Raw genomic sequence first — 114,240 nt, 5'->3', positions numbered from 1 at the left:
CCTCGCGGTCGCGACCGCGATCCGCCTGGCGCGGCCCGGCCCGGAAGTGACGCGGGACGAGGCGCGCGAGATCGTCGCCGAGCTGCGGCGGCACGCCAAGGCCTCCGAGGAGCACGTCCGGGGGTACACCCGGATGATCCCCGAGGGGCACGAGCCCGCCGACACCCCCGTGCTGGTCGTGGACCGGGCCGGCTGGGTGCGGGCCAACGTCGCCGGGTTCCGCGAGCTGCTCAAGCCGCTGTTCGAGAAGATGCAGGAGCGGCGCTCCGGCAGCCCCGGCTCCGCCGTCTTCGGCGCGGTCGGCGGCAAGGTGACCGGCGTGGAGCTGGGCATGCTGCTGTCGTTCATGTCGTCCCGGGTCCTCGGCCAGTACGAGACGTTCGCCCCGCCCACCCGCGACCTGCCGTCGGGTGCCGACGGCGGCGGCCGGCTGCTGCTCGTCGCCCCCAACATCGTCCACGTCGAGCGTGAACTGGACGTCGACCCGCACGACTTCCGGCTCTGGGTGGCCCTCCACGAGGAGACGCACCGCACGCAGTTCACCGGTGTGCCCTGGCTCAGGGACCACCTCCAGGGCGAGATCCAGTCCTTCCTCGCCGAGACCGACGTCGACCCCATGACCGTCGTGGAACGGCTCAGGGAGGCGGCCCAGTCCCTCACGGGCAGCCGCCCCGAGGGCGAGGACAACGACAACGACAACGGCCGCAGCATCGTCGAGCTGGTCCAGACCCCCGGGCAGCGCGAGGTCCTCGGCCGCCTCACCGCCGTCATGTCCCTGCTCGAAGGCCACGCGGACTACGTGATGGACGGCGTCGGACCGCAGGTCGTGCCGTCCGTCGCCGAGATCCGCGAGAAGTTCCAGCAGCGCAGGGCCAGCGGAGCCAGCCGGCTGGACCAGGCGCTGCGCAAGCTGTTGGGGCTCGACGCCAAGCTGCGCCAGTACCGGGACGGGGAGCGGTTCGTGCGCGCCGTGGTCGACGAGGTCGGCATGGACGGCTTCAACCGCGTCTGGACCTCGCCCAACACCCTGCCCACCAAGGCCGAGATCGCCAAGCCCGCGGACTGGGTGGCGAGGGTGCACCGTAAGACAGATTCCTGACCCGGATCCCGCCGACGGCAGAAGTACGCCTCAGTAATCACCCGTCCGAGGGACCGTGAGCCAGGGGTAGGCGTGCCATGCTCGGGTAATGGCTCGGATCTGTCACCATCTACGCACTCTGCGTGACGGTCTCAGGCCGGTCTCCGACCGAGGCACCCCCCCGAAAAACATCACGAAGGGCACCGGACATGGGTCCCCATCCTGCGGTCGCGGCGATACGCCTGGCGGTCCGCCGCGTACTCCACGACGTACTGCACGACGTCCTCACCGAGCGGCCCGAGACGTCCCGCGTCACCACCCCCCACCGCACTTCGACGCTCGTCGCCGACGACCGCCCGCTCGTCCTCGTCGCCTGCTCCGGCGGCGCCGACTCCATGGCGCTCGCCTCGGCCCTCGCCTTCGAGGCCCCCAGACTCTCCGTCCGCGCCGGCGCCGTCACCGTCGACCACGGCCTCCAGGACGGCTCGGACCTCCGCGCCGCCGAGGTCGTGGCCCGCCTGGGCGGCATGCGGCTCGACCCCGTCGAGTCCGTCGCGGTGACGGTCGGCCGCGACGGCGGCCCCGAGGCCGCCGCCCGCGACGCGCGGTACGCGGCGCTGGACGCCGCCGCGGAGCGCCACGGCGCCGCCGCCGTCCTCCTCGGCCACACCCGCGACGACCAGGCGGAGACCGTGCTGCTGGGCCTCGCCCGTGGCTCGGGCACCCGCTCGCTCTCCGGTATGGCGGCCGTCTCGGGGGCGGCCGGCCGGTACCGCCGCCCGTTCCTCCAGGTCGACCGCCAGACCGCCCGCAAGGCCTGTCTGGTGCAGTCGATCCCCGTCTGGGACGACCCGCACAACACCGACCCGGCCTACACCCGCTCCCGGCTGCGCCACGAGGGGCTGCCCGCCCTGGAGAAGGCGCTCGGCAAGGGCGTGGTGGAGGCCCTGGCCCGTACGGCACGGCTCTCCCGCGACGACGCGGACGCCCTGGACGCCTGGGCGGCCGACGCGGACCGTTCCGTACGGGACGCGTCGGGCCTGCTGGAGTGCGCGAAGCTGTACGCGCTGCCGCCCGCCGTCCGCCGCCGCGTGCTGCGTACGGCGGTCATCGCCGCGGGCGCCCCGGCCGGTTCGCTGTTCGCCCGGCACATCGAGGAGGTCGACCGCCTGATCACGGGCTGGCGCGGCCAGGGAGCCATCAACCTGCCCGGCCGCGTGGAGGCCAGGAGGCAGGGTGGCAGACTGGTCATCCGGCAGGGCTGAGACGACAGCATCTGTGGCGCTGGTCTCCTGGCGACGACGAAAGTGATGCGGGTGGACGACAAGGACTTGGGCACCGATCTTCAATCGGTACTCATCACCAAGGAAGAGATCGACGGGAAGCTGGCCGAACTGGCCGGGAAGATCGACGCGGAGTACGCGGGCAAGGATCTGCTTCTCGTCGGGGTGCTCAAGGGCGCCGTGATGGTGATGGCGGATCTGGCGCGAGCTCTGTCCACCCCCGTGACGATGGACTGGATGGCCGTCTCCTCGTACGGGGCGGGCACGCAGTCCTCCGGCGTGGTCAGGATCCTCAAGGACCTGGACACCGACATCAAGGGCCGGCACGTCCTGATCGTCGAGGACATCATCGACTCGGGGCTGACCCTGTCGTGGCTGCTGTCCAACCTGGGCTCCCGGGAGCCGGCCTCGCTGGAGGTCGTCACCCTGCTCCGTAAGCCGGATGCCGCAAAGGTCGCGATCGACGTGAAGTGGATCGGTTTCGACATTCCGAATGAGTTCGTCGTCGGATACGGCCTGGATTACAACGAGAAGTACCGCAACATGCCTTTTGTCGGCACACTCGCACCGCACGTGTACGGCGGCTGAACCGTTCGGCCCCGGACGGGAACCCCGGCCCCCCTCCCGCCGTTGGAGCATGGGAAGGCCGGTTTGTCAGCCGTCCCGTGCGGTCGCGGGTGACAATGCTGGGGTACCGTCCGAAGAACAGTCTTTTCTCACAGCGGCATTTACCTACGGGCAGGAGGGACGGAGCGTTCTCGCTCCGTATGGATGGACGTGAAGCGATACTTCCGTGGGCCGGTCATGTGGATCGTGCTGGCCGTCCTCGCCGTGGTCGTGTTGATGCAGGTCGTCGGCTCGTCGGGCGGCTATAAGACAGTGGACACCGGCCAGGTGATCCAGGCGATCAACAAGAACCAGGTCCAGCAGGTCAAACTGACGACCGGCGACGATCAGATCATCAAGGCCGAGCTCAAGTCCGGCGTGAAGGTCAAGGACAGCAGCAAGATCCAGGCGAGCTACATCGGCAGCCAGGGCTCGACCCTGGCCAAGACGCTTCAGGCGAAGTTCGACAGCGGCGACATCAAGAAGGGCTACACGGTCTCGCCGTCGAAGCAGAGCCCGTTCCTCTCGGTGCTGTTCTCGCTGCTGCCCTTCGTGCTGATCGTCGTGGTCTTCCTGTTCCTGATGAATTCCATGCAGGGCGGCGGCTCCCGCGTCATGCAGTTCGGGAAGTCCAAGGCCAAGCTCATCACCAAGGACACCCCGAAGACGACGTTCGCCGACGTGGCGGGGTCCGACGAGGCCGTCGAGGAGCTCCACGAGATCAAGGAGTTCCTCCAGGAGCCGGCGAAGTTCCAGGCCGTCGGCGCCAAGATCCCGAAGGGTGTGCTGCTGTACGGCCCGCCCGGTACGGGCAAGACGCTGCTCGCCCGCGCCGTCGCGGGGGAGGCCGGGGTGCCGTTCTACTCGATCTCCGGCTCCGACTTCGTCGAGATGTTCGTCGGTGTCGGCGCGTCCCGCGTGCGTGACCTCTTCGAGCAGGCCAAGGCGAACGCCCCGGCGATCGTCTTCGTCGACGAGATCGACGCCGTCGGCCGGCACCGCGGCGCGGGTCTCGGCGGTGGCCACGACGAGCGCGAGCAGACGCTGAACCAGCTGCTCGTGGAGATGGACGGCTTCGACGTGAAGGGCGGCGTGATCCTGATCGCCGCCACGAACCGGCCCGACATCCTCGACCCGGCGCTGCTGCGCCCGGGCCGCTTCGACCGGCAGATCGCCGTCGACCGCCCCGACATGCTGGGCCGTCTGGAGATCCTCAAGGTCCACCAGAAGGGCAAGCCGGTCGCCCCGGACGTCGACCTGGGCGCGGTCGCCCGTCGTACGCCCGGCTTCACCGGCGCCGACCTGGCGAACGTGCTGAACGAAGCCGCGCTGCTCACCGCGCGCGGCGACAAGAAGCTCGTGGACAACCACGCGCTGGACGAGGCGATCGACCGTGTGGTGGCGGGCCCGCAGAAGCGGACCCGGATCATGTCCGAGAAGGAAAAGAAGATCACCGCGTACCACGAGGGCGGACACGCCCTGGTCGCCGCGGCGTCTCCGAACTCCGACCCGGTGCACAAGATCACCATCCTGTCCCGCGGCCGGGCCCTGGGTTACACCATGGTCCTGCCCGACGAGGACAAGTACTCCACCACGCGCAACGAGATGCTCGACCAGCTCGCGTACATGATGGGCGGGCGCGCCGCCGAGGAACTGGTCTTCCACGACCCGACCACGGGCGCCGCCAACGACATCGAGAAGGCCTCGGCGACCGCCAGGGCCATGGTGACCCAGTACGGCATGACCGAGCGGCTCGGCGCCATCAAGTTCGGCGGCGACAACACCGAGCCCTTCCTCGGCCGTGAGATGGGCCACCAGCGCGACTACTCGGAAGAGGTCGCGGCGCTGGTCGACGAAGAGGTCAAGAAGCTCATCGAGACCGCGCACAACGAGGCCTGGGAGATCCTGGTCGAGAACCGCGACGTTCTCGACAACCTGGTCCTCGCGCTCCTGGAGAAGGAGACGCTGAACAAGGAGCAGATCGCCGAGATCTTCTCCACCATCGTTCGGCGCCCCGCCCGCCCGGCGTGGACCGGCTCCTCGCGTCGTACGCCTTCGACGCGTCCGCCGGTGCTCTCACCCAAGGAGCTGGCGCTCACCAACGGCGCGATCGGCGCCAACGGTTCGAACGGTGGCCTGCCCTCCGTGACGACCGGTGAGACACCGACCGAAGCGATCCCCGAGGACCGCCCGGAGAGCTGATCCCGGACCGTCGAGAAGGCCCGGAATGCATGCCGCGTCCCCCAGGTTTTAGCCTGTGGGGGCGCGGCATTCGTTTGCCCGCCCACAGGACGGCACAGGAACGAGGCACATACATGACCGACCCGGTGACTCTGGACGGGGAGAGCCCGATCCATGAGTACGACGAGAAGCGGGTGGAGAATGCGGTGCGGGAGCTGCTGTTCGCCATCGGCGAGGACCCGGACCGCGACGGTCTGCGAGCGACCCCGGAGCGGGTGGCCCGCGCGTACAAGGAGATATACGCGGGGCTGTGGCAGACACCCGAGGATGTCCTGACGACGACGTTCGACCTGGGGCACGACGAGATGGTCCTGGTGAAGGACATCGAGGTCATGAGTTCCTGCGAGCACCACCTCGTGCCGTTCGTCGGGGTGGCGCACGTGGGCTACATCCCGTCCGCCGACGGCAAGATCACCGGACTGTCCAAGCTGGCCCGGCTGGTGGACGTGTACGCGCGCCGCCCGCAGGTCCAGGAGCGGCTGACGACCCAGATCGCCGACTCGCTGATGGAGATCCTGGATCCCCGGGGAGTGATCGTGGTCATCGAGTGCGAGCACATGTGCATGACCATGCGCGGGGTACGGAAGCCGGGCGCGAAGACGATCACGTCGGCGGTCCGGGGACAGATGCGGGTGCCGGCGACGCGTGCGGAGGCCATGAGCCTGATCATGGCCCGGTGATCACGGCCCGCTGATCATGACCCGCTGAACCGCCGAGGACGTACGGGTCAGGACGTACGGCTCAGGCGCGGGTCGCGGTCGGGTGGTCGTCGTCGTGGTCCTCCGGGAGCTTGCAGACGCGCTCCAGGAAGAAGGCCGCGAGGATCACCGCGACGCCGGCCACGACGGCGAAGCCCGAGTAGATCGCCTGGTCGCGGCGGGCGGGGACGTCCAGCTTGGTCAGCAGGAAGACGCCCACCCCGCCGTACATCCCCGAGACGAGGGCCACGACGAGCGCGCTGGCCTGGCCGAAGACCAGGGCGCGGGCCGCCATCAGCGGGTCGACGCCCTTGGCTCCCGGCCGCCGCTCGCGCTGGGCCCGCAGCCGCGAGCGCAGCGACAGCGCCGTGGCCGCGAGGACCACGGCGATCACCGCGAGCACGATGGGCGCCGCGAGCGGCACGCCCGGCAGGCTGCCGAGGGCGTCCCAGAGGCGGGCGGCGCCCCAGGAGAGCACCCCGGCCACCACGAACAGGCCGGCGAGCACCTTGATCCGCAACTGCTGCACCGAGAGAGCCGCCCTTCGCCTTGCCGTCCTCAGCCGTACCGGAATCCGTTGAGCCTAACGACTAATCGGGCAGGCGGAGTTCCAGGTCGGCGCGGGCCTGTATGCCGTCCGTCCCGACGTAGGCCAGCAGGTCGGCGACGGCCCCGAGGCCCGGCACCTTCGCCTCCGGCTCCACGTCGTGCCACGGGGCGAGGACGAAGGCGCGCTGGTGGGCGCGGGGGTGGGGCAGGGTGAGCACCGGATCGTCCTGGACGACGTCCGCGTACGCCAGGATGTCCACGTCGATCGTCCGGGGGCCCCAGCGCTCCAGTCGGACCCGGTCGAAGGCCTCCTCGATGGCCTGGCCGCGCTCCAGCAGGGACGACGGCGGCAAGGTCGTCTTCACGACGACGACCGCGTTCAGATACGTGGGCTGGGAGTCGGCGTCGACGCCCCACGGCTCGGTCTCGTACACCGGGGACACGGCCTTGACGCGCAGGCCCGGCGTGTCCTCCAGGGCGTCGATAGCCCCCTGGAGCGTCTCCAGCCGGTTGCCCAGGTTGGAGCCGAGGGCGACCACCGCCCGTTTGGGGTTGGACAGCGTGACATCGGCGGCGTCGACCTGGGCGACGACGGAGGCGGGTACCGGCTGGACGGTCGGGTCGCTCTGCGGCCCGTTCGCGTAGGGGGCGGTCATAGTCGGCTCCGGATGATGGTGATGGTCACATCGTCGAAGGGCACGGTGATCGGTGCGTCGGGTTTGTGCACCACCACCTCGACCTCCTGGACGCCGTCGTGTTTGAGGCACCGCTGGGCGATGCGCTCCGCGAGTGTCTCGATCAGATCGACCGGGTCCCCCTGGACGATCTCCACGACCTCCTCGGCCACGACTCCGTAGTGCACGGTCTTGGTGAGGTCGTCGTCCGCCGCCGCGGGGCGCGTGTCCAGGCCGAGCACCACGTCCACGACGAAGGTCTGTCCTTCCTCGCGCTCCCTGGGGAAGACGCCATGGTGCCCACGGGCCTTGAGGCCGCGCAGCGCGACACGATCCACGCGAATCACTCCTGCTGTTGTCGGTCGTCGGGACGTCCCGGCCACGGGTGGGCGCCGGGGTGCCCCTTATTCGAATCTACCTTCGGACACCGACAGTGCCCTCCCACGGGGCCCGGGGACCCCGCCCGCAAGAGGCCCCTACCCACTCAGGCGGACGGCTCCTCCTCTTCTTCCTCGTCGGTTTCCGTCAGCACGGGAGAACCGTGGTGCGACCAGACCTTCCACCCCTCCGGCGTGCGGCGGAACACGTTGGTCGCCACGACCAGCTGCCCGACGAGCGGCCCCAGCTCGCCGCTCTCCTCGGCGGGGCCGCCGCTGAGGATGTTCTCGGTGCAGGTCACGAGGGCGGTGTCGGCGGCGACGGACACGGCGACGTCGGTGAGGAAGAACTGGATGTACTCGGTGTTCGCCATGATCAGGGCGTACGAGCGCAGCACCTCGGCGCGGCCGGAGAGCACGGGCCAGCCGGGGTGGACGCAGGAGATGCCGTCCTCGTCCTCCAGCCAGAGCGCGGTCAGCGCGTCGAGATCCCCCCGCTCCATCGCCTCGTAGAAGGTGGTGTTCGCCTGCTCGACCTGCTCGACGTCCGTGCGGGCGGTCATGCGGCGTCCTCGACGGCGCGCGCCACGCGGACCGCGTCCGCCGTGGCCCGTACCTCGTGGACCCGGACCGCCCAGGCGCCCTGGTGCGCGGCGATCGCGGAGATCGCGGCGGTGGCCGCGTCCCGCTCGCGGGCCGGCGGCGGGGCGCCCTCGGTGGCCAGGACGTGCCCCAGGAAGCGTTTGCGGGACGCGGCGATGAGGAGCGGGCGGCCCAGGGTGCGCAGCTCGGCCTGGTGCGCGACCAGCGCGAGGTCGTGCTCGGCCCGCTTGGCGAAGCCGAGGCCGGGGTCGATGACGATCCGCTCCGGCGCGACGCCGCCGGTGATCACCGCGTCCATCCGGTCGCGGAGTTCGGCGACGACCTCGGCGACGACGTCTCCGTACACCGCGAGACGGTTCATCTCCTGGCTGAAGCCGCGCCAGTGCATCACCACGAAGGGCACTCCGGCGGCGGCGACGACGGGCACCATGTCGGGGTCGCCCAGGCCGCCGCTCACGTCGTTGACCAGGGCGGCCCCGGCCTCGACCGCCCGCGCGGCGACCGAGGCGCGCATGGTGTCCACGGAGACCGTGACGCCCTCGGAGGCGAGCCCGCGCACGACGGGGACGACCCGCCGCAGCTCCTCGTCCTCGTCGACCCGGGTGGCCCCGGGGCGGGTCGACTCACCGCCGACGTCGACCAGGTCCGCGCCCGCGGCGACCAGGTCGAGGCCGCGCTTGACGGCGGCGGTGGTGTCGAACCAGCGACCTCCGTCGGAGAAGGAGTCGGGCGTCACATTGACGACCCCCATGACCGCACAGCGGTCCCACTGCGGCAGTCCCTCGACCGTGCCTCGCCCGCGCAACGTACTCATACCCGACACCCTAGGGGTTGTCGGTAGGAGAGGGGCTTCAGCCGATCTTGCTGATCGTTTCCAGTTCCACGGCGGTACGGGGGACGGCGTGCGCGTCCGCGTCGATCGAGCGGCGCAGCGCCTCGTGGAGCCGGGCCGGGGTCAGGACGCCCAGGAAGCGGCCCGTCCCCTCCTTGTCGATCACCGCGATCCACCCCGCGTCGTGCTGGAGCATCGTGGAGAACGCCTGCTTGAGCGACGCGCCGACGGGCAGCCACGCCTCCATGCGGCGCGCGTGTTCCCGTACGGTCCCCTCCGCGCCGGTCTGCTCGGTGGAGATCCAGCCGTGCAGGTTGTCGTCGCTGTCCAGGACGACCGCCCAGCGCGCGCCCTCCTTCTCCAGCTTCGCGGCGGCGCGCCTCAGCGGGTCGTCGAGGTGCAGGACGGGCGGCTGTTCCAGGTCGCCCTCCTCGATCGGGGTCACGGAGAGCCGCTTGAGACCCCGGTCCGCGCCGACGAAGTCCGCGACGTACGGGGTGGCGGGTGTGCCGAGCACCGCGGCCGGCGCGTCGAACTGCTCGATCCTGCCCTGTCCGTAGACGGCGATACGGTCTCCGAGCCGTACGGCCTCCTCGATGTCGTGCGTGACGAACAGCACGGTCTTGCGGACCGCCGCCTGGAGCCGGAGGAACTCGCTCTGGAGGTGGTCGCGCACCACCGGGTCGACCGCGCCGAACGGCTCGTCCATCAGCAGGACGGGCGGATCGGCGGCGAGCGCGCGGGCCACGCCGACGCGCTGGCGCTGGCCGCCGGAGAGCTGCTCCGGGTACCGGTCGCCGTACACGGACGGGTCGAGGCCGACCAGGTCGAGGAGTTCGGCGGCGCGGGCCCGGCCCTTGTCGCGCTTCCAGCCGAGGAGGTGCGGGACGGTCGCCGTGTTCTCCAGCACGGTCTTGTGCGGGAACAGCCCGACCTGCTGGATCACATATCCGATACGCCGCCTGAGCTGGACCGGGTCGATGGCGGAGATGTCGTCCCCGTCGAGGAATATCCGCCCCTCGGAGGGCTCGATCAGCCGGTTGACCATCTTCATGGTCGTGGTCTTGCCGCAGCCCGACGGTCCGACGAGCGTGACCAGCTCGCCCTCGGAGACCTCGAAGGAGAGGTCGTCGACGGCGGTGGTGCCGTCCGGGTACCGCTTGGTGACGTTCTCGAATCGGATCATGATTCCCCATTGTGCGGCGTCTTATGTGAAGGCCATGTTGCTGGAATGTGGCGGATTTCCGCGAATGTCAGTGGTCGGGGATAGTCTCGCCGGACACACAGACGACACATACGTTCGGACACATAGGTACGGGAAGAGGGGGGAGGCGGGGACGGATGAGCGCACAAGGATGCCTGGCGGCGAACGACTGGATCTGCGGGGAGTATCTCCGCTCCCGTAGCCAAGAACTGACCGACGCGACGGTCCAGCACATCTGGATCACGGCCGTGTCGGTCGCCATCGGGCTGCTCGTGGCCTTCCCGCTGGCGCTGCTGGCGCGGAGCAGACCGGCGTTCGCCGGACCCGTGCTGGGTCTGACGACCCTGCTGTACACGATCCCCTCGCTGGCGATGTTCTCGCTGCTGCTGCCGTTCTTCGGGCTCTCCGCCGGACTCGTGATCACCGGCCTGGTGCTGTACTCCCTGACGATCCTCGTACGGAACATCATGGCGGGGCTGGAATCGGTGCCCGAGGAGGCCAGGGAAGCGGCCCGCGGACTCGGCTACGGCCCCGCGCGGCTGCTCTGGGAGGTCGAGCTGCCGCTCGCGCTGCCCGCCCTGATGGCCGGGCTGCGCATCGCCACGGTCTCGACGGTGGCGCTCACCACGGTCGGCTCGATCGTCGGCAAGGGCGGCCTCGGGAACCTGATCACGGACGCGCTGACCAGCTTCTTCAAGGCACAGGTGCTCGCCGCGTCGGTCCTCTGCGTGCTCCTCGCGGTCGTCGCCGACCTGCTCCTCCTCGGGGTGCAGCGGCTGCTGACGCCCTGGACCCGGGCCGGCACCGGGCGCGCCTCGCGCCGCCCGCGCCTGCTGCGCCGTACGGACCGCGCCGCCCGGCCGGGCACCGGCGGGCCGTCCACGGACGACGACCGCACGACGGCCGGCGACTCCGTGAAGGCGGTGGGCTGACATGGGAGTTCTGGGAGACGCCTGGACCTGGCTGACGACCGGCGCCAACTGGTCCGGCACCAGCGGGGTCTGGAACAGACTCGGGGAGCATGTGTACGTCAGCGGGGTCGCCCTCGTCCTGGCCTGTCTCGTCGCCCTGCCCGTCGCGCTGTACCTGGGCCACCTCGGCAAGGGCGGCGCGCTCGCGATCAACATCTCCAACGTGGGCCGGGCGGTCCCCGTGTTCGCCGTGCTCGCCCTCTTCATGGTCTCGCCGCTGCGCAACTCCGGCTATGTGCCCACGATCATCGCCCTGGTGCTCTTCGCCGTGCCGCCCCTGCTGACCAACGCGTACGTCGGCATGCGCGAGGTGGACCGGGCGGTGGTGGAGGCGGCCCGGGGGATGGGCATGTCGGGCCGCCAGGTCTTCGTACGGGTCGAACTGCCCCTCGCGTACCCGCTGATCATGACCGGGCTCCGCTCCGCCGCCGTCCAGGTGGTGGCCACGGCCACCATCGCGGCGATGGTGGGCCAGGGCGGGCTCGGGCGGATCATCACGGCCGGCTTCAACACGTACAACACCCCGCAGGTGGTCGCGGGCGCGCTCCTGGTGGCGCTGCTCGCCCTGCTGGTCGAGGGCGCGCTGCTGCTGCTCGACCGGCTGATCGACCCCGGCAGGCGCAGCGCCACCGCGCGCTCGCGCCCCTCACAGACGTCCGGTGCCACTGATGCCGCCGGGTCCCCCACGACCGCGTGACTACGACTTCTGTTCTTTTTGGATGGTGAATCTCATGAGCAAGATCTCGCGCATCGCGGGTGCGGTCCTCGGAGCCTCGGTGCTGACCGTCTCGCTCGCCGCGTGCGGCGGCGACAGCCTGGAGAAGGGCAAGAGCGACTCCGGCAGCACCGCGGACACCGACGCGGGTTCCGGCTCCGGCTCCGGCAAGAAGGGCTCGCTCGTCATCGGCGCGGCGGCCTTCACGGAGTCCAAGGTGCTGGCGCAGCTGTACGCCCAGATCCTCGGCGACGCCGGGTACTCGACGTCCGTCACCACGGTGAACAACCGTGAGCTGTACGAACCGTCCCTGGAGAAGGGCGAGATCGACGTCGTACCGGAATACGCGGCGACGATCACGGAATTCCTCAACGCCAAGGTGAACGGCGCGAAGAAGGCCGAGGCGAACCCGCTCGCGTCCAGCGACGCCGCCGCGACCGTGGCCGAGCTGAAGAAGCTCGCCGAGCCGCGCGGACTGAAGGTGCTGGAGGTCGGTCAGGCCGTCGACCAGAATGCCTTCGCGGTCACCAAGGAATTCGCCGAGAAGAACAACCTCAAGACGCTTTCCGATCTCGGCAAGTCGAAGATCAAGGTGAAGATCGCGGCGGGTGACGAGTGCGAGGTGCGCCCGTTCTGCGCGCCGGGCCTCAAGAAGACGTACGGCATCGACGTCGCGGGCATCGACCCCAAGGGTGTCGGTACGCCGCAGTCCAAGCAGGCCGTCAAGGACGGGGTGGACCAGGTCGTGCTGAGTTCCACCACCGACGGCACGCTCGACAGCTTCGGACTGGTGGTGCTGGAGGACGACAAGAAGCTCCAGAACGCGGACAACCTGCTTCCGGTCGTCAATGCCAAGGACGCAGGAACGCCGGAGGTGGCCGAGGTCCTGAACAAGCTGACGGCCGCTCTGACCACCAGCGATCTCGCCGCGTTGAACCTCAAGGTCGACGCCGAGAGGGCGAAGCCGGAGGACGTGGCGAAGGAGTACCTGGAGTCGAAGGGCCTTCTTACGAAGTAGCGCGGGTCGGCGAATGGCGGGGCGGGAAAGCCGAATCGGCGGCGGAACGGCAACGGGCCGGGAAAGATTGTCCGACGGGTGCCCCATCCGGTCTCCACGCACGGTAAATTCCAGGCCATGCCACGTGGACGCCACCGCCATTCCCCACCCCTCCACAAGCTTCTTCCGCCGTTGGCGGTCGCCGGAGCCGCGGTCCTCTGCGCGGCGGGGGCCTGGCTCCTCGCGGATCCGGCGGCGCTGCGCGGTCTGGTCGCCGCCACGGCCGTGGCGGCGCTCACCGGCGCGGTGTTCATGCGCAGTTGGGACGAGAGCGCCGGTCGCCGTGTCGCGGATCTGACCCGCGCGCGGGAGAGCGACCAGTGGAACACCGAGGAGCGGATAGCCGAGCTGGAGGCGGACGTCGACGAATCGCGCGAACTGCGCGTCAAACTCGACGCCAAACTCCGCACGAAGCGGATCGAGTTGGCGGGGCTGCGGGGTGAACACGCGGCGCTGCTGCGGCGCTACGCCACCGCGGAGACCGAGCGCGCCACCGCGCTGGAGGGCCGCCGTCAGCTCGCCCTGGAGGCGGCCGTGGAGCCCAAGGCGCTCCCGGTGGCGGGCAGTACGCCCACCGCGTCCGTCTATCTGCGCGCGGCGCAGGCGCTCGACAACCTGATCAAGACCGCCGAGGACCGGCGGGCGCTCCAGCCGGCCGCGACCCCGGAGGGGGCCGCGACGAACGGCAGGTCCGGGGCCGACACCCCGGCGTCCGGGGCGGACACCGCGAAGGACGTGACGGCGGACGAAGCCGCCGCGGACGGGGCGCCGGCGAAGGAGACCGCGCGGTCCGGCGGCGCGAAGGCCGGCAAGGGGGCGCGCGGCGACGCCCCGGCGGAGGACACCGAGGACACCACCGACGACGCCGGTGACGACGCCGACGGCGCGGACGAGTCCGTCTTCGGCGGCGCGGGCACCGGCCGGAGCGCGGCGGAGCAGCACACCCGCCCGGCCGCGGCGCTCGCCAAGCGGGTGCCGGGCGCGTCCGCGATCGTGCCGTACTCCGCGCAGCGCCGCCCGGCGCGGCGGCCGGGCAGCGGCTTCGACTTCTTCGGTACTCAGGCCGGCGCGCACCCCAAGGGGGAGGACGCGGGTGGCCCGCAGCCGTCCAGGCGCGGCGGCAAGGGGACGAGCGAGGCGGTGGACGCGGCGGACCGTGACGACCCCGCGCCCGCCCCGCTGCCGGGGGACACCCCCGTCGAGCGCGAGGATCTCGCGGACGTCGTGGGCGAGGAGGCGCTCGCCGGGCGCCGGCGCTCCGACGACCCGGCGGTCGGCGCGGTCATCGACCTGACCGAGCCGGACCGCGGCGAGGACAAGGCGGGCGAGGCCGACGACGCCGACGACGCTGACGACGCCACGAAGAAGGACGCGAAGGGGCGGCTCGAAGTGGGCGGCGTTCGCAGCTCCACCGGCTGAGAGCGGCCCTGCCGGTCGGCTACTTGTCGATGTCGCCCACGACGAAGAACAGCGACCCCAGGATCGCCACCATGTCCGCGACCTGCGTCCCGGGCAGCAGTTCGGTGAGCGCCTGGATGTTGTTGAACGACGCCGAGCGGAGCTTCAAGCGGTACGGCGTCTTCTCGCCCTTCGACACCAGGTAGTAGCCGTTGATGCCGAGCGGGTTCTCGGTCCAGGCGTACGTCTGTCCCTCCGGCGCCTTCAGCACCTTGGGCAGCCGCTGGTTGACCGGCCCGGGAGGCAGCTCCGCGAGCCGGTCCAGGCAGGCGTCCGCCAGGTCCAGCGCGTTGTGCGTCTGCTCCAGCAGGCACTCGAACCGCGCCAGGCAGTCCCCGGCCTCCCGGGTCACGACGGTGAGCGTGTCCTGGAGTTCGCCGTACGCCAGGTACGGCTCGTCCCTGCGCAGGTCGAAGTCGACGCCCGAGGCGCGGGCGATCGGCCCGGAGACCCCGTACGCGTGCACCGCCTGGCGCGACAGCACGCCGACCCCGCGCGTACGGCCCCGGAAGATCTCGTTGCCGAGGACCAGCCGGTCGTACACGTCCATCCGGGAACGGACCTCGGCGATCGCCTGCCGGGCCCGGCCCTGCCAGCCGGCCGGGAGGTCCTCCTTGAGGCCGCCGACCCGGTTGAACATGTAGTGCATCCGGCCGCCGGAGACCTCCTCCATCACGGCCTGTATGACCTCCCGCTCCCGGAACGCGTAGAACACCGGGGTGATCCCGCCCAGTTCGAGGGGGTACGAGCCGAGGAACATCAGGTGGTTGAGCACGCGGTTCAGCTCGGCCAGCAGCGTCCTGGTCCACACGGCGCGCTCGGGGACCTCCATGCCGAGCATCCGCTCGACGGCCATCACGACGCCCAGTTCGTTGGAGAACGCCGACAGCCAGTCGTGGCGGTTGGCGAGCATCACGATCTGCCGGTAGTCGCGCGCCTCGAAGAGCTTCTCCGCGCCCCGGTGCATGTATCCGATGACGGGCTCCGCCTCGCGGATCACCTCGCCGTCGAGCACCAGGCGGAGCCGGAGCACACCGTGGGTCGAAGGGTGCTGGGGGCCGATGTTGAGCACCATGTCGGTGCTCTCCGCCGCGCCGCCGATGCCGACCGTCGTCCGCGTGGTCTCCGTCATGGACGACAGTCTCTCAGAGGCCGGGGGCCGGACTTCCGGAGGTGGCGTCAGAGGCCCGGAGCCGCGACGGTGGGGAGGGCGCCGCCGCCCGGTCCGCCCGGTGCGACTCCCACCGGCTGGGCCAGCCAGCCGAAGTCGCCCAGCCCGCCCCGCGCCGTCAGCTCCGCCGCCTCCCCGGCCGCCGCCAGCGCTCGTACGTACGCGGCCGGCTCCGCGGCGGCCAGGGACAGCGGCGGGCGCGCCCCGCTCATCCCCAGGCGGCCCAGCGCCGTGCGCTGGTCGGTCAGCTCCGCGCCGGGCAACGCGCAGGCGTCGAGCGCCACATGGGCGGTCAGGTCACAGCTCCCGTCCGGTACGGGTGCCACCTCCCGGCCCTCCCGGAAGCCCGTCAGCGTCCCGAAGGGCGGCCTGGCGTCCCGTACATGCGCGTAGTCGACGGCGACCGCGAGCCCGCGCTCCAGCGTGGCGACGGCCGCGGCCCAGGCCTCGTCGCGGGGCCGGCCGATCTCCGCGCGGGTGCCGGGCCCGGCCGGCGGCCACCAGCGCGCGAGCCACCGCGCGTCCGCGCCCGCGACCGGCGCGCCCAGCTCCTCCGTACCGTCGGGGCGCACGAGCACGTACCGCACCACCCCGTCCGGATCGGTCTCGGCGATGTCCACCGGGACGTTGTCCAGCCATTCGTTCGCGAAGAGCAGCCCGCCGACGCCGGCCGGGGGTTCCGCGCACCACTCCACGCGCGGGTCGAGCCCCGCGGGCCGGGGGGCGCGCTCCACGGCGTACGGATGCACGATCAGGGCGTCCGGGACCGCCGCGAGCACACCGGTCAGCAACTCACCACGCCCCGCGCCCATGTCGACGAACGCCACCTCGTCCGTCCCCAGCGCCCGGGCGGTGGCGGTCAGCAGCCGGGCGACGGCGGCCGCGAAGAGCGGGGAGGCATGCACCGACGTGCGGAAATGGCCGGCCGGGCCCTCCGGCCGCAGGTAGAAGCCCCCGGGCCCGTAGAGCGCGCGCTCCGCCGCCGCCCGCCACCCCTCGGCCCGCGGGCCGTCCGGGCGGGCGGCCGGGGGATCGTCCGGGCGGACGCGCGCCCCCCGCTGCTTCCCGTTGTCATCCGTCACGGCGTCAAGTCTCCACCTTGGGGAGTACGCTTCCGCCGACCGGATCGACCCTCCGGTTGACCCCTCCGCCTTTTCCGCCTCCCTACGCTGGATAACGTGCAGCGCTTCTACGACTTCCTCCGCAGACACCCCACGGGCGTCGACACCTTCTTGGCTGTCATGCTCCTCGGGGTGTCTTTGCTGTGGGCGGTCACCGCGGTGAACGGGGTCGGGCCGCGGCTCCGGGCCATCGGCGTGGTCGTGCTGCTCAGCCTGGTGGTCGCGCTGCGCCGCCGGGCCCCGGCCCGGATGCTGCTGCTCGTCGTCGCGCTGGGCGTGGTCCAGCTCGCGCTGGACGTCTCCGTCAATCCCGGCGACTTCGCGATGCTGGTCATCATCTACACCGTCGCCGCCGAGGGCGGTCCGCGCTGGGCCTCCCGGCTCGCCCTGGTCGGCGGGCTGTTCGCGGCTCCGCTTTCCCAGCTGCGCTGGCCGGTGGACGAGGCGAGCACCTTCGGCCGGGTCTTCGCGGGTGTGGTGCTGACCGTGCCGTTCGTCCTCGCCTGGGTCCTCGGCGACTCCCTCCGTACCCGCCGCGCCTACTTCGACCAGCTGGAGGAGCGCGCCACCCGGCTGGAGAAGGAGCGCGAGGCGCAGGCCAAGGTGGCGGTCGCCGCCGAGCGGGCCAGGATCGCCCGGGAGCTGCACGACGTCGTGGCGCACAACGTGTCCGTGATGGTCGTGCAGGCCGACGGCGCCGCGTATGTCCTGGACGCCGCCCCCGACCAGGCCAAACAGGCTCTGGAGACCATTTCGAGCACCGGCCGCCAGGCCCTCGCCGAGATGCGCAGGCTCCTTGGTGTCCTGCGGACCGGGGACACGCGGGAGGGCGGGGAGTACGTGCCCCAGCCCGACGTCGACCAGATCGAGGACCTGGTGGAGCAGGTGCGCCGGGCCGGTCTCACCGTGGACTTCAAGATCGAGGGCACCGCGCGTCCCCTGCCCAGCGGGGTCGAGCTGACCGCGTACCGGATCGTGCAGGAAGCCCTCACCAACAGCCGCAAGCACGGCGGACCCGATGTGGGCGCGAGCGTGCGGCTGGTCTACTTCGACGACGGCCTGGGCCTGCTCGTCGAGGACGACGGCCGGGGCGCCGCCCACGAGATGTACGAGGACGGCGGCGCGGACGGCCGGGGCCACGGCCTCATCGGGATGCGGGAGCGGGTCGGGATGGTCGGCGGCACGCTGGACGCCGGGCCCCGCCCGGGCGGCGGCTTCCGGATCAGCGCGCTGCTCCCGCTGAAACCGGCACACTGACATGCCGGGCCGCTCCTCCACTCCCCCGCGCATGAGCCCCCACCCCACGGACAAGGAACCCCCGATGTCGATCCGCGTCATGCTCGTCGACGACCAGATGCTCCTGCGTACCGGTTTCCGTATGGTGCTGGCCGCGCAGCCCGACATGGAGGTCGTCGCGGAGGCCGGGGACGGCGCCGAGGCGATCGAGAACCTCCGTGCCACCGCCGTGGACGTCGTGCTGATGGACGTCCGCATGCCCCGCCTCGACGGGGTGGAGGCGACGCGCCGGATCTGCGCCGAGCCCGACCCCCCGAAGGTCCTCATCCTGACCACCTTCGACCTGGACGAGTACGCGTTCTCCGGGCTCAAGGCCGGGGCCAGCGGCTTCATGCTCAAGGACGTGCCGCCGAGCGAGCTGCTGAGCGCGATCCGCTCGGTGCACAGCGGCGACGCCGTGGTCGCGCCCTCCACGACACGGCGGCTGCTCGACCGGTTCGCCCCGCTGCTGCCGAGCGCGGACAAGCCGCGCAACAAGCAGATGGAACGGCTGACCGAGCGGGAGCGCGAGGTGATGCTGCTGGTCGCGCAGGGGCTGTCGAACGGCGAGATCGCCGGGCGGCTGGTGCTGTCGGAGGCGACCGTGAAGACCCACGTCGGCCGCATCCTCACCAAGCTCGGTTTGCGCGACCGGGTGCAGGTGGTCGTGCTCGCGTACGAGTCGGGGCTGGTACGGGCGGGCGGCGGCGGAGCCTGACCCCCACCGGGCCGCTGTCGCTGTCCTGGACGCCGCCCCCACGAAGATCCGCCGGACACGCCCTAGGGCGTGTCCGCAAAGTGGGGCCTGGCTCGCGGGGTCTGGCACGCGCGCTCGCGGCGTTGTCGGACCCACCCCGTACATCCAGTACGGGGTGGGTCCTCCGCCTTGCGATCGCACGCACCAGACCCCGCGAGCCCCGCCCTCCGGGCGGACGACCCCACTTTGCGGACACGCCCTAGCCGGTCACCCGCCTCACGAACTCCGCCACCGCCGCCTTCACGTCCTGCGCCGTCCACTCCAGGCCCGCCTCCGCCACCGTGACCTCCGTGACCGGGACCCCGGGCGGCCCCGCGCCCGCCTCGCGCCAGAGGCGGAACAGCGTCACCTTCGTCTCCTCCGCCTGCCGCAGCCCGGCCTCGTTCAGCACCTCCCGGTCGTACGGCAGCCACACCTGGAACTGGTGCGTGTGCGGCGGCTCCGGATGGACGCGGAACCACGGCACCGCCGATTCCGCGAGTCCTTCGGCGAGCGCCGCCGCGACCACACGCGCGTGCGTCACGTACGACGGCAGGCGCGGCAGCTCCCGCTCCAGGCCGAGCAGTGCCGACAGGGCCGCCGGGTACTGCTGGAACAGCTGGCCCCCGTAGCGGTGGCGCCATACGCGCGCCTCCGCCATCAGGGACGCGGGTCCGGCCAGCACCGCGCCCGACATCCCGCCCAGCGACTTGTAGAAGGACAGATAGACGCTGTCCGCGAGCCCGGCGATCTCCGCCAGGGGCCGTCCGAAGTGGGAGGCGCACTCCCACAGGCGCGCGCCGTCGAAGTGCACCACGGCGTCCCGCTCTCGCGCCGCGCCCACCACCGCGACCAGCTCGTCCCACGAAGGCAGGACAAAACCCGCGTCCCTGAGCGGCAGTTCCAGCATCAGCGTGCCGAAGGGCTCCGCCAGGTCGTGGACCTCCTCGGCGGTCGGCAGCCTCGGCTCCCGGGTCGGGTGGACCGTACGCAGCCCGCTGACGACCGACAGCGCACCGCCTTCGTGGACTTCCGGATGCGCGAGCGGGTGGAGCGCGACCGTACGGTTCCCCGTACGCCCCGCCCAGCCGCGCAGCGCGGCCTGCTGCGCCATCGTGCCTGTCGGGAAGAACGCCGCGGCCGGAAATCCGAGCAGCGCGGCCACCCGCCGCTCCAGTTCCGCGACCACCCCGTCCCCGTAGATGTCGGGGCCCTCGTCCAGGTCGTACACCGAGCCGCCGGCCGCGACGAGGGCGGCCAGCGTCTCGCCCATGGGCCGGCTCGTGAAGTCGTTGCTCAGTTTCCGCTCCGCGCCGCGCCAGGCGGCCCGCCGACGGTCCCGCTCGTCGTCGGGGGAACGGTCCCCGCCGCCGGGGAGGCCGTCCCCCACCTCTCCGGGAGAGGTGTCCCGTACGTCCTCGGCCTGTTCGCTCGTGTCACCCATGCACCGATCATCGCCCAGCCGCCGTCCGGCGCGCACAGCCCTGTGGACAACTCGGTCCTGGGGCTGTGGACAACCGGGGAGGCGGGCCGGACGCTGGCGTAGCATGGCCAGAAATCGTCCGGTACCCGCCGCGGACTGGAACGGAAGGCTCCGACGCGTGAACCCAGCAGCACAGGAACCGCTCGACCCACGGGACCGTCCCGCCCGCCTCACGGTCGGCGTGGTCGGGGCCGGCCGGGTGGGCCCGGCCCTCGCCGCCGCCCTGAGCCTCGCGGGGCACCGTCCCGTCGCCGTCTCCGGCGTCTCGGACGCGTCCGTGCGGCGCGCCGCCACCCTGCTCCCCGACGTCCCCGTGGTCACCCCCGCCGAAGTCCTCGCGCGCGCGGAGCTGGTCCTTCTGACGGTCCCGGACGACGCGCTGCCCGCGCTCGTCCAGGGGCTCGCCGAGACCGGGGCCGTACGGCCCGGTCAGCTGCTCGTCCACACCTCGGGGCGGTACGGCACCAAGGTGCTCGACCCGGCCCTGCGCGCGGGCGCCCTCCCGCTGGCCCTGCACCCGGCCATGACGTTCACCGGCACGTCCGTGGACGTGCAGCGGCTGGCGGGCTGCTCGTTCGGCGTGACGGCGCCCGAGGAGCTGCGGCTGGCGGCGGAAGCGCTGGTCATCGAGATGGGCGGCGAGGCCGAGTGGATCGCGGAGGAATCGCGTCCGCTCTACCACGCGGCGCTGGCGCTGGGCGCGAACCACCTGGTCACGCTGGTCGCCCAGTCCATGGAGCTGCTGCACAAGGCCGGGGTCGAGTCCCCGGACCGGATGCTGGGCCCGCTCCTCGGCGCGGCCCTCGACAACGCGCTGCGCTCCGGCGACGCGGCCCTGACCGGCCCGGTCGCGCGCGGGGACGCGGGCACGGTCGCCGCGCACGTGGAGGTGTTGCGCGAGCACGCGCCGGCCGCTGTCGCCGGCTACCTGGCGATGGCCCGTACGACCGCGGACCGCGCGCTCGCCCACGGCATGCTCAAGCCGGAGCTGGCGGAAGACCTCCTGGACGTCCTCGCGGACGGCGACAGCCTCGGGGACACCCGCGGAGGCGCCGGCGGGGGCGCCCGATGAGCCTCGCCCCGGTCCTCTCCCGCGCGGACCTGGACCGCCTGCTGGACACCTGGCACGCCGAGCACCCCGGCCGGCGGGACGGAGTCGCGGTGGTCATGACCATGGGCGCCCTCCACGAAGGGCACGCCACGCTGATACGGGCGGCCCGCGCGCACGTCGGCCCCACCGGGTTCGTCGTGGTCACCGTCTTCGTCAACCCGCTCCAGTTCGGCGCGGGCGAGGACCTCGACCGCTACCCCCGCACCCTCGACGCCGACCTCAAGACCGCCGAGCACGCGGGCGCCGACGCCGTCTTCGCCCCGTCCGTGGACGAGGTGTACCCGGGCGGCGCGCCCCAAGTCAGGATCACGGCGGGCCCCATGGGCGAACTGCTCGAAGGGGCCTCGCGCCCCGGCCACTTCGACGGCATGCTCACGGTCGTCGCCAAGCTGCTCCACCTCACCCGCCCCGACATCGCGTTCTTCGGACAGAAGGACGCCCAGCAGCTCGCCCTGATCCGCCGCATGGCGCGCGACCTGAACTTCCCCGTCGAGATCATCGGCGTACCGACGGTCCGTGAGGACGACGGCCTGGCCCTGTCGAGCCGTAACCGCTTCCTGTCCGTGGCGGAACGCCGTACCGCCCTCGCGCTCTCCCGCGCCCTGTTCGCGGCCCGCGACCGCCTCGGCGCCCAGCACGCGCTGCGCGCCCGCGCGGAGTGGGCGCCCGCGCCGGACGCGCGTGCCGCCGGACTCTCCGCCCTCGGCGAGCCCCGGCTCGCGGCCGACGCACACGCGGTGGCGCGCGGCGGGGCACCGGCCCGCCCCTGCGGGGCGGACGCCGTAAGGGCGGCGGCCCGCGCGGTCCTCATGCCCGCCGCCAGGGCCGTGCCGCCCCTGACGCTGGACTATCTCGCCCTGGTCGACCCCGCCGACTTCACGGAAGTCCCCGACGACCACACCGGCGAGGCGATCCTGGCCGTCGCGGCACGGGTCGGCGGCACCCGGCTCATCGACAACATCCCCCTGACCTTCGGAGCTTCCCAGTGACCGCAGAGTCCTCCCGGGGGACGCTCCCCGGATCGTCAGGATCCGCGCCTTCCCAGGAGATACCCGCCGCTGCCGGAGCGCCCGGAGCCGCCGCCTTCCACGGAAGCGCCGTCGCGACCGGGATACGGCTGGCCGCCCCCGCCCCCGGCTGGGCCCTGGACGCCGACGTCGTGGTGGTCGGCTCGGGCGTCGCCGGGCTCACCACGGCCCTGCGCTGCACCGCCGCCGGACTGCGTACGGTCGTCGTCACCAAGGCCCGCCTGGACGACGGCTCCACCCGCTGGGCCCAGGGCGGCGTCGCCGCGGCGCTCGGCGAGGGCGACAGCCCCGAGCAGCACCTGGACGACACGCTGGTCGCGGGCGCGGGCCTGTGCGACGAGGAGGCCGTCCGTACGCTCGTCACCGAGGGCCCGGACGCCGTACGCCGGCTGATCGGCACCGGCGCCCACTTCGACACCGGCGCGGGCGGTGAACTCCAGCTCACCCGCGAGGGCGGCCACCACCGGCGCCGTATCGTCCACGCGGGCGGCGACGCGACCGGCCTGGAGATCTCCCGGGCGCTCGTCGAGGCGGTCCGTGACGCCGCGCTCACGACCGTCGAGAACGCGCTCGTCCTCGACCTGCTGACCGACGAGCACGGCCGTACGTCCGGGGTCACCCTCCACGTGATGGGCGAGGGCCAGCACGACGGCGTCGGCGCGGTCCACGCGCCCGCGGTCGTCCTCGCCACCGGCGGCATGGGCCAGGTCTTCGCGGCGACGACCAACCCCGCCGTCTCCACCGGCGACGGCGTGGCACTGGCGCTGCGGGCGGGCGCCGAGGTCTCGGACCTGGAGTTCGTGCAGTTCCACCCCACGGTGCTCTTCCTGGGCGCGGGCTCGGAGGGCCAACAGCCGCTGGTGTCCGAGGCGGTACGGGGCGAGGGCGCCCACCTCGTGGACGCCGACGGGGTCCGCTTCATGCGCGACCAGCACGAACTGGCCGAGCTGGCACCCCGTGACATCGTCGCCAAGGCGATCATGCGGCGCATGCTGGAAAAGGGCGCCGAGCACATGTACCTGGACGCCAGGCACTTCGGCGCGGAGATGTGGGAGACCCGCTTCCCCACGATCCTGGCGGCGTGCCGCTCCCACGGCATCGACCCGGTGACGGAACCGATCCCGGTGGCCCCGGCGGCCCACCACGCCTCGGGCGGCGTCCGGACGGACCTGCGCGGGCGGACGACGGTCCCGGGGCTGTACGCGTGCGGTGAGGTGGCGTGCACGGGCGTCCACGGCGCGAACCGGCTGGCGTCGAACTCGCTCCTGGAGGGGCTGGTGTTCGCGGAGAGGATCGCGGCGGACGTGGCGGAGCGCCGCTCCCCTGGAGCGAGTGCCGTCTCTTCTACTGAAGACACTATCCCCGACGCCCCCGTCCGCCCCTCCGACCTCTCCCCGCCCGCCTCCCGCCAGCTCCCCCTCATCACCCCCGAGGCCCGCATCCGGATCCAGCGGATCATGTCCGAGGGCGCCGGAGTCCTCCGCTCGGCCCACGGCCTCGGCACCGCCGCCCAGGCCCTCGAAGCCGTCCACCTGGACGCCCTGCGCGCCGACGACCAGCCGGGGGAGGGCGAGGCCAAGGCCGCCGTCCCCGGGGTGGACTCCTGGGAGACGTCGAACCTCCTCTGTGTCGCCCGCGTCCTCGTCGCAGCCGCTCTGGAGCGCGAGGAGACCCGTGGCTGCCACTGGCGCGAGGACCGGCCCGAGCGCGACGACGCGGAGTGGCGCCGGCATCTTGTCGTCCGTTTGGCACCGGACCGTAGTTTGACGGTCCGGCGTACCGGAACGGCTGCGTTCCCGCCCGTCGACCCCGTATACGTACATGCAGAACCCGACGTCCCCAGGGAGCCGTAACCGTGAGCACGCCCGAAGACAGTCCGCGCCCCGAGCCCGTGGACGTACCGCTGATCCAGATCGGCGCCCCGGCCGGGGCGTCCGCCGGGGGTGGCTGCGGCGACGGCTGCGGTTGCTCCGGCGGCGCGGACGGCTTCGGCCCCGACGACCTGGAGTGCGGGCTCGACCCCGTGCTCGCCCAGCTCCTCGCCGAGTCCGGCCTCGACCCCGTCCAGGTCGAGGACATCGCGCACGTCGCCGTGGAGGAGGACCTCGACCACGGGGTGGACGTGACGACCGTCGCGACCGTCCCCGAGGACGCCGTCGCCACCGGTGACTTCACGGCCCGTGAGAGCGGCACGGTCGCCGGCGTGCACGTCGCCGAGGCCGTGCTGTCCGTCGTGGCCACCGACGAGTTCGCGGTGGAACGGCACGTCGCGGACGGCGACCGCGTGGAGGCCGGGCAGAAGCTGCTCAGCGTCACCGCCCGCACCCGCGACCTGCTCACCGCCGAGCGCAGCGCGCTCAACCTCCTGTGCCGGCTGTCCGGCATCGCGACGGCCACGCGCGCGTGGGCGGACGTCCTGGACGGGACGTCGGCGAAGGTACGGGACACCCGCAAGACCACGCCGGGGCTGCGGGCCCTGGAGAAGTACGCGGTGCGGTGCGGCGGCGGCGTCAACCACCGGATGTCGCTGTCGGACGCGGCGCTGGTGAAGGACAACCACGTGGTCGCGGCGGGGGGTGTCGCGGAGGCCTTCAAGGCGGTACGGGACCGGTTCCCCGGCCTGGCCGTCGAGGTGGAGGTCGACACCCTCCACCAGGTCCGTGAGGTGCTGGACGCGGGCGCCGACCTGATCCTGCTGGACAACTTCACCCCGGCCGAGACGGCGGAGGCGGTGGGCATCGTCGCGGGACGGGCGATCCTGGAGTCCTCCGGGCGGCTCACACTCGACACCGCGCGTGCGTACGCGGAGACGGGGGTCGACTTCCTCGCGGTGGGGGCGCTCACGCACTCCTCCCCGATCCTGGACATCGGCCTGGACCTGCGCGAGGCCGAGCCCTTCGACGCGGAGGCCCTCGCCGACTTCGTGTCGGACGCCGAGGCGCACGACGGACCCGACGGGGCGGGCGCCTGATGCTGCTCACCATCGACGTAGGCAACACCCATACGGTCCTCGGCCTGTTCGACGGTGAGGACATCGTGGAGCACTGGCGCGTGTCCACGGACGCCCGCCGTACCGCCGACGAACTCGCCGTCCTCCTCCAGGGCTTGATGGGGATGCACCCGCTGCTCGGCGACGAACTGGGCGAAGGGGTCGAGGGGATCGCGATCTGTTCGACGGTCCCGTCCGTCCTGCACGAACTGCGCGAGGTGACCCGCCGCTACTACGGGGACGTTCCCTCGGTCCTGGTCGAGCCGGGCATCAAGACGGGGGTGCCGATCCTCATGGACAACCCCAAGGAGGTCGGCGCGGACCGCATCATCAACGCGGTCGCGGCGGTCGACCTCTACGGAGGTCCGGCGATCGTGGTCGACTTCGGTACGGCGACGACGTTCGACGCCGTCAGCGCGCGCGGGGAGTACGCGGGCGGGGTCATCGCCCCCGGCATCGAGATCTCTGTCGAGGCGCTCGGGGTGAAGGGCGCGCAGCTCCGCAAGATCGAGCTGGCCCGGCCCCGGAGCGTGATCGGCAAGAACACGGTGGAGGCCATGCAGTCCGGCATCGTGTACGGCTTCGCGGGCCAGGTCGACGGGGTGGTGACCCGGATGAAACGGGAGCTGGCCGACGACCCCGACGAGGTGACGGTGATCGCCACGGGCGGGCTGGCGCCGATGGTGCTGGGCGAGGCGTCGGTGATCGACGAGCACGAACCGTGGCTGACGCTGATCGGGCTACGACTGGTGTACGAACGCAACGTCTCGCGCATGTGACGCCGTCCGCCGGTCCGCCACCTCGGGGGGCCGCGCGGGTCCGTGTGGACCCGGGCACGGCCCCCGGGCCGCGCCCGGGAAGGACCGTTAAGCGGATTTTGTCCCCCCAGCGCGTAGGGTCGCCGCATGCCCACGCCATACGGATCCCGTGGCGGCATGGCGTTCGGCGCTGACGAGCTGCGTGTGCTCCGACGCGCCCTCGCCGTCGCCCTTCGTCCCGCCCCGCTTCCCGACGAGGACGTCCGGGCCTGCCTGCGGCTCGCCGAGTCCGTGGACGAGGCGGAGGGGGAGGCCGACCGCATGCGGGCGTTCCTGCTCGCGGACCTCGCCCGGTACCGCGCCGCCCTGCCCGGCTCCGTCGGGGGCTATCTGGAGCTGCTCCAGGACGCCCTCGCCGGCGATTACCTGCCGGGGCCCGACGACCTCGCCGCGCTGCGCGCCCTGCGCGGCAACACCCTCGCCGCCGCCCTGCTGGACCGCTGCCAGGACCTCCCCGCCCGCCGTACGCGGCTCTTCTCGCTCCCCGGCGGCCGCGCCGCCGACGAACCGAAGCAGCCCAGGCAGCCGCAGCCCGCCCAGCCGAACCAGCCCAAGCCGTCGCGCGACCCCCGCGAGCCGCGCAAGCCCGGCGAGCCCGCCCGCCCCATGCCCAAGCCGTCCGAGGTCTTCCCGCCGCGCCGCCGCCCGAAGCCCCCGCCCGAGGAACGGGCGGCCGGGTAGCTAGTCTGGTCGGCATGGACTACGTATCCGCGCTTGTGCCCCCTGTGGTGATGGCTGGTTTCTTCATCGCGCTGGTCCGGACGATCGTCAAGAGCCAGGGCGGTGCGAACAAGGCCAAGGAGGACGCGGCCGTCGACGCCGCGCTCTCCCGCGCCGAGGCCGCCCAGCAGGGCCGTACCCCGGACACCCACAGCGCCTGACGTGTCCCCGGCCGGGCGGCGCGCCGTCCCGGCCCCGTCGCCGGTGACCTGGACGTACGACTGATTCCCAGTCGTACGTCCTTTTTGTTACGTCAATAACCGGCCATTCCGACATCTCCTACTATGGTGGCGCTGTGCCCCGCCAATTGGGAGACCTTGAGGACGCCGTCATGACACGCGTCTGGCAATGGAACCGCCCGGTCACCGTCCGGGAAGTGCTCGAAGACCTTCAGCGGGAACGGTCCATCGCCTACACCACCGTCATGACCGTAATGGACAATCTCCATCAGAAGGGCTGGGTACGGAGGGAAGTCGACGGCCGCGCCTATCGATATACGGCGGTCTCCACCCGCGCCGCCTACGCCGCCGCCTTGATGAACGAAGCATGGTCGAAGAGTGACAACCCGGCCGCCGCCCTTGTCGCGTTCTTCGGCATGATGTCGCCCGAGCAGCGCCGATCTCTCGAAGACGCCGTCCGTATGGCCCGCGCCGACCGCCCGGAAGGCGACGACGCGGAAGGCGGCCCCGGGGAAGGGGAAGCCCCACCGGAAGCCGCTCCGGGGGAAGGCCGGCCCGGGGAACGGCAGGCCGAGGGCGCCGACGGGACGGCGGAGGCGGGGCGATAGCGTCCGGGCATGTCCTCAGCCGTTCCGCTTCCCAATGCGTCCGCGAATGCCCTCACGGTCCGGCGGGCCAGGACCGTGGATGTGCCGGCGGTCCGCCGACTCGTGGACCCTTACGTACGCCAAGGCATCCTCCTCGACAAAGCGCCGGTGACGCTTTACGAGGACATCCAGGAGTTCTGGGTCGCGGAACGCGACGAGGACGCGCGTGTCATCGGCTGCGGCGCCTTGCACGTCATGTGGGAAGACCTCGCCGAAGTGCGCACCCTGGCCGTGGATCCTGCGGTCAGAGGCCTGGGAGCGGGCCATCTGTTGCTGGACAAGCTCCTGGAGACGGCCCGGTGGCTGGGAGTGCGGCGCGTATTCTGCCTCACCTTCGAAGTCGAGTTCTTCGCGAAGCGCGGCTTCGCGGAGATCGGTGGGACACCGGTCGACCGAGATGTGTACAGGGAGCTGCTGCGTTCCTATGACGAGGGTGTTGCGGAGTTCCTCGGTCTCGAACGGGTGAAGCCGAACACCTTGGGCAACAGCCGGATGCTTCTGCACCTGTGACCGTCCGATGTGCCGGAGCCCTATGTCCGAATCGCGCACGTTTCCCGTCTTCTCGTGCCACTGAACCTCTGCCGAGGGTTTGTGTTTTCCTGAGAAAAGCGGTTTCCTTTCCGCGTACTGCATTTTTCGATGAAAGGAAATCCGGTGGCACAGAAGGTTCAGGTCCTTCTTGTCGATGACCTCGACGGTGGCGAGGCAGACGAGACAGTGACGTTCGCTCTCGACGGCAAGACCTACGAGATCGACCTCACTACCGCCAATGCGGACAAGCTGCGGGGTCTCCTCGATCCGTACACCAAGGGCGGCCGGCGCACCGGCGGCCGTGCCGCGGGCAGCCGTGGCAAGGGCCGTGTCGCGGCGGGCGGTAACAAGGACACCGCGGAAATCCGCAAGTGGGCCAAGGAGAACGGCTACAGCGTCAACGATCGCGGCCGCGTTCCCGCCGAGATCCGCGAGGCTTACGAGAACGCCAACGGCTGAGCATTCGTACGGAGCGTAATTCTGTGCAGCAGCCGGGCCCGGTGGCACTCGGTGGCCGCCGCGTCCACGAGGCGTACGAGATCGGGGGCATCCCCACTGCCCCCGTTGCCCGTGGCCCGTCCGAACGGGACGAGCGCCGGCAGTGTCGCCTCCACCTCGCGTCCGGGCTCGGGGGGCCGCAGCCATACGGCGGCCCCCTGCGCGACGCCCTCCGCCGGCCACCACGGCGGTACGGGCGCCGGCGTCCGGCCTCCCGCGCCGAGCGCGGTCAGGCCGAGCGTTACGGAGCCGATCGCGCCCCATTCCAGCCAGTCGAGCAGCCCCGGCAGCTCGTCCGCGCTCCCCGCGGCCACCAGCAGCCGCATCCGCCCGTCGCCGAGCGCCACAGGCCCGGTCGGGCCGATCCGCCGCAGCAGGGCCGTACCAGCCCCCGCGGGCAGCTCCAGCACGTCGAAGCGCACGCCCGTCAGCAGAGCGAGCGGGGGTCCCCCGTCCGTGGGCCAGCCGAGTCCGCCGGGCCCGTCGCCGTACCACCGCGCCCATGCCGAAGCCCGGGGGACGCGACCGCCCTGGAGCGGTGCGCGGCGGGGGAGCGGGACCGTGGCCGTCATGCCCGGGGAACTCCCGGGAGCGACCCGGAGTTACGGAAAGTGTGCGGCGACTCGCGCCGGGTGCCCGACTTGCGGGCGTACGGGCGCATTGCGCGGCGCAAGGTTGTTCGCCCGTAGCGGAGGGAATCGGCGTGCGCCGCATGGACTGTCAGTCTTTGCGGGTAAGACATTCCTAGTGGGGAGGGGCGACACGCGGTTTCGGGCGTCTCACGTTCGCCATCGGCGTACTGCCGATGAGGGTATCTGCCTGGCCTGCGGGAACATCGTCTCGCACCATCAGGTTGGAGCTGTTGACGGCGTCCGGGGCTCACGGCCGAGGACGCGGGACCCGGCAGTTGGAATGAGCGGTCCCCGCTTGCGGGACTAAGCTGCGGAAGGACAGGGAGGGGACCGACCCCTTTACTGCCTGACCGCTCTGAGGAGCGATTAACGATGTTCGAGAGGTTCACCGACCGCGCGCGGCGGGTTGTCGTCCTGGCTCAGGAAGAAGCCCGGATGCTCAACCACAACTACATCGGCACCGAGCACATCCTCCTGGGCCTTATCCACGAGGGTGAGGGTGTCGCCGCTAAGGCCCTGGAGAGCCTCGGGATTTCGCTCGAGGCGGTCCGCCAGCAGGTGGAGGAGATCATCGGGCAGGGGCAGCAGGCCCCGTCCGGCCACATCCCCTTCACTCCCCGTGCCAAGAAGGTCCTGGAGCTGTCGCTCCGCGAGGCCCTTCAGCTGGGCCACAACTACATCGGCACGGAGCACATCCTGCTCGGCCTGATCCGCGAGGGCGAGGGCGTCGCCGCCCAGGTCCTCGTGAAGCTGGGCGCCGACCTCAACCGGGTGCGGCAGCAGGTCATCCAGCTGCTCTCCGGATACCAGGGCAAGGAGGCCGCCACCGCCGGCGGTCCTGCCGAGGGCACGCCCTCCACGTCCCTGGTCCTCGACCAGTTCGGCCGGAACCTCACCCAGGCCGCTCGTGAGTCCAAGCTCGACCCGGTCATCGGGCGCGAGAAGGAGATCGAGCGGGTCATGCAGGTGCTGTCCCGCCGTACGAAGAACAACCCTGTGCTCATCGGCGAGCCCGGCGTCGGCAAGACGGCGGTCGTCGAGGGACTGGCGCAGGCCATCGTCAAGGGCGAGGTGCCCGAGACCCTCAAGGACAAGCACCTCTACACCCTCGACCTGGGCGCGCTCGTCGCCGGTTCCCGCTACCGCGGTGACTTCGAGGAGCGGCTCAAGAAGGTCCTCAAGGAGATCCGCACCCGCGGCGACATCATCCTGTTCATCGACGAGCTCCACACCCTGGTGGGTGCGGGCGCCGCCGAGGGCGCGATCGACGCGGCTTCGATCCTGAAGCCGATGCTGGCCCGTGGTGAGCTCCAGACCATCGGTGCGACCACGCTGGACGAGTACCGCAAGCACCTGGAGAAGGACGCGGCCCTGGAGCGCCGTTTCCAGCCCATCCAGGTCGCGGAGCCGTCGCTGCCGCACACGATCGAGATCCTCAAGGGGCTGCGCGACCGTTACGAGGCGCACCACCGCGTGTCCATCACGGACTCCGCGCTGGTCGCCGCCGCGACGCTCGCCGACCGTTACATCTCGGACCGCTTCCTGCCGGACAAGGCGATCGACCTGATCGACGAGGCCGGTTCCCGGATGCGCATCCGCCGGATGACGGCCCCGCCGGACCTCCGCGAGTTCGACGAGAAGATCGCGGGCGTCCGCCGCGACAAGGAGTCGGCGATCGACTCCCAGGACTTCGAGAAGGCGGCGTCTCTCCGCGACAAGGAGAAGCAGCTGCTGGCGGCGAAGACCAAGCGGGAGAAGGAGTGGAAGGCCGGCGACATGGACGTCGTCGCCGAGGTGGACGAGGAGCTGATCGCCGAGGTCCTGGCGACGGCCACCGGCATCCCGGTCTTCAAGCTCACCGAAGAGGAGTCCTCGCGGCTGCTGCGCATGGAGGACGAGCTCCACAAGCGCGTCATCGGCCAGAAGGACGCCATCAAGGCGCTCTCGCAGGCGATCCGCCGTACGCGAGCGGGTCTGAAGGACCCGAAGCGCCCCGGTGGCTCGTTCATCTTCGCCGGTCCGTCCGGTGTCGGTAAGACCGAGCTGTCCAAGACGCTCGCCGAATTCCTCTTCGGCGACGAGGACGCGCTGATCGCGCTCGACATGTCGGAGTTCAGCGAGAAGCACACGGTCTCGCGTCTCTTCGGTTCGCCCCCCGGTTACGTGGGTTACGAAGAGGGCGGCCAGCTCACCGAGAAGGTGCGCAGGAAGCCGTTCTCCGTCGTCCTCTTCGACGAGGTCGAGAAGGCCCACCCCGATATCTTCAATTCCCTTCTCCAGATCCTGGAGGACGGTCGCCTGACCGACTCCCAGGGCCGGGTCGTGGACTTCAAGAACACGGTCATCATCATGACGACCAACCTCGGGACCCGGGACATCTCCAAGGGGTTCAACCTGGGCTTCGCGGCGCAGGGTGACACCAAGAGCACGTACGACCGGATGAAGACGAAGGTCAACGAAGAGCTCAAGCAGCACTTCCGGCCCGAGTTCCTCAACCGTGTCGACGACACGGTGGTCTTCCACCAGCTCACCGAGGAAGACATCATCCAGATCGTCGACCTCATGGTCGACAAGGTGGACGAGCGGCTCAAGGACCGGGACATGGGCCTGGAGCTCAGCCCGGCCGCCAAGTCGCTCCTCGCCAAGAAGGGCTACGACCCCGTGCTGGGCGCCCGGCCGCTGCGCCGGACCATCCAGCGTGAGATCGAGGACATGCTGTCGGAGAAGATCCTCTTCGGCGAGCTGCGCTCGGGTCACATCGTGGTCGTGGACACCGAGGGCGAGGGTGAGGCGAAGAAGTTCACCTTCCGCGGCGAGGAGAAGTCGGCGCTGCCGGACGCCCCGCCGATCGAGCAGGCGGCGGGTGGCGGCCCGAACCTGACGAAGGACGTGTAGTCCTCGCGAAGGCGCGTACGCACGAAGGGGCTGCCCCGGACCGTTTCCCACGGTGCGGGGCAGCCCCTTTTGCTGTGCCCCCGTGCCCCCTTTTTTGTTTTTGCTGTGCCCCCTTTTGCTGGGCTCGCGGGGACAGGCCCTTGGTCCTGAAACGGACAGGGCTTCGGTCCGGGGGTGGTGACAAGCCGCACAGGGCGTTTCGGGGCTACTAGGGGGCGTAGTGCCGGGTGCGGGGCGGGGTGGGCCCAGGGGGCCGGGGCCGGGCGGGGCGGGGTCCGCGTCAAGGGGCTTTATGCCGTTCCGACTCCTACGACGGCATGTCGTAGATGGGGTGTTTGGGCGGAGATGGGGGTCTGGGTTACCAAGGTGGGGACCGCCCGGCATCCGTGTCGGGTCCCTTCATGCCCGGAGGTTTTCCCCGCATGTTCCAGCGCGACCAGTTCCGTCTCTCCCGCCTCCCGTCCACCCTGCGTACCCGTACCGGCCTGGTGGCCGCCGGCCTCGGGGTGTCCATGGCGTGCGGGGCGGGGGCCGCGGTCGCCGCGACCGGTGGCGACGGCGCCGATGGCGGAGTGAGCCGTACCGCGACCGCCGCGACCGCCTCCGTGGCGTCCGGCGCGGTGGCCGAGCAGGCCGCCGCCCAGGCCAAGGCCGCGGCGCATGCCAAGCAGGCCCAGGCCGATCGTGCGAAGGCGGAGGCGAAGAGGGCCGAGTCCGGGGCGAAGAAGAAGGCCGCGAAGGTGAAGGCGGACCAGGCCAGGGCCAAGGCGAAGGCCGACAGGATCAAGAAGGCGCACGGCTGGACGGACCCGGTCGACCGCTACCAGCTGAGCGCGACGTTCGGCCGGGGCGGCACCATGTGGTCCCACAAGCACTCCGGCCAGGACTTCGCCGTACCGACCGGCACCTCGGTCAAGGCCGCCCACAGCGGCACGGTGGTCAAGGCGGGACCGAACGGCGCCGGTGACGGGTCCGCGTACGGCAACGCGATCGTGATCCGGCACAGCGATGGGAAGTACTCGCAGTACGCGCACCTGTCCAAGATCAAGGTGTGGGTCGGCCAGCACGTGAAGGCCGACCAGCGGATCGCGTACTCGGGCAACACCGGCAACTCCAGCGGCCCCCACCTGCACTTCGAGATCCGTACGACCCCGAACTACGGCTCGGCGATCAACCCGCTCACCTTCCTGCGCCACGCGGGTGTCACGGTCTGAGCCGGTCCCGCCGTCGGCAGGGCCGTCTCAGAGTCCGACGTGGTGCGCCTGGGTGATCAGGTCGGTGGAGACCTCCAGGATGGCCAGGCGCTTCTCCTCGGGGTCCGCCTCGATGTCCTTGAGGGCGAACAACCCCGCGTGCATGGTGAAGATCGCGCTGGTGCACCGTACCCGGTTGACCATGGTCGCGTCCGGGTCCAGCAGCAGCTCCATCAGGGCCATCATGCGGTCCTTGAAGGTCTCGCCGACGCTCAGGTCCCGGATCGTCGCCTGGTTCTCCTGCATGAAGCGGAAGAGCGGGGAGGCGCCGCGCAGAGCGGCGCTGTAGCGGCGCAGGATCTCCCGCTTCGTCTCCAGCGTGGCGGGCTGGGGCTGGGCCCTGCCCCACTCGATCAGCGTGTCGATCGGCTGCGTCACGTCCTGGAAGACGCTGATCAGGATGTCTTCCTTGGTCTTGAAGTGGTAGTAGAGCGCGGCCTTGGTGACGTCCAGGTGCTCGGCGATCTCCCGCAGCGAGGTCTTCTCGTATCCCTGTTCGGCGAAGAGCTCCAGGGCGACTTCCTGGATGCGCTGACGGGTGTTGCCCCGCCGGGGGTGCTGAGTGCTGCCCACGGTGCTCTCCTTGGGAAAAAACTTACTTGACGCCCGGCAAGTTAGCCGTCTACCTTCTGAGTGTAATGCTAGCTTGCCGGGCGGCAAGTAAGTCAGGGGAGTAGGGGACGATGAGTCAGACGAGCCGTCAGACGGGGAAGGCCGAAGAGGCCGCGGCACCCGGGAACCCGTCAGCCGGGACGTTGACGCCCGGCAAGCCGGAGCCGCAGCCGCGCAGCGTACGGATCGTGCTGCTCGCGCTCATGATCGCGATGCTGCTGGCGATGCTGGACAACATGATCGTCGGTACGGCCATGCCGACGATCGTCGGTGAGCTGGGCGGTCTTGAGCACCTGTCGTGGGTGGTCACCGCGTACACGCTCGCCACCGCCGCCTCGACCCCGATCTGGGGCAAGCTCGGCGATCTGTACGGCCGCAAGGGCGTCTTCCTCGCCTCCATCGTGATCTTCCTGATCGGTTCCGCGCTGAGCGGGATGGCCCAGGACATGAGCCAGCTGATCGGCTTCCGCGCGATACAGGGCCTGGGCGCGGGCGGTCTGATGGTCGGCGTCATGGCGATCATCGGTGACCTGATCCCGCCCCGCGAGCGCGGCAAGTACCAGGGCATGATGGCCGGCGTGATGGCCCTCGCCATGATCGGCGGACCGCTGGTCGGCGGCGCCATCACCGACCACCTCGGCTGGCGCTGGAGCTTCTACATCAACCTGCCGCTGGGCGCGGTGGCGCTGGCGATGGTCACGGCCGTCCTGCACCTGCCCAAGAAGGACCGCTCGAAGGTCAGGATCGACTTCCTCGGCGCCGGGTTGCTGACGGTCGGCATCACCTCGATCGTGCTGGTCACGACGTGGGGCGGTACGGAGTACGACTGGAGCTCCGCGATCATCATGGAGCTCATCGCGCTCGGTGTGGTCGCGCTCATCGGCTTCGTCGTCGTCCAGAAGAAGACCGCCGAGCCGCTGCTGCCGCTGCACATCTTCCGCAGCCGCAACTTCACCCTCATGTCGGTGATCGGCTTCCTCACCGGCTTCGTGATGTTCGGCGCGGTGCTCTTCCTGCCGCTGTACCAGCAGGCCGTGCAGGGCGCCTCCGCCACCAACTCCGGGCTGCTGCTCCTGCCGATGCTGCTGTCGATGATGGTCGTCTCGCTGATCGCGGGCCGGGTCACCACCAACACCGGCAAGTACCGGATCTTCCCCATCCTGGGCGGCGCCCTGATGACGGTCGGCCTGTTCCTGCTCGCGCAGATGGACACCGAGACCTCGCGGCTGACGTCCGGCCTCTACATGGCGGTGCTCGGCGCGGGCATGGGCTTCCTGATGCAGATCACGATGCTGGTCGCGCAGAACAGCGTCGAGGCCAAGGACATGGGCGTCGCGTCCTCCTCGACGACCCTCTTCCGTACGCTGGGCAGCTCGTTCGGAGTCGCCATCATGGGCGCGCTCTTCAACTCCCGCGTACAGGACGAGATGGCGGCCAGGGGCGGCAGCACCAGCGGCGGCCTCGCGTCCGCGCAACTGGACGCGGCCAGCCTGGCGAAGCTGCCGGACGCGGCGCGCGAGGCGTACCAGCACGCGGTGTCCACCGGCATCCACGGCGCCTTCACGCTGGGCGCGGCGATCGCGGTGATCGGCTTCGTCGCGGCGTTCTTCGTCAAGGAGGTCCCGCTGCGGGGCGCGGGCCCGAAGCCGGCGGACGACCCGTCCCCGGCGGACGGCAGGGTCCCCCAGTCGGCCTGACGCCCGACCGCCTCAGCTGTACGGAACGCCCCCCGACGCGCTCGCCGGGGGGCGTTCGTACGCCCGCCGTACGAACGGATCGAGGGTCATGAGGGTCGCCGCACCCCCCAAGTGATCCTTTATGACGGCGCGCGCCTGGGCGCGGTGATGGCAGAGATACCGCAGTGTCTCGGATTGCTCCGCCGGGGCCAGGGTCTCGAACCATTCGATGCCCTGTGACATCGAGCGCAGTCCTTGGGCGAGTTCGTTGAGTATCACGTCACGTTCGGTCATGGCTGCATTCTGGGCGGAGCTGCATCCGGGACGTTCAGAATGCTGTGGTGGTCGGAGACGAGCAGAGCGGCGCGCAAACGGGTTCATTCCTGATGTGGGTGACGGAGGTGGCTCGGCTGCTGGGGTATGAGGATGTCGCCGTGCGGCCGGAGGACCGGCACGTGCGGCACCTTGCCGGGGCGTTGCGTAAGCCGTTGCTCGAACGGGCCACTCTGCCTGAGGAGTTGTTCGGTCCGTTGATGGCGGCGGCTGTTCACGATCCGGATCCCAGTTTCTGTCGCTGGTTCGTCGAGCCGGCGGTCTACGCGTTCGGGCGCCGCCGGGTGCGGGCGGCGTTGGTCGACTATCTGCGGAACGGCACGGATGCCGAGCGGGCGGGGGCTGTACGGGCCTGGTACTGCGCCTGTGTGTCGGTGTATCCGGAGCGGTCTCCGGCGTACGGACCCGGTGGGGTGCGTGATTCCGCTCTGGACGAGTCGCGAGACATCGCGGCCGCCCGGGATCATTCCGACCCCCACCTTCGTGGATGGGCCGCCACGGCGGGGCGCGGGGTGGGCTGAGTCCGCCGCGTCACCTCGGGTTCGGGAGGTGGAGGATCGGGAAGCTGCCCGTGGTGGTGGGGGCGTGTTCCGGGAGCCAGAGGACCGCTATCGCTCCGGGGGGTGTTTCCGGGGTGGGGGTGGGTTCTTGGGATGCGTTACGGAAGGTCAGGCGGGCGCCCAGGACGCGGGCCTGGCCCGCCGCGATGGTCAGGCCCAGGCCGTGGCCGTGGCCCGCGCGGTCGCTCGCGCCCGTGCGGAAGCGGCTCGGGCCCTCGCGCAGGAGCGCGTCGGGGAAGCCGGGGCCGTGGTCCCGTACCCGTACCACCCGGCCCTCGACCGTGACCTCCACCGGCGTCCCGCCGTGCTTCGCCGCGTTGGCCAGCAGATTGCCCAGGATGCGTTCCAGGCGGCGGGGATCGGTGTTCACCCAGGAGTCGTTCGTCACGTGCACGCTGATCGTCCGGTCCAGTGCGGTGACCCGCCGCTTCACGAACTCGCCCAGCTCGATCTCCTGGAGTTCCGCCCGCTCCGAGGCGCTGTCGAGCCTTGCTACTTCCAGGACGTCTTCCACCAGTGTTCGTAGCGCTTGTGCTCTGTCTCTCACCAGCTCCGTCGGGCGGCCCGGCGGCAGCAGTTCCGCCGCCGTCAGCAGACCCGTCACCGGGGTGCGCAGTTCGTGGGCGATGTCCGCCGTCACCCGGCGTTCCGCCTCGATCCGCTCGTTCAGGGCGTCGGTCAGCGCGTCCACCGCGCGCGCCAGTTCGTCGGTCTCGTCGCGTACGACCCCGCCGACCGCGTCCCCGACCCGTACGTCCGTGTTGCCCTGCGCGACCCGGCCCGCCGCGGCCGCCGCCCTGCGCAGCCTGCGCGACAGCTGGCCGCCGATCAGCACGCCCAGCGCGCAGCCGCCGAAGACCACCGACACCGAGCCGATGATCAGCGCCCGGTCCAGGTCCTTCATGATCGTCGTACTGCGGTCGGCGAACTTGTTGTGGAGGGAGAGCACCGTGCCGTTCCCCAGCGGGACGGCCGCCCAGACGTCAGGCACCCCCTCGCTGACGTCCTGCACGTACGTCGCCCGCCGCCCCTGCGCCATCTTCTCCCGCAGATCGTGCGGCAGCGCCGGATCGTTGACCTTCGTGCCGAACTTGGGCTCCTTGGTCGTGTCGTACATCCGCTGCGCGAACAGCAGCCGCTCCAGCTGCACCTCGCGCGCGTTGTCGAGCATCGAGACCTGCGCCGCGTTGTGCACCACCAGGCTCAGCGCCACCGCGACCAGCGCGCCGACCGCCGCGATCGCGATGCTGATCTTCCAGCGGACCCCGGTCCGCAGCGCCAGGCGCCTCATGAGCGGAGCCTCATGCCGTCCATACGCGGAGCCTCATGCCGTTCATACGCGGAGCCTCATGCCGTTCATACGCGTCATACGCGCGGCCTCATGCCTCATGCCTTGAGCTTGTAGCCGAAGCCGCGGACCGTGTCGATCCGGTCCTGCCCGATCTTGGTACGCAGCCGCTGGACGTGGACGTCCACCACCCGGGTGTCCCCGCCCCAGCCGTAGTCCCAGACCCGCTCCAGCAGCCGGTCGCGGGACAGGACCGTGCCCGGCGCGGTCGAGAACTCCAGCAGCAGCCGCATCTCCGTCGGGGTCAGCGCGACCGGCACCCCGCCCCTGCGTACCTCCATGCCCTCCGTGTCGATCTCCAGCTCGCCGAAGGTCAGCACCCCCCGCTCGTCGGGCCCCTCCCGCCCCGCCGGGTCCCCGGCCGCCCGGCCCGCGTGACCGAAGCGGCGCAGTACGGCCCTGATCCGGGCCACCAGCACCGCCCCGTCGAACGGCTTGGTGACGTAGTCGTCCGCGCCGGCCTCCAGGCCCAGCACCACGTCGATCGCGTCGGCGCGCGCCGACAGCATGATCACGGGCACGGTCGACTCGTCGCGGATACGGCGGCACAGGCTGACGCCGTCCAGGCCCGGGACCATCACGTCGAGCAGCGCGATGTCGGGGCGGTCGGCGCGGAACGCCTCAAGACCGGAGAGCCCGTCGGGCATCGCGGTCACCACGAAGCCGTCCCGCTCCAGCGCGAGCTGGGTGGCTTCGCGGATGACGTCGTCGTCCTCGACGAACAGCACATGGGTATCTGCCATCGGGCGGCTCTCTCTGCTCTCTGTCTGGGGGGGCAGCGGACTCAGTTCTGGCGCGGCACCGTCGGGTCCACGACGTCCGGCGCCTCCACCGCGCCGTCGCCGACCGCGCTGCTGTAGTTGTTGCGCACGCGGTAGCGCTCGGTGAACTTGGTGTCGCTCCAGCTGTACGTGACCACGTCCTCCCCGGAGGGATACGCCACCGGATCACCCTTCGCGTACACCTGCTGGGTGAGGACCAGCTCCCCCCGGTCGATGGTGGCATAGACGGCCGGTTCCTCGACGGCGAAGACGTTCTCGTACGTCTCGTCCTTCTCGCGGTACACGTACGTGCCGATGCCTACCGCGTCCCCGCAGGTCATCACGTTCACGACCACGTCGGGGACGGATCCGCCGGTCAGATTCCCGTACGAGGTGTCCACCGGGTAGGCGCCCTCGGAGCACGGTTTGAGGTCGGCCTTGATCCGCTTGCTGACCTCGGGGTCCTCGCGCAGCAGCGAGGCCGCGTCCACCGTCCTCACCGGCGGGACCGCCGAGGCGCGCGGCGTGGGCACCCCCCGCTCGACGGGCGCGGTCACGGCCGCGCCCTCGTCCCGCGTACCCGTACCACCGGTCGAACACCCGGCGGCCAGCAGGCACAGCACCGCCGCACCGGCCATGGCCGCCGCGAGCCGTCCCCCCGTGAGCCGTTCCCCCGTGAGTGGTCCCGCCGTCACCGGCCGGACCGGGCCCCTCAGGCCACGCACCGCTCCCGCCCCCGATCCTGGCGGCCGATGAGGCCGCCGCCGTGCTCCGCCCGTTCCAGCATGCGCGCCTCCGCCTCGTCGGCGGACCGGCTCTCCAGCTCCTCGCGGAGCCGGGCCAGCGCCCGGTGCAGCGTGCTCTTGACCGTACCGGCCGACATTCCCAGCGCCGCGGCCGTCTCTTCCGTACTCATCTGCTCCCAGTGTCGCAGCACCACCACACTGCGCTGCTTCGGAGCCAGGACGGAGAGGATGTCCATCAGCAGGGCGCGGTCGGCGCGCTGCTCGGTGCCGTCCTCGACGCTCGCGTCGGGCAGCTCCTCGGTGGGGACCTCTTCGAGCCGGCGCGCGCGCCACCACTCCGTACGGGTGTTGATCATGACGCGGCGCAGGTAGGCGTCGGCGAGGGACTTGTCGGCGATGCCGTCCCAGCGGCCGTACGTACGGGCCAGGGCGGTCTGGAGCAGGTCCTGGGCGTCCACCGGGTCGGGCACGAGCCGCCGGGCGCTGCGCAGCAGGGCCTCCTGCCGGGTCCGTACGTACTCCTCGAACCCCAGCACCTCTCCGAGCACTTCGCCCTGCGCCATGCCAACCGCCTCCGACCCCGTGACCGTTCCCGCGTTCTTCCTTGCGCCACCGAAATTACGGAGCGGTTGTCACGGGGCTGTGCGGGGCAGCCGTCGGCAAACGCACGGCTGTCCATCGGTTGTGTAACGGAAGGCGGGGCGGCCCCGTGGAGTTCCGCACTCCACGGGCCGCCCGCGGCTCAGCTCAGGGGCAGGCGGTACACCCCGTTCTCCATCGGCTCCACCAGGCCGTCCGCCACCAGCCCGTCCAGCGCGCGGGCCCGCTGCACCGGCTCCTCCCACACCGCGTCCAGCATGTCCTGCGGCACGGGCGTGAGCGCCTCGCGCAGGACGGCCAGCAGCTTGCCGCGCACCTGGCGGTCCGTGCCCGCGTACGTCTGCCCGCGCCGGGCCGGTCCTTCGTGCGCCGGCTTGCCCGCCAGCCGCCACGCGCACCGGTCCGCGATCGGGCACCGTACGCACTCCTCGCCCTTCGCCGTACAGACCAGCGCGCCCAACTCCATGGACGCGGCGGCCCACCGGGCGGCGGTCGGCTCGTCCGGGGGCAGCAGGGAGCGGGCCAGCTTGCGCTCGGCGGCCGTGGTCGCGTTCGGCGGGAACTGGACACCGGTCACCGCCCGCGCGAAGACCCGGCGCACGTTCGTGTCGAGGACGGCATGGCGCTGTCCGTACGCGAACGAGGCGACGGCCGCCGCCGTGTACTCGCCGATCCCGGGCAGCGAGATCAACTGGGCGTGCTCGCTGGGCACATCCCCGCCGTACCGCTCTGTTATCGCCTGCGCTGCCCCGTGCAGGCGCAGCGCGCGGCGGGGGTAGCCGAGCCGCCCCCACGCCCGGACCGCCTCGCCGGGCGGCTCCTTCGCCAGGTCGGCGGGGCGCGGCCAGCGCGCGAGCCACGCCTCGTAGACCGGGAGCACCCGGCTCACCGGGGTCTGCTGGAGCATGAACTCGCTGACCATCACCCCCCAGGCCCCCGCTTCCGGGCGGCGCCAGGGCAGATCGCGAGCGTGGGTGTCGAACCACTCGATGACAGGGGCGTGGAGGGCGGCGGCGGAGGCCGTGGCCGGGGCCGGCGGCGTCGCGGGGGTCTCGGGAGTCGGAGAGGTAGCAGTCATGGCACCTCCGATCCTGGCATGTTCCGACCTGCGGACGGCGCATCGGACGCGTGTGCGGCGGGGTGCCTTCGGCGCGCGGCGGGGTGTCTCCGGCACCTGACCGGCACCTGACCGGCCACCGTCAGGACGATCGCAGGCTGATGATCCGTAAAACTTGCGAAGACGGACGGCATGGGGGCGGGAGTTGGCGGAGATCTCTCGTACAGTTTGCGACGTGGGATCTTTGCGTAATCCGGTCGGGCCGCTCCCCTCTCCCATCTACTGGCGACGGAGGGCAGTAGCGGCGACGCTGATCGCGCTGCTCGCGTTGCTGGTCGTGTGGATCGTCACCTCCGGTGAGGACGGCGGCAAGAAGAACGACGACCGGTCGGACGGAGCCAACCCCGCCACGTCCATCACCCCGGGACCCTCGGGATCGGGGCCCGCCATCAGCGAACAGCCGGGCGGGCGCGACGAGTCGGGCGGCACGGGCGGGAGCGGTGGCGACGACGGTACGGACGCCGGCGCGGGGGACAGCGGCAAGAACGGCGACCCGGCGGGAGCGGGCGGCGCGGGTTCCGGCGGCGGCGCTGCCACGGGCGGTGCTGGTTCCGGCGGTGCCGGTTCCGGTGGTACGGCCGGAGCCGCGAACGGCGGTACGGGCGGCGCCGGTACGGCCACGGCGGGCACGGGCGGCACCGGGGGCGGCGGGAGCGTCAACTCCGGGCGGCAGGTGCCGGCCGGCTCCACCCTCCCCACCTGCGTCCGGGGCTCGCTGATCCTGCGCCTCGACGTCAGCAAGAACGCGTACGAGCCCGGCGAGAAGCCCGCGTTCCGGCTCATCGCCACCAACACGTCCCCCACCACCTGCAAGGCCGACTTCGGGCCGAGGGCCGTGGTGCTGAGCGTCACCGACGCCGAGGACGAGCAGCTCTGGTCCTCCAAGGACTGCCCGAAGACGGGCCGGGCGCTGTTCGAGATCCCGGCGGGCGCGACGATCACCCGGACCGTGGAGTGGGATCGGAAGAAGAGCGCCCCGAAGTGTGCGAAGGCGCCTGGCGGCGCTGTGGCTCCGGGGACGTATCTGGTGGAGATCACCACGGCGGGCGCGTCGGTGCAGCAGGGGCAGAAGTCCATCCGGCTGGAGAAGGACTGACCCTGGCGGGTGGCGCGGCCCGGCCTTCGGCCGGGTGTCCTCAAGCGCCGCACGGGCTGGATTACCGGACGGGCTGGATTAGACGTACCGCTCCAGGATGGACGACTCCGCCAGCCGTGACAGGCCCTCGCGGACGCTGCGCGCCCGCGCCTCGCCGACGCCGTCCACCGTCTGGAGGTCGTCCACGCTCGCCGCGAGCAGCTTCTGGAGTCCGCCGAAGTGCTCCACGAGCCGCTCGATGATCGTGCCCGGCAGCCTCGGCACCTTCGCCAGCAGCCGGTAACCCCGCGGCGAGACCGCGGAGTCGAGCGTCTCGGGCGAACCGCTGTACCCCAACGCCCGCGCCACCACGGCCAGTTCCAGCAGCTCGGCGTGGCTGGGCGAACCCAGCTCGGCGAGCGCCTCGTCCACCGTGCGGGACCGCTTCGCCGTCGGCTCCGGTACGTAGTCCCGTACCACCAGCTCACGCTCCGGCTCCACGCCCGCGATCAACTCGTCCAGCTGGAGCGAGAGAAGGCGGCCGTCGGTGCCCAGCTCGACCACGTACTCCGCGATCTCGGTGGCGATCCTCCGTACCATCTCCAGGCGTTGCGCGACCGCCGTCACGTCCCGGACCGTGACCAGGTCCTCGATCTCCAGCGCGGAGAGCGTGCCCGCCACCTCGTCCAGGCGGAGCTTGTAGCGCTCCAGGGTCGCCAGCGCCTGGTTCGCCCGCGACAGGATCGCCGCCGACTCCTCCAGGACCCGGCGCTCCCCGTCCACGTACAGCGCGATCAGCCGCATCGACTGCGACACCGAGACCACCGGGAACCCGCACTGCTTCGAGACGCGGTCGGCGGTCCTGTGCCGGGTGCCGGTCTCCTCGGTGGGGATGGAGGACTCCGGGACCAGCTGCACACCGGCCCGCAGGATCTTGGTGATGTCCTTGTCGAGGATGAGTGCGCCGTCGAGCTTGCACAGCTCACGCAGGCGGGTCGCGGTGAACTCCACGTCCAGCACGAACCCGCCCGTACACATCGACTCGACGGTCTTGTCCATGCCGAGGACGATCAGACCGCCGGTGTTGCCGCGCAGGATCCGCTCCAGGCCGTCACGCAGCGGCATCCCGGGCGCGACGGCGCTCAGGGAGGCGCGCATCAGCGCCTCGTTGCCGGAGCCCGCGCCGGACTTTCCGGGTGCTGATGCCCGGTCGTTGGCTGCCACTGCACTCCTCCGGCTCGTACGGATGGGCGAGACCAGGGCAAAGTCTACCGGCGAGCGTTGTTGTCCCGTGGGGCGTCCGCACGACCTCGGCGCGGCAGCACCCTCAGAGCATCCCCCATGTCGGCGACTTCCGTGACCTTCATACCGGCGGGAATCCGTCCGGGGTCGCTCGGCACGAGGGCTTCGGTGAAGCCCAGCCGGTACGCCTCGGCCAGCCGGCGCTGCACTCCGGTGACCCGTCTGACCTCGCCCGCGAGGCCCACCTCGCCGATCGCGACCAGGTTCTTCGGCAGGGGGGTGTCGCTGGCGGCGGAGGCCAGGGCGAGGGCGATCGCCAGGTCCGCGGCGGGCTCCGTGAGCTTCACGCCGCCGACCGTGGCGCAGTAGATGTCCCGCTTGCCGAGGGCCGTGATCCGGCCGCGCTGCTCCAGCACGGCGAGCATCATCGACACCCGGGACGTCTCCAGCCCCGACGTGGTCCGCCGGGGGGAGGGGATCTGCGAGTCGACGGTCAGGGCCTGCACCTCGGCGACCAGCGGGCGGCGGCCTTCGAGGGTGACCGTGAGGCACGTGCCGGGGACGGCCTCGGCGCGGCGGGTCAGGAAGAGCCCCGACGGGTCGGCGAGGCCGGTGATCCCCTCGTCGTGCAGCTCGAAGCAGCCGACCTCGTCCGTCGTGCCGTACCGGTTCTTGATCCCGCGCACCAGCCGCAGCCTGGCGTGCCGGTCGCCCTCGAAGGACAGCACGACATCCACGAGGTGTTCCAGCAGCCGGGGCCCGGCGATCGCGCCGTCCTTGGTGACGTGGCCCACCAGCATCGTGGACATGCCGCGCTCCTTGGACGCGCGGATGAGCGCGCCCGCGACCTCGCGGACCTGCGCCATCCCGCCCGGCGCCCCGTCGATCTCCGGCGACGCCACGGTCTGTACGGAGTCCACGATCAGCAGGGAGGGCTTGACCGCGTCGAGATGGCCGAGGACGGCGGAGAGGTCCGTCTCGGCGGCGAGGTAGAGGTGGTCGTCGATGGCCTTGATGCGGTCCGCGCGCAGCCGCACCTGGCTCGCGGACTCCTCGCCCGTCACATAGAGCGTGCGGTGCTCGGAACTGGCCGCCTTGGCCGCCACGTCCAGCAGGAGCGTGGACTTGCCGACGCCGGGCTCGCCCGCGATCAGCACGACGGCCCCGGGCACGAGCCCGCCGCCGAGGACCCGGTCGAACTCGTCCACCCCGGTCGAGCGCGCCGTGGCCGTACGCCCGTCGACCTGGCCGATGGGGAGCGCGGCGGTGGACACGCGGCCGGCCGCGGTGGTCCGTACCGCCGGCGCTCCGTACTCCTCGACCGTCCCCCACGCCTGGCATTCGGGGCAGCGCCCGAGCCATTTGACGGTCGTCCAGCCGCACTCGGTACAGCGGTAGGACGGCCTGTCCTTGGCGGATTTCGTGCGGGCGGTTGCCATGACGCTCACCGTATAGGGCACCACTGACAACCCGTCCGGCACGGGGTCCCGCCCCGATCCGGTGACTTCTGGCGGACGGGCGCCGAAATGCCGCTCCTGACCGGTCGGTCCGGGGAAAATCCAGGTGTAGGCCGGAGGAAATCCGGAGGGAAGAGTGACGAGCGGCCCGTCCCGGGCCGGAGGGTCGTGAGGGTGAACAGGACGCTGTTGTACGAGCGGTCGGCCACGGAGGCCGTCCGTCCGGGCTGTCTGACGGTGGCCACCTCCGCCGTGCATCCGGAGCGGGGGGCGGTGCGCTGTTCGGCCGCGCCGCTCGTCGCGGCCGACCTGGAGCGGCTCGGGCATTCCGCGTATCCGGCGCCGTTGACGTTGACGCCGACGCCGGGGGCCGGGCGTCCGGGGGACGGGGCGGGGAGCGCCGTCGTGTTCGCCGCTACGTACGTGGACGTCGACGGCACGGTGGCCGGGGTGGCCGTGGCGGGTCCCGCGGATCTGGGCGCGGACGTCCTCGGCGCCGCCGAGCGGTCCGTACGGGAGTGGGCGGCCCTCTTCCGTACGCGCCGGCTGCTGATCGCAGAGACGGCCGCCACCTGTTCCGGTAAGGAGGCGGCTTCCGGTACGGAGGAGGCTTCCGGTACGGAGGCGGCGGCGTCCTGCGCGGGGGCGGCGCGCACCCGGGAGACGGTGGCGGAGTTCCTGCGGCGGGGCGACACGGTGGTCCGGATCGGCTCGGGGGAGCCGGACAGGGGCGGCCCCGCGGGCCCGCGCGGGGGTGACGGCCCCGAGCGGCTCGTCGCGTTCGACAGCACCCGCGAGGTGGAGCGCCAGCTGACCCGGCTGCGGGCGGTCGCCGACCCGGAGAGCGTGTCCTTCGTAGTACGGCCCTGCACCCCGGTCGACGACGTCGTGCCGGCCGTCAGGGCGCTGCGCGAGGCCTTCCCCCGGCTGCGCGGACAGCATCCGGACCAGTGGTGCTACCGGTCCGCGGACCGCAGGGACGCCCTGCGGGCCCTGTCCGCGGCGAGTGACGTGGTCCTGCTGCTCGACCGGCCCGACCCGGTCCTCCTGGCGGGTCTGCCGGGCCCGGCGGCCGTCCGTCCTGTCGCGGCCGTACGGGACATCCGGCGCGAGTGGCTCGCGGGCCGCGCCACCGTCGGGGTCGTCGCGGGGCCCGGTGCGTCCGCCGGTCTGCTGGCCGAGGTCACCGAGGCGCTGTCGGGTCTCGGGCCGTACAGCGTGGTGCGCCAGGAGGCCCACCGCCGGGTCGTGGGCCGGGGGTCCGGGCATCTGCCCCAGCAGGGCGGGCGCTCGGCCGTGTGGCGGTGACGCCTCATCGGAATGGCGGTGACGCCTCAACGGCGTGGCGGTGACGCCTCAACGGCGTTGCAGTGACGCCGCCCGCTGGATGAGGGCCTGGGCGGTGGGCTGGCGCCGGTGCACCCGGGTCAGCGATCTCATCGTGGTGAGCGCCGTGTCGGCGCGGGCGGAGGACACCGCCGGATATCCGTCGAGGAAGCTGTGCCAGGTCGCGCACGCGGCCTCCAGATGGCCGCGGGCGAAGTGCAGTTCGGCAAGAGCCGCGCAGGTGATGACCCGCGAGCGCGGTTCGGTGTCGGGGCGCCGGTCGAGGGAGGCCTGGAGGGCGGAGACGGCCCGGGTCCCGTCGCCGAGATGGGCGGCGACCGTCGCGTGCTGATGGGCGAGGGACGCGCTGTGATAGGCGCCTACGGCCGGTTCGTTCCGGTCGGCGTTCTCCAACTCCCGCGCCGCCTCATCCAGTCGGCGGGTCGATGCGGGTCCCCCGCCGGTCGCCGCCTCGGCCACGGCCAGCTGCCCGAGTATGCCCGCGCGGACCTGCGCGGGGGTACGGGCCGTCACCCGGCGGTGCGCCTCCTCGGCCAGGTCCAGGGCGCGCCGGTGGTGTTTGAGGGTGTGGGCCTGGATGCTCAGCGCGCGCAGGGCGAGGGCCTGGGCCGTGGGATCACCGGCCGCCTCGGCCAGCTCCAGGCTGGTGCGGTAATAGCGCTGGGCCGGTCCGTGCAGCTCGTCGTCGAAGTGCATGAAGGCGCACAGATAGCTCAACGTGGCGCCGGAGCAAAGGAGTTGACGCCGCAGCGGTGAGGGGCCCGGGGCACGGAGCAGGGGCGCCACACTCTGGCTCAGATACGCGGCCAGCGCGGCCCTGGCGAAGCCTCCGCCGTGCGTACGGTCGGCCGTCGAGAAGACGTCGATCATGGCGGCGACGGCGGCGGTGGCGGCGGGGGTCAGGCGATGCGGGGCGGGCTGCGGCGAGGGGTGTGGGGCGGGGAGCGAGGGCGGGGCGGCGGGGTACCGGTCGGCGGGGGAGGGGCGCGGATCGTGTTCGTACACCAGCGCGGCCGCCGCCCGGTCGCGCTGGGCGACCCGACGCCCCAGATCCACCAACTGCCTTGCGGGGGTGGGTTTTTCGACCGGCGATCCGGTCTCCGCGGCCACCGGATCCGCTGCGGGCGTGGTCGCCCCCGGCAGCACGTCGGCCACCGTGATCCGCCGGCCGAGCCGGCGGGAGAATGCCTCCGCGAGCAGTTCGGGGGCCGGGGGTCTGGGGCGGATCCCGGCCGCCCACTGGGAGACCGAGGCCCGCTGGTAGCGGAGGGTCAGGCCGGACTCGGCGCCGAGGCGATTGACGGCACGCGCCAATTCCTCACCGGTCCAGCCTGTTTCGGCCAGGAGGTCCTTGAACAATCCGTTCGGCGGACGCCGTGACGTCATGGGAAACCTTTCGGACTCATCTTTCGGCGCTTTTCGACACTCAAGGAAACGCGCACGTGACCACGATATGAATTTACTGGCCTGTAACCGATTCGAACGGCGGCCTTATTGTGGAATGTGCCGGGTGCGTGCGCCTCGTTGTCCTCCGCGGCCCTCACATGTGACACGTTCGACAGGGAACAGGCCGGTGTCCGATATCCACAACCGGGTTTTCGGACAGCCGCCCTCCGGTGTCCGATTCGCGTCTCATGGCCCCTGTGGTCTGCGAGGGGACCGAGTGCCGCTCTGTCCCACGTGTCTCTTGAATCGACTGTGGATCACTGGCGGATCACTGGTGGGTCATGGGTGGACCGCCGGTGGAGCGTTGCGTTCCGTGCTCTTTTGACAGTGGTGAACATTTAACAGGTCAGGCCTCCGGAAAATTCTTGGGCGCAGGGCACGTACTCCACTCTGGAGGAAGATCGCCGATCGGCCAGCCCGTTCACCGGGGCGCCGAGCGCATGTTTCTCTTTCCTTCCGACAGGAGGCACTGGGCAATGCCCGCCTCATCTTCCGGCACCGTTCCGCGTGCCACTCTCCATCTCTTTCCCGGCCAGGGCGATTTCGCTCTCACTCCTCTGGTGAAAGGACTGCGGGCCCATTTACCTCTGCGCGACGCGGTCGCCGGGGTGTTCGAGGAGGTCGACCGGGTCGCCGTCGAGCACGGGCTCGCCCCGCTGGGCCCGCGCCTGGTCTCCGACGCTCCGCCCAGCGGGCGCGACCTGGCCGAAGGGCCGCCGGGGACCGCCCAGTTGGCGCTGTTCGGGGCCTCTCTGTCCGTGCACCGGGCGCTGTGCGCGGCCGGGCGGGTCCCCGAACGGCTGCTGGCCGTCAGCTTCGGCGAGATCCCCGCCCTGGTCGCCGCCGGCTGCTTCACCGTGCCCGACGGCGCCCGGATCGCCCTGCGGCTGGGGCAGTTGCTGCACGACTGCCCCGGAGGACTGACACTGCTCGGCGCGGGCGAGGAATCCGCCCACGCGCTCGTGCGGACGGCCGGTGTCGCCCTCGGCCCCTCCCGGGACCGGGTGGTCGTGGCCTGTGTCAACGACTCCCACGAGACCGTGCTCGCCGGCCCGCTGCCCGCCCTCGGACTCGTGGAGAAACTCGCCCATGAGCGCGGGCTCCCGTCCACCCGGCTGCGCCTGCCGTTCCTCTCCCACCACCCGTCGCTCGGCCGCACGGCGACCGCGTTCGCCGCCTTCGTCGGGACCCTGCCCGCCCGGCCGCCCCTGCTGCCCGTCCACTCGGCCGTCGCCCAGGGCGTCCACGGCCCCGGCACCGATCTCGCGGCCGCGCTGGCGCACTGCCTGACCCGACCCGCCCGGCTGCCCGAGACCCTGCGCCGCGCGGCCCCCGGCCCCGCCCTGCTGCTGGAGGCGGGGACGGGCGGCGCGCTGACCCGTAACGCCCGGCACATCGTGCCCGGCGCCCTGGCCCGGGCGCCCCTGGCCGACCCCGGCTTCGGCTGGTCGCCGCACCCCGTACCCGTACCCCACCCCGGAGCCGTCGGATGAACCCGCCCGTCACCGCGCCCACCTCGGCAACCGCCCCCATCACCGCCCCCTTCGCCGCCTCCGAAGCGGCGCTCGCCGAACTCGCCCGGATCACCGGCACCTCCTGCCCGCCCGGCCTGCGCGAGCGGATCGTGGCCGCGCTCGCCGGCAGCCCCGCCCCGCTCCCCGCCGAGGCCGGACTCCCCGGCGACCACGCCGTCCACCTGCGGCTGCGCCGCCTCGCCGAGTCCCTGCCCGGCATTCAGGAGGTCTTCTCCGACACCGAGCTGCTGGCCGAGGTCAGCGCCTGTGCCGCCGCCGCCGACCCCAGCCTCTACATGGCGGTGCTCTCGCACTACATCCTGTGCGCCGGGTCCGTCCTCACCCTCTCCGGCGGCGACCGGCCCGCGCCCGCCCTGGCGCGGCTCGAAGGGGCGCGCGCCCGGGGCGTGTTCATGGTCACCGAGATCGGCGACGCCAGCAGCCACCTCGCGATCCGCACCACCGCGACCTTCGACCGGGAGCGGCGGGAGTTCGTCCTGCACACCCCCGACGCCCGCGCCGCGAAGTTCTCCGCCGTCGCCGTGCTCGGCCTCCCGCAGACGGCGGTCGTCTGCGCGCGGGTCCTCTCCGGCGGCCGGGACGCGGGGGTGTTCTCGTTCGCCGTCGAACTGAGCGACGACGACGGCGTGACCGTGCCCGGCGTCCACATCTCCGGCCCGCTCTCCGCGCACGCGCTGCCCCTCGCGTACGCCGTGGTCCGCTTCGACCAGGTCAGGGTCCCGTACGACAACTGGCTGCGGGACAGCGCCGATCTCGACGCGGACGGCGTCCCGCACGACCCGCTCGGCACCCCCGACGCCCGGCTCCGGCGGACCCTGTCCGTCGGGCAGGCGCTCTGGGCGACCCTGCCGTCCGCGATGGCGGCGATGGCCCGCGGCGCCGCCGTGACGACCCTGCGCCACTCGGCCCACCGGCGCTCCCACGGCAGGTTCGCCCCCGGCGCGCCGGTGCTCACGTACCGCACCCAGCAGCACGCCGTGCTCGGTGCCCTGGCGGAGGCCTTCGCGCTGAGCTGTACGGCGGGCACGGCCCGCGACACGTGGAGCGCGGCCCACCGGCCCCCCGAGGGAACGGCGGCGCTCCCGGGCCAGGTGCGCGCCGGCGCGAAGATGACCTTCGCGCCCTGGTCGGCCGTCGACCGTCCGCTGGCGGCCTACAAGGCGTTCACCGTACGGGAGACCGCCCGGCTCGCCGCCTCCTGCCAGCACCGCAGCGGACTCGCCGGGTTCCTGGACGTCAACCGGCTCCAGTCCTGGCAGGGCTTCGCCCACGCCTTCGACAGCGCGGGCGGCGACAGCACGCTGATCATGCTCGACACCGGCCGTGCCCTGGCCACCGACGACGTACCGCCCGAGCCGGAGCCCGGCACCCCGCACCACGCCCTCTCCCCGGCCGACCCCGCCTGGTGGCCGGCGGTCACCCGCGCCCTGCAACGCCGGCTCACGGCCGACCTGCGCGGCGCCCTGCGGGCCCGTACCGAACAGGGCCTGGAGGGGCTGGAGTTGTGGAACCCCCTGCTCAGCCGGGCGCAACAGCTGGGGGAGGTGTACGCGCACCGGCTCGCGGCCGAGAACCTCACCGCCGCCGTGAACGGCGCCGGGGAGCCCGGGGTGAAACAGGCACTGCCGTTGCTCGCCGCGCTGTACGGACTGCTCCAGGCACACCGCCTGTCCGGCGTCCTCCAGTCCACGGGGGTCCTGGACGCCCCGACCGTCACCGCGCTGCCCGCCCTCATGGACGACCGGTGCGACGAACTGACCCCGCACCTCCCGCTGTTGGCGCGGGGCATGGCCCTGCCCGACGGGCTCGCGCCCGCGCCGCTGGGCGCCGACGAGTACGCGGCGGCGCTGGTCGAGGGGCTGGACGGGGGCGCGTACGGGACCGACTCGTACAGGACCGACTCGTACAGCACCGATCCGTGCGGGACCGAGTCTCACGCGACGGACTCGTACGGGACCGATCCGCATGCGAGCCACCACACCGACACCCGACGAGGCAGGGCCACATGAGGGCGCGTACCGATCCCTCCATCGGCGTCCTCGGCATGGGCGCCCACCTCCCCGCCCGGCAGCGGGACAACGAGGAGATCGCCCGGTCCGCCGGGGTCACCCCGCAGTGGATCGCCGAGCGCACCGGCGTCCGCACCCGCCACGTCGCCGCCCCCGACGAGGCGGCCTCCGACCTCGCGGCGGCGGCCGTCCGCGCCGCCGCCGACGCGGCCGGCCTCGGGACCGACGAGATCGGCCTCCTCGTCTCCGCCACCTCCACCCCCGACGAACTGGGCCCCTCGACCGCCTGCCGGGTCCAGGCCCTCACCGGCGCCCACCACGCGGTCGCCCTCGACGTCAGCGCCGCCTGCTCCGGCTGGCTGTTCGCCGCCAAGGTCGCCCACGACTGGCTGCGCGGCGACTCCCGGGCGCGGTACGCGGCGGTCGTCGGTGTCGAGACGTACTCCAAGTTCCTCGATCTCACCGACCGGGGTACGGCGGTCCTCTTCGCCGACGGCGCCGCCGCGGCCATCCTCGGACCGGTCGAACAGGGCCGTGGATTCCGGGAGTTCCGCCTCGGCTCCGACGGCCGCGGCGCCCACCACGTCCTCATCCCCGCCGGTGGCAGCCGCAGGCCGGCCACCGCCGCGACGCTCGACAGCGGCGCCCACTTCATCCACATGGACGGCCGGGCCGTCCGCGACTTCATCGTGGACGTCTTCCCCCGGCTGGTCGAGGAGACGTTGAAACGCAACGACCTCGTCCTGGACGACATCGACACGTTTGTCGTCCACCAGCCCAATCCCGTGCTGCTGCGACGCCTCGGCGCCGAGATGGGCATCCGGCCCGAACGCCTGGTGATCGTCGGCGACCAGGTGGGCAACATCGGCGCCGCCTCGGCACCGTACGCCCTGGCGACCGCCGCCGCGCACGGACTCGTACCGGACGGCGGCCGGGTCCTGATCACCGTCTTCGGCGCGGGCCTCACCTGGGGCAGCGCCCTCCTGGACTGGACCGGCGCCCCCGGCGCCGGGATCCCCGCCGCACCCTCTCCCCCTCCCACGGACCGTCGAAGGAGCCATCAGTGACCACCAGCGCGAGCGGTACGAGCACCAGCCGCGTCGGCAGCACCGTCCTGTCCACCTTCCGCGTCGACGGCGCCCGCGCGCTGGTCACCGGCGCCTCCCGGGGCATCGGCCGGGCCGTCGCCCAGGCCCTCGCGGAGGCGGGCGCCGACGTCGCCCTCTCCGCCCGTACCGGCGACGCCCTCAAGGAGACCGCCACCCTCGTCCAGGAGCAGGGGCGGACGGCCGTGCTCGTGCCCGGCGACCTCGCCGACACCGCCCAGGCCGTCCACGTCGTGGACCGGGCGGCGCGGGCGCTCGGCGGCCTCGACATCGTCGTCCACAACGCGGGCATCCTGCCCATGGAGGCCGACGGGTCGCCGGTCGTCCTGCCCCTCCAGGAGTCCTTCCAGCGGGACTGGGACAGCGTGCTGCACGTCAACCTCGGTGCCACGGCCGCCATTTGCCGGGCCGCGTACCCGTACCTCGTGGAATCCCCCCGGGCCAGTCTGGTGCTGATGTCGTCCGTGGCCGGGGTGGTCGGGGCGCCGCGCATGGAGGCGTACGCGGCCTCGAAGGCGGCGCAGATCTCGCTCGTACGGAGTCTGGCGACGGGCTGGGCGCACCAGGGGGTCCGGGTCAACGCGCTCTGCCCCGGCTGGACCCGTACGGACATGACGGCGTTCGCGTACGGCAGCGGGCCGCTCTCCGACTGGCTGATGGGGCATGTGCCGCTGGGGCGGTGGGCCGAGGTGGCGGACGTGGCGGCGGCCACGCTCTACCTGGCCTCGCCGGCGTCCGCGTATCTGACCGGCCACGCGCTGGTGCTGGACGGCGGGATGTCCGTACCGGACGGCGGTCTGGCGGGGAACCCCAAGCCGCCCTCCCCGTTCGTGGCTCCGGTGCCTTCGCCCGCCCCGGCCGACGAGCCGCTGCCGTTCCCGGATCCCACGCGGTGAACGTGTCCCCGGTCTCCGCCGTTTCCGCCGTGTCCCCCGTCTCCGCCTCCACCGCCGTCGTCTGCGGCATCGGCTCCTGCCTCCCGCCGCGCTCGCTCACCAACGAAGAGATCGTGGCCCGGGGGGAGTTGGCGACCACCGACGCGTGGATACGCTCCCGCACCGGCATCGCCCGCCGCCGCCACGCGGCCCCCGGCGTCAGCACCGGCGATCTGGCCCTCGCCGCCGGGGAGGCGGCCATGCGGTCCGCGCCCGGCATCCGGCCCGATCTGGTGCTGATCGCGACCACCACCCCGGACCGGCCGTGCCCCGCCACCGCCCCCGACGTCGCCCACCGGCTGGGCCTCGGCCCCGTACCGGCCTTCGACCTCGCGGCTGTCTGCTCCGGCTTCCTGTACGCCCTGACCACGGCCAACGCCCTGATCGCCCACGGCACGTGCCGCTATCCGCTGGTCATCGGCGCCGAGAAGTACTCGGCCATCGTCGATCCGCAGGACCGCGACACCGCCCCGATCTTCGGCGACGGCGCCGGGGCGTTCCTGCTGCGGGCGGGGGACCGGGACGAGCCCGGCGCCCTCGTCGCCGCCGACCTCGGCGCGGACGGCTCGGGCAGCGACCTGATCGCCGTCGCCGGGGGCGGCTCGCGGCTGCCCGGCACGGCTCAACTCGACCGTGACGAGCGGTACTTCCGGATGCGGGGGCGTCAGGTGTACGCGCAGGCCGTGACGCACATGACGCGCTCCGCGCAGACCGCGCTCGGCCGGGCCGGCTGGCCCGCCCCGAGCGTCGAGGCGTTCATCGGCCACCAGGCCAACCAGCGCATCCTCGACTCAGTGGCCGAACGGCTCGGAGTCGCCGCCCACCACCGCTTCGGCAACATCGCGGACGTCGGCAACACCGCCGCCGCGTCCATCCCGCTGGCGCTCGCCGACACGGCGGCCCGGCGGCTCGTCAGGCCCGGCGCGCGGGCGTTGCTCACCACCTTCGGGGGCGGGCTGACCTGGGGGGCGATCGCGCTCACCTGGCCGTCCGTCCTGCCGTTCTCCACCGACCCGACACCCCGTCCCCTTTCTCTTTCCGACACAGACCGGAGTCATCCGTCATGGAAACTGTCAGCCAGTACCTCGTGACCCTGCTCGTGGACAAGTTCGACGTCGACCCCGATGCCGTCAAGCCCGGATCGACCCTCGCCGAGCTGGAGTTGGACTCCCTGGCGGTGGTGGAGCTGCTCGTCACGGTGCAGGAGCGGTGGGGCGTCGAACTGGACGACGGCGACGCGGCCGCTGAGCTGTCGATCGACCACCTCGCGCGCCTGGTCGCGGACCAACTGCCCGAGGGCGGCGGCCCGGTCGACGCCGCCGCCGACACCGGAACCGCGCGGTGACCGGTCGCGCGAGGGCCGACCGTACGGAACCTCTCGCCGTCACCGGCATCGGCCTCGTCACCCCCGCGGGCATCGGCACGCGGGCGACCTGGGACCGGGTCTGCGCCGGCGTGCCGACCGCCGCCACGGACCCCGAACTGGCCGGCCTCCCCGTCCCGTTCTCCTGCCGCGTCCCGGGCTTCGACCCCCGCATCCATGTCGGCGTACGGCAGGCGTGGCGGCTCGACCGCTGTACGCAGTTCGGCATCACGGCGGCCAGGGAGGCGGTCGCGGACGCCGGGCTCGACCCCGCGTCCTGGGACGGCGCCCGGGTCGCGGTGGTCATGGGGTCGGCGGCCGGCGGAGTCACGACGTACGAGAGCCAGCACACCAGACTGCTCCGTACCGGCCCGCGTTCGGTCTCGCCGCTCACCCTCCCGGCGTTCCTGCCGAACATGGCGGCCGGGCAGACGGCCATCGCGCTCGACGCGCGGGGTCCCGTCCTGCACACCGCCACCGCCTGCGCGTCCGGGGCCACCGCGCTGATCGTCGCCGCGATGCTCCTGCGCGAGGGGGCCTGCGACATCGCCGTCGCGGGCGGGACCGACGCCATGGTCACGCCGCTGTGCGTGACGGCCTTCGCCCAGATGGGCGCGTTGTCCGGGCGCGCGGGGAATCCGGCCGCCGCTTCACGGCCGTTCGACGCGGACCGGGACGGATTTGTCATCGCGGAGGGCGCGGGGGTGCTGGTGCTGGAACGTACGGCGGACGCCGCCACCCGGCGTGCGCCGGTGCACGCGCTCTTCGCGGGGTACGGCTCCACCACCGACGCGCACGACCCGGTCGCCCCGCATCCGGAGGGGCGCGGACTGCACGAGGCGCTGGTACGGGCCCTGGCGACGGCGGGAGCCGGTCCGGAGGAGGTGGACCACATCAACGCCCACGGCACGAGCACCCCGCTCAACGACGCGCGGGAGGCAAGCGTGTTGCGCCGGCTCTTCGGCGCGCGCCCGCCGACGGTCACCTCCACGAAAGGGGTCACCGGGCATCCCATGGGCGCGGCGGGCTCCATCGAGGCCGCGCTCACCGCGCTGACGGTCTCCCACCAACTGGCCCCGCCCACGGCCAACTTCCGGCGTCCCGACAGCGGAACGGGCGAGCTGGACCTCGTCACCGGCGAGGCGTACAAACATCCGCTCGGGCTCGCGCTCAGCACGTCGGCCGGGTTCGGGGGCCACAACACCGTCCTTGCCTTCCGCCCGCCGGAATGAGGGACAGCTGTCCCCTTTTGAGGGATACCGTCACTCGTTAGGATTAAGTGGGCTCAAGGAGTGAGATGGGCGCGGGCGGCTCTGTCTAACGTCACCGGGTGACCAGCAGCAGTCCGGAAACCTCCCCGCACACCACCGGCGCACATCGCGCGCCCCGCCGCGCCCCCCGCCCCCTGGAGCGGCGGCCGCCCGTACGGTACGAGCCCTATCTGGACGGCCTGTTCACCTACTGCCTCTCCGTGCTCTGCGACCACGACGCGGCGACCGAGGCGCTAGGGGACGTCCTCGCCCTCTCCGAACGACAGTTCGGCCGCTCGCCGTCCGACGCGGGGGAGCGCAAGGCGTGGCTGTATGCGCTGGCCCGCTGGGCGTGTCTGCGCAAACTCACCGAACAGCGCCGGGGGGCGCATGCGCCTGCCGGCGCCCCGGGCGCGGGGTCGGCCCCGCCGGTCACCGACCAGGCGACGGGCGGACCGCCCGGCCGGAACCAGAGCCACGGCTCGGGCTGGTCCCACCGGACCGGCCGGGGCGGGCCAGGCGCGGCGGCCACGGCGGGTGGGCCGAACGCGGCGGCCGGCCCGGACGCGGCGGCCGGCCCGGACGCGGCGGCTTGGGGGGATCGGTCGGGTGCGGGGGGCGCGGTCGGCGGTCCGGATGCCGCAGCCGGGCCGACGGCCACGAGGGTCGGGCAGAACGCGGTCCGCGGCCCGGACGCGACGGCGTGGGCGGACCGTTCAGGTACGGCGGACGGGCCCGGCAGTCCCGATGCCGCATCCGGGCGGGGCCGGTCCGGTGGGGCGGACGGGTCCGGCAGGGCGGACGGGGCGGACCGGGCCGGTGTGGCCGGCGGCCCCGGTGGGGTGGACAGGACGGGCTCGGCGGGCAGGCGCGACGCGTCGGCCCGAGTGGACCGGTCGGATGCGTCTTACGGCGTGGCCGGGCCGGACGCGGCGGACGCCTCTGGCGGGGCGGGCTGGTCCGGTGGTCCGGACCGGCCGGGTACCGCCGCAGACGGGACCGGCGGGATCGGCACGGCGGGTCGGTGGCGCGCGTCGGGACGAAGGGACTCTCCGGGCGGGTGGGCCGCGGCGGGGCGCGTGGGCGCCGACCCGGCGAATGGCCCAGGCCCCGCCCCCAGCCCGTCCTCCACCTCCTCCACCTCCTCCACCTCCTCCACTTCCTTCACTTCCTTCACTTCCTCCACCTCCTCCACCACCGATCCCGTCGCCTCCGCCGCGACCGAGGAGCGTCGGCGTCACGAACTCGCCCAGCTGGCCTGGCCCGAGGCCGCCGGTACGACGCCCGAGCAGCGCGAGATCCTGGAGTTGGCCGTACGCCACCAGCTCGGCCCGCACGAGGTGGCCGCCGTCCTGTCGATGGAGCTGACGGCGGCGCGCGAGCTGCTCGCCTCCGCCGCGTGCGAGGTGGAGCGCACCCGCGCCGCCCTCGCGGTCGTCGAGACCGGCGGCTGCCCCTCGGTGGCCCGGCTCACCGGCGACAATCACGTCCTCCTCTCCGCCACGCTCCGGCGCGAACTCGTCCGGCACGTGGACGACTGCCCGCGCTGCCGCCGGGTCGCCGAGCGCGCGGAGGCGTCGGCGCCGTGGCCCGGTTCCCGTACGACGCCCTCGGTCCGTACCCGTACCTCACCGGCCGTCCTCCCGCTCATCGAGGCGCCGAGGGCCGCCGCGTACACCGCGATGATCCGCGCCCCGCGCGGCCGCGCGACCTCCCCGCGCTTCGGCCGCAACGGCTTCCCGATGGACCCCAAGGACCGCGCGGCCCGCCGCGACCGGCTGCGGGCCCGTGCCGTGACCACCACCGTCGTGGCGACGGTCGTCGCCGCGCCCGTGTTCGCGCTCTGGGCGGCGTACCGGAGCGGGCCGCAGGCGGAGGAGGGCCGGGGGCCCTCGGTCAGCGCGCGGGACAGGGACGGGGCGCCGGGTGAGGACCGTGCGTACGAGCGTTACGAGAACGCGGGCAACGCGGAGGTCCGGGCCGGGGACGGCTTCCTGGTGGGCGGTGCGGGTGGGGCGGGCGGCCCGGGGGGTGGCCGTACGCCGGACGTGTCCGTCGAGGTGATCAGCGACGGTCCGCCCCCGCGTCCGGCCCGGCCCGGGCAACCGGCTCCCGGCCGGCTCTCGGTCGAGGCGCGGTCGTCGGGCGGCACGACGACGCTCACGCTCCGGGCCTACGGGGGCGCCGCGGTGACGTGGTCGGCCGGTACGAGTGCGCGGTGGATCCGGCTCAGCGAGAGTTCGGGAACGCTGGTGCCTGGCGGCGTGGTGACGGTGCGGGTGTGGGTCGACCGGCGGTACGAGCCGGGTGGGGTCTGGACGGCTCGGATTCTGCTGCATCCCTCGGGCGCGGTCGTGAGGCTGGACGGTTACGGTCGTACGGCGCCGCCCCCCACGCGGCCGAGCCGACCGACGGCCCCCGGTCCCGGTCCCGGATCCGGACCCGGACCCTCGGATCCGGACCCCACCGTCTCGTCCGATCCCGGCCCAGGCCCCTCCGTCCCGACGGATCCACCGTCCCCGACCCCGACGCCCCCACCACCGAGTCCGTCCCCCACGGATGAGCCACCGTCCCCTTCCGCGCCAAGCTGACCGCGTTGCGGTTCGTGTTGTCCTCAATCGCCGGACGGGCTTGGTTGTGCCCGCTGCGGGCCGGGGCTTTGTCCGCGGGTTGTTGCCGGGGGCCGGGCAGGGGTCGTGTCCTGCACTGCATGTTTTACGTCGCGTTCGGGGACTTCGGACATTCACGGTAGTCACGCGACACAAAACACGCTTTACGTTCCGGACACGACCCCTGCCCGTCCCCCTTTCACGCCCGCGTCAAGACAAACCCCGGCCCGCCCCGGCGTTGGAGGGCACGGGGGCACCATCCAGCCTGTCCGGCGTTTGAGGACATCGGTAAGCCGCGCTCGCCCACCGGGCGCCAGGTGCTCCCCGCAGCGGGGGGTCGTTGAGCTCACCCTCGGCGTGAGGGGGGTGGGGTCGGAGGAGGTGCGTGTGTCCGGACGTAAAGCGTGTTTTGTGGCGCATGACTACCGGTGAACCAAACAAGTCCCTGAGGCGCCGTAAAACATGCAGTCCGGACATACGTACCTCCGCAGGCCCCGCCCCCCGTCACCACGACAAACCCAGCCCGTCCGGCGATTGAGGACAATCAGTAAGCGCAACGGACACCGGGCCGAGGCTACGACCCCGGATCCGCCGGATGCGGAGCCAAAAGCGGCAACTCGCTCGCCAGACGACGCTCGCACAGCGCGACCAGCGCCTCATACCCCCCCACCCCCATCAGCTCCGTCAGCTCCGGCGCGTACGTACGAAAGACCGGCTCCCCCGCCCCATGCGCAGACGTCGCCGACGTACACCACCAGTGCAGGTCGTGGCCCCCAGAACCCCACCCCCGCCGGTCGTACTCCCCGATCGACACCTGGAGCACCTTCGTGTCGTCGGGCCGCTCGATCCAGTCGTACGTACGCCTCACCGGCAACTGCCAGCACACGTCCGGCTTCGTCTCCAGGGGCTCGCGGCCCTCGGACAGCGCCAGGATGTGGAGCGAGCAGCCCGCGCCGCCCGCGAAACCGGGGCGGTTCTGGAAGATGCAGGAGCCGTTCCAGCGGCGCGTCTGGCGTTCGCCGTCCTCGTCGGTCTGGGTCCAGCCGCCGCCCGCCGTGCCCTCCTCGTGGAACTGCCACTGCTCCGGCGTCAGCCGCGCCACATGCCCCGCGACCCGCTTCTCGTCGTCCTTGTCGGAGAAGTGCGCGCCCAGCGTGCAGCACCCGTCGTCCGCGCGGCCCGCCTGGATGCCCTGGCAGCCGCTGCCGAAGATGCACGACCACCGCGAGGTGAGCCAGGTCAGGTCGCAGCGGAAGACCTGGTCCTCGTCCGCCGGGTCCGGGAACTCCACCCACGCGCGGGCGAAGTCGATGCCCTTCTCGTCGGGGACACCCCGCGCGCCCGCCAGGTCCTTGTGCGCCTCCAGTTGCTGATACTTCGTGTCGGGGTGCGTCCGCGCGCTCTCAGCGGAAACGGTGTCCTGGACCTTGACCGCGGCTTTGCCCGGCTTCGCCTTTTTCGTCTTTGGCACGGGTCCAGCGTATGCCGCGGCGGCAGTAGCGTTCGGTCCATGAGACTCGGAGTCCTCGACGTCGGTTCGAACACCGTTCATCTGCTGGCGGTCGACGCCCACCGCGGCGCCCGGCCCCTGCCCGCGTATTCGCACAAGGCCGAGCTGCGGCTCGCCGAACTGCTCGACGCCGACGGCGCCATCGGGCCTGTCGGCCTCGACCGCCTCGTGACGACGATCGCCGGAGCGCTCCAGGCCGCCGAGGACAAGGGCTGCGAGGACGTGCTGGCGTTCGCGACCTCCGCCGTACGGGAGGCCAGCAACGCCGATCTGGTCCTCGGCCGCGTCAAGGCCGAGACCGGGGTGGATCTTGAGGTGCTCACCGGCCGCCAGGAGGCCCGGCTGACCTTCCTCGCCGCCCGCCGCTGGTTCGGCTGGTCCGCCGGGAAACTGCTGGTCCTGGACATCGGCGGCGGCTCCCTGGAGATCGCGTTCGGCCTGGACGAGGAACCGGACGCCACGGTCTCGCTCCCGCTGGGCGCGGGCCGCCTCACGGCGGGCTGGCTGCCCGGCGATCCCCCCGACCCCCAGGACGTACGGGCGCTGCGCCGCCACGTACGCGCCGAGATCGCCCGTACCGTGGGAGAGTTCGCGCGGTTCGGCAAGCCGGACCACGTCGTGGCGACCTCCAAGACCTTCCGCCAGCTCGCCAGGATCGCCGGCGCGGCGCGCTCCGCCGAGGGGCTGTACGTCCAGCGCGAACTGAGTCGTTCGTCACTGGAGGAGTGGGTTCCGAAGCTCGCCGGGATGACCACGCTCCGGCGCGCCGCCCTGCCCGGTGTCTCCGACGGCAGATCCGCGCAACTGCTGGCGGGAGCGCTCGTCGCGGAGGGCGCGATGGATCTCCTGGGGGTCGAGGTGCTGGAGATCTGCCCCTGGGCGCTGCGCGAGGGCGTGATCCTGAACCGGCTGGATCATCTCCCGACCACCCGGTAGCGGCCCGTAGGCTGTCTCCGTGGCAGAACCAGTGGTGCGCATCCCGGATGCGAAGGTCGCCCTGTCGACGGCCTCGGTCTATCCCGAGTCCACGGCAACGGCTTTCGAGACCGCCGCGCGCCTGGGCTACGACGGCGTCGAGGTCATGGTCTGGACCGATCCCGTCAGCCAGGACATCGAGGCGCTGCGCCGCCTCTCCGACCACCACGGGATCCCGATACTCGCGGTGCACGCCCCCTGCCTGCTCATCACCCAGCGGGTCTGGTCGACCGACCCGTGGGTGAAGCTCCGGCGGGCCAGGGCGGCGGCCGAGAAGCTCGGCGCGTCGACGGTGGTGGTCCATCCGCCGTTCCGCTGGCAGCGCCAGTACGCGCGCGACTTCGTCGAGGGCATCTGGCGGATGGCGGACGAGACGGACGTACGGTTCGCGGTCGAGAACATGTACCCGTGGCGCTACCGGGACCGCGAGATGCTCGCGTACGCCCCCGACTGGGACGTCACCAAGGACGACTACCGGCACTTCACCATCGACCTCTCGCACACCGCGACCGCCCGCAACGACGCCCTGGAGATGGCCGCGCGGATGGGCGACCGGCTGGGGCACGTCCACCTCGCGGACGGCAACGGCTCGGCGAAGGACGAGCACCTGGTGCCGGGGCGCGGCACGCAGCCCTGCGCCGAGCTGCTGGAGAACCTGGCGGGCAGCGCCTTCGACGGACACGTGGTGATCGAGGTCAACACCCGGCGCGCGATGTCGTCGGCCGAGCGCGAGTCCGACCTGGCGGAGGCGCTGGCCTTCACGCGGCTGCACCTGGCGTCGTCGTCGGCCGGGCCCGTGACACCCCCGGTGACCCCGGCCTCTTCCTCTTCGTCTTCCTCCTCGGCGGGGGCGCGTCCTTCATGACCGACACGGCTCCGCGCCGCCGCGGACGCCCCGCGCGCGACCGGTCCGCGACCGGGCCCGGCACCCGGGAGAAGATCCTGGACGCCGCCCGTACGGAATTCGCCGAGAGCGGCTACGACAAGACCTCCGTACGGGGCATCGCGAAGGCCGCCGGCGTCGACCCGGCCCTCGTACACCACTACTTCGGTACGAAGGACGAGGTCTTCGGCGCCGCCGTCGAGGTCTCCTTCGAGCCCGCCCTGCTGGTGCCGAAGCTGCTGGCCGGCGGCACGGAAGGGATCGGCGAGCGGCTGGCCCGTTTTTTCCTGGGTGTGTGGGAGAACCCGGTGAGCCGGGCGCCGCTCCTCGCGATCATCCGGTCCGCGCTGACGCACGAGGCGGCGGCGAAGATCCTGCGCACGTTCGTGCTGCAACGGATCCTGGAGCGGATCGCGGAGGAGCTGGACGTACCGAACCCGACGTTCCGCGCGGAGCTGGCAGCCTCGCAGATGGTCGGGATCATGTTCCTGCGCTATGTGATCCAGGCGGAGCCGCTCGCGTCGGTGCCTCCCGAGGAGATCGTGGCGATGGTGGCGCCGACGCTCCAGCGGTACTTGACGGACGCGGGCGCCTGAGCAGGGAGACCCGCGCGGGGTCTGCGCGACGGCATGACCGGAAAGTGGGCAGTCGTTCCGTATTGCGGACAACCTGTCCAGATCCTGGAGCCGGGGCGTACGCTCGTAGACAGTCATTTTCGACCCCGGATCCGAGGATTCACCGAAGGAGCGAGCGACGATGCCCGAGCTGAGGTCCCGCACTGTCACCCACGGCCGGAACATGGCAGGCGCACGTGCCCTGATGCGGGCGTCCGGGGTGGCGAGCGCGGACATCGGCAAGCCGATCATCGCCGTGGCCAACTCCTTCACCGAATTTGTCCCCGGGCACACCCACCTCGCCCCGGTCGGCCGGATCGTCTCCGAGGCGATCAAAGCCGCGGGCGCCGTGCCGCGCGAGTTCAACACGATCGCCGTGGACGACGGCATCGCGATGGGCCACGGCGGCATGCTCTACAGCCTGCCGTCCCGCGACCTGATCGCCGACTCCGTCGAGTACATGGTCGAGGCGCACTGCGCGGACGCGCTGATCTGCATCTCCAACTGCGACAAGATCACCCCGGGCATGCTGAACGCCGCGCTGCGCCTCAACATCCCCACCGTCTTCGTCTCCGGCGGTCCGATGGAGGCCGGCCGGGCGACCCTGGTCGACGGTACGGTCCGCAAGCTCGACCTGATCAACGCGATCTCGGACGCCGTCAACGAGTCGGTCTCGGACGAGGACATCCTCCGTATCGAGGAGAACGCCTGCCCGACCTGCGGCTCCTGTTCCGGCATGTTCACCGCCAACTCGATGAACTGCCTGACCGAGGCCATGGGCCTGTCGCTGCCCGGCAACGGCTCGGTGCTCGCCACCCACACCGCCCGCAAGGCGCTGTACGAGAACGCGGGCCGTACGGTCGTCGAGATCACCAAGCGCTACTACGAGCAGGACGACGCGTCCGTCCTGCCCCGCGCCATCGCCACCCGCGCGGCCTTCGACAACGCCATGGCCCTCGACATCGCCATGGGCGGCTCGACCAACACGATCCTGCACCTGCTGGCCGCCGCGCAGGAGGCCGAGCTGGACTACGACCTCGCCGACATCGACGCCGTCTCGCGCCGCGTCCCGTGCCTGGCCAAGGTCGCGCCGAACGTCGCCCCCGGCGGCACGTACTACATGGAGGACATCCACCGCGCCGGTGGCATCCCCGCCATCCTCGGCGAGCTGTACCGCGGCGGACTGCTCCACGAGGACGTGCACACCGTCCACTCGCCCGGCATCAAGCCGTGGCTGGAGACCTGGGACGTGCGCGGCGGCTCGCCGTCCGAGGAGGCCGTCGAGCTGTGGCACGCGGCGCCGGGCTGTGTCCGCTCCGCCGAGGCCTTCTCGCAGTCCGAGCGCTGGGACACCCTCGACACGGACGCGGCGGGCGGCTGCATCCGTGACGTGGCTCACGCGTACAGCAAGGACGGCGGACTCGCGGTCCTCAAGGGCAACCTCGCCGTCGACGGCTGTGTGGTGAAGACGGCCGGCGTGGACGAGTCGATCTGGACCTTCGAGGGTCCCGCCGTGGTCTGCGAGTCGCAGGACGAGGCCGTGGAGAAGATCCTCCGCAAGGAGATCGCGGAGGGCGATGTGATCGTCATCCGGTACGAGGGTCCGCGCGGCGGCCCCGGTATGCAGGAGATGCTCTACCCCACCTCGTACTTGAAGGGCCGCGGCCTCGGCAAGGCGTGCGCGCTCGTCACCGACGGCCGCTTCTCCGGTGGTACGTCGGGGCTGTCGATCGGGCACGCGTCGCCGGAGGCGGCCTCGGGCGGCACGATCGCGCTGGTGCACGACGGCGACCGGATCCGGATCGACATCCCGAACCGCTCGATCGAACTGCTCGTCCCGGAGGGGGAGTTGGCGACGCGGCGGGCGGCTCTCGGCGGGGTGTACGCGCCGGTCGGCCGCGAGCGCAAGGTCTCGGCGGCGCTGCGGGCGTACGCGGCGATGGCGACGAGCGCGGACAAGGGCGCGGTGCGGGACGTCTCGCGGCTGGGCTGACCGCTCTTCTGACAGCTGTGGGCCCCGCCCCCCGTGGTTTCCGGGGGGCGGGGCCCACAGCCGTGGTGCCGGCAGGTGCCTTCGCGCGGTCAGGTGCCGCGCGTCACCGGCGAGGGTGTCACCAGCGCGAGGGGTCGCGGCTGTCGACGGCGAAGACGGAACCGTCGGGGGCGCTGGCGTACACCCGGCCCGGTACGGCGACCGGCGCGGCCAGCGTCGCGGTGAACGTGTGCCGCCCGTCGTCCATACGGGGCTTGGTCTCGCCCTCCAGCACACCGCGCCGCGCGTCCACCGCGAGCAGCCGCCCGTCTCCCGCGCTGAGGTAGAGCCGCCCGTCCCGGACCACGGGGGCCGACGTCCACGCGACGGAGGTCTCCAGCCGCCACCGTTCGGAGGCCTCCTTTTTCGGGCTTCCTTCGGTCTCGACGGCCACCAGCGACCCCGCGTAGCCGATGAGGTAGACGGTGTCACCGGCGACCGTGGCCTGGGCCTGGTCGAGCGGTGAGGTGAGCGGGACGCGCCGTACGTCCCGGGTCGCCGTGTCCAGCCGTACGACTCCGACCGTCATGCTGTCGAGATTGCCGGCGAGCAGGAACAGCGCGCCGTCCGACGCCGACACCGGGGTCAGCGTGCCGGTGATCCGTTTCTCCCAGCGAAGGGCGCCGGTCGCGGGATCGACCGCGCTGACCTGGGTGGACGTACCGTCGGAGGACGCCGTCACGGCGAACAGGCCGCCGCCTCCGCTGTCCGTGCTGTCCGTCGCCACCCAGAGCGAGCCCGGTCCGCCCCTCGGCTCCGTCCAGCGTTCCTCGCCCGTCGCGCCGTCGAGGGAGCGGACCATGCCGTCGTCGGCCACGAGCAGGACCGCGTCACCGGCGTGGCGGACGACGGGGTACGAGGACAGGTCGACGTCCCAGCGCTTCGCGCCCGAGGCGGGGTCGAGCGCCTCCAGGTGGCCGCCGTTCCCGGTGATGACGTGCAGGAGGCCGCCCGACAGGACGGGCGCCGCGCCGCCCACGCTGTCCGGCGTCGTACCGGCGCTCTTCTTCGACCAGTCGAGGTGGCCGTCCATGGGATCGAGCCGGGCCGCCTTGATGCCCGGAGCCGCGCAGTAGACACCCGTACCGTCCGCCGCGCAGGCGGGTATGCGGTTCTCGCCCGTACCGCCGCGCAGTTGGAGGTCCCAGGGGCGGAACTCCTTTGTCGCGGAGTCCGCTCGGCCGGGGCGTGTCTTGGCGGGCGACGGGCCGGGCCCGTCGCCCGCCGCGTGCATCCCGACCAGGCCCGCTCCCGCCGTCACGGCCAGGACGGCGGCTATCGCGGCCCAACGTACTCGCGGGCGGCGGCGGTTGAGCGACAGGACGGTCCACGGCCGGCCGCCGCGGGACCGGCCGGCCTTGGGATGGGTCGTGGGGGTCGGGTCGCCGCCGTCGGTCCTGGGCTTCCGGCTCGGCGGCACGAGCGCGGTCGCCGTGCCCTTCCGGTCCGTACGCAGCGCGGCCATCAGCTCGTCGGGCGTCGGCCGGTCGGCCGGCTCCTTCGCCAGGCAGCGGGCGACCAGCGGCTGGACGCTCTCGGGCACACCCGACAGGTCCGGTTCGTCGTGGACGACCTGGTACGCGACGATGTACGGGCTGTCCGAGTCGAAGGGCCCCTTGCCGGTCGCCGCGTGGACGAGCACCGCGCCCATCGCGAACACGTCGGCGGCCGGGCCGACTTCACGCGGTCGCTGGAACTGCTCCGGCGCCATGAACGGCGGGGTGCCGATCAACCGGCCCGTCTCCGTGTGCAGATCACTGTCCGTAGGACGCGAGATGCCGAAGTCGATGACCTTGGGACCGTCCGCCGCGAGCAGGACGTTGCTGGGCTTGAGGTCGCGGTGCACCACACCGGCCCGGTGGATGTCCCGCAATCCCTCCGCCAGGCCCGCACCGAGCTGGATCAGCTCGTCCGTACTCAGCGGCCCGCTCCGCTTCACCCGCTCGGACAGGGTGGGGCCGTCGATGAACAGCGTGGCCATCCACGGCCGTTCGGCTTCCGGATCGGCGTCCACGACGGGCGCGGTGAACGCGCCGCTGACCCGGCGGGCGGCCGTGATCTCCTGCCGGAAACGGGCTCTGAACTCGGGATCCGAGGCGTGGTGAGAGTGAATGATCTTGACGGCCAGGCGCAACCCCGAAGCGGATGTGGCCAGATGGACCGCACCCATTCCACCCGAACCCAGGTCGGATTCGAGCAGGTAGCGACCGGCGTATTCCGGACGCTCCGCTTCCGGGGCCTGCCCGGTGTTGCGCAGTGGTGGCATCGCCCACCCCCGTGTGTTCGTGCGCAAGCGCGACGCACGGAGCCTAGTCGATGATGCGTGCGATCCAGCCACGGGTTGCTAGCCTCGCGGCGCAGGGTGCGCACCTTCAATGGGGGAGGACAAATGTCGATCGAAGAGGCGGAGAACGCTCCGGTGGTCGTGGAAGCGACGGACGGGGGGACCGCTGAGCCGGCTGCCGGGCCGGCTGTGGCGCTGGTGGGGGAACCGACCGTGGCGGCGATGGCGACGACGGCCACGCGGTATCCGGTCGCGCCGGGTTACCGGGTGAACGTCCGCAGCGGGCCGGGGACGAACTACCAGATCGTGCGGGTGCTGGCGTACGGCGCGAGTGTGCCGATCAACTGCCAGAAGCCGGGGGAGTGGATCTCGGGGCCGTACGGGACGACCAACCTCTGGGACTGCATCGCCAACGGACAGTTCGTCTCGGACTCGTACGTCCACACGGGGTCCGACGGGTACGTGGCGCCGCACTGCTCCTGACGCCACTGCTCCTGACGCCGCCGCTCCGTGCGCACGGTGACACGACCGTCACCGTGCGTACGGCGGTATCCGGCCAGGGAGACCAGGGATACTCGGTCCCGTGAGCGAGCACACCGAACAACCCGAGCGCCCCACCGACACGAAGGCCACGGCTCCGGCGGTCACGGCAGCCATGTCGACCGCCGGCACCGGCCCCACCGGCCGTCCCACCGATGGTCCCACCGGCGGTCCCGAACCTGAGACGCTGCCCTTCTTCGGCACGACCTGGCTCGGCCACGACGGCGGCTACGGTCTCCGCCGCGTCGGCGCGGCCCTCGGCTCGCTGGCCGCCGCCGTGGCCGCGTGCTTCGTGCTCGACTTCGCGTACGAGGGGCTGGCGATCGCGGGCGTCGGCGGCTTCGTGGACGTCCTGCTGGTGGTGATGTTCGCGGTGTGTAGCGTGCTCGCGTTCCGCCAGACCTGGGCGGGCTTCTCCCGCCGCCCGGCCGACCCGGACCGGGACGCGTCCCTGCGCAGTCTCAAGATGATCGGCTTTGTCGGCTCGCTGCTCGCGTACTTCCTACGCTCGTTCACCGAGGCCCCGGGCGAGGGCCTGCGGCGCCGCGAGTACGAGACGGCGGTCACCGAGTACGAACGCCGCAGGTCCGCCCGTACCGGCAACCCGGCGGCCCGCGGCACCACCAAGGGCCGCCGCCCCAAACGCCGCTAGAACGCCGTCCGGGAAACGCGGTCCGGGAAACGCCGTCCAGAAAACGTGGCCCGGGAAACGTGGCTCAGGACAGGATGTGCCGTATGAACGAGCGCGCTCTGTCCTTCGACGCCGTCGCCGAGCAGTACGACACCGCCCGCCCCGGCTATCCGCCCGCCCTCTTCGACACGATCGAGGCCGCGACCGGCCGCCCGCTGCGCGGCTCGCGCGTCGTGGACGTCGGCGCGGGCACCGGAATCGCCACCCGGCTGCTGCGCGAGCGCAGCGCGCTCGTCGTGGCCGTCGAACCCGGCCCCGGGATGGCGGCCCGGCTGCGGCTCTCCCTCCCCGACGTACCGCTCGTACGCGGCTTCGGCGACGCGCTGCCCCTCGCCGGCGCCTCCGCCGACCTCATCACGTACGCCCAGGCCTGGCACTGGACCGACCCGGCCCGCTCCCTCCCCGAGGCGATGCGGGTCCTGCGCCCCGGCGGCGCGCTCGCCCTGTGGTGGAACGTCTCGGACCGCGCCGTGCCCTGGATCGCCGAGCAGGACGCCCGGCTGCGGGAGGAGGCGGGCGACGCGGCGCACGGGGCCCACGGCACGGGAGCGCGCGACCGGCATGTGCCGACGGGGCCGGAGACCGTACGGCGGCGGGTGCCGTGGTCCCGCCGCGTCCCGCTGGCCACCCACCTGGACAACCTGGGCAGCCACTCCGTCTTCCGCGTGCTGGGGGACGAGGCCACGACCGCTTTCCTCGACCGGGAGCGCGACGAACTGCTGAGGCTTTTCCCCGACGGGACGGTGGAGGAGTCGTACGTGGTCGAGTTGACCCTCACGTTTCGGCCGCCCGCGTCGTCTTCCCGGTAGACGCGAAAGCCGGGCAGGACATCCGACCGGCAGGACACCTGGCAGGACATCTGGGGAGAGGAGCCGACCCAATGGCGGACCCGGCCGAATTCGAGCAACAGCGCAGCCGCCTGTGGGCGATCGCGTACCGCGTCACGGGCTCCGTCGCGGACGCGGACGACGCGGTGCAGGAAAGCTGGCTGCGCTGGCAGGGGCTGCCGGACGGACAGGTCCACGACCCCCGGGCGTATCTGACGACCGTGGTCAGCCGGATCTGTTACGACCAGCTCGGCTCGGCGCGCGCCCGGCGCGAGGTGTACGTCGGACCCTGGCTCCCCGAGCCCGTGGTCACCGAGTCCGGGCCCGAGGACCGGGCGACGCTCGACGAGTCCGTCGGGGTCGCTCTGCTCACCGTGCTGGAGCGGCTGACTCCGGCGGAGCGGACGGCCCTGATCCTGCACGACGTGTTCGCGGTGCCGTTCCCGGAGATCGCCGAGGTCGTCGGCCGTACGCCCGATTCCGTACGGCAGCTGGCCTCCCGCGCCCGCCGCCGGGTCCGCGCCGAGGCCCCGCGCCGCTCGGTCGACCGGGACGAGCACCGCAGGGCCGTGGACGCCTTCCTCGCCGCCGTGATGGGCGGGGACTTCGACGGGCTGCTCCAGATCCTCGACCCGGACGTGGTGTGGCGCTCCGACGGCGGCGGCCTCGTCACGGCGGCCCGCCTCCCGCTCCTGGGCCACGAGAAGGCCGCCCGTTTCGCCGTTCTCATCACCCGCGGCTACGACCCGGAGACGATGTCCCTGCTCGCGCGGGACGTGAACGGCGCCCCGGGGCTGATCCTCACCGACGTCACCGACCCCACCGGCGCCCCGTCCGTGGTCTTCGCCTTCACGGTGCACGAAGGCCGGATCACGGAGGTCGACGCGATACTCAACCCGGAGAAGCTGCGACACCTCGCACGTCCCGCCCACTGACCCGTCAGGACCGACCCCAGGACGGACCGGAACAACCTCAGGACGGAGGTGTCACACCCGAAGGGGCTGCGTCGTCCCCCTTGCATGACACAGCCACGAACACAGGACAAGAAGCTCCCCTCCGCCCACCACGTCGTTGTCGTCGGCGCGGGATACGGCGGTCTGATGACCGCGCTGCGCCTCGCGCCGCACACCCGGGTCACGCTGGTCGACCCGGCCGGAGACTTCACCGAGCGCGTCCGGCTCCACGAACGGGCCTCCGGGCGCCCCGACGTCACCCACCCACTCGACGGATTCCTTCGCGGCACGGGCATCACGCACGTCGCCGCACGGGCGACCCGGCTGGACCTGGCCGCCCGGGAGGTCCACACCGACGACGGCCGGGTCCTCCACTACGACCGCCTGGTCCACGCCCTCGGCAGCCGCACCACCCCCGTCGAGGGGACACCGGCGGACAAGGAGCGCGCCTACACCACCGAGTCCGCCGCCGAACTGCACAAGCGCCTCCTCGAAGGCCCCGGCTCCCTGGCCGTCGTCGGCGGCGGCCTCACCGGCGTCGAACTGGCCACCGAACTCGCCGAGACCCACCCCGGATGGGAGATCGGCCTGCACACCCGGGGGGCTGTCGGCGCGAGCCTGTCGGAGCGCGGCCGGGCGCACGTCCGTACGGTGCTGACGGAGAGGGGCGTACGGGTCGAGGAGGGCCGCCGCGTCGCGGGCCCGGACGCGGTCGACGCGGACGTGGTGCTCTGGGCCGCCTCGATGGTCCCCGTCACCGGCCTGGCCACCGCCGCCGGGCTCGCGGTCGACGGGTCCGGCCGGATCGCGGTCGACACCGCGCTGCGCTCCGTGTCCCACCCCGAGGTCTACGCCGTGGGCGATTCGGCCGCCGCGCACACCGCGGAGGCCGGCCCCCTGCGCATGGCGTGCGCCACCGCGCTGCCGACGGGCGCGCACGCCGCCCTCGCGATCGCCGCCGACCTGCGCGGCGAGGAGCCCGCCCCGCTGCGGTTCGGCTTTGTGCTCCAGTGCGTGAGCCTCGGCCGCCGGGACGGGGTGATCCAGCCGGTCCGGGCCGACGACTCCCCCCGCGCCCGGGTCCTCACCGGCCGCCCGGCCGCCTACGTCAAGGAACAGGTGGTCCTGTCCACGGTCCGCATGCTGCGCCTGGCCTCCCGCCGCCCCTCCGCCATCCGCTACGTCCCCGGCTTCGGCTAGGGCTCTCGCCCGGTTCCGTTTCGGGCTCTGCCCGGTGGCTGCGCGGGGTCACGGCGCAGCACCGATCGCTCCTAGACCTTGCAGGTGGTGACTGCGGCCGCTGCGGCGGTGACCGCGCCGGCGTTGGCGGCGACCGCCGCTTCGGCGGAGGTGACAGCGGCGGTCGCGGTGGCGGTGGCGGTCGTGGCGGCGGCGGTGACGGCGGCCGCGTCAGGCGGCACGGCGGCCAGGGCCGCGGTGAGGGTCTTGAGCGCCGCGGCGGCGCCGGCCGCGTCCGCCGCGGCGGCGACCGCGGCGGTACGGGCCTTGGTCACGGCGGCTTCCGTGGTGGTCGTGGCGGCGGCGCAGGTGACGGGGTCGGGGACGGCCACCCGCGGCGCGGAGGCCGGGGCGGCGCCGACGGGAGCCACGGTGAGTACGGTGCCGCCGACCGCGAGAACCACGGTGGTCAGAGACGCGAGAGCGATGCGGTGGATCGTCATACGGACTCCAAAGGCCCGGCCGGCCCGGGACCGGGCCGGCTCACATGGGGAAGAAGATCACTAAAAGTCCCCTATGTCCTCCTGGAGATCGCGTCCGCGCCGGCGAAAACACCTGGGGCAAAGGCGTTTTGACCAGACGGGGGAGCCGGTCCGCCGCCCGGCCGGGCCCGCCCGCCCTCTTCGCGGCGACCGCAACTCAGGGCCGTATGGCGGTGCCTGCGCGCCCGGAACGTCCGGCGGGCGTCCGGCGCGCGCCCGGCGACGGGCCCCCGGACCGGATATCTCCGCTCCGGGGGCCCGCCCGCTGCTACTTCAGGTGCCGGTCCAGGAACCGGCAGCCGTCCTCCAGCTCGAACGGCGGGGTGCCGGTGTGCCCGCCCGGATTGGCGTGCAGCGTCTTCTCCTTGCTGCCGAAGGCGTCGAACAGGTCCAGGGCCCGCTGCCGGGGGTTTCCCTCGTCGTCCCACTGCACCAGGAACAGCAGCGGAACGGTGACCCGCCGGGCCTCCTCGCGCAGGGCGCGGGGCACGTACCCCCCGGCGAAGAAGCCCGCGGCGGCGATGCGCGGCTCGGCCAGCGCCAGGCTGATGCCGAGGGCGGTCCATCCCCCGGAGTACCCGACCGGGCCGTCGATCCCGGGCAGTGCGAGGAGGGCGTCCAGCGTGGTCCGCCATTCCGGGACCGCGTTTTCGACGAGCGGGCCGATGAAGGACTCGAAGATCTCATCGACCGGTTCGCCGGCCCGCATGGCCCGGCGGAGTTCGGCGCGGGTCTGCTCGTCGGCGGCGGAACGGGGACGGTCACCGCACCCGGCGGCGTCGATCGTGGCCACCGTGTAGCCGCGCGCCGCGGTGTACCGGGCCCGGGCCACCAGCCGGGGTTCCGCCTTGGGCAGGCCGTTGTTGTGGGCCATCAGGACCAGCGGGGCCGGTGCGGCGGATTCGGGCGTCCACAGGGTGCCGGGAATCTCGCCGAGGGTGAACTCGCGTTCCAGAACGCCGTTGTCGAGGCGCTGTTCGGAAGTGAATCGCATGGTCGTGCCTTTCGGGAGTGCTCGTGTACGGCGCTCCCGGACGACCTATCGCCCGACCATGACCCCGGAGGGGAGCACCCATGTCGATACAGCGTTCACGGGTACCACCTCCTCGTTCTCTCGCACGGCCTCCAGGAACGTAGCAGCGGCCGCCGCGGTCCGCCAACGGATTTACGGAGGCTCCGCGGCCGGACGCCGGGAAGGCCCTCGCCCGAAGGCCCCCCCGTATCAACCCCCTTGACGGCGGCAGCCGGTGCTCGCACTATTCATCACATGATGAATTATTCGGGAGCCGCCGTCCAGGCCCGCGGCCTCACCGTCCGGCGAGGCGACAGAACCGTCCTGCGCGGTCTCGACTTCGCCGTCCCGCCCGGCCGGATCACCGGCCTCCTCGGCCCGTCCGGCTGCGGCAAGTCCACCCTGATGCGCTCCGTCGTCGGCACCCAGGCCCAGGTCACCGGCACGCTCGACGTCCTCGGCCACCCCGCGGGCCACGCCACCCTGCGCTCACGCGTCGGCTACGTGACCCAATCCCCGTCCGTCTACGCCGACCTCACGGTCCGCCAGAACCTCCACTACTTCGCCGCCGTCCTCGACCCCGGTCGCGCCCGCCGCGACGCCCGCGAGGAATCCGTCGCCCGCGCCATCGGCGACGTCGCCCTCGTCTCCCACGCCGACGCGCTCGCGGGCCGGCTCTCCGGCGGCCAGCTCAACCGCGTCTCCCTGGCCGTGGCCCTGCTCGGCTCACCCGAACTGCTCGTCCTCGACGAACCGACCGTCGGCCTCGACCCCGTCCTGCGCCGCGACCTGTGGGAGCTCTTCCACTGGATCGCCGCCCAGCGCGCCGCCACGATCCTCGTCTCCTCCCACGTCATGGACGAAGCCGAACGCTGCGACCGCCTGCTCCTCATGCGCGACGGCGAGATCCTCGCCGACGACACCCCCGACGCCCTGCGCCGCCGTACGGACTCCGAGAACGTCGAACAAGCCTTCCTCCACCTGGTCGACGAGGCCAACGCACTCCAGGAGAGCGCCCGATGAGCACCACGACCCCCCTCACCGGCACCACCGGCGACAGCGCCGGCCCCGCGAGCGCCCCCGCCCCGGGCTCCCGCCTCGGCGGCACCCTCTCCACCGCCAGGACCCTCGCCACCGCCGCCCGCGTCCTGCGCCAGCTCCGCCACGACCCGCGCTCCATCGCGCTGATGATCCTCGTCCCGTGCGTGATGCTCTTCCTGCTCCGGTACGTCTTCGACGGCAGCCCGCGCACCTTCGACTCCATCGGCGCCTCGCTGCTGGGCATCTTCCCGCTCATCACCATGTTCCTGGTGACCTCGATCGCCACCCTGCGCGAACGCACCTCCGGCACCCTGGAACGCCTGCTCGCCATGCCGCTGGGCAAGGGCGACCTGATCGCCGGCTACGCCCTCGCCTTCGGCCTGCTCGCCCTCATCCAGTCCACCCTCGCCACCGGCCTCGCCGTCTGGGCCCTCGGCCTCGACGTCGTCGGCTCCCCCTGGCTCCTGCTGCTGGTCGCGCTCCTCGACGCCCTGCTCGGCACCGCGCTCGGCCTGTTCGTCTCCGCCTTCGCCGCGTCCGAGTTCCAGGCCGTCCAGTTCATGCCCGCGGTGATCTTCCCCCAGCTGCTGCTGTGCGGACTGTTCACCCCGCGCTCCGCCATGCAGCCCGTCCTGGAGGCGATCTCCGACGTCCTGCCCATGTCGTACGCCGTCGACGGCATGAACCAGGTCCTCCGCCACACCGACATCACCGGCGACTTCGTCCGCGACGCCCTGGTCGTCGCGGGCTGCGCCCTCCTCGTCCTCGCCCTCGGCGCGGCGACCCTCCGCCGCCGTACCGCCTGACCGCCGTGCCGCCTGACCGCCGTACCGCCTGGCCGGGCACCGCCTGACCGCCGTACGGCCCGACCCCACGCCCACCCCCGACGCGGCGCCCGCCCCTCGGACACCGCCCGCTCCCCGCCGCCCCCGGTGCGAGGATGGTCACGTACGACCGCCCCACCCACCCACCGGCGAGGTGACCCCGTAATGAGCAAGACAGTCGCAGTCCTCGGCACCGGAAAAATCGGCGAGGCACTGCTCAGCGGCATGATCCGGGCCGGCTGGCGCCCCGCGCACCTCCTGGTCACCACCCGCCGCCCCGAACGGGCCACGGAACTTCACGACCGCTACGGCGTCGAACCCGCCACCAACGCCGACGCCGCCAAACGCGCCGACACCCTCATCCTCGCCGTCAAACCCCAGGACATGGGCAAGCTCCTGGACGAGCTGGGCCCCCACCTCACCCCCGACCGCCTCGTCATCAGCGCGGCCGCCGGCATCACCACCGCGTTCATCGAGGAACGCCTCGCCACCGGCACCCCCGTCGTCCGCGTCATGCCCAACACCCCTGTCCTCGTGGACGAAGGCATGTCCGTCATCTCCGCGGGCAGCCACGCCCTCGCCGCCCACCTCACGCACACCGAGGAGATCTTCGGCGGAGTCGGCAAGACGCTCCGCGTCCCCGAGTCCCAGCAGGACGCGGCCACCGCCCTCTCCGGCTCGGGCCCCGCCTACTTCTACTTCCTCGTCGAGGCGATGACCGACGCCGGCATCCTCCTCGGCCTGCCCCGCGCCCAGGCCCACGACCTCATCGTCCAGGCCGCCATCGGCGCCGCCGTGATGCTCCGGGACAGCGGCGAACACCCCGTGAAGCTCCGCGAAGCCGTGACCTCCCCGGCCGGCACCACCATCAGCGCCATCCGCGAGCTGGAGAACCACGGGGTACGCGCCGCCCTCATCGCCGCCATCGAAGCGGCCCGCGACCGCAGCCGCGCACTCGCCTCCGGCAACGGCTGACCGCTACGGCCGACAGGGCGCGGCGGGCGGACCCGATCAGGCCCGCCCCCCTCAGCCGGCCGCCGCCACCAGCTCCTCCGTCGTCACGACCTTCGCGAACCCGCCACCGTGCAACGACACCGCCGTGGCCCGCGACAGCTCGTCCGCCGTCCGCGTCCAGCCGAACGGGCCCTCCAGATCGAACGTGTGCATCGCGTCGAGCGGAAAGAACACCTCGTACCCGAGATTCCCGCCCATCCGCGCGGTCGTCTCGTTGCACATGTTCGTCTGGATCCCCGCCACCACGATCTGCCCCACACCCGCGCCCTTGAGCCACGCGTCCAGATCCGGCTCGCCGTAGAACGCCGAGTTCACGCTCTTCGTCACCAACAGCTCAGGCCCGCTCCCCTTCCCCCGCCGCTGCTCCACGAAGTCCTTGAAGCCGTTCCCCGCGTACCCCGGCCGCAACGGTGACGCCGACCCCTCCACCTGCGTCGAGTCGTGCCGTACGAACACCACCGGCCGCCCGCTCGACTGCCACACGTCGATCAGCGCGGCGATGTTCCCCTCCGCGCCCGGATTGTTCCGCCGCCCCCAGACCTCCTCCTCGAACCCCTTCTGCACGTCCACGATCACCAGCGCCGCGTTCTCCCGCATCTCCATGCCTCCGATCCTGGGCCGTCCCTCCTCCCGCCGACAGTGGCGGCAATGCCGCTCACCGATGGCTTCCTGCCAGCCCCCTGTCAGACTGGCCCCATGACCTCCCCCTACCGCGTGGCGCTGGTCGCCTTCCCGGGCATCCGCGCGTTCGACGTCTCCGTCATCACCGAGGTCTGGGGCACCGACCGCACGCCCGGCGCCGTCCCGCCCTTCGCCCTGCACCGCGCCGCCGCGACGCCCGATCCCCTCGCCATGCCAGGCGGCCTGAGCCTCACCCCCGACCGCCCCCTGACCTGGCTCGCCGACGCCGACCTCGTCGTCGTACCCGGCCTGGAGACTCCGGACCTCCCCGCCCCCGAACCGGTCCTCGAAGCCCTCCGCACCGCCCACACCGCGGGCACCCCGGTCGCCGCCCTCTGCGCCGGAGCGTTTGTCCTCGCCCAGGCCGGCCTCCTCGACGGCCGCCGCGCCGTCACCCACTGGGCTCTCGCCGACGCCCTGCGTACGAGGCACCCCGCCGTCACCGTCGAGGCCGACGCCCTCTTCGTGGAGGACACCACCGGGCCAGGCCCCCTGTGGACCTCGGCCGGCACCGCCGCCGGGATCGACCTCTGCCTCCACCTCGTCCGTACCGCCCACGGCGCGGAAGCCGCGGCCACCGTCGCCCGCTCCATGGTCACGGCCCCCTTCCGCACCGGCACCCAGGCCCAGTTCATCGAACGGCCCACACCCCGGGCGGACCGCGACGCCGACGCCCTCGCCTCCGTACGCGAACGCGCCCTGCGCCACCTCCCCGACCCGCTCACCGTCGCCGACCTCGCCACCTGGGCCGGCATGTCACCCCGCTCCTTCGCCCGCCACTTCCACGCGACAACCGGCACCACCCCCCTCCAGTGGCTGATCACCCAACGCCTCGCCGCCGCCCAGAAACTGCTCGAACGGACCGACCTCCCCATGACCGAGATCGCCCGCCGCACGGGCTTCGGCAGCGAGATCACGATGCGCCAGCACTTCGCACGGAACCTCGCCACCAGCCCCAGCACCTACCGCGCCGCCTTCCGGGCCACGCGCCCCCCTCGGCCCGCCGGCAGCAGACCCACCGCCCGATAGGCCGCGTCGACCACCGGACGCGCCATCCCCCTGGCCCGCTCCGCCCCCTCCTTCAACACCGCGTCCACCTGGCCGGGATCAGCCGCCAGGGCCGCGTGCCGCTCGCGCAACGGCCGGAGAACCTCGGCCACGGCGTCCGCGGTGTCCTTCTTCAGCGCGCCGTACGACTCGTATACACCGGCCAGGTCGTTCGGGTCCCCGTCCGTACACGCCGCGAGAATCTCCAGCAGATTCGCCACGCCCGGGCTGGTCTCCCGGTCGTACGCGACCACGGAGCCGCTGTCGGTCACGGCCCGCATGATCTTCTTCCGCACCACGTCGGGCTCGTCGAGCAGATAGACGATCCCGGCACCGGAGTCCTGGGACTTGCCCATCTTCGACGTCGGCTCCTGGAGGTTCATGACCCGCGCGGCCACCGGGGGACGCGTGGCCCTCGGGATCGCGAACGTGTGCCCGTACCGCTGGTTGAACCGCACGGCCAGATCCCGCGTCAGCTCCACATGCTGCGTCTGGTCCTCACCCACCGGCACCTCGTCGGTCCGGTAGGCGAGGATGTCCGCCGCCATCAGCACCGGATACGACAGGAGGGAGAACCGCACACTCTCCCCGGACGTCCGTGCCTCCGCGCTCTTCTCCTTGTACTGGATCATGCGCCGCAGCTCGCCGTCCGTGGCCGTGCACTCCAGCAGGTACGACAGCCGGGTGTGCTCGTCCACATGACTCTGTACGAATACGGTGCACAGGCCAGGGTCCAGCCCGGCCGCCAGCAACAGCGTGGCGGCCTGCCGGGTGAGTCTGCGCACGCGGGCCGGATCGTGCTCGACGGTGAGCGCGTGGAGATCCACCACACTGAAGACGGCGTCCGACTGGTGCTGGTCGACCTCGACCCACCGCCGTACGGCCCCGAGGTAGTTGCCCAGCGTCAGATGGCCCGTGGGCTTGATCCCGCTGAAGATCCGCGTCATCCCGTATCACCCTCCTGATCGGAGCCACCGCCCGTGCGGCCGGCCCCCGAGGGGAGAAACGCGAACGGCCGCCGAAAGCGGCGGCCGTTGCGTACATGCGTGGGGGCGGCCGCCGTCAGGCGGTCCACCACTGAAGGATGCACGCATGCGTTGTCATGGCCCCAAGACTAGCCGTCGGCCTTCGATTTGACACGCGGTACACACCTCCGTAATGTGCTGCGAGCTGTCCGACGTGAGCACCGGCTAGGTCCGGTCCCCGGGCAGTCATTCCGCAGGACACACGACAAACGAGCGACAACAGGTCGCCTTGTTTTGCGTGCGCCTTTGTGAAATGAGGAATCCGCGTTCGAAGGGACGCGGCCCGATTAGCGTCGGGACCAGTGATTCCGCTAAAGTCTCACTCGTCGGAACGGCCGAAGGGCCGGGAGGACAAGCCCCCTCTGACTGGGAATCAGGCCCGAAAGGTTCTGGTAGAGTCGGAATCGCCGGAAAGGGAAACGCGAAAGCGGAAACCTGGAAGGCAGCCCCGCCGGCCGGGGAAATCGGATACGAAAGCATCTGATAGAGTCGGAAACACGAAATACCGAAGGGAAGCGCCCGGAGGGCCCCGGAGACGGGACCGAAGGAAGCGTCCGTTCCTTGAGAACTCAACAGCGTGCCAAAAGTCAACGCCAGATATGTTGATACCCCGGCCTACTCAACCTTTGTGGTTGGTGGGTTGGTGGTTCCTTTGAATGAAACACAGCGAGGACGCTGTGGATCACGGGTCTTATTCCGACCGGTGATCCCGGCTCTTACGTGGTGTCTACCGGATTACCGGTGAACATTTACGGAGAGTTTGATCCTGGCTCAGGACGAACGCTGGCGGCGTGCTTAACACATGCAAGTCGAACGATGAAGCCTTTCGGGGTGGATTAGTGGCGAACGGGTGAGTAACACGTGGGCAATCTGCCCTGCACTCTGGGACAAGCCCTGGAAACGGGGTCTAATACCGGATAATACTTTCTCCTGCATGGGGGAGGGTTAAAAGCTCCGGCGGTGCAGGATGAGCCCGCGGCCTATCAGCTTGTTGGTGGGGTGATGGCCTACCAAGGCGACGACGGGTAGCCGGCCTGAGAGGGCGACCGGCCACACTGGGACTGAGACACGGCCCAGACTCCTACGGGAGGCAGCAGTGGGGAATATTGCACAATGGGCGAAAGCCTGATGCAGCGACGCCGCGTGAGGGATGACGGCCTTCGGGTTGTAAACCTCTTTCAGCAGGGAAGAAGCGAAAGTGACGGTACCTGCAGAAGAAGCGCCGGCTAACTACGTGCCAGCAGCCGCGGTAATACGTAGGGCGCAAGCGTTGTCCGGAATTATTGGGCGTAAAGAGCTCGTAGGCGGTTTGTCACGTCGGATGTGAAAGCCCGGGGCTTAACCCCGGGTCTGCATTCGATACGGGCAGACTAGAGTGTGGTAGGGGAGATCGGAATTCCTGGTGTAGCGGTGAAATGCGCAGATATCAGGAGGAACACCGGTGGCGAAGGCGGATCTCTGGGCCATTACTGACGCTGAGGAGCGAAAGCGTGGGGAGCGAACAGGATTAGATACCCTGGTAGTCCACGCCGTAAACGTTGGGAACTAGGTGTTGGCGACATTCCACGTCGTCGGTGCCGCAGCTAACGCATTAAGTTCCCCGCCTGGGGAGTACGGCCGCAAGGCTAAAACTCAAAGGAATTGACGGGGGCCCGCACAAGCAGCGGAGCATGTGGCTTAATTCGACGCAACGCGAAGAACCTTACCAAGGCTTGACATACACCGGAAAACCCTGGAGACAGGGTCCCCCTTGTGGTCGGTGTACAGGTGGTGCATGGCTGTCGTCAGCTCGTGTCGTGAGATGTTGGGTTAAGTCCCGCAACGAGCGCAACCCCTGTTCTGTGTTGCCAGCATGCCTTTCGGGGTGATGGGGACTCACAGGAGACTGCCGGGGTCAACTCGGAGGAAGGTGGGGACGACGTCAAGTCATCATGCCCCTTATGTCTTGGGCTGCACACGTGCTACAATGGTCGGTACAATGAGCTGCGAAACCGTGAGGTGGAGCGAATCTCAAAAAGCCGGTCTCAGTTCGGATTGGGGTCTGCAACTCGACCCCATGAAGTCGGAGTTGCTAGTAATCGCAGATCAGCATTGCTGCGGTGAATACGTTCCCGGGCCTTGTACACACCGCCCGTCACGTCACGAAAGTCGGTAACACCCGAAGCCGGTGGCCCAACCCCTTGTGGGAGGGAGCTGTCGAAGGTGGGACTGGCGATTGGGACGAAGTCGTAACAAGGTAGCCGTACCGGAAGGTGCGGCTGGATCACCTCCTTTCTAAGGAGCATCTAGATTCCGTGAGGAGTCCAGAGCCACAACGTCGGCAAATGTTCGACGGTGGTTAGCTCATGGGTGGAACGTTGACTATTCGGCACGGCTGGTTGGTCTTACAAGTACTGCTTCGGCGTGGAACGTGAGATGGATTAGTCGGGTCGGGCACGCTGTTGGGTATCTGAGGGTACGGACCGTGAGGTCTGGGCCTTCGTGATGCCGGCCCCGGTGAAGCATCCTTTGTGGTGTGTGACGGGTGGCTGGTCGTTGCTTGAGAACTGCACAGTGGACGCGAGCATCTGTGGCCAAGTTTTTAAGGGCGCACGGTGGATGCCTTGGTACCAGGAACCGATGAAGGACGTGGGAGGCCGCGATAGGCCCCGGGGAGCTGTCAACCGAGCTTTGATCCGGGGGTGTCCGAATGGGGAAACCCGGCAGTCGTCATGGGCTGTCACCCGCTGCTGAACACATAGGCAGTGTGGAGGGAACGAGGGGAAGTGAAACATCTCAGTACCCTCAGGAAGAGAAAACAACCGTGATTCCGGGAGTAGTGGCGAGCGAAACCGGATGAGGCCAAACCTGTAGCGTGTGATACCCGGCAGGGGTTGCGTTGCAGGGGTTGTGGGAGTTCTTTTGATCGGTCTGCCGGCCGGTCGGCGAGTCAGAAACCGTATGGGTAGGCGAAGGACATGCGAAAGGTCCGGCGTAGAGGGTAAGACCCCCGTAGCTGAAATTCATGCGGCTCGTTTAAGAACCACCCAAGTAGCACGGGGCCCGAGAAATCCCGTGTGAATCTGGCGGGACCACCCGCTAAGCCTAAATATTCCCTGGTGACCGATAGCGGATAGTACCGTGAGGGAATGGTGAAAAGTACCGCGGGAGCGGAGTGAAATAGTACCTGAAACCGTGTGCCTACAAGCCGTGGGAGCGTCGCTGGCAGCACTTGTGCTGTCAGTCGTGACTGCGTGCCTTTTGAAGAATGAGCCTGCGAGTTTGCGGTGTGTTGCGAGGTTAACCCGTGTGGGGAAGCCGTAGCGAAAGCGAGTCCGAATAGGGCGGTATAGTAGCGCGCTCAAGACCCGAAGCGGAGTGATCTAGCCATGGGCAGGTTGAAGCGGCTGTAAGAGGTCGTGGAGGACCGAACCCACCAGGGTTGAAAACCTGGGGGATGACCTGTGGTTAGGGGTGAAAGGCCAATCAAACTCCGTGATAGCTGGTTCTCCCCGAAATGCATTTAGGTGCAGCGTCGTGTGTTTCTTGCCGGAGGTAGAGCACTGGATAGGCGATGGGCCCTACCGGGTTACTGACCTTAGCCAAACTCCGAATGCCGGTAAGTGAGAGCGCGGCAGTGAGACTGTGGGGGATAAGCTCCATGGTCGAGAGGGAAACAGCCCAGAGCATCGACTAAGGCCCCTAAGCGTACGCTAAGTGGGAAAGGATGTGGAGTCGCAGAGACAACCAGGAGGTTGGCTTAGAAGCAGCCACCCTTTAAAGAGTGCGTAATAGCTCACTGGTCAAGTGATTCCGCGCCGACAATGTAGCGGGGCTCAAGCGTACCGCCGAAGTCGTGTCATTCACATATATAGCCCCAACGGGTGTGTGGATGGGTAGGGGAGCGTCGTGTGCCGGGTGAAGCCGCAGCGGAAGCTAGTGGTGGACGGTTCACGAGTGAGAATGCAGGCATGAGTAGCGATACACACGTGAGAAACGTGTGCGCCGATTGACTAAGGGTTCCTGGGTCAAGCTGATCTGCCCAGGGTAAGTCGGGACCTAAGGCGAGGCCGACAGGCGTAGTCGATGGACAACCGGTTGATATTCCGGTACCCGCTTTGAAACGCCCAGTATCGAATCCATTAATGCTAAGGCCGTGAAGCCGTCCTGGAGCCTTCGGGCAAAGGGGAGTGGTGGAGCCGTTGAACCAAGGTGGTAGTAGGTAAGCGATGGGGTGACGCAGGAAGGTAGTCCAGCCCGGGCGGTGGTTGTCCCGGGGTAAGGGTGTAGGGCGTGTGATAGGCAAATCCGTCACACATGAGTCTGAGACCTGATGCCGAGCCGATTGTGGTGAAGTGGATGATCCTATGCTGTCGAGAAAAGCCTCTAGCGAGTTTCATGGCGGCCCGTACCCTAAACCGACTCAGGTGGTCTGGTAGAGAATACCGAGGCGTTCGGGTGAACTATGGTTAAGGAACTCGGCAAAATGCCCCCGTAACTTCGGGAGAAGGGGGGCCATCTTGGGTGACGGAATTTTCTTCCTGAGCTTGGGGTGGCCGCAGAGACCAGCGAGAAGCGACTGTTTACTAAAAACACAGGTCCGTGCGAAGCCGTAAGGCGATGTATACGGACTGACGCCTGCCCGGTGCTGGAACGTTAAGGGGACCGGTTAGTCACATTTCGGTGTGGCGAGGCTGAGAACTTAAGCGCCAGTAAACGGCGGTGGTAACTATAACCATCCTAAGGTAGCGAAATTCCTTGTCGGGTAAGTTCCGACCTGCACGAATGGCGTAACGACTTCTCGACTGTCTCAACCATAGGCCCGGTGAAATTGCACTACGAGTAAAGATGCTCGTTTCGCGCAGCAGGACGGAAAGACCCCGGGACCTTTACTATAGTTTGATATTGGTGTTCGGTTCGGCTTGTGTAGGATAGGTGGGAGACTGTGAAGCTTGGACGCCAGTTCAGGTGGAGTCGTCGTTGAAATACCACTCTGGTCGTGCTGGATGTCTAACCTGGGTCCGTGATCCGGATCAGGGACAGTGTCTGATGGGTAGTTTAACTGGGGCGGTTGCCTCCTAAAGAGTAACGGAGGCGCCCAAAGGTTCCCTCAGCCTGGTTGGTAATCAGGTGTTGAGTGTAAGTGCACAAGGGAGCTTGACTGTGAGACCGACGGGTCGAGCAGGGACGAAAGTCGGGACTAGTGATCCGGCGGTGGCTTGTGGAAGCGCCGTCGCTCAACGGATAAAAGGTACCCCGGGGATAACAGGCTGATCTTCCCCAAGAGTCCATATCGACGGGATGGTTTGGCACCTCGATGTCGGCTCGTCGCATCCTGGGGCTGGAGTCGGTCCCAAGGGTTGGGCTGTTCGCCCATTAAAGCGGTACGCGAGCTGGGTTTAGAACGTCGTGAGACAGTTCGGTCCCTATCCGCTGTGCGCGTAGGAGTTTTGAGAAGGGCTGTCCCTAGTACGAGAGGACCGGGACGGACGAACCTCTGGTGTGCCAGTTGTTCTGCCAAGGGCATGGCTGGTTGGCTACGTTCGGGAGGGATAACCGCTGAAAGCATCTAAGCGGGAAGCCTGCTTCGAGATGAGAACTCCCACCCCCTTGAGGGGTTAAGGCTCCCAGTAGACGACTGGGTTGATAGGCCAGATGTGGAAGACCGGTAACGGTCGAAGCTGACTGGTACTAATAGGCCGAGGGCTTGTCCTCAGTTGCTCGCGTCCACTGTGTTAGTTCTGAAGTAACGAAGAGCCGTGTTGTCATCCAGCTTTTCGATGTCTTCATAGTGTTTCGGTGGTCATTGCGTGAGGGAAACGCCCGGTTACATTCCGAACCCGGAAGCTAAGCCTCGTAGCGCCGATGGTACTGCAGGGGGGACCCTGTGGGAGAGTAGGACGCCGCCGAACAATCTTTGATCGTGGGAATGCCCTGTACCTTCTGGTACAGGGCATTCTTGCGTTTAGGGTCAGGGGCATGCGCTACGAATTGGTCATCTTCGACAACGACGGTGTGCTCGTCGACAGCGAGCCCCTTTCCAACACCATCCTGGCCGGCTATCTCACCGAGTTGGGCCACCCCACCTCCTACGAGGACTCCCTGCGCGACTACATGGGAGCCGCCGTGCACCGCGTCCACGACCTGGTGAAGGAGCGCACCGGGCAGCTGCTGCCCGCCGACTTCGACGACGTCCTGCACGCACGCGTCTTCGCCGCCTTCGAACGGGAGTTGAGGCCGGTCGACGGGGTGGTGGAGCTGCTGGGGAAGCTGGCCGCCGACGGGGTGCCGTACTGCGTCGCCTCCTCCGGGAGCCACGAGCGGATCCGGGTCGGGCACCGGAAGACCGGGCTGGACCGGTGGTTCGACGACGCCGTCATCTTCAGCGCGCAGGACGTCGGACGGGGGAAACCCGCCCCTGACCTCTTCCTCCACGCCGCCGCCCGCATGGGGGTGGCCCCCGACCGCTGTGTGGTGGTCGAGGACAGCCCGCTGGGCGTCGCGGCCGCGCGCGCCGCCGGCATGGAGGTGTACGCCTTCACCGCGATGACGCCCGCCGCGCGACTCTCCGGGGCCGACGGCCATTTCTCCACCATGGACGAACTGCCCGGATTGCTCGCCTGATCCATCTACCCATGGGTAGGGCGGCGCCCTACGCTGTCCGGCCATGACAGATGTGCGGTTGCGGCACGGACGGGCCTCCCTGGCGCTGGGCTTCTTCGTCCAGGGGGTGGCCTTCGCCCTGCTCGTCACCCGTATCCCCGGCATCCAGGACCGGTACGGGATATCCGACGGCGTGCTGCCGGTCTTCCTCGCCGCCGTGCCGATCCTCGCGGGCGTCGGCAGCGTGGTCACCGAGAAGTTGGTCCTCCGCGTCCGGCCCGGTGCGCTGCTGCGGGGGACCCAGCCCGTCCTGCTCCTCGCCCTCCTCGGCGTCGGCGCCGGCCGTGAGGTGTGGCAGCTCGCCCTCGCCCTGGCGGCGTTCGGGCTGGCGATGGGGGCGCTGGACGCCTCGATGAACATGCTCGGCGTACGGCTCCAACGGGCGTACGGCCGGAGCATCATGATCGGCTTTCACGCGGCGTACAGCCTCGGCGGGATCGCCGGTGCCTCGCTCGCCTGGGTGGGCGTGCACATCGACCTGTCCCTGCTGGTCTCGTATCTGCCGGTGGTGGCCGTGCTGGTGCCGGCCGCGCTGGTCGGCGGGCACTGGTACAAGGCCGCCGAGACCGTCCCGCCCGGTCCTCAGGACAGCGGCGGCGAGCCTGTGGTCGCCAAGCCCCTGGTTTTCAAGCTGCTGTTGCCGCTCTGCCTCGTCATGGCGTTCGCCTACATCGGTGACTCCACCGTGTCGAACTGGAGCGCCAAGTACCTCCACGACGTCCTCGGCAGCTCGGAGGAGCTGGCGACCGTCCCGTACAACGCCTACATGGTCACCACGCTCCTCGGCCGCTCCGTGGGGGATCTGGGGGTACGGCGTTTCGGGGCCGTGGCCGTCGTGCGGTGCGGGACGCTCCTCGCGGGCCTCGGGTTCGGTGTCGTCGCGGTGGCGCCGGGGGCCTGGGCCGGGATCGCCGGGTTCACCCTGCTGGGGCTGGGGCTCTGTGTGATCGTGCCGCAGACCTTCGCGGCGGCCGGGCGGCTGTTCCCGGACGCGAGTGACGCGGCGGTGGCCCGGCTCAACATCTTCAACTACGTGGGATTCCTGGTCGGATCGCCCCTGGTGGGGGCCCTCGGCGACGCCTGGAGCTACCGGGGCGCGATGCTCGTACCGATGGTCATGGTCCTGGTGACTTTTGTATACACCCGCTCGTTCGAGGCGGACCCGGCCCGATACGGTGGCGGGCATGAGCGCTCGCGCACTGCTGATGTGGGATGACGGGGTAACGGGTTACAACTTTGGACCCAGCCACCCCATGGATCCCGTACGGCTCGCGCTGACCATGGGGTTGGTGCGGGCGTACGGCTTGGACAAGGTGGCGGAGGTGGTGTCCGCGCCGGCCGCGGGGGACTCGACCCTGCGGCTCGTTCACGAACAGGCCTACGTGGACGCCGTACGGCGCTTCTCGGAGCGTCCGGGGGACGCCGACGGGGCGTACGGCGTCGGTACGCCCGACGATCCGGCGTTCGCCGGGATGCACGAGGCGTCGGCGCTGATCGCCGGGCAGTCCGTGGGGGCCGCCGAGGCGGTGTGGCGCGGACAGGCCGCACACGCGGTGAACTTCGCGGGCGGTCTGCACCACGCGATGCCGGGGGCGGCGTCCGGGTTCTGCATCTACAACGATGCCTCGCTGGCGATCGCGCGGATGCTGGAGCTGGGTGCGGAGCGGGTCGCGTACATCGACGTGGATGTGCACCACGGGGACGGCGTGCAGGAGACGTTCTGGGACGATCCCCGGGTCCTGACGATCTCGATGCACGAGCACCCGCACACGCTGTTCCCCGGCACCGGCTGGCCGGAGGACACCGGTGGCGAGGCGGCCGAGGGCAGCGCGGTGAACATCGCCCTGCCGGCCGGGACGGGCGACGAGGGGTGGCTGCGGGCCTTCCACGCCGTCGTACCCGAACTGCTCGCCGATTTCCGCCCGCAGGCCCTCGTGACGCAGCACGGCGCCGACACCCACTTCGAGGACCCGCTGGCGCACATCGCGGTGTCCCTGGACGCCCAGCGGGCCGTCCAGGCCGCCTGCCACGACCTGGCGCACGAATACGTCGAGGAGGGGCGCTGGGTGGCCCTGGGAGGGGGCGGGTACGCGGTGGTGGACGTCGTGCCGCGGTCCTGGACCCATCTGGTGGCGATCGCGGCGCACGCGCCGATCGATCCGGAGTCGGTGGTGCCGGCGGCGTGGCGGGACGAGGTGTACGCGCGTACGCGGCAGTTGGGGCCGGGGCGGATGACGGACGGGCGGACGCCGGAGTGGCGGGCGTGGGACTCCGGGTACGATCCGGCGGACCGGCTGGACCAGTTGATCCTGGCGACGCGCAAGGCGGTGTTCCCTCTGCGGGGGTTGCTGCCCTAGCGGTTGCCGGGGTCGGCCTCAGGACCCCGGGGGCCTCGGGGCCGTTACGCCAACGGTGGGATTCTCCGCCTGTTCCGGTCCCTCGCGGGCGCCGGAACAGGCAGCATCGGCGGGGTGTTGAGCACCGGAGCCCTGCGGGCGCATCTGCTGGCGGCCAGGCTGGCCGGTCCCGTGGCCACGTCACGGGAGAGGAGTCTGCGCAGTTATCGGCTCTTCGCGGCCAGGGATCCCCGGGTGATGCTCGGACTGGATCCCGAACGCTCCTGGAGCGAACGCGACGTGCTGGGACTGATGGCGGACAAATGTGGTGTCTCGTCCGATCCCGGTCGGGTGTCGGGCACCGACGTGATCGATCCCGAGCGGACGCTGTCCGCGCTGGACGCCTTCGCGGAGCGCTTGCGGGAGGCGGCGGCGGACCGGGTTCCGGTGCTGTTCGGTACGGGGCATCCGGAGCGGCTGCTCGGTTTCTACGCGGCCCTGGCAGACGCTTTGTCGGCGGCGGGATGTCTCGTCCTCACCCCGGCGCAGGGGAGATGTATCGACATAACGACCCGGTTCGGGGTACGCACGTACCACCTCGACTACGTACGGGGAGTTGCGTTGATGCGTGAACCACACCTGCCGTACGCCGGGAGTGAGACCGGCGCACACACCCATTCGCCGCTGCCTGTCCGGGTCGCCCTGGACGGTCTGGTGGCGTCCCGCGGGCCCCTGCCGGGGCTCGTGGTGGGGGACCACGGATGGGTCTGCGGGGCAGGTCAGCTGGGTTTCGAGGCCATCGGTCTCGCCGACACGGACGATCCCGCGCTGTTCGTCGGTGAGGCGGAGGGGCGGGTGTCCGTCGCCGTACCCCTCGACGACGCCGTGCGGTCCGCTTACTACCTGCCGCTTACTCGCTATGTACTCAATCGAGCGTGTCTGTCACAGTAGGCCGCCGTAGGCTGCTCCTCTTCCCCACTCGCACCACCCGCCCCTAGTCTGGGGCGTGAGCGCACAGCGACGAAGAGTCACCGGAGGGGAAGCCGGTGGCCGCCGCGTGCGGAAGGTACAGGTGGGTCATGGCTGCTGGCAGCGAGAGGCCTCTCAACGAGGTCAAGTTCCTTACCGTGGCGGAGGTCGCCTCGGTGATGCGAGTGTCGAAGATGACGGTGTACCGGTTGGTGCACAGCGGTCATCTGCCGGCGATCCGGGTGGGCAGGTCCTTCCGGGTTCCGGAGCAAGCGGTTCACGAGTACCTCCGCGAGTCATTTGTGGGGGTCCAGCCCGCCTAGGGCGTGCACTCGGATTACGTCTCTCACTCGGTGACGGGTAGGCTAGGCCGACGTAGGTCGTGTGGGCCCAGACGCCCCGCACCGAGTGAAGAGAAGTGAGCGAGGGTAGTCGTGGGCTCTGTTATCAAAAAGCGGCGTAAGCGGATGGCCAAGAAGAAGCACCGCAAGCTGCTCAAGCGCACCCGCGTTCAGCGTCGTAACAAGAAGTAGTCCGTTCCCGCTCCGGCGGGGGCGTTCCGCGACAGCTGTTCGTGCATTCACGGCTCTTCCGCCAGAACATGGCGGGAGGGCCGTTGGTGTTTTCAGGGTCGTCGGCGTTCCAGGCTTCTTGGTGTTCCGGGCTCGTTGGTGTTTCTTCGGCCAAAAGAGCTGTCCGGCGGGTCGTGCGGTCACGCCCGGGCAATAGCGACCCGCTACGGTGACGTCGGAAGACCACCCGGTGCTAGGGAAGGCGCTGATCTTGGGCAAGGTCGTGCTCGTGACCGGAGCGGCCAGGCAACTCGGAGGCCGCTTCGTACGGCGCGTTCAACGCGACTCCGGCGTCGACCGGGTGATCGCCGTCGACGCGGTTCCGCCCGAGCATCACCTGGGTGGCGCGGAATTCGTCCGCGCCGATATCCGGCAGCCCGCCATAGCGCGCGTTCTCGCCGAACACCGTGTGGACACCGTGGTGCACATGGATGTGACCGGTACGCCGCTGGGCACCGGCGGCCGCGCGTCGGTCAAGGAGACCAACGTCATCGGCACGATGCAGCTGCTCGGCGCCTGCCAGAAATCACCGACCGTCAAACGGCTGGTCGTGAAGTCCAGTACGAGTGTGTACGGCTCCGCGCCCCGCGACCCGGCGGTCTTCACCGAGACCACCCCGCCCAAGTCGCTGCCGAGCGGCGGCTTCGCGAAGGACGCCGTGGAGGTCGAGGGGTACGTCCGGGGCTTCGCGCGGCGGCGGCCCGATGTGGCCGTCTGTGTGCTGCGGTTCGCGAACATCCTCGGTCCTGCAGCGGATTCGCCGCTGGCGGAGTATTTCGCGCTGCCCGTCCTGCCGACCGTCTTCGGATACGACCCCCGGTTGCAGTTCGTCCACGAGGACGACGTGATCGACGTCCTGCTGATCGCGGCCGACGAGCCGCGGCGCGGGACGCTCAACAGCGGGACCTTCAACGTGGCGGGGGAGGGTGTGCTGCTGCTCTCGCAGTGCTCGCGACGGCTGGGGCGGCCCACCGTGCCGGTGCTGCTGCCCGCCGTCACCTGGGTCGGTTCGGCGCTCCGTACCGTCGGCATGACGGACTTCTCGCCCGAGCAGATCAGGCTGCTGACCCACGGCCGGGTCGTCAGTACGGACCAGATGCGCGAGACACTGGGGTTTGAACCGACGTACTCCACGGCGCAGGCCTTCGCGGACTTCGCCCGCAGCCGGGGTGCGGGGCTGCTGCCGCCCCAGGCGGTGGCCGACGCGGTCGACCGGCTCTCCACCGCCGTTCGTACTCTCGCGAGCAAGGAGCGCAGCTGACATGGCCGATGCCAAGGTGATCCCCTTCGGCGACGAGCCGAGGCGGCGGGGGGCGGCCGGCCGTCCCAAGCAGGCCAAGGACGGGGCCGGGAAGCGCGGGCACGGGGCCGGGGGGAGCGGCTCCGGGCCGGGTGCGGGTACGGGGGCGGGCCAGGGGCGCAAGCAGGGTCCGCTGACGCCCGTACCGGAGCCCGAGCCGGACACACCTGAGGACGGCGGCCTGCCGGACGGCGAGGAGCCGTTGGGCGGGCTGTCGGAGGCGGCGGCCGCGGCGGCCGGGGCGGAGGCGGACGCCGCGGTCCGGGCGGCGGGCGGTGGCCCCGCGACGGCGGCCGGCGGCGGTGCGGACGGTGGTACGGGCCGTGGTGCCGGCGGTGCGGCGGGTGGTGACGACGGGGACGCCGACGGCGGTACGGGCGGGGAGCCGGGCGGCTGGGAGCGGCGGATCGCGGGCGGTCTCGCGTTTCTGCGCCGGCGGGTCACCGGGGACTACGAGGTCGACGAGTTCGGGTACGACAAGGAGCTGACCGACCAGGTCCTGATGTCGTTGATCCGGCCGGTCTACGAGAACTACTTCCGGGTCGAGGTGAAGGGCATCGAGAACATCCCGTCGGAGGGCGGGGCGCTCGTCGTGGCCAACCACTCGGGGACCCTGCCGCTGGACGGGTTGATGATGCAGGTCGCCGTGCACGACAACCACCCCGGGGACCGTCATCTGCGGCTCCTGGCGGCCGATCTGGTGTTCATGCTGCCGGTGGTCAACGAGCTGGCGCGCAAGGCCGGGCACACGCTGGCGTGCGCGGAGGACGCGGAGCGGCTGCTGGAGCGCGGCGAGGTCGTCGGGGTGATGCCGGAGGGCTTCAAGGGCATCGGCAAGCCGTTCGGCGACCGGTACAAGCTCCAGCGGTTCGGCCGGGGCGGGTTCGTCTCGACGGCGCTGCGGGCCGGGGTGCCGATCGTGCCCTGTTCGATCGTCGGGGCCGAGGAGATCTACCCGATGGTCGGCAACTCGAAGACGCTGGCGCGGCTGCTGGGCATTCCGTACTTCCCGCTCACGCCCACGTTTCCGTGGCTGGGGCCGCTGGGGGCGCTGCCGCTGCCGACGAAGTGGACGATCCAGTTCGGGGAACCGATCCCGACGGACGGGTATCCGCCGGAGGCGGCGGAGGATCCGATGCTGATGTTCAACCTCACCGATCAGGTACGGGAGCAGATCCAGCACACGCTGTACAAGCTGCTGGTGCAGCGGCGGTCGGTGTTCTTCTGAGGTGGGTTCTTCTGAGGTGGCTCACCGCTGAGGCGGGGCTCCTGGTGGGAGCCCCGCCTCAGCCATGTCCGTGCGCTAGTCCGCGTCCTCCGCGTGGATGCCCAGCCCTGGGAGCAGGTCGGGCAGCAGGGGCGGGATCGTGACGTCAGGACCCGGGCGGTCGGTGCTGTCCTTGGGTGCGGACGGCATCGGCAGGACGCTGTTCGGCGGGGGGTCGAGCAGGCCGCCGGTCTTGCCGCCGAGCAGGCCCTCCTCCGAGGCGTGGTCCGGACCGGAGCCCGAGGGGCGCGGCGTGTCGCTGGTCTGCGAGCCGCTCTCGCTGGTGCCGGGTGTGGCGGGTGCGCTGGTGGGGTCGGTACGTGGGCTCCCCGTGGAGTCCTGCGTGGCGCCGGGCCGGGTTTCGGTCCTGCGCCTCTCCGGGGCCCGCGGCAGCATCGACTGGAGTGGGGCGACCTCTTCGTCCATCGCGTCGAAGACCGAACTGACCTCGTCGCCCACGTCCGTCAACTGGACGGGCAGACGTTCGCGGAGTCCGTTCCATGCCTGGCGGTGCGAGGCGGAGAACGAGGAGAGGGTGGCGATCGGGCCGAGGGAGCCGTCCCGTTCGTATGCCTGGTGCAGCAGACGGTGACCTTCGGTCGCGTCGTGCTTCATCCCGCTCAGGGCGCGTCTGATCTCGCCCAGGGATTCGTGGTCCAGGTGCCCGGCGCGGTCGCGCTCCATCAGCCTGCGTGCTTCGTTCAGCCGGGTCGAGGCGTGGTCGAGGTAGAGCTCGCCCCGGCTGGAGTCGTCGTCCGCCAGGTTGAGCTTGAGGTCCTCCATGCCGCGCTTGAGCCCGTAGAGCGAGTCGCCGGGCAGGGCGTCGGAGCTGGCCGCGGCCACCCCGCCGAACGCGCCGGCCGCCACCCCGACCGTGAGGCCGCCGGCTGCGAGGCCTTTGGACCAGCGGGATCTGGGCCGCAGTTTCCGGAGCGGGGAGGCCCGGTGGGCACCCCGGCCGGACGTCCGCTGCTCGGGCACCGTGGTGCCCGAGGACATACCTCCGCCGGCTGTGCCTTCGAGCAGCATGGCCTCCATGGCGGCCACGAGCTGTGCTCGTTGCACCACTTTGACCTCGGGGTCCAGCGTGGGTCTCGGTAGGTCACCGAGACCACTCGCCAGGGCCAACAGCCGCCCCTGTTCGGCCGGTTCGGCCGACTCGGCGGGCTGTTCGGCCGCCTCGCCCTGAACCGTCCGGTCGTCCAGGGCCTGGGCGAAGGCGTTCGCCCGCCGGTGTGCCGAAACGTTCGCGATCACTGGCGGCACCTCCTCTCGTCATGACGATCGACTCCCCTGGGGGTCCGGAAGGTCGCACACCTTGAGCGCATCCACATCATCGAGTGAATGGCCGCGAGCGTGACGTGACCGCAGGGAGCCTGCATCCCGCACAACGAGCGGCTCGGCACTTGGGTTACGCGCGGAGGATGATCGGACCAGTGAGTCATCAGGGCGTCACCGAAAGTGAGTTGAGTCGTCGGCGGTCAGCGGGCGTCTTCCGGGAGCAGGCGGGCCAGGGTGCGTACGGCTCGGTATTGCAAGGTCTTGATCGCTCCTTCGTTCTTGCCCATGACACGGGCCGTCTCGGCGACCGAGAGGCCTTGCAGGAAGCGCAGTGTGACGCACTCCTGCTGCTGGGGATTGAGTTTCCGTACGGCTTCCAAGAGCGCCGCGTTGGAGAGGGACTCCAGGACGGAGTCCTCGGGACTGCGCTCGACCTCGTTGGCGTCGAGCATTTCGCCTGTGGTCACTTCGAGCCGGAACCGGCTCGACTTGAAGTGGTCCGCGACCAGGTTCCGGGCGATCGTGACCAGCCAGGCGCCGAAGTCTCGCCCCTGCCAGGTGAAGGTGGAGATCCGGCGCAGGGCGCGCAGGAACGTCTCGCTGGTGAGGTCCTCCGCGGTCGCCTTTCCGCCCACGCGGTAGTAGATGTAGCGGTAGACGGTGTCGCTGTACTGGTCGTACAGCCGGCCGAAGGCCTCGGCCTCACCGGCCTGGGCGCGCTCGACGAGTTCCATCATGCGGGCGCTGTCGCTGTCGGCGGTGGGCCGGCGGGCGGTGGTCGAGGCGGCGGCGCCGCTTCGGCTTCCCCGTCTGCCGACCGCCGCACCGCCGCTCGCCAGGGCATAACAAGGTCCGATAGGGCCGCTCACGGCAGGGGCCGCTGCGGCGAAGGCGGGGACGGCGTACGCGGTGGGGACGAAGCCGCGCAAATGGTCGAGGACCGTTGCGCGCAGCGTAGCCAGGCCCGAGGCGTCAACCCCGACGTGTGGGTACACGGGACTCCCAGAGGCAGAGCTTCCATCACGTGCAGTGCGGGACCGTTCACTCGCCGTGGTGACGGGTGGGGTCCGGTATGCGTCTGAGGAGAATAACGCTTCGTACAGGCAGCGCTACACCCAGTTGCTCAAATCATCGATTACGTCGCTTCTGTGACGGCTAAGCGGCGGATCAAGTAGCACATCGTGACCATTTGCTGATCAGATTTGGTCAAGATCTGTGTGATGCGGTGATGGGTTGTGGCGGAGTGTCGTCACGGTGACTACGGGGAGAGACGCGCGGGTAGAACGCCGGGATCGCGAAACACCCCGGGCGGGCCGCCCGGGGTGTGGTCGGAGTCATGCCGCGGTCGCGGTCGCGCGGGGAGTGTCAGCGGCGGCGGCGGTGCAGGGCGACGGCGGCGGCCGTGCCGCCCGCCAGGGCGCCCACTCCGGCTGCCGCCGGGATGCCGACCTTGGCCGCCTTGCGGCCGGTCCGGTAGTCGCGCAGCCGCCATTCCAGCCGGCGCGCGTGCTTGCGGAGCTTGGCGTCGGGGTTGATCGCGTACGGATGCCCGACCAGCGAGAGCATCGGGATGTCGTTGTGCGAGTCGCTGTACGCGGCGCAGCGGTCCAGGTCGAAGCCCTCGGCGGTGGCCAGGGCGCGGACGGCCTCGGCTTTCGCGGGGCCGTGGAGGGGTTCCCCGACGAGCTTGCCGGTGTAGACGCCGTCCACGGACTCGGCGACGGTTCCGAGGGCGCCGGTCAGGCCGAGCCGGCGGGCGATGATCGTGGCCGTCTCGACGGGCGCGGCGGTCACCAGCCAGACCTGCTGGCCCGCGTCGAGGTGGGCCTGGGCGAGCGCGCGGGTGCCGGGCCAGATGCGGTCGGCCATGTACTCGTCGTAGATCTCCTCGCCGATGGACATCAGCTCGGAGACGCGGTGGCCCTTGACGATGGACAGCGCGCTGTCGCGGGCGTCCTGCATGTGCTCCGGGTCCTCGACGCCGGCCAGCCGGAACCACGCCTGCTGCCAGGCGAACCGGGCGAGTTCGCGGCGCTGGAAGAACTTGCGCTTGTACAGGCCGCGGCCGAAGTGGAAGATCGCGGCGCCCTGCATGACGGTGTTGTCGAGATCGAAGAAGGCGGCGGCGCGGGCGTCCCCGAAGACGGGGAAGTCGGGCACGCGTGTGTCACCGCCGGCGGGCGCGGCGCCCGCGGCGAGCGCGTCCTGCGATTCCTGCGTGGACTTCAGTCCTGCCTCGGCTGCGGCCTCGCCCGCCAGCACACTCCGGGCTGTCGCGGAGCGCCTACGGGGGGTGAGCCATCCCAGTGCGGCCATGTCGTGAGCATAGCCAGTCTGTTCGGTGCTTCCCGACGGGCCGGGATGCCGTGAAGTGAACTCTCCACGACCGGTCTGTTAATCAGGCAACCAGAGGGCGCCTGTGGACGTCCGGCGCCGGAAGGCGCGGCGCGGGCGGAGAATGGCCGCATGAGTCCATTGATACGGAATCCGTTGTCGCGGCGCGGGAAGAAGAAGGCGGAGGAGCGGATGGTCACGCTCGTGTCGAAGCCGGGATGTCATCTGTGCGACGACGCCCGCGCGGTGATCGAGACGGTGTGCGCGGAGACGGGGGCGTCGTGGGAGGAGAAGGACATCACCCAGGACGAGGCGCTGCACCGCGCGTACTGGGAGCAGATTCCGGTGGTCCTGGTGGACGGGGAGCAGCACACGTTCTGGCGGGTGGACGAGGCCCGGCTCCGTCGCGAACTGGGGAGCTGACCGGAAAGCCGGTTAACATCAGGGCGCTTCGCCGGGCATTTCATCGGTGGAAGCGGTCTCGGGGGCGTATTTCGTGAGGAGTGTGTGCGGTTTTGCCCCCTTCCTGTGTGCATCAGGCTGAAGTGGTCGGCGGTCCCGGGATCACGGGATCAGGGTGCGTGACCCCGGTCACTTTGCTCGGACAAAACGGACACCATCTTTGTGCACGCGTTCACAAAGACATAGCCTGCATTCGACGGGGCGGTCCTGGGACATACGGCCGCCTACAGCCTCGCTCATCCCGCAGGAGCACCGTGGCAACTGGCCGAACTCACCGACCGGCGACCCGTAGCCGAGGAATCCCCGAGGCCACCGTCGCCCGGCTTCCCTTGTATCTGCGGGCACTGACCGCTCTGTCCGAGCGGTCCGTACCCACTGTCTCGTCCGAGGAACTGGCGACGGCGGCCGGGGTCAACTCCGCGAAGCTGCGCAAGGACTTCTCCTACCTCGGTTCGTACGGGACACGGGGGGTGGGCTACGACGTCGAGTACCTCGTCTACCAGATCTCCCGTGAGCTGGGCCTGACGCAGGACTGGCCGGTCGTGATCGTCGGAATCGGTAACCTCGGCGCCGCGCTCGCCAACTACGGCGGGTTCGCGTCCCGCGGGTTCCGGGTCGCCGCGCTGATAGACGCGGACCCGGAGATGGCCGGCAAGCCGGTCGCCGGGATGCCCGTCCAGCACACGGACGAGCTGGAGAAGATCATCAGCGACAACGGTGTCTCGATCGGGGTCATCGCGACCCCCGCCGGCGCCGCCCAGCAGGTCTGCGAGCGGCTCGTCGCCGCCGGGGTGACCTCGATCCTCAACTTCGCGCCGACGGTGCTGTCCGTGCCCGACGGGGTGGACGTCCGCAAGGTCGACCTCTCCATCGAGCTCCAGATCCTCGCCTTCCACGAGCAGCGCAAGGCCGGCGAGGAGGCCGCGGCCGAGGCCGCCCTGCCGCCCGGCGAGCGCGCGCATCCCGCAGACGCCGCAGCCGCCGCGGACGCCCCGCGCGACAGCGCCCCGCCGCGCACCGCGAGCCGGAAGGGGCCCGAAGGGGACGTACCGGCGGTGATGCCGGCATGAGCCTTCTGGTCGTCGGACTGAGCCATCGCAGCGCCCCGGTGAGCGTGCTGGAACACGCGTCGCTCTCCACCGACTCGCAGATCAAGCTGTTGCAGGACTCGCTGGCCGCCGAGCCCGCCACCGAGGCGGCCGTCCTCGCCACCTGCAACCGTATCGAGCTGTACGCCGACGTCGACAAGTTCCACGCCGGGGTCGCCGAGCTGTCCACGCTCCTCGCCCAGCACAGCGGTGTCGGCCTCGACGAGCTGACCCCTTATCTCTATGTGCACTACGAGGACCGGGCCGTCCACCACCTCTTCTCGGTGGCCTGCGGCCTGGACTCGATGGTCGTCGGCGAGGGACAGATCCTCGGGCAGATCAAGGACGCGCTGGCGCTGGGGCAGGAGCTCCACACCGCGGGCCGGCTGCTCAACGACCTGTTCCAGCAGGCCCTGCGGGTCGGCAAGCGCGCCCACAGCGAGACCGGGATCGACCGGGCGGGACAGTCCCTGGTCACCTTCGGGCTCGAACAGCTCGCCGCGGGCAGGGCCGTCGAGGCCTGGGCCAAGGACAAGCGGGCGCTGGTGATCGGCGCCGGCTCGATGTCCTCGCTCGCGGCCGCCACCCTCGCGCGGGCCGGCGTCGAGGAGATCGTCATCGCCAACCGCACGGCGCCGCGCGCCGAGCGGCTCGCCGAGATCCTCACCGAGCCCGGCTCCACGGGCGTGCGGGCGCGGGCCGTGACGATGGGCGCCGTCCCCGGCGAACTGACACGTGCCGACATCGTCGTGTCCTGTACGGGGGCGACGGGCCTGGTCCTCGCCGCCGACACCGTCGAGGCCGCCCTGACCGGCCGTACCGCACCGCTGGCCCTGCTCGACCTCGCCATGCCCCGGGACATCGACGCCGGCGCGCACCGCCTCGGCGGCATCCGGTTCGTGGACATCGAGTCGCTCGCCGAGGCCTCCGCCGACGCCCCCATGGCGGCGGACGTCGAACTGGTGCGCACGATCGTCTCCGACGAGGTGGCCGCCTTCGGCGCCGCCCAGCGTGCCGCGCACATCACTCCGACCGTGGTCGCCCTGCGCGCCATGGCCGCCGACGTGGTCAGCACCGAAGTCGCCCGCCTCGAAGGCAGGCTCCCCGATCTGGACGAGAAGCAGCGCGCCGAAATCACGCGTACGGTGCGCCGTGTCGTCGACAAACTCCTGCACGCGCCCACCGTGCGGGTCAAGCAGCTGGCGAGCGAGCCCGGCGGCGCCGGATACGCGGACGCGCTGCGTGAACTCTTCGACCTCGACCCGCAGACGGTCGCCGCCGTCAGCCGGGCCGACCTGAATGACACCGACGGTGTAGGCAGAGGGCGAGTATGACCGAGAAGGCACTGAGGCCCGAGAGGCCTCCGCGGCCCGACAGGCCCCCCGGGCCCGGACGGCCGCTGAGGCTGGGTACCAGACGCAGCAGGCTCGCCCTGGCCCAGTCCGGGCAAGTGGCCGAAGCCGTGCGCGCGCTGACCGGGCGACCGGTGGAGCTCGTGGAGATCACCACGTACGGCGACACCTCGCGGGAGCAGCTCGCGCAGATCGGCGGCACGGGCGTCTTCGCCACCGCGCTGCGGGACGCGCTGCTGCGCGGCGAGGTCGACTTCGCCGTGCACTCCCTCAAGGACCTGCCGACCGCGCAGCCCGACGACCTCACGCTGGCCGCCGTGCCGGTCCGGGAGGATCCGAGGGACGTGCTGGTGGCGCGGGACGGGCTGCGGCTCGGCCAACTGCCCCCGGGCGCCAGGGTCGGTACGGGGTCGCCGCGCCGGGCGGCGCAGCTCAACGCGTACGCGCGCGGCCACGGTCTGTCCATAAGGACCGTGCCGATCCGCGGGAACATCGACACCCGCCTCGAACACGTCCGCAGCGGGGAGTTCGACGCCGTCGTGCTCGCCGCCGCGGGGCTCCACCGGATCGGCAGGATCGGTGAGGTGACCGAGTTCCTGTCGGTCGACACCGTTCTGCCCGCCCCCGGCCAGGGGGCCCTGGCAGTAGAGTGCGCCGCGGTCAACGTGGACCTCGCCGCCGTGCTCGCCGAGCTCGACGACCCGCACACGCGGATCGCCGTGACCGCCGAGCGATCCCTGCTCGCCGCCCTGGAGGCCGGTTGCAGCGCACCTGTGGGTGCCCTGGCCGACCTGCTGGCCGAGGAGCAGGTTGTCAACGAAATGCGCCTGCGCGGCGTCGTCGGCACGACCGACGGCTCGACGCTGGTGCAGCTGTCCACCACCGGTCCCGTACCCACATCGCACGGGGATGCCATCGCGCTCGGTCGCGAACTCGCGTCCGACATGCTTGCCAAGGGTGCGGCCGGTCTTATGGGGGAGCGACTTTGAGCCCCACCACCTATGACCTAACGGCCTACTCCGCATCGGGGCACGTCACCTTCCTCGGTGCCGGACCCGGAGATCCGGGTCTGCTGACACTTCGCGCCGTCGAGGCGCTCGCGGGGGCGGATGTTCTGATCGCCGAGCCTGATGTGCTCGAAGTCGTACGCGGCCATGCCAGGGCGGGGGTGAGCACACCGGCACTGACGGTCGTCGACGAGGCGTCAACAGCCGCCGGGATCCCCGCTATCCGGGACGCTGCCAATCTTGTCATGGAGGCAGCGCGCGGCGGCAAGCGGGTCGTCCGTGCGGTGACCGGTGACCCGGGCCTGGACGGAGGCGCGGGCACGGAGATGCTCGCGTGCGCCGCCGCGGGCATCTCCTTCGAGGTCGTGCCCGGTATCGCGGCCGCGGTCGGCGTGCCGGCCTACGCCGGGGTGCCGTTGCGGGACACGCAGGGCACGGACGTGCGCCTGGTCGACGCCAGGACCGCGAGCGAGCGGTGCTGGACGGAGATCGGCGCGAGCGACGGCACGGTCGTCGTGTCCACCACCCTGGAGTCGGTGGGCGCCGCCGCCGGCGAGATGGTCGCGGCCGGCCGCAAGCCGGACACCCCGATGACCGTCACCGTCGCCGGCACGACCACCCGGCAGCGGACGTGGACGGCCACGCTCGGCACCATCGCGCAGACCCTCAAGCAGGCGAAGGTGCTGCCGTCCCCGGACGGGCACCAGTCCGTCATAGCCGTCGTCGGCGAGCGCAGTTCGGCCGCCCAGCGCGACCAGCTCGCGTGGTTCGAGTCCAAGGCGCTGTTCGGCTGGAAGGTCCTCGTCCCGAGGACCAAGGAGCAGTCGGCCTCGCTCTCCGACCAGCTCAGGTCGTACGGCGCGGTCCCGCACGAGGTCCCGACCATCGCGGTCGAACCGCCGCGTACGCCCCAGCAGATGGAGCGCGCGGTCAAGGGCCTGGTCACCGGGCGCTACGAGTGGATCGCCTTCACGTCGGTCAACGCGGTGAAGGCGGTGCGGGAGAAGTTCGAGGAGTACGGGCTCGACGCCCGTGCCTTCGCCGGGATCAAGGTCGCCGCGGTGGGCGACCAGACGGCGGCCTCCCTCATCGAGTTCGGGGTGAAGCCCGACCTCGTGCCGTCCGGCGAGCAGTCCGCCGCCGGGCTGCTGGAGGACTGGCCGCCGTACGACCCGGTGTTCGACCCGATCGACCGGGTCTTCCTGCCGCGCGCCGACATCGCCACCGAGACGCTGGTGGCGGGGCTGATCGAGCTGGGCTGGGAGGTCGACGACGTCACGGCGTACCGCACCGTGCGCGCCTCGCCGCCGCCCGCCGAGACCCGTGAGGCCATCAAGGGCGGCGGTTTCGACGCCGTGCTGTTCACGTCCTCGTCGACGGTGCGGAACCTGGTCGGGATCGCGGGCAAGCCGCACAACGTGACGGTGATCGCGTGCATCGGCCCCGCCACGGCGAAGACCGCCGAGGAGCACGGCCTGCGGGTCGACGTCCTGTCGCCCGAGCCGTCCGTGCACAAGCTGGCCGAGGCGCTCGCCGCGTTCGGCACGCAGCGCCGCGAGGCGGCGAAGGAGGCCGGCGACCCGGTCACCCGGCCGAGCGAACGGCGTCCCGGCAGCCGCAGGCGGCGTACGACATAGGTGCCGACACGGCGGTCCCGGCTGCCCGGCTTTTCGCGGGTGGCCGAGACCGTTCTCGTACCGGACGACATCAGAACTGAACAAGCAAGCAAGAGGCGACTGACGATGACTGTGTACGGATCTTTCCCCGGCGCGCGCCCCCGGCGGCTGCGGGTCAACCCGGCGATGCGGCGGATGGTCGCCGAGACCCGGCTGCATCCGGCGGACCTGATCCTCCCCGCCTTCGTACGGGAGGGGATCAGCGAGCCGGTGGCGCTGTCCTCGATGCCGGGGGTCGTGCAGCACACGCTCGACACCCTGCGGAAGGCGGCGGTGGACGCGGTGTCGGCCGGGGTCTCCGGGTTCATGCTCTACGGCGTCCCCGACGACTCGAAGAAGGACGCGGTGGGGACGGCGGGCACGGACCCGGCCGGGATCCTCCAGATCGCGCTGCGCGCGGTGCGGGCGGAGGTCGGGGACGAGCTGGTCGTCATGTCGGACCTGTGCCTGGACGAGTACACGGACCACGGCCACTGCGGGGTGCTGGACGCGGAGGGCCGGGTCGACAACGACGCGACGCTGGAGCGGTACGCGGAGATGGCCCAGGTCCAGGCCGACGCGGGGGCCCATGTGCTGGGGACCAGCGGGATGATGGACGGCCAGGTCGGGGTCGTCCGGGACGCGCTGGACACCATCGGCAAGGAGGACGTGTCGATTCTCGCCTACACGGCGAAGTATTCGTCGGCGTTCTACGGCCCGTTCCGGGAAGCGGTCGGCTCCTCGCTGAAGGGCGACCGCAAGACCTACCAGCAGGACCCGGCCAACGCCCGCGAGGCGCTGCGGGAGCTGGCCCTGGACCTGGAGGAGGGCGCCGACATGGTCATGGTCAAGCCGGCCCTGCCCTACCTGGACATCCTGGCGGCGATCGCCGCCGAGGTGGCCGTACCGGTCGCGGCGTACCAGATCTCCGGCGAGTACGCGATGGTCGAGGCGGCGGCCGAGAAGGGCTGGATCAACCGCGACGCGGCGATCCTGGAAACCCTGACGGGCATCAAGCGGGCGGGCGCGTCCATGATCCTGACGTACTGGGCGACGGAGGTCGCGGAGAAGCTCCGGTCCTCCCGCTGAGCGGCTGTCGGCCCCCCCTGGTCCGGGTGTCCGCGCGGTGCTGCCGGATGCTGCTGGGTTCGGCAAGGCGATGCCCTCGTCGGTACTGTGCAGACTGTGACCTGCGGCCCTCTTCAGCCCACGGGCTGACCGCGCCGCCCGAGGCCAGGGGGTGCCGTTGTGTGGGAAGAGACCGAAGAGATCGGTCGTCGTGTGCGGAGGGCGAGGCTACGACTCGGCATGCCGCAGGCGGACCTCGCGGCAGCCCTGGGGAAGACTCAGGGCTGGGTGTCGAAGATGGAGCGGGGCCTGATCGAGCTGGACCGGGTCGGGTTGCTGAACCTTGTCGCCGCCGAGTTGCACGTACATCCCCATGACCTGATCGGCCGGCCGTACGCGAGGAGCCCGGCCGAGAATCAATGGCAGGTCTCCGCCGCATCCATCCTGCGCGAGTTGCGCCGCTACGACCTCGCGCCGATCTTCGACGGCGCTCCCCGACCGTCCCGCGAGTTGTGGCGGGACATGACTCGTCTGCACCGCCTGCGGGACGCCGCCGCCAACACGGCGATCCTCGCCACTCTCCCCGACCTGCTGCGCGAGGCACGCGCCTTGGCCGAGGCGGCTACCGGGCACGAGCGCGAGGAAGCGTTCGCGATTTACGCCGTGGCGTGCAAGTTCGCCCACACCGCCGCGCATGCCCTCGGGCATCCCGAACTCGTCGCCATGGCCGCCGAACGCGCGGCTTGGGCCGCTCGCCTGTCGGCCGACCCCGTCATGCCCGCCCTTGCCGACTGGATGCGGGTCTGGGACATGTGGGCGACCGCTGACTGGGACGACTCCCTCACCCTGTCCGACAAAGCCATCGCCGGCGTACAGCGTGAATACGAGCTCGGCGAGCCGCTCGCCCTACGGATGTGGGGGACCCTCCACTTGCGCCGCCGTCGCCGCAGCCCGCGCCGGCCGACCCGCCGAGGCGGACGAGCGGATCAACCACGCCCGTGATGCCGCCCGCCGGATGGCGGACCACCGCAACCAACCCCTCTACGACCGCCACTCGGTCACCTTCTCCCCCGGAAACGTGCAGATCCACGCGATCAGCGTCGCCCTGGAGACCGGCGAGCAGACCAAGGCCCTCGCCATAAACCGCCGCACCGCGCCCGAGCTTGTGGCCGCCCTTCCCCACTCCCGCCGAGGCCACCACCACATGGACCTCGCCCGGGCCTGGCTGTGGGATGGCAACCGCGAACGCGCGCTCGCCGAGTTGGAGACCGCGGAGCGGATCGCCCCCCAGCTCGTACGGAACCATCCGATCGCGCGGTCGACCCTCCGAAGCATCGTCCATGCCGAGCGGATCGCCACCCGCGAGAAGCTGCGTCGCATGTCGGACCGCTTCCACCTCGACGGTTGAAGGCGGTATTCCTCCGATTCATATTGGCCCCCTGACACTCCCCTAACTTTTGGGGCATGACAGGACGACCAACACCTCATGTTCCTTCACAGGGCGGCGAGTTAGGGACGGCCGGACCCTTCTGCCCGCGACTGGGCGACCTCGCCCGCGATACCGCCAAGGAGGGAAGAATCGGCGTCGTCGTGACGCTGCCCGGAGTGGGCGCCGGCACGCACCACTTGCGCCCGCCGGGCGGCGGCGACGAGTGGTCGGCGCCCGCCGACGGAACAACCCTCCGCCCCGTCCCGGCACTGGCCACGGACGTGAGCCCGATTCAGCGCGATGCCGTCCACGACCGCCGGGCCGAGCAGGGCGCGCTGATCTCCCCGTTGGGACCCCCCGACGAACCCGGGCGGGCGGGCCATGCTTCGGCCGACGCCGTCCCCAGTCGCGCCGCCGGGGCGCCAAGCAGCAGGTTCAAGGGCCAGTGACCCAGGAGGGAACGATCGTGACCGTAACCGAGGAACGTCCCGTGACCGACGCAAGGAACTTGATCAGCGCCGAGCTGCGCGCGACGCTCGTGTCCAACATGCGGGCCAAGTTCCCCGAACTGGCCGACGGCACGGCTGACCGGGGCATCGGCCAGATGCTCGCCTTCCTCGCGGCCGGTGCGCACAGCGACGCCCCGCTCAGCCCGTCCCCACTCGTTGACGACTTCTGGCACGCCTTCCTGCTGCACACGCGGGCATACCAGGATTTCTGCACGGGGACGATCGGCACGTTCGTCCACCACCAACCCGGTTTCCTCGACAAGGAGAAGCACGGCGGCGGCAAGGCTCTGCGCGCCCGGACGGTCGAAGCGATCGTCGCGGCCGGGTTTCTGATCGACATGGAGTTCTGGCCCGAGCTGGATCTCGCGGACTGCTCGCAGTGCCACGCCAACTGCCACAACAGCCCGAAGCACGCGTGACGTATCGCCTGCGGCCGGTCCTCGGTGTGTGCCACTCTGTGGCCGAGCCGGGGACCGGCTCCCGTTATGCACGAGGAGTGAGCGGGTGGACCGCACCGCATGGCTTGAACTCCCGGCCGAAGCCCGTAGCGCCGTCGAGACCCACACCGGCTCCGTCGAGCACGCCAGGACCGCGGAGACCGGTGTCATGTCCCGCCTCGCCTGCACTCTCCACACAGCTGCTGGGCCCGTGTTTGTCAAAGGCACCCGCAGCGACGAGCCGGCCTCGTGGATGTACGACTACGAGACACGGGTGACCCGAGTGGCTCCGCTCGCGCCCCGCGTGCTCTGGCAGGTGGACGCCGGCGGCTGGCTGCTCACGGGGTACGAACACCTCATCGGCGCGCACCCGAACCTCGCCCCGGATTCGCCCGACCTCGGACCGTTCCTCGACGCGCTCACCACCATGTCCGAGTCGCGCTGGCCCGAGCAGGTCCGCAAGAAACCCCTGTGTGTTCGCTGGGCAGGTTTCTACCCCGCCGACCGTTCCCCCGACCTCGAAGGCCGGACGCTCGTCCACTCGGACGTGTCACCGCTCAACATGCTGACCGGAGAGGATGGCATCCGCGTACTCGACTGGGCCCTTGCCTGCCCCGGTCCTGCATGGGCCGACACGGGATTCGCCGTTCCAAGGTTCATTCATGCCGGCCACACGGTCGAGGAAGCCGAAGTCCTGGCCCGATCGGTGTCCGCCTACCGGACCGCCGATCCCTCGGCCGTCACCACGTTCGCGCACGCCTTGTGCGCTGTGTGGGAGAGCCGCGATCGATCGGACCCCGCTCCGCACCGCGCACCCTTGATCGCCGCAGCTCGGGCGTGGGCCGGGCAGCGGGTGATCGCCACGACGTGAGACGGCCCCGCCGGGGACGGCGGGCGCGGCAGTATGGCCGAGGGTACGACGGCGGGGCGGCGCACGCCGACGGGGGTCGGGGTGCGCCGCCCCTTCGGGCGTGGGGCGGGGGGTGTCGTTACTTCGGGTCGCGGTTGAAGAGGGACGTGGACCAGAAGTAGCCGAGGGCGGCCAGGGCCAGGCACCAGGTCACCGCCAGCCAGCCGTTGTGGCCGATCTCGGTGCCCAGGAGCAGGCCGCGCAGGGTCTCGATGGCCGGGGTGAAGGGCTGGTACTCGGCGATCGGGCGGAACCAGCCCGGCATCGCGTCGAGCGGTACGAAGGCGCTGGAGAGCAGCGGCAGGACCATCAGCGGCATGGCGTTGTTGCTGGCCGCCTCCGCGGTGGGGCTGGACAGGCCCATCCCGACCGCGATCCAGGTCAGCGCCAGGGAGACGAGGGCCAGCAGTCCCACCGCCAGGAGCCACTCCACGGCGGTGGCGTCCGTGGACCGGAAGCCGATCGCCACCGCGACGGCCCCGACGCAGACCACACTCAGCACGCACTGGATCACACTGCCGACGACGTGCCCGACGAGGACCGAAGCGCGGTGGATCGCCATCGTACGGAAGCGGGCGATGATGCCCTCCGTCATGTCCATGGAGACGGACACCGCGCTGCCGATCGTGGTGCCGCCGATGGTCAGCAGCAGGATGCCCGGGACGAGATAGGCGAGGTACGCGGACCGGTCCCCGCCGCCCCCGATGCCGGCGCTCATCACGTCACCGAAGATGTAGACGAAGAGCAGCAGGAGCACGACCGGGGTGAGCAGCAGGTTCAGCGTCATGGACGGGTAGCGGCGCACGTGCAGGAGGTTGCGGCGCAGCATCGTGTTCGAGTCGCGGACGGCGAGGGTGAGGGTGTGGGCACTCATCGGGCACTCTCCTGGGTGTGGCTCGGCCGGGTGGGGGCGGTCAGGGCGAAGAACACGTCGTCCAGGTCGGGTGTCTGTACGGTCAGCTCGTCCGCCTCGATGCCGGCCCCGTCCAGCCGGTCGAGGACGGAGCGCAGCGCGCGCTGGCTGCCGTCGCTGGGGATCTGCAACGCCAGCGCCTCGTCGTCCTGGGTGACGCCGCCGCCCAGCGCGGCGGCGGCGCCGCGGTAGGCGGCCGGGTCGGAGAAGCGGAGTCGTACGTGTCCGCCGGGGACGAGTCGCTTCAGCTCGTCGGCGCTTCCCTCTGCGGCGATCCTGCCGTCGTTCAGCACGGCGATACGGTCGGCGAGTTCGTCGGCCTCTTCCAGGTACTGGGTGGTGAGGAAGACGGTGACGCCGCCCGTGACCAGCTCGCGGATGATGCCCCACATGGTGTGGCGGCTGCGCGGGTCGAGGCCGGTGGTCGGTTCGTCCAGGAAGATGATCCGCGGATCGCCGACGAGCGTCATGGCGATGTCGAGGCGGCGCTTCATGCCGCCGGAGTAGGCCGAGGCGGGCTTCTTCGCCGCCTCGGTGAGGTCGAACCGGTCGAGGAGTTCGGCGGTGACCCGCCGCCCCTCGCGCTTGGACAGGTGGTGCAGGTCCGCCATGAGGAGCATGTTCTCCTCGCCGGTGATCAGCCCGTCGACGGCGGAGAACTGCCCGGTGACGCCGATCGCGGCGCGCACCTGGTGCGGTGAGGTGGCGATGTCGTGGCCCGCGACCTGGGCCTGGCCGTCGTCGGCGGCGATGAGCGTGGACAGGATCTTCACGGCGGTGGTCTTGCCGGCGCCGTTCGGCCCGAGCAGGGCGAAGACGGACCCGGCAGGGATGCGGAGATCGATGCCGTCGAGGACGGTCTTGTCGCCGTACGACTTGCGCAGGCCGATCGTGGAGATGGCGGTCGGGGACGGGTGGCCGTCACTGTCGCTCATTCTGGGCGTGGGCATGACAGAAGAAGGCATGGGACCCTCCGTGAGAAGGCTTGAGTGGCTGGGGTGGGGTGGGGCGAGCGGGCCGGGCGGGGTCGTGATTCCCGTGTCGGGGGTCAGGCCCTGGCGCGGCGGATGTCGACGTTGCCGTACCGGGTGCGGGCGCGGACCTTGACGGTGTCCTCGCTCTCCTCCGGGGTCTCGGACGGGGTGAGCGTGTTGCGTACCTGGCCCGAGCTGGAGCTGACGTCGAGCCAGGCCGCCGTACCCTCGCGGACGCCGACCTCGATGGCGCCGTAGGAGGTCTCCAACTGGACCGTCCCGCGCACCACTTCGGCGACGCGCAGGGTGCCGTGGGCGGTGGTGGCGGTGACCGAGTCCTCGGCGCGCTCGACGATGATGTCGCCGTTGGAACCGTTCACGCGCAGCTCCCCGGTGGCGGTGCCGACGGTGGTGGTGCCGTGCGAGTTCTTCAGGACGGCGGGGCCGTCGACCGTACCCACGCGCAGGCTGCCGGAGCTGGTCGTGATCTCCGCCAGGCCCTCGACCCGCTCGACGGTGATCGAGCCGTGGGAGGCGGTCAGGTGGAGCGGGCCGGTGGTCTCCAGGCGGACGTCACCGGACGAGGTCTTCACCCGTACGTCACCGAGCCGGCCCTCGCCGAGCACCTGGGCCCAGGCGCCGGTCATGTCGACGTTGGAGTCCGTGGGGAGTTCGACCGTCACGTCGACGGTGCCGGTGCGTCCGAGGGGGTAGCGCTGTTTGGGCGTACGGACGGTCAGCACACCGCTCGTGTACGAGACTTCGGTCTGCTCGGCGGCCCGTACGTCCTGGTCCTTCTTCGGGTCGCGGGGAGCGACGGCCACCACGGTGTCGGCGCGGTCGGCCGCGGCGAACTGGATGGATCCGGCGTCGACGCGGGCGTTGACGGAGATGGGCAGGGGAGTGTCGAAAGAAGGCATGGCTGTCTCGTCCTCTTGGGTCGTGGGTGCGTCCCCGCTGGTGGGACGTGGTGTGGGTGAAGTGAGGTGAAGTGGTGACGTGCCGGTTGGGGTGCGGTCAGCGCACCCAGCCCGTGATGCTCTGTCCGATGGACTGGGTCTTCTGGGTCGTACGGGGCCGGCTGCCGCCGTCGACCGCGGCCGACACGGCCCGTACCAGCCACGCGTTGACCGACAGGCCCTCGCGGTTCGCGGCCTCCTCGGCGCGGGCCTTGAGGGGCGCGGGCAGACGGAGGTTGACGCGGGCGGTGCCGCCCTCGTCGCCGTCGGCGGGCGCGTGCGCCTTGAGCGGCTCGGCGGACGCGGCCGGCTCGGCGGGGGTGCCCCCGTCGGTGAGCGGCCGCGTCACCACGAAGTCGGGGTCGATCCCGCGCAGCCGTACGTCGACCGAGCCGGGGGCGAGTTCGCGGGTGATCTCGTCCGTCGCGGCGGAGAGCACGTTGAGCATGGTCAGCCGGGCCGCCGACTCCAGCGGAGCGGTGAGCCGGTCGGCCAGCTCGCGGGCTTCGTCGCCACCGGCTTCGGCGGCCACCGCGAGTTCGCGGCGGAGGGAGTCGACATACGGGGTGAGGTCCATGACGCCATCATGGCATCAGAATGGCACCATGCGCAAGCCTCGGGGTGGCATTGTGGGGGCAATGGCTTGCGTGACCGGTCTGACCTGCGAAAATGTGATGGCGCCACCTTGGCGAAAGGTGGCGCCATCCGGTGCCAGGTGGCGCCATGCGGTGCCATGCCTGGTGTCAGCCGTGGGTCAGGGGCCGCCCACCGCGCTGAAGTCGAGGTTGCTGACGCTGTGGTGCCAGGCCAGGGCCACAAGGACGAGGAGCACGCCGTACACCGTGGCGGGCGCGGCTGTCCAGACGGAGAGGTGCGGGGCGGCCTTGATCAGCATCAGCACGACGTAGAGCACGTCGATGAGACCGACACCCAGGTATGCGATGAGGGTCGCGGAGCGCTGCCAGCGGGCGGCAGTGTGCGGGTTGGAGGCCCGTTCGCTGGCGGTGACGCCGAGGACGGCACGGTCCAGGCGGGGACCGTTCGGGGGTTCCACCGCGTCCAGGAGCGCCTTCTCCAGGGTGAGGATGGAGCGGGCCCGGACGCCGGCCAGGTTGACCATCTGGGCCTGGAAGGCCAGGACGCAGATCAGGGGGAACGGCAGCAGACTGATGGCCCAGCCCAGCAGGTCGAGTTTGTCGTAGAAGGCGATCGTGCCCACGAGGTACGTGACGGCGGCACCCATGGTGGCGAGGCTGACGGTGAGGGTGCTGGACCGGTCGGCACGGTCGGACTGGTAGATGGCGGTGAGCACGTCCAGGCGGTCGGACAACTACGCCCCCTCGGCGATCGGTGGTTCCTCGTTGCTCGGTGATTCGCTCGGTGATTCGTCGGCCCGCGCTCTTCACGGCGCGGGTGATTCGCCCTTGAGCCGCCGCAGGGCCGACAGCATCGCGGACTCGGCTTCATCGAGGGCGCCCCGGCGTCCCAGGAGCTTCTCGATCTCGTCGAAGCGCCGGGTCGCGTCGCGGTAGCCGAGGACGCGCAGGGCGGCCATACGGTCGGGCGAGAAGTTCATCAAGCCGGTCATCGGCCCGAGCGGGCCCGGGGGTACGACCGGAAGGCTCGGCCGGATGTCGACGCGGACGAGACCGGTGGCGGCGCCCGGCGCCACCCGGGCATCGGGGTGCAGGTGCAGGACGACGAGGACGTCGCAGTGCTCCGCCGAGGCGAACGCGCGTACCGGCGTACGGTCACCGCGGCCCAGCCCGCCGTCCAGGTACGCGCATCCGTCGATCACCCGGGTCGGGAAGACGAACGGGAGCGCGGCGCTGGCCAGGACGGCGTCGCGGACCTGCGGCGCCTCCAGGTCGTTGAGCCGGATGATGGTGGCCCGCGCACCGCCCATCCAGCGGCCGACCTCCCTCAGGTACCGCACCCGTTCCGGCACGGCACGGTGGGTCGTCAGCGGATAGGCGGTGACCCACACGGGCAGCCCGGCACGGATGCGGTCGGCGTCCACCGCCTCGTCGATCAGTTCTTCCAGCAGGCCGGTCCGCTGCTTGAGAGCCCGCAGGCGCGGCCCCAGCCGCCGTATCTGCTGTGACGTGCTCTCCATGGCGACACCGGCCTCGTCCAGCGGCAGCCCCCGGGCCTCGGACGGCGGGACTCCCATACGGACGGAGAAGCGTTCCCAGAAAGCGGCCAGTTGCTGGACGCCGTGGAAGAAGGTCTCTCCGCTGGCCAGTACGGCGCCGTTGAGGGCGCCGATGCTGGTGCCGGCGATCGCGGACACGCGGAAGCCCCGCTCGGCCATGTAGTCCAGGACTCCGAGCTCGTAGGCGCCCTTGGCCCCGCCGCCCGCCAGCACCAGCCCGATGCGTACGGAGGAGTGCGGGGGGCGGGGCGCCCGGGACCGGCCGGCCGGGGCGGGGGACGGCTCCTGGCGCGCGGGCCCCGGACGCAGGGCCACCTCCAGGGCCTTTCGGCGAAGGTCGACGAAGTCCGCCGAGCCGGTCATGAGGCCCTCCCCGTGCCCGTCCCTGCCCCTGCTGTCCCTGCCCCTGCTGTCCCCGTCCCTGTCCCCTTCTCCTGGAGCCGGGAGCGGCGCGCGGCCGCCTCCGCGAACTGCTCCCCGACCAGTTGCCGCAGCAACTCCTCGGCGGTCAGGCTCGCGGCGACGTAACGGGTGCCGTTGCGGACCGCGCCGCGCAGCGCCTTGGTCGCCGCGGCGTCGGGGTCCGTGCCCCGGACCGTGGTCGCCGCCGCCGTGCTGAGCGCGGTGCTCAACGGACCGCGCGCACGGGTCAGTTCCTCCCGAAGCCCCGCCCCCAGCAGTTCCGCGAGCATGGTCCTGTGATCGTCGCCCGGGAGATGGCGGGTGGCTTCGGCGAGCAGGCCGGCCACGGATCTGACGCCGTCGTACCACGGTGTCGGCGGGTCCTGGAGCATGCGCTCGACCAGCTCCTGCTCGACGTGGGCGTCGCGTGCGGTGTCCGAGAACTCCCCGGCGGGGCCGGCCGCGACCTCCCGGGCCAGCAGTACGGCCCCGAAGAGGCGGCCCAGCCCCGGATCGGGGCGGGGGTGGCGCCAGCGGCGTACCGCGTCGTCGATGGCGAGCCTGCTCTCGACCTTGCGCAGCCGCTCGTCGTGCCCGGCCAGGCCGCGCCCGGTCTGTTCGGCGAGTTCCGCCAGGACGAGGGCGAGTTCGCGGATGCTGCCCTCGGCCCACCGCACGCGGCCGTCGAGCCCCTTCACGTCCTCGCGCACCCGGGCCACCTCGTCGGAGACCTCGGCGACGACCAGGTCGGTGACGGCGAGCCGGGTGGTGAGGCCGGACAGCCAGGCCAGGGTGTCGCGTTGAGCGCCGACCAGGGCGCCGGTGACGGCGAGGTCCTGTCTGCGCCGGCGCCCGGTGACCTGGCCCAGCAGTCTGGCGAAGAACCCCTCGCGCACCGTGGCCCGTACGAGGTCGTCCGCGGTGTGCAGGTCGTTGAGCAGTTCGAGGAGGAGCCGGTCGTCCACCAGGGGGACGCCCAGGGCGACTTCGCGCGGGTTCAGCGGCCGGTTCACCGGTGGACCGCCGGGGTGAGGAACACGACGGGCCGGCTCAGGCTCCGCGGCCGGTCGCCTCCCACGACGTACGCGGGAGCGATCAGGAACTCCGGGCGCGCGTCGTCGGCCTGCTGTTCCCACGGCTGGTAGCCGTCCGCCGGCAGGGCCGTCACGTCGGTGCCGAAGTCGAGTGCGGCAGGGAGAGCGAGGCCCGCCACGCCCTCGCGCAGTTCCCACGCCCGCTGGAACACGGCGGGGAACTGGCCCCGGAAACCCGGCACTTCGGTGGCCAGACCGAGTTCGCGCAGTTGGGCGGCGATCTCCTCCTGGGTGCTGGACATCGGCCGGTCGAGCGGGTGGAAGAGGAGCACGACAAGGTACGCGACGGCCCGGGCGCGGCGCCGCGCCAGCTCCGTGCGCCCTTCGTCTCCTTCCTTGGGGCACAGCAGCCGCCCCAGGTCCCGGAGGGACTGCGTCACCAGCGTCCGGTACGTCTCGGCGAGCGGGAGGTGATCACGATGGAGGTCGGAGGTGGCGCGGCCTGTGTCGATCGCGTCGCGTACCCCTTGGTCGCGCAGGGCGTTCAACAGCAACTCGACGTTGCGGGCCATGGTGTCGACCCGCTCGCCGAGACCTTCCAGGGCGCTGAGTACGGCGTTCGTTGCCCGGTCCGTCCGGGCGGTGAGGATCTCGGTCTGCCGGTTGATGTCCAGGGTGAACTGCTCGCGTAACTGCGTGTACAAGGCGGCGGTGTCGCCTTCGTGCTGGTTCGTCTTGTCCCCTCCGCGCTTGGACGACATGGAGGCCGGTTGCCGCACGGGCTCGTAGTGCTCATCGAATTCACCGCCGTAGCCGTAAGTGGCCTGGTCCATGAATCAATTACCCGCCTTTCCGTGTCGTCCGTACAACTCCGTGAAAGTGATCGTGGCGTTGCGGCGCGCGCCACTGACCCGGTCTCGGGTCTCCACGGCGATCTCCGAGCCGCCGAAGGCGAAGTAGATGTCGAGCCTGTGCTCGGACGACCGCAGGTTCTCGGAGCCGGACACGTCTGCGGAGACTGTCCCCACCAATTCGACGCCCGCTTCGTCGTCGTACTGCGGATCGTCGCTGAAGGTCGCGAACAAAGGGATGCCCACCGTGCCGGCGCCGGCGACGACTCCCGGAATCCCGATGCTCCTGGCGACGACCCGGTCGACGGGGACCGGTGCGCCGCGCCGCACCATGATGCTGAATCGGTTGTTGCACATCACGTCCCCTTCGCTGTCGGTGAAGCTCCTGACCTCCGGGTCCACCCCCTCACGGAAGGGCATGGAGCAGCCGTATCCGTACGTGTACTTGGAGCGGCGTTCCCAGATGACGGAGGGGTCGTAGGCGAAGTGCACGGCCCCGCCGAGGACGGCGACCGCGGGATCCTGCGGGATCAGGACCTCGACCTCGCCGCCGAACCGCTGGGCGATCCGGTCCCGCAGATAGGTGGAGCGGGCGAATCCGCCGACGACGAGGATCTGGTCCACCCCGTTGCCGGTGCCGTGGTCGATCACGCTCCGGCGCTGCCGCTCGATCGTCTCCAGGACGCGGCCGACCACCGACTCGTGAAGGTCGGTGACCTCCTCCGGGGTCAGGACGAGGTGGTACGGATCGTCGAACGCCTCCTCGGTCAGCCGCTCCCTGGTCGACTCGGCGAGCGCCTCCCAGAGACGGCCGGGCACTTCGATGTCACAGGAGCCGGTGAAGACCGGCGTACCGTCGGGGGTCGTCTCGGAGTGCAGGCCGGTCTTCTGTTCCTCCCAGCGGTCCTCCAGCAGGGCGATCTCCCGGGAATGGGAGACCGTCAGTGCCTTCAACTGCTCGACGCCGAAACGGTCGGCGAGCACCCGCTCGACAAAGTGCTGGTTGATGTAGGCCGATCCGAGCGGGCCGCCGTCGGGGATGCCGACCTCGGCCAGCCGGTTGGTTTCGAGGCCGTCCGTGCGGATCTGGTAGCTGGTGATGTCGACGGTGCCGCCGCCGCAGTCGACCACCATGAAGCGGCTGCCGGCTGTCTCGACGTCGAGCCGGCCTTCCGGCCGCGTCGGCCCGAGCAGGGTGCCGGGGGTGAGCGCGCAGTAAATGGCCGCCGCCTCCGGCTCGCTGACGAGCAGCAGCCTTTCCTCCGAGGAGGGCATGCTGGCCTCGGCAGCGGCGTCGCGCATCGCCTGTTTCTCGGCGTCCCTCCAGATCGCGGGTACGGTGACGCACCAGCGGATGTCGTCCTCCGTGAATCCGATACCGCGGAAGCTCGTCGCGTCGATCTCTTCGAGGGCTGTCCGGTAGAGCTTCCCGAGACAGTCCGAGATCAACTTCTTCACCGTCCGCCGGTCGGGACGGGAGAGGCTGCCGTGGAAGCGCGTCACGTCGGTCTGCGGGGCGTCGGACCGTAACGCCATCTTGAACCTGGTGGCGTATCCGAGACGGTCCGGATTTCCCCGGGCGTCTGCGGCTTGCCAGCGTTTGCGGGCCTTGAAACCGAACTCCACTGCGGTTCCGTCCCGATCCACCAGGACGGCCGTCAGGTCCTTCGGATAGGAGCTGCTGCCGCCCCGGGTCACGAAGTCCTGGTAGACGATCAAGCGATTGTTGGTCATGTTCTGTAAATTCGACACGGTTGCCCAGGCAAATCCGGAGCCGTGTGTTCCGAAATCGATGGCCACGACTATCTTGGGCACGAAAACGCCGTCGGACGGTGAACGGTTCATCCCAGCCCCCCTCTTGGACCGGACGAGGGCAGGGCAAAAAGAGATTCGCGCTCTCAGGCCCCACCCTCATACGCGCGAACCAGCCTACCGAGCGGCTGATTCAATGCGTTGTTCTTTCCCACAGGTCCGTTGTGAAAACACGTAAAAATGTTGGTCAGGGAGAGAGGTTCCGAAGATCGTATCGGGGGGAATTCTGCGCCGGTTGTGGGCGTGGCGCGCGCTATTCGGTGAGTGCCGCCGCCGAGACCGCCGCCG

Annotated in this window: 104 protein-coding genes, 3 rRNA genes and 1 pseudogene (2 of these 108 running past the window's edge); 69 read left to right on the top strand and 39 right to left on the bottom strand. The window is 71.0% G+C overall.

Annotation, left to right across the window (positions count from 1 at the left end):
- The 5 genes from OG349_RS15765 to folE all read left to right on the top strand — a co-directional run.
- Window positions 1–1,099, top strand: the 3' portion of a protein-coding gene (locus OG349_RS15765; RefSeq protein ID WP_327235207.1) for a zinc-dependent metalloprotease. 38 nt of this gene lie to the left of the window's left edge; the window shows 1,099 of its 1,137 coding nt (coding positions 39–1,137); the start codon falls outside the window, past its left edge; its stop codon occupies window positions 1,097–1,099.
- 188 nt (window positions 1,100–1,287) lie between these two features.
- A complete protein-coding gene (tilS, locus tag OG349_RS15760) occupies window positions 1,288–2,343 on the top strand; it encodes a tRNA lysidine(34) synthetase TilS (protein ID WP_327235206.1) in 1,056 nt (351 codons plus the stop codon).
- 45 nt (window positions 2,344–2,388) lie between these two features.
- The gene (hpt, locus tag OG349_RS15755) at window positions 2,389–2,949 is read left to right on the top strand and encodes a hypoxanthine phosphoribosyltransferase (RefSeq protein ID WP_161311206.1); all 561 of its coding nucleotides are present in this window, start codon (window positions 2,389–2,391) and stop codon (window positions 2,947–2,949) included.
- 183 nt (window positions 2,950–3,132) lie between these two features.
- On the top strand, window positions 3,133–5,169 hold the full coding sequence (ftsH, locus tag OG349_RS15750; RefSeq protein WP_327235205.1) for an ATP-dependent zinc metalloprotease FtsH: 2,037 nt from the start codon (window positions 3,133–3,135) through the stop codon (window positions 5,167–5,169).
- 113 nt (window positions 5,170–5,282) lie between these two features.
- Window positions 5,283–5,888, top strand: a complete 606-nt coding sequence (folE, locus tag OG349_RS15745; protein ID WP_327235204.1) for a GTP cyclohydrolase I FolE — start codon at window positions 5,283–5,285, stop codon at window positions 5,886–5,888.
- Between the two features lie 61 nt (window positions 5,889–5,949).
- On the opposite strand, the gene OG349_RS15740 is transcribed toward folE, so the two are convergent.
- The 6 genes from OG349_RS15740 to OG349_RS15715 all read right to left on the bottom strand — a co-directional run bounded on the left by OG349_RS15740 (window position 5,950) and on the right by OG349_RS15715 (window position 10,127).
- Complete coding sequence (locus OG349_RS15740) at window positions 5,950–6,435, bottom strand: DUF3180 domain-containing protein (RefSeq protein ID WP_327235203.1); 486 nt, start codon at window positions 6,433–6,435, stop codon at window positions 5,950–5,952.
- Window positions 6,436–6,496: 61 nt separating this feature from the next.
- Window positions 6,497–7,111, bottom strand: a complete 615-nt coding sequence (gene folK / locus OG349_RS15735) for a 2-amino-4-hydroxy-6-hydroxymethyldihydropteridine diphosphokinase (protein WP_327235202.1) — start codon at window positions 7,109–7,111, stop codon at window positions 6,497–6,499.
- Window positions 7,108–7,467, bottom strand: a complete 360-nt coding sequence (folB, locus tag OG349_RS15730; RefSeq protein ID WP_327235201.1) for a dihydroneopterin aldolase — start codon at window positions 7,465–7,467, stop codon at window positions 7,108–7,110. The genes folK and folB overlap by 4 nt, the downstream gene beginning before the upstream one ends.
- Window positions 7,468–7,613: 146 nt before the next feature.
- Window positions 7,614–8,069 (bottom strand): nuclear transport factor 2 family protein, encoded by a 456-nt coding sequence (locus OG349_RS15725; protein WP_327235200.1) that lies wholly within the window; start codon window positions 8,067–8,069, stop codon window positions 7,614–7,616.
- A complete protein-coding gene (gene folP / locus OG349_RS15720; protein WP_327235199.1) occupies window positions 8,066–8,923 on the bottom strand; it encodes a dihydropteroate synthase in 858 nt (285 codons plus the stop codon). The genes OG349_RS15725 and folP overlap by 4 nt, the downstream gene beginning before the upstream one ends.
- Window positions 8,924–8,960: 37 nt before the next feature.
- Window positions 8,961–10,127, bottom strand: a complete 1,167-nt coding sequence (locus OG349_RS15715) for an ABC transporter ATP-binding protein (RefSeq protein WP_327235198.1) — start codon at window positions 10,125–10,127, stop codon at window positions 8,961–8,963.
- 155 nt (window positions 10,128–10,282) lie between these two features.
- Between OG349_RS15715 and OG349_RS15710 the strand changes: the two genes are divergently transcribed.
- The 4 genes from OG349_RS15710 to OG349_RS15695 all read left to right on the top strand — a co-directional run bounded on the left by OG349_RS15710 (window position 10,283) and on the right by OG349_RS15695 (window position 14,307).
- Window positions 10,283–11,077 (top strand): ABC transporter permease, encoded by a 795-nt coding sequence (locus tag OG349_RS15710; RefSeq protein ID WP_327235197.1) that lies wholly within the window; start codon window positions 10,283–10,285, stop codon window positions 11,075–11,077.
- A gap of 1 nt (window position 11,078) precedes the next feature.
- Window positions 11,079–11,813 carry an ABC transporter permease gene (locus tag OG349_RS15705; RefSeq protein WP_161311216.1) on the top strand — a complete coding sequence of 245 codons (735 nt, stop codon included), beginning with the start codon at window positions 11,079–11,081 and terminating at the stop codon, window positions 11,811–11,813.
- 34 nt (window positions 11,814–11,847) lie between these two features.
- Window positions 11,848–12,849 (top strand): ABC transporter substrate-binding protein, encoded by a 1,002-nt coding sequence (locus OG349_RS15700; protein WP_327235196.1) that lies wholly within the window; start codon window positions 11,848–11,850, stop codon window positions 12,847–12,849.
- A gap of 117 nt (window positions 12,850–12,966) precedes the next feature.
- Window positions 12,967–14,307 (top strand): hypothetical protein, encoded by a 1,341-nt coding sequence (locus OG349_RS15695; RefSeq protein ID WP_327235195.1) that lies wholly within the window; start codon window positions 12,967–12,969, stop codon window positions 14,305–14,307.
- Window positions 14,308–14,326: 19 nt separating this feature from the next.
- Here the strand turns inward: OG349_RS15695 and OG349_RS15690 are convergent, their stop codons facing one another.
- On the bottom strand, window positions 14,327–15,478 hold the full coding sequence (locus tag OG349_RS15690) for an NADH-quinone oxidoreductase subunit D (protein WP_327235194.1): 1,152 nt from the start codon (window positions 15,476–15,478) through the stop codon (window positions 14,327–14,329).
- Window positions 15,479–15,525: 47 nt separating this feature from the next.
- On the bottom strand, window positions 15,526–16,599 hold the full coding sequence (locus OG349_RS15685; RefSeq protein ID WP_327235193.1) for an SAM-dependent methyltransferase: 1,074 nt from the start codon (window positions 16,597–16,599) through the stop codon (window positions 15,526–15,528).
- 96 nt (window positions 16,600–16,695) lie between these two features.
- Between OG349_RS15685 and OG349_RS15680 the strand changes: the two genes are divergently transcribed.
- Both OG349_RS15680 and OG349_RS15675 read left to right on the top strand, forming a co-directional pair.
- A complete protein-coding gene (locus OG349_RS15680) occupies window positions 16,696–17,895 on the top strand; it encodes a sensor histidine kinase (protein ID WP_327235192.1) in 1,200 nt (399 codons plus the stop codon).
- Between the two features lie 64 nt (window positions 17,896–17,959).
- Window positions 17,960–18,631, top strand: coding sequence for a response regulator transcription factor (locus OG349_RS15675; protein ID WP_327235191.1), 672 nt, complete (start codon window positions 17,960–17,962; stop codon window positions 18,629–18,631).
- Window positions 18,632–18,869: 238 nt separating this feature from the next.
- Here OG349_RS15675 and OG349_RS15670 read toward each other — a convergent pair whose 3' ends face one another.
- On the bottom strand, window positions 18,870–20,093 hold the full coding sequence (locus tag OG349_RS15670; protein ID WP_327235190.1) for a threonine aldolase family protein: 1,224 nt from the start codon (window positions 20,091–20,093) through the stop codon (window positions 18,870–18,872).
- 103 nt (window positions 20,094–20,196) lie between these two features.
- Here OG349_RS15670 and OG349_RS15665 point away from each other — a divergent pair, with 103 nt between their 5' ends.
- The 10 genes from OG349_RS15665 to OG349_RS15620 all read left to right on the top strand — a co-directional run bounded on the left by OG349_RS15665 (window position 20,197) and on the right by OG349_RS15620 (window position 28,614).
- Entirely contained in the window at window positions 20,197–21,204 is a 1,008-nt protein-coding gene (locus OG349_RS15665; RefSeq protein WP_442806258.1) for a Rossmann-like and DUF2520 domain-containing protein, read from the top strand.
- A complete protein-coding gene (gene panC / locus OG349_RS15660; RefSeq protein ID WP_327235188.1) occupies window positions 21,201–22,232 on the top strand; it encodes a pantoate--beta-alanine ligase in 1,032 nt (343 codons plus the stop codon). The genes OG349_RS15665 and panC overlap by 4 nt, the downstream gene beginning before the upstream one ends.
- Before the next feature lie 128 nt (window positions 22,233–22,360).
- Window positions 22,361–24,124 carry an L-aspartate oxidase gene (locus OG349_RS15655; RefSeq protein ID WP_327238588.1) on the top strand — a complete coding sequence of 588 codons (1,764 nt, stop codon included), beginning with the start codon at window positions 22,361–22,363 and terminating at the stop codon, window positions 24,122–24,124.
- Between the two features lie 2 nt (window positions 24,125–24,126).
- Window positions 24,127–25,242 carry a carboxylating nicotinate-nucleotide diphosphorylase gene (gene nadC, locus OG349_RS15650; RefSeq protein WP_327235187.1) on the top strand — a complete coding sequence of 372 codons (1,116 nt, stop codon included), beginning with the start codon at window positions 24,127–24,129 and terminating at the stop codon, window positions 25,240–25,242.
- The gene (locus tag OG349_RS15645) at window positions 25,242–26,039 is read left to right on the top strand and encodes a type III pantothenate kinase (protein WP_161308517.1); all 798 of its coding nucleotides are present in this window, start codon (window positions 25,242–25,244) and stop codon (window positions 26,037–26,039) included. The genes nadC and OG349_RS15645 overlap by 1 nt, the downstream gene beginning before the upstream one ends.
- A 156-nt stretch (window positions 26,040–26,195) precedes the next feature.
- The gene (locus OG349_RS15640) at window positions 26,196–26,759 is read left to right on the top strand and encodes a hypothetical protein (protein ID WP_327235186.1); all 564 of its coding nucleotides are present in this window, start codon (window positions 26,196–26,198) and stop codon (window positions 26,757–26,759) included.
- Window positions 26,760–26,773: 14 nt separating this feature from the next.
- A complete protein-coding gene (locus OG349_RS15635) occupies window positions 26,774–26,959 on the top strand; it encodes a hypothetical protein (protein ID WP_327235185.1) in 186 nt (61 codons plus the stop codon).
- Window positions 26,960–27,093: 134 nt separating this feature from the next.
- Entirely contained in the window at window positions 27,094–27,585 is a 492-nt protein-coding gene (locus OG349_RS15630; protein ID WP_327235184.1) for a BlaI/MecI/CopY family transcriptional regulator, read from the top strand.
- Between the two features lie 9 nt (window positions 27,586–27,594).
- A complete protein-coding gene (locus OG349_RS15625; protein WP_327235183.1) occupies window positions 27,595–28,134 on the top strand; it encodes an amino-acid N-acetyltransferase in 540 nt (179 codons plus the stop codon).
- Between the two features lie 144 nt (window positions 28,135–28,278).
- Window positions 28,279–28,614: a histone-like nucleoid-structuring protein Lsr2 gene (locus OG349_RS15620; RefSeq protein WP_161308513.1), complete on the top strand. Its 336-nt coding sequence runs from the start codon at window positions 28,279–28,281 to the stop codon at window positions 28,612–28,614.
- Here the strand turns inward: OG349_RS15620 and OG349_RS15615 are convergent.
- On the bottom strand, window positions 28,593–29,225 hold the full coding sequence (locus OG349_RS15615; protein WP_327235182.1) for an SCO3374 family protein: 633 nt from the start codon (window positions 29,223–29,225) through the stop codon (window positions 28,593–28,595). The two genes, OG349_RS15620 and OG349_RS15615, sit on opposite strands and share 22 nt — an antisense overlap.
- Before the next feature lie 432 nt (window positions 29,226–29,657).
- Here OG349_RS15615 and OG349_RS15610 point away from each other — a divergent pair, with 432 nt between their 5' ends.
- Together OG349_RS15610 and OG349_RS15605 are read left to right on the top strand one after the other, a co-directional pair.
- Complete coding sequence (locus tag OG349_RS15610) at window positions 29,658–32,180, top strand: ATP-dependent Clp protease ATP-binding subunit (protein WP_167029193.1); 2,523 nt, start codon at window positions 29,658–29,660, stop codon at window positions 32,178–32,180.
- Window positions 32,181–32,602: 422 nt separating this feature from the next.
- Window positions 32,603–33,394 carry a M23 family metallopeptidase gene (locus OG349_RS15605; protein ID WP_327235181.1) on the top strand — a complete coding sequence of 264 codons (792 nt, stop codon included), beginning with the start codon at window positions 32,603–32,605 and terminating at the stop codon, window positions 33,392–33,394.
- A gap of 27 nt (window positions 33,395–33,421) precedes the next feature.
- On the opposite strand, the gene OG349_RS15600 is transcribed toward OG349_RS15605, so the two are convergent.
- Window positions 33,422–34,006, bottom strand: coding sequence for a TetR/AcrR family transcriptional regulator (locus tag OG349_RS15600; protein ID WP_327235180.1), 585 nt, complete (start codon window positions 34,004–34,006; stop codon window positions 33,422–33,424).
- 110 nt (window positions 34,007–34,116) lie between these two features.
- On the opposite strand from OG349_RS15600, the gene OG349_RS15595 reads away from it, so the two are divergent.
- Complete coding sequence (locus tag OG349_RS15595; protein ID WP_327235179.1) at window positions 34,117–35,742, top strand: MDR family MFS transporter; 1,626 nt, start codon at window positions 34,117–34,119, stop codon at window positions 35,740–35,742.
- A gap of 12 nt (window positions 35,743–35,754) precedes the next feature.
- On the opposite strand, the gene OG349_RS15590 is transcribed toward OG349_RS15595, so the two are convergent.
- A complete protein-coding gene (locus tag OG349_RS15590; protein WP_327235178.1) occupies window positions 35,755–36,015 on the bottom strand; it encodes a DUF5958 family protein in 261 nt (86 codons plus the stop codon).
- Window positions 36,016–36,176: 161 nt separating this feature from the next.
- Here OG349_RS15590 and OG349_RS15585 point away from each other — a divergent pair, with 161 nt between their 5' ends.
- On the top strand, window positions 36,177–36,575 hold the full coding sequence (locus OG349_RS15585; RefSeq protein WP_327235177.1) for a hypothetical protein: 399 nt from the start codon (window positions 36,177–36,179) through the stop codon (window positions 36,573–36,575).
- Window positions 36,576–36,585: 10 nt separating this feature from the next.
- Here OG349_RS15585 and cseC read toward each other — a convergent pair whose 3' ends face one another.
- The 5 genes from cseC to OG349_RS15560 all read right to left on the bottom strand — a co-directional run bounded on the left by cseC (window position 36,586) and on the right by OG349_RS15560 (window position 41,147).
- Complete coding sequence (gene cseC, locus OG349_RS15580; RefSeq protein ID WP_327235176.1) at window positions 36,586–37,905, bottom strand: two-component system sensor histidine kinase CseC; 1,320 nt, start codon at window positions 37,903–37,905, stop codon at window positions 36,586–36,588.
- Between the two features lie 95 nt (window positions 37,906–38,000).
- Window positions 38,001–38,705, bottom strand: a complete 705-nt coding sequence (gene cseB, locus OG349_RS15575) for a two-component system response regulator CseB (RefSeq protein ID WP_327235175.1) — start codon at window positions 38,703–38,705, stop codon at window positions 38,001–38,003.
- A 41-nt stretch (window positions 38,706–38,746) separates the two neighbouring features.
- The gene (locus OG349_RS15570; protein ID WP_442806257.1) at window positions 38,747–39,418 is read right to left on the bottom strand and encodes a hypothetical protein; all 672 of its coding nucleotides are present in this window, start codon (window positions 39,416–39,418) and stop codon (window positions 38,747–38,749) included.
- Window positions 39,419–39,435: 17 nt separating this feature from the next.
- Entirely contained in the window at window positions 39,436–40,032 is a 597-nt protein-coding gene (locus tag OG349_RS15565; RefSeq protein ID WP_327235174.1) for a SigE family RNA polymerase sigma factor, read from the bottom strand.
- Window positions 40,033–40,211: 179 nt separating this feature from the next.
- Complete coding sequence (locus tag OG349_RS15560; RefSeq protein ID WP_327235173.1) at window positions 40,212–41,147, bottom strand: A/G-specific adenine glycosylase; 936 nt, start codon at window positions 41,145–41,147, stop codon at window positions 40,212–40,214.
- Window positions 41,148–41,361: 214 nt separating this feature from the next.
- On the opposite strand from OG349_RS15560, the gene OG349_RS15555 reads away from it, so the two are divergent.
- Entirely contained in the window at window positions 41,362–42,282 is a 921-nt protein-coding gene (locus OG349_RS15555; RefSeq protein WP_327235172.1) for a hypothetical protein, read from the top strand.
- Between the two features lie 78 nt (window positions 42,283–42,360).
- Here OG349_RS15555 and disA read toward each other — a convergent pair whose 3' ends face one another.
- On the bottom strand, window positions 42,361–43,485 hold the full coding sequence (gene disA / locus OG349_RS15550) for a DNA integrity scanning diadenylate cyclase DisA (RefSeq protein ID WP_161307535.1): 1,125 nt from the start codon (window positions 43,483–43,485) through the stop codon (window positions 42,361–42,363).
- 44 nt (window positions 43,486–43,529) lie between these two features.
- Window positions 43,530–44,942 carry a DNA repair protein RadA gene (radA, locus tag OG349_RS15545; RefSeq protein WP_327235171.1) on the bottom strand — a complete coding sequence of 471 codons (1,413 nt, stop codon included), beginning with the start codon at window positions 44,940–44,942 and terminating at the stop codon, window positions 43,530–43,532.
- A gap of 192 nt (window positions 44,943–45,134) precedes the next feature.
- Here radA and OG349_RS15540 point away from each other — a divergent pair, with 192 nt between their 5' ends.
- A complete protein-coding gene (locus OG349_RS15540; protein ID WP_327235170.1) occupies window positions 45,135–46,268 on the top strand; it encodes a hypothetical protein in 1,134 nt (377 codons plus the stop codon).
- Window positions 46,269–46,316: 48 nt separating this feature from the next.
- Here OG349_RS15540 and OG349_RS15535 read toward each other — a convergent pair whose 3' ends face one another.
- Window positions 46,317–47,693 carry a hypothetical protein gene (locus tag OG349_RS15535; protein ID WP_327235169.1) on the bottom strand — a complete coding sequence of 459 codons (1,377 nt, stop codon included), beginning with the start codon at window positions 47,691–47,693 and terminating at the stop codon, window positions 46,317–46,319.
- 620 nt (window positions 47,694–48,313) lie between these two features.
- Between OG349_RS15535 and OG349_RS15530 the strand changes: the two genes are divergently transcribed.
- The 8 genes from OG349_RS15530 to OG349_RS15495 all read left to right on the top strand — a co-directional run bounded on the left by OG349_RS15530 (window position 48,314) and on the right by OG349_RS15495 (window position 58,542).
- A complete protein-coding gene (locus tag OG349_RS15530) occupies window positions 48,314–49,246 on the top strand; it encodes an acyltransferase domain-containing protein (RefSeq protein ID WP_327235168.1) in 933 nt (310 codons plus the stop codon).
- Window positions 49,243–51,297, top strand: a complete 2,055-nt coding sequence (locus tag OG349_RS15525; RefSeq protein ID WP_327235167.1) for an acyl-CoA dehydrogenase family protein — start codon at window positions 49,243–49,245, stop codon at window positions 51,295–51,297. Before OG349_RS15530 ends, OG349_RS15525 begins: the two co-directional genes overlap by 4 nt.
- Complete coding sequence (locus OG349_RS15520; protein WP_327235166.1) at window positions 51,294–52,364, top strand: 3-oxoacyl-ACP synthase III family protein; 1,071 nt, start codon at window positions 51,294–51,296, stop codon at window positions 52,362–52,364. Before OG349_RS15525 ends, OG349_RS15520 begins: the two co-directional genes overlap by 4 nt.
- Window positions 52,361–53,299 (top strand): SDR family NAD(P)-dependent oxidoreductase, encoded by a 939-nt coding sequence (locus tag OG349_RS15515; protein ID WP_327235165.1) that lies wholly within the window; start codon window positions 52,361–52,363, stop codon window positions 53,297–53,299. Before OG349_RS15520 ends, OG349_RS15515 begins: the two co-directional genes overlap by 4 nt.
- Window positions 53,296–54,429: a beta-ketoacyl-ACP synthase III gene (locus OG349_RS15510; RefSeq protein WP_327235164.1), complete on the top strand. Its 1,134-nt coding sequence runs from the start codon at window positions 53,296–53,298 to the stop codon at window positions 54,427–54,429. The genes OG349_RS15515 and OG349_RS15510 overlap by 4 nt, the downstream gene beginning before the upstream one ends.
- Window positions 54,402–54,683, top strand: coding sequence for an acyl carrier protein (locus OG349_RS15505; protein WP_327235163.1), 282 nt, complete (start codon window positions 54,402–54,404; stop codon window positions 54,681–54,683). The genes OG349_RS15510 and OG349_RS15505 overlap by 28 nt, the downstream gene beginning before the upstream one ends.
- Window positions 54,680–55,933, top strand: a complete 1,254-nt coding sequence (locus OG349_RS15500; RefSeq protein WP_327235162.1) for a beta-ketoacyl-[acyl-carrier-protein] synthase family protein — start codon at window positions 54,680–54,682, stop codon at window positions 55,931–55,933. Before OG349_RS15505 ends, OG349_RS15500 begins: the two co-directional genes overlap by 4 nt.
- A 98-nt stretch (window positions 55,934–56,031) precedes the next feature.
- Window positions 56,032–58,542, top strand: a complete 2,511-nt coding sequence (locus OG349_RS15495) for a BACON domain-containing protein (RefSeq protein ID WP_327235161.1) — start codon at window positions 56,032–56,034, stop codon at window positions 58,540–58,542.
- A gap of 592 nt (window positions 58,543–59,134) precedes the next feature.
- On the opposite strand, the gene OG349_RS15490 is transcribed toward OG349_RS15495, so the two are convergent.
- The gene (locus tag OG349_RS15490; protein ID WP_442806388.1) at window positions 59,135–59,926 is read right to left on the bottom strand and encodes a hypothetical protein; all 792 of its coding nucleotides are present in this window, start codon (window positions 59,924–59,926) and stop codon (window positions 59,135–59,137) included.
- Between the two features lie 144 nt (window positions 59,927–60,070).
- On the opposite strand from OG349_RS15490, the gene OG349_RS15485 reads away from it, so the two are divergent.
- The 4 genes from OG349_RS15485 to ilvD all read left to right on the top strand — a co-directional run bounded on the left by OG349_RS15485 (window position 60,071) and on the right by ilvD (window position 64,535).
- Window positions 60,071–61,006 carry a Ppx/GppA phosphatase family protein gene (locus tag OG349_RS15485; RefSeq protein WP_327235159.1) on the top strand — a complete coding sequence of 312 codons (936 nt, stop codon included), beginning with the start codon at window positions 60,071–60,073 and terminating at the stop codon, window positions 61,004–61,006.
- A 19-nt stretch (window positions 61,007–61,025) separates the two neighbouring features.
- The gene (locus OG349_RS15480) at window positions 61,026–61,910 is read left to right on the top strand and encodes a sugar phosphate isomerase/epimerase family protein (RefSeq protein WP_327235158.1); all 885 of its coding nucleotides are present in this window, start codon (window positions 61,026–61,028) and stop codon (window positions 61,908–61,910) included.
- Window positions 61,907–62,524: a TetR/AcrR family transcriptional regulator gene (locus OG349_RS15475; RefSeq protein ID WP_327235157.1), complete on the top strand. Its 618-nt coding sequence runs from the start codon at window positions 61,907–61,909 to the stop codon at window positions 62,522–62,524. Before OG349_RS15480 ends, OG349_RS15475 begins: the two co-directional genes overlap by 4 nt.
- Before the next feature lie 160 nt (window positions 62,525–62,684).
- Window positions 62,685–64,535, top strand: a complete 1,851-nt coding sequence (ilvD, locus tag OG349_RS15470) for a dihydroxy-acid dehydratase (protein ID WP_327235156.1) — start codon at window positions 62,685–62,687, stop codon at window positions 64,533–64,535.
- A 118-nt stretch (window positions 64,536–64,653) separates the two neighbouring features.
- Here ilvD and OG349_RS15465 read toward each other — a convergent pair whose 3' ends face one another.
- On the bottom strand, window positions 64,654–66,840 hold the full coding sequence (locus OG349_RS15465; RefSeq protein ID WP_327238586.1) for a serine/threonine-protein kinase: 2,187 nt from the start codon (window positions 66,838–66,840) through the stop codon (window positions 64,654–64,656).
- A 123-nt stretch (window positions 66,841–66,963) separates the two neighbouring features.
- On the opposite strand from OG349_RS15465, the gene OG349_RS15460 reads away from it, so the two are divergent.
- The 5 genes from OG349_RS15460 to OG349_RS15440 all read left to right on the top strand — a co-directional run bounded on the left by OG349_RS15460 (window position 66,964) and on the right by OG349_RS15440 (window position 71,069).
- The gene (locus OG349_RS15460) at window positions 66,964–67,341 is read left to right on the top strand and encodes an SH3 domain-containing protein (protein WP_442806256.1); all 378 of its coding nucleotides are present in this window, start codon (window positions 66,964–66,966) and stop codon (window positions 67,339–67,341) included.
- Between the two features lie 172 nt (window positions 67,342–67,513).
- The gene (locus OG349_RS15455; RefSeq protein WP_327238584.1) at window positions 67,514–68,050 is read left to right on the top strand and encodes a hypothetical protein; all 537 of its coding nucleotides are present in this window, start codon (window positions 67,514–67,516) and stop codon (window positions 68,048–68,050) included.
- A gap of 74 nt (window positions 68,051–68,124) precedes the next feature.
- Window positions 68,125–68,898, top strand: a complete 774-nt coding sequence (locus tag OG349_RS15450; protein ID WP_442806387.1) for a class I SAM-dependent methyltransferase — start codon at window positions 68,125–68,127, stop codon at window positions 68,896–68,898.
- 71 nt (window positions 68,899–68,969) lie between these two features.
- Window positions 68,970–69,851: an RNA polymerase sigma factor SigJ gene (gene sigJ / locus OG349_RS15445; RefSeq protein ID WP_327235154.1), complete on the top strand. Its 882-nt coding sequence runs from the start codon at window positions 68,970–68,972 to the stop codon at window positions 69,849–69,851.
- 84 nt (window positions 69,852–69,935) lie between these two features.
- Entirely contained in the window at window positions 69,936–71,069 is a 1,134-nt protein-coding gene (locus OG349_RS15440; protein WP_327235153.1) for an NAD(P)/FAD-dependent oxidoreductase, read from the top strand.
- 71 nt (window positions 71,070–71,140) lie between these two features.
- Here the strand turns inward: OG349_RS15440 and OG349_RS15435 are convergent, their stop codons facing one another.
- Together OG349_RS15435 and OG349_RS15430 are read right to left on the bottom strand one after the other, a co-directional pair.
- Window positions 71,141–71,551 carry a hypothetical protein gene (locus OG349_RS15435; protein WP_327235152.1) on the bottom strand — a complete coding sequence of 137 codons (411 nt, stop codon included), beginning with the start codon at window positions 71,549–71,551 and terminating at the stop codon, window positions 71,141–71,143.
- Between the two features lie 307 nt (window positions 71,552–71,858).
- On the bottom strand, window positions 71,859–72,584 hold the full coding sequence (locus OG349_RS15430) for a dienelactone hydrolase family protein (protein WP_327235151.1): 726 nt from the start codon (window positions 72,582–72,584) through the stop codon (window positions 71,859–71,861).
- 273 nt (window positions 72,585–72,857) lie between these two features.
- Here OG349_RS15430 and OG349_RS15425 point away from each other — a divergent pair, with 273 nt between their 5' ends.
- From OG349_RS15425 to proC, 3 genes are all read left to right on the top strand, one after another.
- Window positions 72,858–73,625, top strand: a complete 768-nt coding sequence (locus OG349_RS15425; RefSeq protein ID WP_327235150.1) for an ABC transporter ATP-binding protein — start codon at window positions 72,858–72,860, stop codon at window positions 73,623–73,625.
- The gene (locus OG349_RS15420) at window positions 73,622–74,449 is read left to right on the top strand and encodes an ABC transporter permease (protein WP_327235149.1); all 828 of its coding nucleotides are present in this window, start codon (window positions 73,622–73,624) and stop codon (window positions 74,447–74,449) included. The genes OG349_RS15425 and OG349_RS15420 overlap by 4 nt, the downstream gene beginning before the upstream one ends.
- Before the next feature lie 183 nt (window positions 74,450–74,632).
- Window positions 74,633–75,442, top strand: a complete 810-nt coding sequence (proC, locus tag OG349_RS15415) for a pyrroline-5-carboxylate reductase (protein ID WP_327235148.1) — start codon at window positions 74,633–74,635, stop codon at window positions 75,440–75,442.
- Window positions 75,443–75,493: 51 nt separating this feature from the next.
- Here the strand turns inward: proC and OG349_RS15410 are convergent, their stop codons facing one another.
- Window positions 75,494–76,084: a cysteine hydrolase family protein gene (locus tag OG349_RS15410; protein ID WP_327235147.1), complete on the bottom strand. Its 591-nt coding sequence runs from the start codon at window positions 76,082–76,084 to the stop codon at window positions 75,494–75,496.
- Between the two features lie 93 nt (window positions 76,085–76,177).
- On the opposite strand from OG349_RS15410, the gene OG349_RS15405 reads away from it, so the two are divergent.
- A complete protein-coding gene (locus tag OG349_RS15405; RefSeq protein WP_327235146.1) occupies window positions 76,178–77,191 on the top strand; it encodes a GlxA family transcriptional regulator in 1,014 nt (337 codons plus the stop codon).
- On the opposite strand, the gene trpS is transcribed toward OG349_RS15405, so the two are convergent.
- Window positions 77,125–78,156 (bottom strand): tryptophan--tRNA ligase, encoded by a 1,032-nt coding sequence (gene trpS, locus OG349_RS15400; RefSeq protein WP_327235145.1) that lies wholly within the window; start codon window positions 78,154–78,156, stop codon window positions 77,125–77,127. The genes OG349_RS15405 and trpS overlap by 67 nt on opposite strands.
- 826 nt (window positions 78,157–78,982) lie before the next feature.
- Here trpS and OG349_RS15395 point away from each other — a divergent pair.
- The 11 genes from OG349_RS15395 to OG349_RS15345 all read left to right on the top strand — a co-directional run bounded on the left by OG349_RS15395 (window position 78,983) and on the right by OG349_RS15345 (window position 91,281).
- A 16S ribosomal RNA gene (locus OG349_RS15395) occupies window positions 78,983–80,508 on the top strand.
- A gap of 297 nt (window positions 80,509–80,805) precedes the next feature.
- Window positions 80,806–83,928, top strand: a 23S ribosomal RNA gene (locus OG349_RS15390).
- 80 nt (window positions 83,929–84,008) lie between these two features.
- Window positions 84,009–84,125 (top strand): 5S ribosomal RNA (rrf, locus tag OG349_RS15385).
- The 16S, 23S and 5S rRNA genes sit together here, the layout of an rRNA operon.
- 67 nt (window positions 84,126–84,192) lie before the next feature.
- The gene (locus OG349_RS15380; RefSeq protein WP_327235144.1) at window positions 84,193–84,837 is read left to right on the top strand and encodes an HAD family hydrolase; all 645 of its coding nucleotides are present in this window, start codon (window positions 84,193–84,195) and stop codon (window positions 84,835–84,837) included.
- Between the two features lie 43 nt (window positions 84,838–84,880).
- Window positions 84,881–86,092: an MFS transporter gene (locus OG349_RS15375; RefSeq protein ID WP_327235143.1), complete on the top strand. Its 1,212-nt coding sequence runs from the start codon at window positions 84,881–84,883 to the stop codon at window positions 86,090–86,092.
- Window positions 86,061–87,233, top strand: coding sequence for an acetoin utilization protein AcuC (locus tag OG349_RS15370; protein WP_327235142.1), 1,173 nt, complete (start codon window positions 86,061–86,063; stop codon window positions 87,231–87,233). Before OG349_RS15375 ends, OG349_RS15370 begins: the two co-directional genes overlap by 32 nt.
- Window positions 87,234–87,347: 114 nt before the next feature.
- Window positions 87,348–88,163: a phosphatase gene (locus tag OG349_RS15365; protein ID WP_327235141.1), complete on the top strand. Its 816-nt coding sequence runs from the start codon at window positions 87,348–87,350 to the stop codon at window positions 88,161–88,163.
- 128 nt (window positions 88,164–88,291) lie between these two features.
- Window positions 88,292–88,504 carry a helix-turn-helix domain-containing protein gene (locus OG349_RS15360; RefSeq protein WP_161312241.1) on the top strand — a complete coding sequence of 71 codons (213 nt, stop codon included), beginning with the start codon at window positions 88,292–88,294 and terminating at the stop codon, window positions 88,502–88,504.
- A 111-nt stretch (window positions 88,505–88,615) separates the two neighbouring features.
- Complete coding sequence (locus tag OG349_RS15355) at window positions 88,616–88,714, top strand: 30S ribosomal protein bS22 (RefSeq protein WP_003948845.1); 99 nt, start codon at window positions 88,616–88,618, stop codon at window positions 88,712–88,714.
- 250 nt (window positions 88,715–88,964) lie between these two features.
- Complete coding sequence (locus tag OG349_RS15350) at window positions 88,965–90,014, top strand: NAD-dependent epimerase/dehydratase family protein (RefSeq protein WP_327235140.1); 1,050 nt, start codon at window positions 88,965–88,967, stop codon at window positions 90,012–90,014.
- Window position 90,015: 1 nt separating this feature from the next.
- Window positions 90,016–91,281, top strand: coding sequence for a lysophospholipid acyltransferase family protein (locus tag OG349_RS15345; RefSeq protein WP_327235139.1), 1,266 nt, complete (start codon window positions 90,016–90,018; stop codon window positions 91,279–91,281).
- Between the two features lie 75 nt (window positions 91,282–91,356).
- On the opposite strand, the gene OG349_RS15340 is transcribed toward OG349_RS15345, so the two are convergent.
- From OG349_RS15340 to OG349_RS15330, 3 genes are all read right to left on the bottom strand, one after another.
- Window positions 91,357–92,577 (bottom strand): DUF5667 domain-containing protein, encoded by a 1,221-nt coding sequence (locus tag OG349_RS15340; protein WP_327235138.1) that lies wholly within the window; start codon window positions 92,575–92,577, stop codon window positions 91,357–91,359.
- A gap of 224 nt (window positions 92,578–92,801) precedes the next feature.
- Complete coding sequence (locus OG349_RS15335) at window positions 92,802–93,596, bottom strand: ECF subfamily RNA polymerase sigma factor, BldN family (RefSeq protein ID WP_161312899.1); 795 nt, start codon at window positions 93,594–93,596, stop codon at window positions 92,802–92,804.
- A gap of 370 nt (window positions 93,597–93,966) precedes the next feature.
- Window positions 93,967–94,917, bottom strand: a complete 951-nt coding sequence (locus OG349_RS15330) for an HAD family hydrolase (RefSeq protein ID WP_327235137.1) — start codon at window positions 94,915–94,917, stop codon at window positions 93,967–93,969.
- Between the two features lie 150 nt (window positions 94,918–95,067).
- Between OG349_RS15330 and OG349_RS15325 the strand changes: the two genes are divergently transcribed.
- The 10 genes and pseudogenes from OG349_RS15325 (at window position 95,068) to OG349_RS15280 (ending at window position 104,813) form a co-directional block, all read left to right on the top strand.
- The gene (locus OG349_RS15325) at window positions 95,068–95,358 is read left to right on the top strand and encodes a glutaredoxin family protein (protein WP_327235136.1); all 291 of its coding nucleotides are present in this window, start codon (window positions 95,068–95,070) and stop codon (window positions 95,356–95,358) included.
- A 293-nt stretch (window positions 95,359–95,651) separates the two neighbouring features.
- Window positions 95,652–96,467 (top strand): redox-sensing transcriptional repressor Rex, encoded by an 816-nt coding sequence (locus OG349_RS15320; RefSeq protein ID WP_327235135.1) that lies wholly within the window; start codon window positions 95,652–95,654, stop codon window positions 96,465–96,467.
- A complete protein-coding gene (locus OG349_RS15315; RefSeq protein ID WP_327235134.1) occupies window positions 96,464–97,819 on the top strand; it encodes a glutamyl-tRNA reductase in 1,356 nt (451 codons plus the stop codon). Before OG349_RS15320 ends, OG349_RS15315 begins: the two co-directional genes overlap by 4 nt.
- Complete coding sequence (gene hemC / locus OG349_RS15310) at window positions 97,816–98,826, top strand: hydroxymethylbilane synthase (protein WP_442806255.1); 1,011 nt, start codon at window positions 97,816–97,818, stop codon at window positions 98,824–98,826. Before OG349_RS15315 ends, hemC begins: the two co-directional genes overlap by 4 nt.
- On the top strand, window positions 98,823–100,481 hold the full coding sequence (locus OG349_RS15305) for a bifunctional uroporphyrinogen-III C-methyltransferase/uroporphyrinogen-III synthase (protein ID WP_327235133.1): 1,659 nt from the start codon (window positions 98,823–98,825) through the stop codon (window positions 100,479–100,481). Before hemC ends, OG349_RS15305 begins: the two co-directional genes overlap by 4 nt.
- A 105-nt stretch (window positions 100,482–100,586) precedes the next feature.
- On the top strand, window positions 100,587–101,588 hold the full coding sequence (gene hemB / locus OG349_RS15300) for a porphobilinogen synthase (RefSeq protein WP_327235132.1): 1,002 nt from the start codon (window positions 100,587–100,589) through the stop codon (window positions 101,586–101,588).
- 159 nt (window positions 101,589–101,747) lie between these two features.
- Window positions 101,748–102,975, top strand: a pseudogene (locus OG349_RS15295) (helix-turn-helix domain-containing protein).
- A 182-nt stretch (window positions 102,976–103,157) separates the two neighbouring features.
- Window positions 103,158–103,445, top strand: a complete 288-nt coding sequence (locus tag OG349_RS15290; RefSeq protein WP_327235131.1) for a hypothetical protein — start codon at window positions 103,158–103,160, stop codon at window positions 103,443–103,445.
- A gap of 41 nt (window positions 103,446–103,486) precedes the next feature.
- Window positions 103,487–103,924: a glycine-rich domain-containing protein gene (locus OG349_RS15285; RefSeq protein WP_327235130.1), complete on the top strand. Its 438-nt coding sequence runs from the start codon at window positions 103,487–103,489 to the stop codon at window positions 103,922–103,924.
- Window positions 103,925–104,009: 85 nt separating this feature from the next.
- A complete protein-coding gene (locus tag OG349_RS15280) occupies window positions 104,010–104,813 on the top strand; it encodes a phosphotransferase (RefSeq protein WP_327235129.1) in 804 nt (267 codons plus the stop codon).
- A gap of 118 nt (window positions 104,814–104,931) precedes the next feature.
- On the opposite strand, the gene OG349_RS15275 is transcribed toward OG349_RS15280, so the two are convergent.
- The 10 genes from OG349_RS15275 to OG349_RS15230 form a co-directional block, all read right to left on the bottom strand.
- Window positions 104,932–105,726, bottom strand: coding sequence for an ABC transporter permease (locus tag OG349_RS15275; protein ID WP_327235128.1), 795 nt, complete (start codon window positions 105,724–105,726; stop codon window positions 104,932–104,934).
- Entirely contained in the window at window positions 105,723–106,730 is a 1,008-nt protein-coding gene (locus OG349_RS15270; RefSeq protein ID WP_327235127.1) for an ATP-binding cassette domain-containing protein, read from the bottom strand. The genes OG349_RS15275 and OG349_RS15270 overlap by 4 nt, the downstream gene beginning before the upstream one ends.
- Window positions 106,731–106,813: 83 nt before the next feature.
- Complete coding sequence (locus tag OG349_RS15265; RefSeq protein WP_327235126.1) at window positions 106,814–107,659, bottom strand: DUF4097 family beta strand repeat-containing protein; 846 nt, start codon at window positions 107,657–107,659, stop codon at window positions 106,814–106,816.
- A gap of 97 nt (window positions 107,660–107,756) precedes the next feature.
- A complete protein-coding gene (locus OG349_RS15260) occupies window positions 107,757–108,275 on the bottom strand; it encodes a hypothetical protein (RefSeq protein ID WP_327235125.1) in 519 nt (172 codons plus the stop codon).
- A 177-nt stretch (window positions 108,276–108,452) separates the two neighbouring features.
- The gene (locus OG349_RS15255; RefSeq protein WP_327235124.1) at window positions 108,453–109,028 is read right to left on the bottom strand and encodes a hypothetical protein; all 576 of its coding nucleotides are present in this window, start codon (window positions 109,026–109,028) and stop codon (window positions 108,453–108,455) included.
- Between the two features lie 72 nt (window positions 109,029–109,100).
- A complete protein-coding gene (locus tag OG349_RS15250) occupies window positions 109,101–110,216 on the bottom strand; it encodes a patatin-like phospholipase family protein (RefSeq protein ID WP_327235123.1) in 1,116 nt (371 codons plus the stop codon).
- Window positions 110,213–111,268 (bottom strand): hypothetical protein, encoded by a 1,056-nt coding sequence (locus OG349_RS15245; protein WP_327235122.1) that lies wholly within the window; start codon window positions 111,266–111,268, stop codon window positions 110,213–110,215. Before OG349_RS15245 ends, OG349_RS15250 begins: the two co-directional genes overlap by 4 nt.
- A complete protein-coding gene (locus OG349_RS15240; RefSeq protein WP_327235121.1) occupies window positions 111,265–112,122 on the bottom strand; it encodes a hypothetical protein in 858 nt (285 codons plus the stop codon). Before OG349_RS15240 ends, OG349_RS15245 begins: the two co-directional genes overlap by 4 nt.
- Window positions 112,123–112,125: 3 nt before the next feature.
- A complete protein-coding gene (locus OG349_RS15235) occupies window positions 112,126–113,874 on the bottom strand; it encodes an Hsp70 family protein (protein WP_327235120.1) in 1,749 nt (582 codons plus the stop codon).
- 331 nt (window positions 113,875–114,205) lie between these two features.
- Window positions 114,206–114,240 carry the 3' end of an alpha/beta fold hydrolase gene (locus tag OG349_RS15230; protein ID WP_327235119.1) on the bottom strand. 757 nt of this gene lie beyond the right edge of the window, so only the last 35 of its 792 coding nucleotides appear in the window; its start codon lies beyond the right edge, outside the window; its stop codon occupies window positions 114,206–114,208.

The sequence above is a fragment of the Streptomyces sp. NBC_01317 genome (assembly GCF_035961655.1).
Classification (GTDB): Bacteria; Actinomycetota; Actinomycetes; order Streptomycetales; family Streptomycetaceae; genus Streptomyces.
The sequence above is the reverse complement of the archived record's forward strand: the minus strand, read 5'-3'. Positions and strand labels throughout refer to the sequence as shown.

Coding starts and splice junctions, on each gene's coding strand:
- tilS (WP_327235206.1), top strand. CDS start 1,288: ATGGGTCCCCATCCTGCGGTCGCGGCGATACGCCTGGCGGTCCGCCGC.
- hpt (WP_161311206.1), top strand. CDS start 2,389: ATGCGGGTGGACGACAAGGACTTGGGCACCGATCTTCAATCGGTACTC.
- ftsH (WP_327235205.1), top strand. CDS start 3,133: ATGGACGTGAAGCGATACTTCCGTGGGCCGGTCATGTGGATCGTGCTG.
- folE (WP_327235204.1), top strand. CDS start 5,283: ATGACCGACCCGGTGACTCTGGACGGGGAGAGCCCGATCCATGAGTAC.
- folK (WP_327235202.1), bottom strand. CDS start 7,111: ATGACCGCCCCCTACGCGAACGGGCCGCAGAGCGACCCGACCGTCCAG.
- OG349_RS15725 (WP_327235200.1), bottom strand. CDS start 8,069: ATGACCGCCCGCACGGACGTCGAGCAGGTCGAGCAGGCGAACACCACC.
- folP (WP_327235199.1), bottom strand. CDS start 8,923: ATGAGTACGTTGCGCGGGCGAGGCACGGTCGAGGGACTGCCGCAGTGG.
- OG349_RS15715 (WP_327235198.1), bottom strand. CDS start 10,127: ATGATCCGATTCGAGAACGTCACCAAGCGGTACCCGGACGGCACCACC.
- OG349_RS15710 (WP_327235197.1), top strand. CDS start 10,283: ATGAGCGCACAAGGATGCCTGGCGGCGAACGACTGGATCTGCGGGGAG.
- OG349_RS15705 (WP_161311216.1), top strand. CDS start 11,079: ATGGGAGTTCTGGGAGACGCCTGGACCTGGCTGACGACCGGCGCCAAC.
- OG349_RS15700 (WP_327235196.1), top strand. CDS start 11,848: ATGAGCAAGATCTCGCGCATCGCGGGTGCGGTCCTCGGAGCCTCGGTG.
- OG349_RS15695 (WP_327235195.1), top strand. CDS start 12,967: ATGCCACGTGGACGCCACCGCCATTCCCCACCCCTCCACAAGCTTCTT.
- OG349_RS15690 (WP_327235194.1), bottom strand. CDS start 15,478: ATGACGGAGACCACGCGGACGACGGTCGGCATCGGCGGCGCGGCGGAG.
- OG349_RS15675 (WP_327235191.1), top strand. CDS start 17,960: ATGTCGATCCGCGTCATGCTCGTCGACGACCAGATGCTCCTGCGTACC.
- OG349_RS15670 (WP_327235190.1), bottom strand. CDS start 20,093: ATGGGTGACACGAGCGAACAGGCCGAGGACGTACGGGACACCTCTCCC.
- OG349_RS15665 (WP_442806258.1), top strand. CDS start 20,197: ATGGCCAGAAATCGTCCGGTACCCGCCGCGGACTGGAACGGAAGGCTC.
- panC (WP_327235188.1), top strand. CDS start 21,201: ATGAGCCTCGCCCCGGTCCTCTCCCGCGCGGACCTGGACCGCCTGCTG.
- OG349_RS15645 (WP_161308517.1), top strand. CDS start 25,242: ATGCTGCTCACCATCGACGTAGGCAACACCCATACGGTCCTCGGCCTG.
- OG349_RS15640 (WP_327235186.1), top strand. CDS start 26,196: ATGGCGTTCGGCGCTGACGAGCTGCGTGTGCTCCGACGCGCCCTCGCC.
- OG349_RS15635 (WP_327235185.1), top strand. CDS start 26,774: ATGGACTACGTATCCGCGCTTGTGCCCCCTGTGGTGATGGCTGGTTTC.
- OG349_RS15625 (WP_327235183.1), top strand. CDS start 27,595: ATGTCCTCAGCCGTTCCGCTTCCCAATGCGTCCGCGAATGCCCTCACG.
- OG349_RS15615 (WP_327235182.1), bottom strand. CDS start 29,225: ATGACGGCCACGGTCCCGCTCCCCCGCCGCGCACCGCTCCAGGGCGGT.
- OG349_RS15610 (WP_167029193.1), top strand. CDS start 29,658: ATGTTCGAGAGGTTCACCGACCGCGCGCGGCGGGTTGTCGTCCTGGCT.
- OG349_RS15605 (WP_327235181.1), top strand. CDS start 32,603: ATGTTCCAGCGCGACCAGTTCCGTCTCTCCCGCCTCCCGTCCACCCTG.
- OG349_RS15595 (WP_327235179.1), top strand. CDS start 34,117: ATGAGTCAGACGAGCCGTCAGACGGGGAAGGCCGAAGAGGCCGCGGCA.
- OG349_RS15590 (WP_327235178.1), bottom strand. CDS start 36,015: ATGACCGAACGTGACGTGATACTCAACGAACTCGCCCAAGGACTGCGC.
- cseC (WP_327235176.1), bottom strand. CDS start 37,905: ATGAGGCGCCTGGCGCTGCGGACCGGGGTCCGCTGGAAGATCAGCATC.
- cseB (WP_327235175.1), bottom strand. CDS start 38,705: ATGGCAGATACCCATGTGCTGTTCGTCGAGGACGACGACGTCATCCGC.
- OG349_RS15565 (WP_327235174.1), bottom strand. CDS start 40,032: ATGGCGCAGGGCGAAGTGCTCGGAGAGGTGCTGGGGTTCGAGGAGTAC.
- OG349_RS15560 (WP_327235173.1), bottom strand. CDS start 41,147: ATGACTGCTACCTCTCCGACTCCCGAGACCCCCGCGACGCCGCCGGCC.
- radA (WP_327235171.1), bottom strand. CDS start 44,942: ATGGCAACCGCCCGCACGAAATCCGCCAAGGACAGGCCGTCCTACCGC.
- OG349_RS15535 (WP_327235169.1), bottom strand. CDS start 47,693: ATGACGTCACGGCGTCCGCCGAACGGATTGTTCAAGGACCTCCTGGCC.
- OG349_RS15525 (WP_327235167.1), top strand. CDS start 49,243: ATGAACCCGCCCGTCACCGCGCCCACCTCGGCAACCGCCCCCATCACC.
- OG349_RS15520 (WP_327235166.1), top strand. CDS start 51,294: ATGAGGGCGCGTACCGATCCCTCCATCGGCGTCCTCGGCATGGGCGCC.
- OG349_RS15505 (WP_327235163.1), top strand. CDS start 54,402: ATGGAAACTGTCAGCCAGTACCTCGTGACCCTGCTCGTGGACAAGTTC.
- OG349_RS15485 (WP_327235159.1), top strand. CDS start 60,071: ATGAGACTCGGAGTCCTCGACGTCGGTTCGAACACCGTTCATCTGCTG.
- OG349_RS15475 (WP_327235157.1), top strand. CDS start 61,907: ATGACCGACACGGCTCCGCGCCGCCGCGGACGCCCCGCGCGCGACCGG.
- ilvD (WP_327235156.1), top strand. CDS start 62,685: ATGCCCGAGCTGAGGTCCCGCACTGTCACCCACGGCCGGAACATGGCA.
- OG349_RS15465 (WP_327238586.1), bottom strand. CDS start 66,840: ATGCCACCACTGCGCAACACCGGGCAGGCCCCGGAAGCGGAGCGTCCG.
- OG349_RS15460 (WP_442806256.1), top strand. CDS start 66,964: ATGTCGATCGAAGAGGCGGAGAACGCTCCGGTGGTCGTGGAAGCGACG.
- OG349_RS15455 (WP_327238584.1), top strand. CDS start 67,514: ATGTCGACCGCCGGCACCGGCCCCACCGGCCGTCCCACCGATGGTCCC.
- OG349_RS15450 (WP_442806387.1), top strand. CDS start 68,125: ATGTGCCGTATGAACGAGCGCGCTCTGTCCTTCGACGCCGTCGCCGAG.
- sigJ (WP_327235154.1), top strand. CDS start 68,970: ATGGCGGACCCGGCCGAATTCGAGCAACAGCGCAGCCGCCTGTGGGCG.
- OG349_RS15440 (WP_327235153.1), top strand. CDS start 69,936: ATGACACAGCCACGAACACAGGACAAGAAGCTCCCCTCCGCCCACCAC.
- OG349_RS15435 (WP_327235152.1), bottom strand. CDS start 71,551: ATGACGATCCACCGCATCGCTCTCGCGTCTCTGACCACCGTGGTTCTC.
- OG349_RS15430 (WP_327235151.1), bottom strand. CDS start 72,584: ATGCGATTCACTTCCGAACAGCGCCTCGACAACGGCGTTCTGGAACGC.
- OG349_RS15425 (WP_327235150.1), top strand. CDS start 72,858: ATGATGAATTATTCGGGAGCCGCCGTCCAGGCCCGCGGCCTCACCGTC.
- OG349_RS15420 (WP_327235149.1), top strand. CDS start 73,622: ATGAGCACCACGACCCCCCTCACCGGCACCACCGGCGACAGCGCCGGC.
- proC (WP_327235148.1), top strand. CDS start 74,633: ATGAGCAAGACAGTCGCAGTCCTCGGCACCGGAAAAATCGGCGAGGCA.
- OG349_RS15410 (WP_327235147.1), bottom strand. CDS start 76,084: ATGGAGATGCGGGAGAACGCGGCGCTGGTGATCGTGGACGTGCAGAAG.
- OG349_RS15405 (WP_327235146.1), top strand. CDS start 76,178: ATGACCTCCCCCTACCGCGTGGCGCTGGTCGCCTTCCCGGGCATCCGC.
- trpS (WP_327235145.1), bottom strand. CDS start 78,156: ATGACGCGGATCTTCAGCGGGATCAAGCCCACGGGCCATCTGACGCTG.
- OG349_RS15380 (WP_327235144.1), top strand. CDS start 84,193: ATGCGCTACGAATTGGTCATCTTCGACAACGACGGTGTGCTCGTCGAC.
- OG349_RS15375 (WP_327235143.1), top strand. CDS start 84,881: ATGACAGATGTGCGGTTGCGGCACGGACGGGCCTCCCTGGCGCTGGGC.
- OG349_RS15370 (WP_327235142.1), top strand. CDS start 86,061: ATGAGCGCTCGCGCACTGCTGATGTGGGATGACGGGGTAACGGGTTAC.
- OG349_RS15360 (WP_161312241.1), top strand. CDS start 88,292: ATGGCTGCTGGCAGCGAGAGGCCTCTCAACGAGGTCAAGTTCCTTACC.
- OG349_RS15345 (WP_327235139.1), top strand. CDS start 90,016: ATGGCCGATGCCAAGGTGATCCCCTTCGGCGACGAGCCGAGGCGGCGG.
- OG349_RS15330 (WP_327235137.1), bottom strand. CDS start 94,917: ATGGCCGCACTGGGATGGCTCACCCCCCGTAGGCGCTCCGCGACAGCC.
- OG349_RS15325 (WP_327235136.1), top strand. CDS start 95,068: ATGAGTCCATTGATACGGAATCCGTTGTCGCGGCGCGGGAAGAAGAAG.
- OG349_RS15315 (WP_327235134.1), top strand. CDS start 96,464: ATGAGCCTTCTGGTCGTCGGACTGAGCCATCGCAGCGCCCCGGTGAGC.
- hemC (WP_442806255.1), top strand. CDS start 97,816: ATGACCGAGAAGGCACTGAGGCCCGAGAGGCCTCCGCGGCCCGACAGG.
- hemB (WP_327235132.1), top strand. CDS start 100,587: ATGACTGTGTACGGATCTTTCCCCGGCGCGCGCCCCCGGCGGCTGCGG.
- OG349_RS15275 (WP_327235128.1), bottom strand. CDS start 105,726: ATGAGTGCCCACACCCTCACCCTCGCCGTCCGCGACTCGAACACGATG.
- OG349_RS15270 (WP_327235127.1), bottom strand. CDS start 106,730: ATGCCTTCTTCTGTCATGCCCACGCCCAGAATGAGCGACAGTGACGGC.
- OG349_RS15265 (WP_327235126.1), bottom strand. CDS start 107,659: ATGCCTTCTTTCGACACTCCCCTGCCCATCTCCGTCAACGCCCGCGTC.
- OG349_RS15260 (WP_327235125.1), bottom strand. CDS start 108,275: ATGGACCTCACCCCGTATGTCGACTCCCTCCGCCGCGAACTCGCGGTG.
- OG349_RS15250 (WP_327235123.1), bottom strand. CDS start 110,216: ATGACCGGCTCGGCGGACTTCGTCGACCTTCGCCGAAAGGCCCTGGAG.
- OG349_RS15240 (WP_327235121.1), bottom strand. CDS start 112,122: ATGGACCAGGCCACTTACGGCTACGGCGGTGAATTCGATGAGCACTAC.
- OG349_RS15235 (WP_327235120.1), bottom strand. CDS start 113,874: ATGACCAACAATCGCTTGATCGTCTACCAGGACTTCGTGACCCGGGGC.